We start from the raw sequence: 115,343 nt of genomic DNA on the forward strand, positions 1-115,343 counted from the left end.
TCACGGTGCCGGACACGTACACGTTCATCTCCGAAGACCAGCCCGAGGTGCTGGTGCGGCACATCTTGGAGTTCATGGCAGATTTAGGGCTGTGCGACGCACCCAGGAAGACCGTTCGAACAGCACCAGATCGGCGCTGATGGCGGCTGCGCGCGAGTTGTTCGCCGCCCGTGGCTACCAGGCCGTGCCCGCCGACGAGATCGTGCGGGCCGCGGGGGTGACACGCGGCGCGCTCTACCACCACTACCGGGACAAGCAGGGCCTGTTCCGCGCGGTGGTGGAGTCGCTCGAGATGGAGATCATGACCGAGATCGAGGCTGCCTTTGACGCCGCGCCGGACCCGGTGAGCGGCATGATGAGCGCGCTCGACGTGTTTCTGACCGCGTGCCTGCGGGATGACGTCCGCCAGATCTCGCTGACTGATGGGCCGGCCGTGCTCGGCTGGACCGTGTGGCGGGAGCTCGAAGCGCACTACGGCCTCGGGGTGCTGATGCGCACCCTGGAGCAGGCGATCGCGGACGGGCTGATCGTGGCGCAACCGGTCCGGGCACTCGCGCAGCTCGTGCTTAGCGCGGTGACAGAGGCGGCGCGGATGATCGCCGCGGCCGAGGACCCGGCGGCGACCCGCTCCGACGTCCAACAGGTGCTCGGTCTTTGGTTCGCGGGGCTGCTGGCGGGGAATAGGGCCGAATGAGTGCACGTTCGGGTCATCGTGCGCGTTGATATCTGGTCCGATGTGGTCTGCCCGTGGTGTTACCTGGGCAAGCGGCGCTTCGAGCGTGCGCTCGCGGAGTTCGATCGCCGGGACGAGGTCGAGGTCGTGTACCGGTCGTTCGAACTCGATCCTCGGATGCCCCGCGGTGAGGGCCGGCCGAAAGTGCCACTGCTCGCGGCGAAGCTCGGCAGGAGCGAAGCCGATGTCCGCGAGATGGAAGCGCAGCTCGAGAAGGTCGCTGCTCAGGACGGCCTCGAGTACAACCTCGAAGGAGGTCTGATCGGGAACACCTTTGACGCTCATCGTGTGCTGCACCTCGCGAAGGAGTGCGGCATGCAGGCGGCGGTGACCGAGCGGTTCTTCCAGGCGTACTTCACCGAGCGGCGGTCACTGTTCGACGAGGACTCGCTGACGGAGATCGCGGTCGACGCGGGCTTGGACGGTGAGGACGTGCGTCGTGTCCTGGAAGAGGGCACCTACGTCGACGACGTCCGTGCGGACATCGAGCAGGCACGTGCCTTGGGGGCGAACGGGGTGCCGTTCTTCGTGCTGGACGACCGGTACGGCGTATCGGGTGCCCAGTCGACGGAGACCTTCACGGCCGCGCTGACCAGGGCCTTCGAGAGCTAGGTCCGCCGGGACTCAGCTGGCCGGACCCTTGCCGAAGTAAGTCGTGCAGACGCCGTTCTCGTAGTCGGCGGCGATCTCCAGCACGTTCCGGCCGCCGTCGACCGGCAGCAGCGTCGAGCTGTAGTTCGGGCAGAAGTCGTTGTAGGCGGAGGGGACCTGCACCGGAGCCGGGAGCTCATACCAAAGCCCCGTTCCGAAGTTGTCGTTGGCGAGCAGGACCTGGCCGTTCGACGAGAGCGGCGTGCCCTTGGTGTTCGTGTAGATCTGCCCGACCATCAGCAGGCGGGTTCCGTTGGCGCCGCCCGGGAACAGGGTCACAGTCTGCGCGTGCTGGAAGTAGTTGCCATTGGCCGTCACGACACGCGTTCCCGGCGCGCCGGGGTCGCCGAAGTTCGCGCCATCGGAGGAGATCTTGAAGTAGGGATTGCAGTACAGCTCGCCGTAGTTGCAGATCTCGTACCCGAAGTAATAGCTGCCGTTGGGCAGCTGCCGTACCAGGGGCATCCCCGGTCGCACTCGGTCGGGCGGGATCGCGAGGGTGCTCTGCTTGGTCCCCCAGTTGATCCCGTCGGTGGAACCGACGCGGTTGAGCACCTGGGAATAACGAGGGGCCTCGGTCTCGTCGGCGAAGTGCAACCACAGGGTGCCGCCTGCGTCCACGTCGAACTCCGGCTCCCATACGCCGTCATGGTTGTGGGAGCGGGCGGCCTCGGAGAGGAACGACCAGTGGCGGCCACCGTCGTGGCTCGCCCAGATCTTGATCGCCATCCGCCGTTCCGCGCCGGCGTCCTGCCCGTAGCTCGCGGCCCAGAGCAGCGTGCCTGCGCTGAGGTCACCGACTCTTCTCGGGAGCTCGAACAGAGTGCCACAGCACTCACCCTGCGTGTCCTCGGAGTCGCGGATCTGGCCGATCTCGCGGAAGGTCGCGCCCTCGTCCGTGCTCTCGAAAACGGGCGCGAACGGCCCGTTGTTGTCCCACCCGCTCACCGCAGCGACGATGCGTCCTTTGTAGGCGCTGTGCTCCAGCCGCACGAGCCGGGGATACGACCCGACGGCAAGGCGCTGCCGGCCCGCCGCCCGCGCAGGCGGGGCCATTCCGGCCACCAGCAACGCAGCCAGCAACAGCACGGCACACTTCCGCCCACGGCGCATTCGCGGTTCCTCTCACGCTGAGTGCTGGAATTACACCACGCCGTAATCGTTTGGTCGCCTTATGACGCGGGCGGTTCGAAACTCTCCGCGGCTACGAGTTCACGCGGGATGATGGCGTAGCCCGCTCAGCATCATCTCGATCAGCCGGCCTGCCTGTTCGTGATCACTGACGGTGCTTCAGGTATCGGCGTCGAGACCGCAGATGCGCTCGTGGCTGGGCTGCAGCGCCACCAAGAGGCGAGCACGACGCTGGAGATCCAGCAGATCTTCGACAACTACCCCTTGAAGTCCGTCGAGCAGCGCGTGGCGACCTCGTTCTGCCCGCCGCGTCTCCGGTGTCACCGGACGCCAATTCGAGGACTGCGCCAAGGCGGTCAGGACCACCGATCCTGACCAGGAAGACGGCGTCTGCCCGCATGCCCTGGACCCGGCCGCGGCCGAGCGGTTCCGGGAGCTCTCCCTGGAGCCGATCAAGGCGTGAACCAGCAGGTCAGCGGTAGTTCGTGAACTGCAGCGCGATGTCGAAGTCCTTGCCCTTGAGCAGGGCGATGACGTCCTGCAGGTGGTCCTTCTTCTTACCGGAGACGCGCAGCTGGTCGCCCTGGATCTGGGCCTGGACACCCTTCGGGCCCTCGTCGCGGATGTACTTCGCGATCTGCTTGGCCTTGTCCGAGGCGATGCCCTGGATGATCTTGCCGTTGACCTTGTAGATCTTGCCGGACACCGCGGGCTCGTCGGCCTCGAAGGCCTTCAGCGAGATGCCCCGTTTGATCAGCTTCTCCTTGAAGACCTCGACCGCCGCGAGCGCGCGCTCCTCGGTCTCGGCCTCGATGTTGATCGCCTCCTCGCCCGACCAGGCGACCTTCGCGTTGACACCCCGGAAGTCGAACCGGGTGGACAACTCCTTGGCCGCCTGGTTCAGGGCGTTGTCCACCTCCTGGCGATCGACCTTGCTCACCACGTCGAAAGACGGATCCGCCACGTGTCCCTACCTCGTACGTTCGCGTTGTCGGCTGAACCACACCATAGCGCCGTCGCTCCCCCCGGTTGTCTCCGCCGTCGGCCCGTTCGGTACGCTGTCTCTCGGCTGGTTCACCCCGGCCACGGCGGGTTGCCCGAGCGGCCAAAGGGATCTGACTGTAAATCAGACGGCTATGCCTACGGGGGTTCGAATCCCTCACCCGCCACACCAGCCCAATCACCCCCGTGACCTGCGGAAGCAGGACACGGGGGTGATCTTGTCTTGTCCGGCTTCGTCCGGCAAGGTCCGTGTCATGGTGGGTGCTCGCGGCAAATCCGCGGCAACGGCCTTGGTCAGGATTGAGCTCAAGGCGCTAGGCCATCCGAGTGGTCGCCGTTGAACGTTGTTACGTCTGGACCTCCGACATCGACTACTTAGCGTGTTCTGATCAACACCACAAGGAGGTCGATGTTGTCCTCTGTCCGCGCGCACTATGTTCCGATCTTGGTGACGAAGCGAGGCGAACTCGGTGCTATTAACGATCTACCGCCCGAAACCAAAGATAGGTTCACGCCTCTCTTTGTTGCCCATCCTGTCGATTGGAACTATGAGACGGATGCTCCTGCCAAATCGGTTGTCGAGCATGTTCGCGGCCTCGGCCAAAAGCTGGCCAGGGTCTTCGAGTCTAGGAGGGCCTATTTTGATCCTGCTCTTCTCGTCGAGGATGCCGAATGGGAGGAGGCACAGTCGCATCCGCTCGTTACGGTAATTGACGAAGCGGCGGATAATGGTTTGCAGCTTGTCCCCGTCGTCGCGCCTGGGCGGCACCCGAGCTACAATCAAGCGCTCACGCAGGTACACCAGTCGCGTGGCCTCGGCGTGTGCGTCAGGTTGTCACCGATCCACTGGCCTGCAAACCCGCCGGCCATTTCTGAGCTTGAGAAGCTGCTGGCGGACCTCAGCTTGGAGCCAGGGCAGGTTGATCTCGTCTTGGACGCGGGAGGCGACGTTGAAAACGAAGCTGTCAGGGCTCTGGCTTTCGCCGCCTTGTCCAACCTGCCGTTCGCCCAGGATTGGCGTTCCCTCGTGCTCTCGGGTGGACCTTTCCCCAAGGATTTAAGCGCCTTTTCGCGCAACACTGTTAGTCGTATTCCTCGCCTTGAGTGGGACCTATGGCGAGATATTGAGAACGAGGCTCGCATCGAAGGATGGCGTCTACCCGACTTCGGAGACTACGGTGTGGCGCATCCGGATCCTCGTGTCATGGTTGACCCGCGGTTCCTGAGCATAAGCGCAGCCATTCGCTACACGGCTTCTTCGCATTGGCTCGCCGCCAAAGGTGAGCTTTTCAAGGGTAGGGGCGGCTCGGGAAGTGGCGGAGACGCAATCGTTCCCGTTGCGCAGATGATCTGCGAGGCATCGGAGTACTGCGGACCAAGTTACTCAGTGGGGGACGCCTGGATTTCCGACGTAGCTCACGGATTGACTTCCGGTGGAAATCCTGAAAAATGGCGCCGAATCGCTACAAATCACCATCTCGTATTCGTCACCGAGACTCTCGCCAATTCTGGCGAGACTTCAGTCTTGACCTGACGGAATCTTGAAGTTCGTCGAGGGGAACACTATCAGCCAGCCGTTGCCAGATAAGGCGTCGGGGTTTAGTTCGAACTCCTCGGTCCAGTCCGCGCTGGCTCAGTTCTTCTAGTGCTTCGTCGCGCCAGAGGAGTTGAGCCAGGCGGAATGGGTTAACCGATTCGTTTCGTCGACCTTCCCTTGTCAGTTGGAGCGTGACCCCTTCAACTCCGTTGCTCCGTGCTATGTATACATGCCACCAGTCGGGCAGTAGATTGAAAGCATGCTCGTGGTGTTTTTCGGCAACAACAAGAGCAGCGTAGTCAAAAACTTGCGAGTATACGTCAACCTGTGTTGGTAGGCGGCGAAGATTGTCACGTAAACTCTTGATCTCGTAACCCCATAACGCGCCGTTGATAGCCGCCACGTCTACGCGCACGAGACCAGCGAGATCGAACTCGTTGATGAAGAGCGTGTCGCTCTCGGGGTGCCAAATCTTCAGGTCACGAATGAGTTGCTGGCGGACATCGTAGTCGCGCATTGCATCTCCAATCGCTAACTCCTGCAGCTTGGTCGAACTGAACCTTAGTCGGGAACGCTGTGTGGCGCTCGTCACGCGAGTGGTTCCAAGCCTCAAACGGCGCTCGTTCGCACGCGTCCCTCTGCATGTGATCACGGCTAGCACGTCACCAACCGCTCAGGGCCCGTTCTGCCCGTTCCCGTGCCGCCTTCTCGCCTCCATCGAGACACTTGGCGTAGACCCGGAGCAGCACGGCCAGACTGTGCCCAGCCCACTTGGCCACCCGCGTGGGCTCGACGCCCCCGGTCAGCCAGGTTGAGACGCAGGCGTGCCGGAGGTCGTACGGGCGCTTGGCCAACGGGCTTGCCGCCACCTCTGGCGTAAACACAATCTCCCGGGTCTTCGCCCACACCCGGCCGTAGGTGGTGCTTCCGATCCGGCCTCCATCGCGAGCGCCGCGGAACAGTCGGCCGTCGCGGGCTGTGCCGAACCGCTGCAGGTGCTCGTGTAGGAGCTTGGTGAGTACCGGCGGGCAGGGGACGATCCGTACAGCCTTGTCCGCCCGGTGCTTCAGGGACCGCTCCTCGCTTGCTTCGCCCGTGTCGGTCCACTGCTCGCCGATCTCTGGCCGCGCCCCGCGGAGCATGAGGTCTCCCCAACCGTACTCATACTCGCCCGTCTCGGCGTTGAGTTGCGGTTGCGGTATGGCGATGTCGTTGCGTCGGAGGCTGGCACCTTCCTCGGGGCGTAGCGCGGCGTAGTACATGAGTCCGAAGAACGCGAGGAGTGGTGGCCCAGGCTTGCCGACCGTTGACACGGCGTCGAGGAGGGTGCGTGCCTGAATCGGGTTGACCACCGACCGCGGATCGACCTCGGTCACTTCGTAGGTCCGCTTCTTGGTTTTGACCTCGTGCAGGGGGTTGCTCTCCAACGGCGTCTTCTCGACCGCGAAGTCGAGGAGGCCGCTGAGCGTGACGCGACGAAGTCGACCAGTGTTGGAGGCTGCGCGCGCTCCGTCGAGGTTGCGGTCCAGCTCGTGCAACACGGCACGCAGTTGGTCCGGCTTGGCCAGGTCCGTCACGTCTCGGCTCTTCCGCGCGACGGCCTGAATGGCGTCCGTGATGCTCTCGGGATGCGGTCCGGACCTGTGCTTCGTGTTGAAGGCGATCATGAGCGCCTTCCGCGTCGTCTTCCCCTCGGGAAGAGACGCGTTGTCTCGCAGCATCGCGAGGACGATCCGCGTCAGCGACTCTGCCGTCGAGCTGCGATGGCGCGGGGATGAGTCCGGCCACTTCATGTCCGCGTAGGAGCATGCCAGCTCGAAAACCGTCATCGAGGGCTGCTCGCGTTTCTTGGATACGGGCAGGCCGCTCTCGACGTCGAACGCCTCGCCCTTCCGCGCCGCAGTGAGGAGTTCGGCCCGGAAACTGTCGGCGAGGGCCGAGGTTTGGAACGACTCCCCGAACTCCCGGCCAGCGGCGACCCATCGCACGCGGTAGGTCGTCTTGGTCTTCCCCTTGTGCTTCTTGACGGCCCAGATGCGGACGTTGTGCGTGGTGGTCATCAGGCAGCCACCTCGCGCGACTCGAGCCAGCGTTCGAAGTCGGTGCGGCGAATGCGAATCTCCCCGTTCGGAAGCTTGATGCAACGTGGTGCGCGGCCCTTGGCGCACCAGTCGTAGAAGGTGGACTTGGCTACTTCGAGCTCCTCGCAAAGAGCCCGGATGGTGAGGTACTGGCGGGGCGAGCCCATGCGTGTGTGGTCCTCTCGGAGGCAGAACGAGTCGTGGCTGCGTCTGCGGGCACGGGGTCCTCCTTCGGGTGGGGCGGCTATCTCGTGCAACTGGCGTAACCGGCGTAACGGGCCTGGTCAGCGGGTTACGGCTGGTCCCCCGGTTACGGATGGATCCGTAACCGGGCGTGCTGCCGTAACCGCCTGGCCTGCGGGGTTACGAGAGTTACGGCGGTTACGTGGCAGAGCCGGGGTCGGCGGGTAGATAGCGTTTCCAGGCGTCCGCGAGGCCGGTCTCGCCGGCGGCGAGGTAACCGCGGGTGGGCTTGCCATCGGCCTTGTAGACAGTGGGCTTCACGCCGTAGCGGTCCAGCTCGCGAGCGAGCCGGCGCGCGTCGAGCGGCTTGCCGTAGAGGTTCGCCCAAGGAGCTTCTTCGTTGGCGTGGAGCGCTTCCAGGATTGCCGCCGTCGCGAGTCGGTCGGTGCCGCGCTCGATGTACAGGTCCCGGAGGTCGGCGAGCAGGCGGATGCCGAGGCTGCCTTTGTGCGGGTCGTTGTTGGCTACGAAGTGTGTGCAGGCGGCCCGCGCGGTCTCCGGCCAGTGTGCGCCGGCCGCATCGGCGATGGCGATCAGCGGTTCCCAGATCTCCGCTGACCGGTCGGTGACTCCTTCGGGCATGTCGGGTTCGGCGTCGTCGAGGTTGTCAGCGATGCTGTCCATCCACGCGGCGAGATTGTCCCGCAAGGGTTCGGCCTCGGTCTCGATCCGGCGGGTCTTGAATGGCTCGACCCGCTCATCGGGAGCGCGGCGTCGCATGTGGATGGTGATGGCGCGGGTGGTGATGGTGTCGGGCATGTGTCCGGCGATCCCTGCGAGCGCGACCGGGGCGTAGACGGCGAAGCGCTGCACATTCATCGCCTTTGCGTCGCCGACGCATCGGGCGATGGTCGCCGAGCGCTTGTAGCCGGCGTTGAGCATCGCGCGCAGGTCTTCGTAGTTGCCTCCGTTCTTCGGGTTGAAGATCGCGTCTACCTCGTCGAACAGGACCGTGATGGGAGCGGCGTTGACCATCCGGAACAGCGCAGCCGTGCTCGCCGAGATGGTCATCTCCGGGGCGTGCACGAGGTACTGGGCCACCTCCAGGACGCGGGTCTTACCGGAGCCGGGTTCGGCGCTGGACAGGATCAGCCGCGGGGTCACGTAGAAGTGCTCGGCTGCGTGCGTGTGGGCGTACCAGAGCGCGAGCGTGGGAACGCAGTGCCGGTCGGGGAAGGCGTTGAAGCGGGACACGAATCCTCCGATCTCGTCGAGGACAACGGCGCCGGTCGCGGCCGTGGCGCCAGGCGCGCGGGCGGCGGGCACGACCCGCAGTGGGCGGGCGTGAGAGGTCATCGGCACGTCCTTTCCGTGGCGACGCCGCTCAGGCGGCGTCGCCCTGTTCGCGCCAGCGGGCTCGCGCCCGGGCGACAGTGCGTGGCGTAATCGCGAGCGCGTCGGCGATCTCGCGGATGCTCTTCCCTTCTCGGCTGAGTCGGGCGATCGCGACGTCGTGCTCGCGCGGGCGGCCGATCTTGTTGTGCCCGCGTCGTTCCTGAGGTGTCGTGCCGCCCCAGATGCCGTGTCGCTCATCGTGTGCCAGCGCATAGGTCAGGCAGCCGGAGCGCACCGGGCAGCGGAGGCAGACCCGCTTGGCGGCGGCGATGTCGGCCCGGACGCCGGGGCTGGGTTCGGGATAGAAGCTGTCGGGATCCGTGCCGACGCAGGCGGCGTCTTCGTGCCAGGCGAGGTCGTCCCCGGTGAGCCCGAAGTCGCCCCAGGACGGCGCGCTGCGGCGGCCGGCGCCGAACACAGAAGTCAGAGCGTTGGTGCGGCGTCGCATCAGGCAGCCACCTCTAGGGCGGAAGAGATGTCGCTCTGCGAATCGCCCAGTGCTGCCTGGTAGCGGCTCCACAGTTCCGCGGCGCCGGCGTGGCCGTCGTCGGCCAGCTCACGCAGGGCGGCGGTGTCGGTGGTGTCTATCGCCTGCTCGATCCGGTGGGCGTGGACGAGCAGCGCGCGTCGCCAGGCGGCTTCCAGCACCACCGTCTTGAGGTGGTCCGCGAGGGCCGGGGGTGGTGCGTCGCGGTAGGTGTCGATCAGCCAGCCGGACAGCCACTCTCGCCGCTTCTCTCCTGCTGCCCGACCGGTCGCGACAGCATGGGCGTAAACGGCGACCGGCGCGGGGGCCGTGCCTGCCGCCACCAGCTCGATCACCAGTTGGAGGGCGGGAGCGGCGAGCGCGCCGGCGAGGTCATCGGCGCGCATCCCGGCGAGGACGCGGCGCGCGAGGGTGGCGGGCAGGTGCAGGAGGCAGCCGAGGAAGGCACGTTCGGGGTCGATCAGGGCGTCGGCGGCGGTAGCCATGTCCGAATCTCCTTGGTAGCTGGGTGTGGTGGTTTGAGCCGGAAAGTCGCATCCAGGTAGCGAATTCGCGGTGGTCATCGATCACCTCTTCGGCAGGCGTTCTGTTGAGGGCTGGCGTGAGGGAGTTGGGGATGGCGGATCGGTTTCAGCGGCTGACACCGAGGCAGATTCGGACATCACAGGTCACGGCGGTCGTGGCGGTGGTTGCCGCGTTCGGGATGCTGGTGGTGGCCTTCGTCGTGTCCCCGGCGTGGCGCGGCCTGTCCGGGGCCGTCGCGTTGGCCTACATCGCCTGGTTCCACTCGATGCGGGTGCGACGAGGGCGTCGCCAGGACAAGGAGAATGGACCGAATGATCACTACAGTCGTGACGCCTTGTAGTTGAGTCGGGGCTTTGCGGTCCTGTTCTGGCACCGCACGGGAAGTGTCTCCAGGCCGGGGTTTCAGGAATTCTTGGGACGTTTGCACTGGTGGACGCTAGGAGCTAGACCGCAGCTCAGAGACACTGCGGAGCGCTAGCGGCGATGCTAGATCTAGCATCGCGTGACGCTAGCGAGTCCGGAACCGCTAGCGCCCCGTCCGATCACTCTCTGTTGTGATTGCGGAATCGTGTGGCGGACAGGATCTCGGCACGCTCGACGCCGCGGCGGTTGGCGGCCTTGCCGTCCTCGGTGCGCCCGTAAACCTGCAACGTCTCGACACCGAACGGCTTGAGGCCCGCCGCGAGCTGGTTGGCTTTCGCTCGCCCGTCCAGCTCCGCCCACGAGCCGTAGACCTCCGGGCGTAGCTCGGCGAGGCGATCCACCACCGTCTCGGACCAGATCTTCGCCTCGTCCGCCCGGATCACCGACGCGACATCGGCGACGAGCGAGTACGAGGGGCGAGCAACATCGTCCGCAATGGACTCCCCGGCCGCGTGCCCGGTGACCGTGCCGTGTCCCTCCCGAAGGTCGTAGGCACGCTCCACGATCTTCTCGGCCGCTGGCCCGTCGATGTAGTAGGAGCGGACGATCTGCGGGTCGTCAGTCGCGCCGACGAGGTAGCCGATGCCCTTGTCCTTCGCGCCGAACGTCGTCGCCCGGATGCCGTTCTTGTAGCTCGACGTGCCAAGCACCATGTCGTTTTCCACCTGCCCCATGACCCGCAGGCAGAACCGCAGGCCGGCGTTCGCCGAAACCCCCGGAGGCAGCGACTGGGCGTCCGGGCGCTGCGTGGCCAGGACCAGGATGATGCCCATCGCCGGGCCACGTTTGATGATCCCTTCCGCGAGACGCTTGGCCTCGTCCTTGTAGTCCTCGTGCGAGAACAGCTCCTGACACTCGTCGATCGCGGCGAAGATCGGATGCAGCCCGAGCTTGCGGTTCCGCGAGAGCTGCGGGGTGACCTTGTTCTCCGGGCACAGCGCCCGGTTCTCCTTGGCAATGCGGGTGATGATCTTCGAGCGACGCTCCAGCTCCTTGTACAGCCGACGCAGGCTGTTCATGGCGCCGTCCAACGTTTCGTCGTCGGCGCCGGAGCCGTACTCGTGCGCGACCCGCTCGAACATGCCGAGGTCGCCGGTGCCCTTGAGCTCCCACAGCACGAGTTCGACCCAAGGGTCCAGCGCCGCGGCCAGCACGAGCACACGCAGGGAGAAGGTCTTGCCCATGCGGGGCATGGCGCCGATGACCATGTTCGCGAACATCAGGTCGACGCCCACCGGGCGGCCGCGCTGATCGGTGCCGAACGGCACCGGCTTGAACAGGTCTGCTTCGCCAGCCTTGGCCAGGGGCCAGCTCGCGGGCTTTGCCCTGGACATGTCCTGGTCTCCTACCCAGATCACCAACCGGCCCGCGTGCTCCTCAGTGACCGGCTCCGGCCACACACAGCCCAGCGGGCGGCGCAGCCCGGAGGCCAGCTTGTCCCGTCGCTCCATCACGTCCGTGACCGTGACGCCGTGCGGCAGGTCCACCTCCGCCCGCCAGCCGGGGCCGTCCCGGGTGATCGGCGCCGGGAAGGTGATGCCCGGTCCCTTGGCTACGGCCTGGTTGATCCCGGAAATCCCGAGCGCTGCCAGGGCACGGACCACGACGTCGCTGGTGAGCTTCGGTGCCTTCGAGGTGACCACGGCTCGACCAAGGACGGGCTTATCCGCCGGCGTGCCGATCTTGCCCAGCAACCCGACCGCCACCGCGGCGGCCACGCAGGCCAGAGCCTCGCTGTACGAGACGAGCAGGTAGACGCCGGCGGCCGCGACGAGCAGGGTCAGGAACGCGACCAGGCCACGCTTGCGAATGCGCTCGGAGCGGACCTCGGCCAGCTTGAAGTACTTGTCGTACTCGCTCGCGGTCACCGCGGCCGCCCGCAGCGGCTTGCCCTCCGCGTCGTAGATCCACCGATGCGTCGCCACCAGCACTCGCCACAAGCCGCGGGGCGAGCGGACGAGCAAGATTCCGGCGTACTGCGGGCTGCGCAGGACGTGGTAGGCGCTGGTGTGCCCGGCGTAGAGCGCCAGCCACTTCACCCGGTCGTTGAGTTCCTGCCGTGAGCGCGCCCACTCGGGCAACAGTGGGCGAATCTTGGCCTTGCGGGTGGTCTCCCACCACGACGGCTTGCGCGGAACCCGCGGGTCGACCGGAATCGGGTGGCGCACCTCCTCCGCGTCGTCGAGAGCTTCGTCGCGGCGCGCCTGACCGGGGATCTCCTCGGACGTCGAGGCGCTGTCGGGGTGCAGCGTGAACGGCAACACCTTGCCGTTCACCGGCTCTGGTTCTGGGGTGTTCATGAACTCCTCACGCTTCGGTTCGTCGTCGTGGGGCGGGTGGGTCGAGGCGGGCATCAGGCGGCTCCGGGGCGGCATCGACAGTCGGGTCAGTAGCCCGCGACGTGGCCGGGCTCGTCTCGGCGCGCAACTCGTCGGCCACGTTCTTGCTGGTCCCGCGCGAGATCTCCGGGCAAACCGAGCGCACCCATGCCGGGGTGATCTCGATTCCCGGCGTCCAGCCGGCGCGAGCCTCAGCCAGGTACTCACCGCGCAATTTCCGCGTAGGCTTCGTCTCCGCCTTCGGCTTGCGCGAGGTTCGTCGGACAGGCTTGTCATGAACGGCGGGCACCTGAACGGCTTCGGCATTGCTCGTGAACGCCGGTGCCGCTGAACGATTGACCGCCTCCGTCAACCGGTCGCGGAGCACCGGGGCGGTCTCGGCGGCGAGGAACACCAGTACCGGCGGCACCGAGTGCAGCACCACCCCCGCGACGTCGAAGCGCGTCCACGATCGCCAGGTGTTCATGGTGTACGTGGCCAGGAAGGCGAACCACTTCGTCCGATGCGCCCACGCTCCTATGTGGACCTGGTAGCGAGCGGTGATCTGCTCCGCTCGCAGGACAGCCACCAGCACGAGCGAGACCATCGGGTCCAGCAACCAGGCGGCGAACCACGGCAACGACCAGACGGTCGCGCCCGCGGCCGCGAAGGTCTGGACGTTGACCATCGTGAACGCCAGCCCGAGGAAGATCCCGACCCACACAAGGGCGTCCACGAAGGATCGGACCTTCTCCGCGCGAAGCGCGATCACATCCGGGTTGTTCGACAGTGCCCGCACCTGCGCCGCGGTCGCGGCATTCTGCCTCAGCTTGTCCGCGGTCGACAGGGCAACGGCTTCGGTCATCGGTTCCCCCTTGTCGTGACGATTTCGGTCACCGCGAGCAGGCGTGCAACGGCCGCGCCGGCGAACATCGCCGGGACGATGAGCACGATGAACAGCGCGGTTGTGTTGTTCCAGAACCGAATGACGAGCCACTGCACGCCAACGATCAATGCCGCCGTGACCAAGGTCCGGACGGCGTTCCCGGTCATACGAGTGACTTCACGGACGCCGTTGCGTGCTCTGAGGGCGGACTTGCGCCCGGACCGCCAGGTCGCGAACAGGCCGACGACGGCAAGCCCGGCGAGGACGTACAGAACTGGGTGCGACATCATGCGGCCTCGCCCCCGAGCAGGTGCAGCTCACGGTTCCAGTCGATCTGCGCTGACTCGCTTCCCGAGGGCACGAGCATTTCGGTCTGAGCCAGCGCCGATTCGAGGTCCGGTCGATGGAAGGCGAACAGCGCAACGCCGGTTGGAGACGAGACGGTCAGCCACACCCGCCAGGGCAGGTCGGAGTCTGGGGCGACGTACACATCGCCATCCCCCGAGTCCCGCATCAGGCCGGCGGCCAGCAAATCGCGAGCGATCTCCCAACGGACCCACTGCTCTGCGCCCACGGCGAAGTCCAGCAGCACCGCGAACGGGTCGTCGGAGCGGTATCGGAACTTCACCTGCACCGGGCGCAGTTCGATCACCTCGCCGGAGGTGTCCTCCCACTCCGCCCACATCGTCAGATTCAGGTTCAGGGGCAGCATCAGCGGCCATCCCCGGCATAGCGCGCGCGCTGGGTAGAAGTGCCTACCATGGGGCCTCTCTCCGAACGGTTTGTTGGCTGGTTGGGGAGTCCCGGCGCGGCGGCGTTCTTGGCGGGATGCGCCGCGTCGGGGTCAGTGATCATGGGTCCGGGCATCAAGCGGCGTCCCCCTCGATCAGGTCGGTTACGTCAAGCCGGTTCGGCAGCGACCGCAGCGCGGTCCGGTCGGCCCGCCGACGTGAGCGACCAGCGCGCCGGGAGTCGAGGAACCGCGGCACACGGACAAGCGCGGCCAGTCCTGTCGCCTCCAGCTCCGCGTCAAAGTCGTCGAGCAGCGCGTACGCGTCGGCCAACTCCTCAGCATCGGAGCGCTGCGCCTGAGCAGCGAAAACTTCGTCGTAGTCGATGTCCAAGCCGTCGAAGTGCGCTTCGGCCTGCCGGCGGCTCATGTGTGCGGACCTCATGTGAATCCCTTCATCGATCCGATCTCGCGACCAATGCTGACATTAGTCAGCATTGGTCAGACTGTCGTTGGTCCATCCGTGTGAAAATTGGTCGGGGTTGGTCAGCTGGCTATGCTCGACGCCGTGAGTAGCGAAGCCGCGGGGCTAGCGGCATACGAACGGGTCGCCGCGTCAATCCGGGCAGCCGTCGCGAGCGGCGAGCTGGGGCCGGGGTCGCGCTTGCCTGGAAACCGGGACTTGGCGCAGCAGCATGGGGTCTCCCTGCCGACGCTCCAGAAGGCGGTGGCTCTGCTCCAGGAAGAAGGCTGGCTGGTACCGCGGGCGTCGGTGGGGGTGTACGTCTCGGACGACCCACCGAAGGACCGGCCGGCCGTGACCTTGAGCGACCTGCGGCGCGCGGTGGTCGAACTGCGGACCGCAGTCTCCGTTATCGAGGAGCGGCTGGACCGGCTGGAGGGGGAGTCAAACGGGTGATCCGGCTGGCTCCGGAGTGCGCTGTTCTGTGTCATGCCTCTATGAAAGCGTCCGCTGACCAGCGCAAACAGGGCACACTTGGGGGCACACTCGAACAGTCGGGGCACAGTTGGAGGTGGCGATGGAGGGCAACGAACAGCTCGCTGCCCTGATGCGCGAGGCGGGATTCCTGAAGGACGACGGATCGGTCGGCCTGAAGGTCTTCGCGCGCGCAGTCGGCCGCCAGGCGGGTCGCACGTTCACCCACACTTACATTCGGCGGTGGCTCGGTGGAATGGTGCCGCGCGACGAGCAGGCTCGACGGGCCATCACTGCGGCCCTCGCCGAGCGGCTCGGCAGGCCGGTAGATCAGCGTGAGGTCGGTTTCGGCGGCCCTCGGAGGATTTCGCCGGATCTTGGGCTGGCCTATCCGGACGAGGTGACGGAAGGAATCGCCACTCTGACCGGGCTTTGGCAGGCCGACCTGGACAACGTTTCAGCATTGCTGACGGCGCCCGCCAACATCTCAGCCTGGAGTGAGACGTCGCTGTCCTGGCTGGTCAACAACCGTCAGGACATGATCAACGGTGCAGGGAAACGGCGGGTCGGCCCTGCGGACATCGTCGGCCTTCGCGATACCACGGCGATGTTCGACCGCCTCGATGGTCAGCATGGTGGCGGCCACGCCCGCCGGGCGCTTGTCGAGTTTCTGCGGAGTGATGTCGCCGCGCTGCTCGCGGGCATGTATCCGGAAGAGATCGGCCGCGAGCTGTACACGGAGGCTGCACAGGCGACGCTGCTTGGCGCATGGATGTCGTATGACGCCGGCCTCCACGGGCTCGCCCAGCGGTACTTCACCCAGGCACTACGGCTTGCACAGTCGATAGGGGATCGTCTGCTCGGCGCGTCCATATTGGACGCGATGAGCCACCAAGCGACGTTTCTCGGCAGGTACCGGGAAGCGGCGAATCTCGCTCGCGCGGCGCGGATGGGCACCGAGACCGCCGGATCGGCCAGCGCGCTCGCGCACTTCTACGCCATGGAAGCGCGGGCGCTCGCCCGGCTCGGCGAGGCCACCGAGTGCGATCGAGCGATGGCCGGCGCGGTCCGCGAGTTCGAGCGACGGAACCCCGACAACGATCCGGCGGCCTGGTTCGGGTACTTCAACGAGTCGGAGCTCGCTGCCGAACTGGGGCACTGTAACCGCGACCTCGGACGAGCAGTCGACGCGTCGACCTACGCCACCCAGTCGCTCGGGCCTACGGCCAGCGGATACGTGCGAAGCGATTTCTTTGCGACGATGGTCCTCGCCGACGCCTACTTGGACCAGGGCGAGGCCGAGCAAGCCTGCGAGATCGCGCTGGAGGCGCTGCAGATCGGCGAACGGCTTAAGTCAGCGAGGTGCGGCGCCTACGTGGAGGAGTTCCGCGCACGACTGTCGCGCGTCGGCAGAACCGCCGCTGTTGCGGACTTCGTCGAGCAAGCCTCGACAATCCAGCTCTGGACGCCGGACGACGCTAGAAGGGCGCCCAGTCGCGGCGGCTTCCCCCTGTCCTGATCGCCTCAATCCGCTTGTGCACTTCGGCCGCGGCGCGTTCATCGGAAACGCCTTTCTGGCTCAACCACAGGGTCATCGAGATTTCCCGGTACTCGGCTAGCACCGGGTAGCCGGGCCAGGTCATGATGTCGAAGCCGTAGACCTCGACGAACGCGCGGTACTCGTCCTCGGTGTGCCAGCCGAATCGCTCGAAGAACAGCGCGGTCTGCACCAAGTCCCACTCGCGCGGGCCGAGGCAGAAGCTGTCGAGGTCGATCAAGAGCGGGTCGCCGTCACGATCGAGAATAACGTTGCCTACATTGGCGTCGCCATGGATGACGCCCGGCTTGAGCGCGAAGTCCAGCGCGTCGTACCTGCTCCGCAGCTGGCCAATCCGCTCGCGCATGAACACGGCGTCGGAGAGGTCGACGAGCTCGAGGTCCGGTAGGTACTCGTCCAGCTTGGCGAACGGCTGGCTCTGGGGGAGTGCGAGCGACGCGGGCGCATCAAGGTCGTGGAGTCGGCGAATCAGCTCGGCGACCTGCGTAAGCGGCGCGTACTCCTCCCGCTCCGAGGCGGACTCCCACAAGGTCGTTACATGTCCGCCAAGTTCGATCGGCTGGTCGACGTCGAGCGCCCTTGTTGCCGGGTAGCTCTTGCTGGCAAGCCAGCGCGCGACCGCGACCTGCCGGCGGGCGTTCTCGACGGTCTCGCTGTCGCGGCTGATACGGACAATGACGGGCTTCGCGAGGCGGTAGACGGCGTTCGAGCCAATGCGGATCAGCTCGGCGCCGGCGGGATCGAGGCCCACTTGTTCGCAGACAGCCACCAACGTCCGGTGTGCGGTCTCCTCTGTCAAGGCCGATGCCTTCGTCAACTAGCTTCCCCTTCATCCCCTGGAGATGATGTCCCGTCCCGCGTGCTCAGTCTCCCACGCGCGGCGTCATTGGTTCAGCCCGTCAGCGCGGATGGCTAGTCGGTGGGCAGGAGCGCAGGCGCAAGCTTTAACAGCGCCTGGAGGCCGGTCAAAGCGGCGAACACGGAATCGAGCGATACCAGGACGGCCGCGTAGCGGTGCGTGCCGTGATCGCGTTCGGTCGCCTTGTCGACGATGGCAGCGCGAACCGTCCGCAGCTGCTCCACCTGCGTGTTGACGACCGGGCTGAGTGAGGGGGTCATCCCAGCTGAGCGCCCTACGACGAGCGTTTCAGCGGTCGCGACGGCGGCGGCGAGGTCTGGTCGAGGTAGGCCATTGGCCGCGAGGGCTTTCTCGCCGAGTGACAGCAGATGACAGCCGAGCCACAACAGATCGCCGGTGGCTGTCTCGGCGGCTTCCTGGCGGTTTGCCAACGGGATGGTGATGCTGTCGATCACCGCGTCGAGGTGTTCCAGTTCCAGCGTCACTTCGGCTTGGCCGGTCAGTGGGTTAGCTGGGCGATTCGGAGGGGAGAGCCCGAATGAAACCAAGGATGATGCGTTCGACTGCACGGGCTGATCGAGCGGCGGTTTCGAGGCTGTGAGGTAATTCGCGCACCTCGCGGTCGCCCCGTTCGGCAAGGTGTGCGTCGGTGTCGATCACCTCCCGCAAAGGCGCGGAGGTCTCGTCCAAGGCGTAGATGGCAAACCGGAGCTGGTCCGTCAAGGCGCGTAACCGTGCAGCTTGCGCGCGGAAGGCCAACACCTCGCGCCAAGCCTGAAGTCGGTCCTGGATGTCCTGGTCGGCAGGGGCGGCGTCTAGCTTCTCTGCCTGACTGACTTCGGGCGGCTGTTGATCATCGAGCTTGCCGCTCAGGAGGTCGAGTACGACGGCTGCGTGGTGATCGAGGCAGGTGAGCCACATGTCTTCCCGCAAGTCGAGCACGTAAAGCTGCGCTGGACCTCCACAGTTCACGCATCGGACTGGCCCGTCGACGGGAGGTACCAGACCACTTGGGAACTCGCGCCACGCTGGGGGATCTGTCTCGACGTTCGCCACTGGTCTTCTCCTTCGAGGGCCGCTACTCCCGCCGGCCCGTTGTGGGCTCGGTAGCCGGACAGATCCAAGCGCAGGCCTTGCAGGAGGGGCGTCGACACTTCCGCCCCGCCGCGACCTACCACGTCTGGGAGCGACCGTGCGCAGTGTCGGGCGGGCTCGACTGGGCGTCGCCGGGTGACCAGCGGTCGTCGTTGGGTGGGCTCTCGGCACTGCCGGTTTCGATGTCGTAAGTGACGTACGTTCCCTTGGACTTCACCGTCGTGACCAGACCGCGCGCACGAAGAAGGCTGGTGGCGTGGCGTGCGGTGCCCAGTGCTACGCCGTAGGTCCTGGCGAGCTGCTGCTCACCGGGGAAGCGCTGGTGCAGCCGGAACCGGCTTTTGGTGATCATCTCGCCGAGGTAGTCGGCCAGCCTCTCGTAGAGGTAGGCCGGCCCCTCGATCGTCGGGTCGAACTCGGGAAAGACATCGTCGGTTGCGTCGTCGCCCATCTGGCTCATGCACCTTCCGTGGTCGTTGGATGTACCGCGGTACGCCTACGCCTGACCTGCGACGTTGCGCGGAGCCGCCAACGGAAGATGCTACATAGAGCATGTTATATAGAGCAAGTACTCACAACTATGGTCTTTAGTTCCAGGACTCAGCATGGTTACCGACGTGGTGGTGAAGACGCCAGAGTCCGAGGAGTTCGGCGCCCGCGTGCGCGCGGCTCGCGAGCGCATCGACGGCTTGACTCAGGAGCGGATGGCGCACGCGAGCGGCGTGACGACCAGCTACTACTCGAACCTTGAGCGCGGCCTCGCCAACCCGACGTTCGACGTCATCCTCACCATCGCCGACAGGGTGAACGTCGACCCAGGCGAGCTGATGCGTGGCCTGAAGCCCTCTGGCCAGCGAAAGCGCGGGCGGAACTAAGCGCACCTCAGGCCGGTCGTCACGAGCGGCGGACAGTGAGCCTGCGCGGATCAGATGCTGAGTCCGGCCTGCTGAGGAGAGTCGCTCCATGAGCGATAAAGCAAGTGAGGCGCTTCGCAGAGAGCGAGTTGCTGCAGTGCTTGAGCCTCGGTGTCTTTCGTCCTAGCCCCATACTCAATGCACCAGGCGATGACTTTCTCGAAGGTGATTCGGCCGGTTGGGAGATGGCGACCGAGGTCTGGCGGGATGTGCACGTGGGGCTCTTTGTAAGGGCTGTTGCCCGTGGGGTGCCAATGTATGAGCCATTCATCCTCGCTGCGGCCTTCCCGTCGGAGCCGGTAGCGGTAGCCACGTGTGCTGACACGGATCGGGCCGTCGTGTTTCTTCTGGTCGGCGTCCACGATCTGAAACCGCATTTCCGCGAAGAACCAACCAATACCCGTCAACCTCATGCCACTGGGCCCGTTGAGTACCCAGGAGTAGGTGTCCCCCTTCTTGTAGCCGCTCCGCCGGCTGGTGACGATCTTTGAGTAGTCCGCTAGGACGTTGATCGCCGTTCGTAGGGGCTCGAGGAAGACGTCTACCGCTTCGTTCGGAGTCCTTCCGGGCATCGAGGTCAGCGGACGAACGGAAGGTACATCCAGACTTCCACCAGGCCGGGTACGGAGTCGAAGTCGATCCCTTCGAACTCGCCAGCGTCCCATCGTGCCAGGAACTCGGCAGCGGGGATGCCCATCTGCTCGCGCGTGACCTGGTCAAACATCTCATAGGCGTCGTCGTCGGAGACGGGCACGACCTCGACCTTGCTGTCAGTTCTCGTGCTCACATCTCCTCCTCGGCCACATGCCTATCATCCGGTGGGGGACGACAGTTTCATACAGCTGCTGCCCCTCAATGTTACTCACGACACAAAGATCACCCGATTGTCCGAGCGGGCTTGCCGCCCAACACGGGATCTCATGGATCTCCCTCTCGATGATGCCAGCGTTCGAGGACTCGCGCCTGGGCCCTTCCTGACCTGGGCATGCGACACGCCGAAAGGCTGCTTGACCTGGAGGGGGCGTGATGAAAATCTCTACTGTAGAGCGGTGTGTCGCGTTGAGCCCGGCGACCAATCCGGCTACGCTCCGACCGCTTTGCGCCATTACGTCGACGGAGCGTAGCCGGATTGGTCGCCGGGCGCGCGTGTGATTTTACCATTTTTCCTGGTCAGCGCGCTAGACTCAGTTGCATCTCCGGCCCGTTGGTTACCGATCGCCACGGTGGTCAGCTGCCGATGCTGTCGCGCGGAGTTGGTTATGGCGCGATTGTCACGCGTTATCCTGCGCATCCTTGAGGTAAGCAGTTGGGGAATGCAAGCTGGGGCGAGTGGTGTGGCGCGCCACCACTGGGGTCATGGTGCAGTGGCTTGGCAACGCGTCGTGAGAGCGGTCTCGTCTCCGTCGTAGGTCCAGGAGCTGTAGTTCGGCGCGGACCCCGGTGAGCGCATCATCGTCCACGCTACCGACGAACTGAGCGGGCGTGGCCACTTCTAGTGACTATGCTGGTTTTGTCGATCTTATGACGTCCTGATCACGCCACCGACGGAAGAGGCGCCAACTGCCGACATCGGAGTCGCTGATGTCTCCGTCGCGGCGAAGTTGTGCTAGCAACCGCAGGCCGGCGTCGTCCTCGCCCAACAGGATCAACCGCGCGAGTTTGTATTCCTGGGGGAGTGATTCGGTGTCCCAGGCGGCGACCTCATCGTGGATTGCATCTGTCCCTAGGCGTTGCTGGCGGTCGAGCCACTGTTCTACGCGACTACGCTCGACCTCCAATGAATTGGTCGTTAGCGCACCGAGAAGGCGATGATAGCCTTCGGCGCCGAGCTGGCGACCTTCCGTGACGGCTTCTTCCGCCCACGTCGAGGCCACCACTGAAAATCCGTCGGTCAACTCTGGGTGCAAGCGGGCAAGAAGTTGAAAGACGAGGCCAATCGTGAGGACCTCGCATAAGTCGACCGCTTGTCGCAGGTAATCGGACGTAGGCTCAAGCGGGGTCCCAAGTGGGGGAGCATCAGGTACTCGCCTGAGGTAGCGATGATCCACTAGGCCTTCTCGATGGACAAGGACGTGTCGGCGCTCGAATAACTCGACAACCGCCGGCCATTCCGTGTTACCAGTCTTAATGTCGATGCCCAGGCGATCGTTTATTTGCTTACGCCAGCCTTCCAATCCGCTGCCCATCATTAGCTTCCGAACATCGCTCTCTAACTGCTCGTCATTGATGCCAGGATAACTTCGGTTAGTCAGCAGATTCCGCCGGAGTATCCGTACGATGCAGACCTCTACTTGACCGCAAATTACTGCGAGTAACGCTCGCAGTAGCAGCGGCTTGCGTGGGCGCCTGAAGTTGGCCGCCGCATAGGCCGGTAAGTACATCGCGAGACCTGGCTGATTTTCGAACTCGGCCTGTAAGCGATTTGTGACTTGTGCGACGATCGACTGGGGATAGAGAGTTCGGGCGATCAGCGCGAACGGGTCGGCCGTCCATTCTTCCGCGGCGACATCGCTCTCGCCGAGAACGCTAACAACGAGCGCACTCGCCTGTTGCTCAGCTTCGGCGAAGACTTCATGCACCCGATGCTGTACATCCCGTGTAACGCCCGCTTGCGTTGCCACCTGGGCGGCGACGTCGATCGGGGAGCTGTCGGCCGTTCGCCTGTCGATGTCTTCTGCCACGTTGACTAGCTCGCGGCAGCCTGTGGCAAAGTCCCGAATCGCTCCGAGTTGGAGGAACAACTCCACCTCGTCCGGGGTCTGCGCGTAGTCGGGTGAGTCGTTCACGAAAACTCCTTCTGCCTGGGCGTCGCCGGCCCTAAGGCGGCATCGCGACGACTGCGTCAAGCAGCATCCTGCATGCCTGGCACCGCACACAAGCTGGTTAAGCGTCAGTCGGTGATGTGCGATGGGGCCGTCACACAGCCTGGTGCCGGCACGCGGTCGTCCTAACCTTGGCTCCGCTGCTTCGTGCCCGGCAATAGCCCGGTAACGCATCGCGTTGACGCGACAAATATGCTGCTCGGGGCCGGTTCGCCCGCCGCTCTGTAAATCAGACGGCACTGCCTTCAGAGGTTCGAATCCTCTACCCGCCACACCAGTCTCATCACCCCCGTGGCCTGCGGAAGCAGGACGCGGGGGTGATTTGTTTCGTGAAGCCAAGTTCGCGGTAGACCCGCCCGATGGTGTGCTCGCAGTAAGTACGCGGTTGGCGCGCGGGGAAGGACGCCGTGGCAAGGGAACGGTGCCCCGTCGGGCGGCGGGGAGGGCAACCTGCGGGCCTGTTGCCATCGGGCGGCACGGCATGGTGCCCGAGGACGAGGGGTTCCTGGAGCCCGAACGGCCGGGGCATCCCTCGGATGTGGGTGCCTTCCTGGGCGCTCCGGGTGGAACGCCCAGGAAGGGCCCGCCAGCAGTGTGATCGTTCCGAAAGGGGGCTGGCGAGTTCGAGCATGCGCCACCCCGTGTGGCCGCTTTTCGGGCGGTGGCGGCGTGCCGCGGCCGGGTGGATCCAGGGGCAGCGGGCTGTGCGCAGCAACGCCGAAACTGTCGTATCCCGGCCGTAGTGTCGCCTCAGGCTCGCTGAGCTGGAGGTTCGCATGAATTTTGATCCGGGTTGACCAACCACGCCATCGTCATGCCGGCCCGGCGGGTGGAACTATGCGCGGTTGAGCCCGTCGTGCACTGGCACGGCGCGCCGCGGGCGTGGTCGACGCGCTGATCTTGACGACCTCCGTCGGGTCACACGCCCGCCGGCCGAACAGAAACACCGGATCGGGGTGCTTCCCCTTCTGCCTACTAGTGAGTAGGGTGCTTCAGATCTGACTGGTCGTGGTCTTTAGGAGACGCATTGAAGCGTGTCGCATTGCGGTGTGGCGGGTTGGTACTCGCGGCCATGCTGGCCTTGGTACCGACCACGGCCAGCGCGCAGGAAACCGTCGTGTACTCGGGGCTCGCGTCCCTCGCCAACGGCGCGCTGCGGCCCGACACCGACCCGGCAGGCGCCAACGACTGGAGCTGTCGCCCCTCCGCGGCGCATCCGCGGCCGATCGTCCTCGTGCACGGCACGATCGAGAACAAGACGTACAACTGGTACACCCTTTCGCCCCTACTGCGGAACGCCGGCTACTGCGTCTTCGCCCTCAACTACGGCGAGCTCTCCGGCCTCCACGTCGGCCTGCCCGGCTCGCTGCACACCTACGGCGCGGCTGCGGTCGCCGGTGCCGCCAATGAGCTCGACGCCTTCGTGGACAAGGTGCTCGACGCGACCGGGGCGTCCAAAGTGGACATCGTCGGGCATTCGCAGGGCGGCATGATGCCCCGCTACTACCTCAAGTACCTCGGCGGCGCCGCGAAGGTCGACAAGCTGGTCGCGCTCGCACCGTCCAACCACGGCACCACCGTTGACGGGCTGGCGAAGCTGCCTGGCGTGCCGTACCTGCTGACCACCGGGCTCGGGCCGGCGGTGCAGGACCAGATCGCGGGCTCGGACTTCCTGCGGGACCTCAACGCGGGCGGCGACACCGTGCCCGGCGTGACCTACACCGTCATCGAGAGCCGCTACGACGAGGTCGTCACGCCGTACACCTCGGCGTTCCTCACCGGCCCGAACGTCACGAACATCCTGCTGCAGGACCAGTGCGTGACCGACACGAGCGAGCACCTCGGCATCTCCTTCGACGCGATCGCGCTGCGGGACGTGCTGAACGCCCTCGACCCGGCGAACGCGAAGGCGCCGAACTGCACGCTGACCCTGCCGATCAACGGCGGCGGCTTCGAGGAGCAGATGCTGGCCGCCGGTACCTGGACGCCGTAGCTGCCACGGGCACTCCAGATGCCGGCCGGCGACCGGCCGGCCGGCATCGAGGCCGGACTACAGATACGGCCGCGTGATCATCTCGATCCCGTGGCCAGACGGGTCCTTGAAGTAGACCCCTCGCCCGCCGTGTTCGGTGTTCGTTTCGCCGGAACGCTTCAGGTGCGGGTCCGCCCAATGCTCGATACCCCGGTCACGGATGCGGGCGTACGCGCGGTCGAACAGCTCGTCGTCCACCAGGAAGGCGTAGTGCTGCATCTGGATCTCCACCGGCGGCTCGGCGAACTGCAGCAGGACACCGTCGTCGAGCAGGATGTTCGTGAACACACCCCACGACGGGGCTTCCTCGGCCTCGAACAGCTCCCGGAAGAACCGGGCCGACTCGTGCCTGTCCTTGGCCGCGATGATGGTGTGGTTGAACTTGGCGGAAATGAGTGTCTCCTCGAACTGTCGGAGTCAACCTAACCGGCACCTCCGGCCTGCGGCAAGCTCCGCCAGAGATCGCAGTTGTGCTCGGCGCCCAGCTGCCGGTACGAGATCGGCACCGACGCGCCGCCCGCTCGCAGTGACAGGGTCAGCTTCGCTCCGTTGTAAGCGGGCCACGGCGATGAGCCGGGCGCGAACGGCCGGCCGGAGCGGATGAAGGAACCCCAGTACCGCACCATATCCGCCGACAACCGCCGTTCCGAGGCGTCGAACGTGGGCGCGATCGGGGTGCCGTTGTCGAAGCTCGGCCACAGGTAGGCGAGTTCCGCCGCATGCCCGGCGCCCCACACGTAACCAGGGGTGGGCGCGAGACCGGGGCCCGTGCGATGGTCGAACTGGTAGGCGTAGGTGCGGGTCCAGCCGGCGAAGGTGGTCACCAGATCACTCGTGCTGCATCCGCCGATGCCGCCGACCAGGCCGGAGTCGGTCATGATCGCGCCGATCAGGTAGGCCGCGGTGAACTGGTCGGCGTGCGAAGGCCAGGGATAACGCGACAGCACCCGCTCGTCGAAGGTCGAGGTCACCCAGGATTCGTACTGCTCGCGGGTGGCGCCGACGAACCCCTGGGCGAACGTCCTCCCCTCGTCGCGGTTCGCCCCGACCATCAGGGGCACGCGGCCGAAGTCGCCCGTGCGGACGGCGGTGTCCGGCGGTCGCGGCAACACCGGCACCCTGCTGACCAGCGACGCCGAGGTCGACGCATCGACCAGCCGGGAAGCGGGCAGCGCACGCAGGCAGGCGACGTCGGCGCAACCGAGCGACTGCGCGACCGTCACCCCGGCCTGTTCGGCCTGCGGCAACGGCGTGCTGATGCACGATCCACTTTGGATGATCGCGCGCTGGAAGAGCCCGCGCGAGGAAGGGGACGCCAGATGCGCGCAGGTGGAGAAGCCACCCGCGGACTCGCCGCCGAGGGTCACCTGGGCCGGGTCACCGCCGAAGGCGCTGATGTTCTGCCGGACCCAGCGCAGTGCGGCCTGCTGGTCCATGAACCCGTAGTCGCCCGACTGACCCGCCTCGGCCGTCAGCCCCGGATGCGCGAGGAACCCGAACAGGCCGAGGCGGTAGTTCAGCGTCACCACGACGACGCCGTTCGTCTTCGCGATCAGGCTGCCGTCGTGCTGGTTGGAGCTGCCGTTGACCAGGCCGCCGCCGTGGATCCAGACGAACACCGGCAACTTGTCCGCCGCGATCGGGCGCTGGACGTTGAGGTACAGGCAGTCCTCGTCCTCCGAACGCGGCCCGTTGGTGCTCGCCTGCGCCGGGCAGCGGTTGCCGTAGGCGACGGCGTCGCGGACTCCGGTCCACGAGGCGGGCGCCGCGGGCGGCCGCCAGCGCAGGTCACCGATCGGCGGCGCGGCGTACGGAATGCCCAGGAAGCTGTCGACACCGGACGACGAGCTGCCACGGACGACGCCGGAAGCGGTCCGGGCGACCGGGGCGGCAGCCGCGGTCGCCGTGCCCGTGGCGAGCAGCAAGAACGCGATCAGCAGGGCAACGACCTTCTTCACCGGACCACCACCGAATCCCGCCGGCGCACGTCCCGCGACGACGAACCGACCTCGACCGAACGCTTTCCCGCCACCATCCGCCAGCCGTCCGACCAGTACGACAGCGCCCGGTCCGGGATCTCCAGCCGGACCTTCCGGGACTCACCGGGCCGCAGCTCGACGCGCACGAAGGCCGCGAGCTGCCGGGCCATCGGTACCGGGGCGGCCGCGGGCGGCCCGACGTAGACCTGCGCGACCTCGGCGCCCGTGCGGTCTCCGCTGTTGCGCAGCACGAACTCGACCTGCCGGCAGTTGACGGAAAGGTCGCTGTAGTGGAACCGCGTGTAGGACAAGCCGTGGCCGAACGGGAAGAGTGGCGCGACGTTCATCGCGTCGTAGTAGCGGTAGCCGACGAAGATGCTCTCGCTGTACTGGGCGTGCTCGTCGACGCCGGGGTAGCGCTCGGGCGGTGCGGTCGGCGCGTCCTCCGGCCGTTTCGGGTACGTCTCCGGCAGCTTGCCGCCGGGGTTCGCCTCACCCAGCAGCAGCGCGGCGGTCGCGTCGGCGCCTTCCTGTCCGGGGTACCACATCTGCAGCACAGCGGCGGTCCCCGGCAGCCACGGCATCGTGATCGGGTCGCCGGTGTTGAGCACGACGACCGTCCGCGGGTTCGCCGTCGTGACCGCGGTCAGCAGCACGTCCTGGTTGTCGGGCAGCGCGAGGCCGGTTCTGTCCTGGCCCTCGGTGCCCTCGGTGCCCTCGTTGAAGGCGAAGGCCAGCACGGTCCGCGCGGACTTCGCCAGCCGGACGGCATCGTCGACCGCCTGCTGTCGCCGCGCCGGGGTCACCCAGGCCAGCCGGACCTGCACGGGCGTGTCCGCCGCCCCGGTCGCCGTGACGGCGAACCGCCGCGGCCGCCCGGCGACGAGGTGGACCACGGCACCCGCGTTTCCGAGGCCGTCGGCTGTGCTGAGCAACCTGCTGTTGCCACCGAAGATGGCCCCGACCGAGTCGATCAGCGTGCCGTCGAGCGTCAGTGAGATCCCGCCCTGGAACGACTGGACGGCGCCTGCGCCCTGGATGCGCAGGTCGTAGTCGCCGGTCTCGGGTGCGGTGATCGTGCCGGTCCAGGTGCGCGTCGTCCCGGCAGGCAGGGCGTTCGTGCCCGTGTAGTCGATCGCACCGGTCGACAGGGCCGAGGCCGGGACGGCGGCGCCGTCGAGATCGACGCCCGTGGCGTACGGCAGGTCGCGGCCCGCACGGCGGGCCAGTGCGTCGAGCGGGCTCTCCGCGGAGGCCGGTATGACGTGTGCGCTGCCGCCGCCACCGACCAGCGGGCTCCGCGCGGTCGGACCGGTCACCACCACCGAGCGCAGGTCGGCCAGCGGCAGCGTGTCACCTTCGTTGCGGAGCAGGACCGCACCCGCCAGTGCGATCCGGCGGGCGGCCGCCGCGTGCCGGGCCGAATCGAGTGCCGGACCGAGGATCCGGCGGACCGAAGTGTCCACAACGGACTCGGGCAGGCTGCCTTCCCGCACGGTCGCGACCAGGCTCGCGTAGTTCGCGCCGCTGGGCATTTCGAGGTCGAGCCCGGCTCGGATCGCGGGCTCGGCACCCTGCGTGGCGCCCCAATCGGACATCACGAACCCGGTGAACTTCCAGTCCGCGCGCAGGATCTCGGTCAGCAGGTAGGGGTTCTCCGACGCGTACACGCCGTTGACCCGGTTGTACGACGCCATCACGGCGCCCACGCCGGCCCTGACCGCGGCCTCGAAAGCAGGCAGGTAGATCTCCCGCAGCGTGCGCTCGTCGAGGTCGGCGCTGACCGTCTGACGGCCGTTCTCGAAGTTGTTGGCCGCGTAGTGCTTCACAGTGGCGATGACCCCGGTTTCCTGGATGCCGCGCACCTCCGCGGCGAACAGATCGCCGGCCAGCAACGGGTCTTCGCCGAGGGTCTCGAAGTTCCGGCCCGCCTGCGGGACGCGGACGAGGTTCGTCATCGGCGCGAGCAGCACGTCCTGGCCGAGTGCGCGCCCCTCCTCGCCGACGACCTGCCCGTACTGCCGGGCGGTGTCGGGATCGAACGTGGCGGCCAGTGCGACCGGCGCCGGGAGCGCGGTCGCGTGCCGGGCGACCCGGACTCCCGCCGGGCCGTCGGACAGGCGCACCTCGGGAATGCCGAGCCGCGGCACGCCGGGGAGGTAGCCGGCCTGCCCCGGGGAGGCCGGGTCGGTCGCGCCATGCAGCATCGCGACCTTTTCCTCGAGCGTCATGGCCCGGACGGGCTCGTCGACGTCGCGTCCGCCCGATGCGAAGGCCGGGACGGCGGGGGAGAGGGCAACCGCGGCGGTGGCGAGGAGCAGGGCTCGACGGTTCAGATCCAATATGAGTACCACCGCCTCTCGTCGTTGGTCGGCGGGTGATTTGGTGTGACGCACAACATATTGGGCGAACCGGGTGGAACGGAAGACCTAGTGGTCGGTAGGTAGTAACGGATCGATAAAGAGCCTGGTCAGAGTATCGATTCGTCGAGGAGTTCCTACCGAGCACTCGGTCGGGAACTTCTTAGAGTGAGGTCATGACCCCTCGGAAGCCGACCAGGCGCGGCGAGCGTACCCGCTCCGCGATCCTGGCCGCCGCGATCCCGCTGTTCGCCCGCCACGGCTACCGCGGAGCGCCGCTGGCGTCGGTCGCGGACGCGGCCCGGCTCACCCAGCCCGGCCTGCTGCACCACTTCCCGTCGAAGGAGCACCTGCTGATGGCGGTGCTCGAGGAGCGCGACCGCGAGAACATCCGGTGGATGAGCGAAACGTGGTACGACGGCGGCAGCGCCGCGCTGCGCACCCTGGTCTCCCTGGTCGCGCACAACGCCACCACGCCCGAGCTGGTGCAGCTGTTCACCGTGCTCGTCGGCGAAGGCGTTTCGGAGAGCCATCCGGCGCACGAGTACTTCGCGGACCGCTGTGCGCGGCTGCGCCAGGGCATCAAGCGGGCGGTGCAACAGGGGCAGGACACCGGCGAGTTCCGGTCCGATGTGGACCCGGCGGTGTTCGCCTCGCTGCTGCTGGCGGTGATGGACGGGCTGCAGATCCAATGGCTGCTCGACCGGGACCGGGAGATGCCACCGGTGTTCGAGAAGTTCGTGGACATCCTGCTCGAGCAGCTCGCGCCGGCGCGGGGCTAGGCTCCGGCCATGGCTGAACTCTTTTCCGTGGCGGGCAAGACAATCCTGGTGACCGGTGGTTCGCGCGGCATCGGCGAGATGATCGCCCGCGGCATGCTCGACGCGGGCGCGCGGGTCCTCATCTGCTCCCGCAAGCCCGGCGCCGCGGCAGCCGTGGCCGCCGAGCTGTCGAAGACCGGCGAATGCCACGCGCTGCAGGCCGACCTGACCTCGGGCGAGGACATCGCGAAGCTGGCCGAAGCGGTCGGCGAGCACTTCGGCGGCAAGCTCGACGTGCTGGTCAACAACGCCGGCACCACCTGGGGCGCGCCGCTGGAGGAGTTCCCGGCCAAGGGGTGGGAAAAGGTCCTCTCCACCAACGTGACCGGGGTCTTCGAGCTGACCAAGGCGCTGCTGCCGGCGCTGCGGGCCGCCGGGGACAAGCCCGCCCGGGTGATCAACATCGGCTCGGTCGACGGGCTGCGGGTACCGCCGTTCGAGAACTATTCGTACTCGGCGAGCAAGGCCGCGGTGCACATGCTGACCCGGCACCTCGCCAAGCGGCTCGCAGGCGAGGCGATCACCGTCAACGCGATCGCGCCCGGGTTCTTCCCCAGTGACATGACGGGGTTCCTGCTCGCCGAACCCGGTGGGCAGCAGGCGATCGAGGGAACCGTCCCGCTGGGCCGGCTCGGCGGGCAGGACGACATCGCTGGTACGGCGATCTTCCTCTCCTCGGCCGCGGGCGCGTACCTCACCGGCGCGGTGCTTCCGGTGGACGGCGGGCTGTTCGGCTGCGGCTGATCAGCGACGTGTCCGATTGCCGCCAGCTTCCACCGTTTTCCGTGACGAGACTGGCGGTATGACGCACACCCGAATCGAACCCGGCATCCTGTACTTCGGCACCCCGGTGGTGCTGATCTCGACCCGCAACGAGGACGGCTCGCCGAACCTCGCACCGATGTCGTCGGCGTTCTGGCTCGGCTGGCGGGGCGTGCTCGGGCTGGGCGCGCGCTCGAAGACGTCGCAGAACCTGCTGCGGACCGGCGAATGCGTGCTGAACCTGCCCTCCGACGCGCTCGCGTCCCAGGTCGACCGGCTCGCGCTGACCACCGGCTCGAACCCCGTCCCGGCGCGCAAGGCCGAGCGTGGCTACCGGCACGAGGGCGACAAGTTCGGCCGCGCCAGGCTGACCCCGGTCGCGGCCGAGGCCGTTTCGCCGCCGCGCGTGGCCGAGTGCCCGGTCAACCTCGAGGCCGTCCTCGAAGCGGTGCATCCGATCGGCGAGGGCGGCGCGACGCTGACCTTCGAGGTGCGGATCCTGCGCGTGCACGTCCACGAGGACATCCGCGTGCCGGGTACGGCCGACCGCATCGACCCGGACCGCTGGCGCCCGCTGATCATGAGCTTCCAGCACCTGTACGGGCTCGGCCCGCGCGTGCACTCCTCGACGCTCGCGCAGATCCCCGAGCGCCTCTACCGCGGGCCCGACATCGAGCGTGCCCGCGAGGAGGCCAGGGTCGGCTAGGGGGTGCCGCAAAGGCTGGTCGATGGGCTTCGTGATCCAGGTGGTTCCTGGTGGTGCCGGGGGGTTGTACTCGGGTGAATTCTCGGTGCCGTCCAGGGGCCATCTGGGCGCGGAGAGCGTGATTGAGCCTTTGCGGACGCTCCCTAGATCTCGACGAGCACGAGCTGGTTGCCGTCGGGGTCGCGGAACGTGAACATGGGCGGAACTCCTTGCCAGCGAAGGACTTCCGCGTCCACGTCGACCCCGGCGGCAGTCAGGGCCTCGTGGTCGGCGCCGGCATCGGAACTGGTGAAGCGGATGCCGGTGTCGACCCCGCCCTGCCCGGCGACCAGGGCGACCGACGTCGCCGACCCCGGCGGCGCGACCTCGAGCCAGCGCGTGCCGCCGCCGAACGTGCCGTCGCGGCGCTTCTCGAACCCGAGGGTGCCCACGTAGAACTCGAGCGCCCGCTCCTGGTCGGCGACGGGGATCGCCACGGTCGTGATGCCGTTGATGAGAGTTGTCATACCGGTGCAGACCACGCGCCGGCCGGGAAGTCATCGGCGGATGTCGGACTCCGCCGGTCGGCTCCCGGGTGCGACCGCTCAGGCCGCCGCGGTGGCGGTGATGCCCGCGGTGTCCAGGGCCATCTTCACGTCCGCCGTCAGGGCCCGGCGCACGGCCCACTGCCTGCCCGGTTTGGTCTTCACCGTCAGCCGCAGCGTGATGCCCGTCTGGGTCAGGTCCTGCGCACCGAGCGTCTCGACTTCGCCGAGCACGTCGTCCGACAGCGGCGCCCTGGCCACGGCCTGGCGAGCCGCCTCGCCGGCGATCTCCGCCGCCTGGTCGACGTCCGCCGTGTAGCCGATCGGCATGTCGACCACCGCGACACCGAAGCGCTGCGTCGAGTTGCCCACCGCGCTGATCGTCCCGTTCCGCACGTACCAGACCGTGCCGTTCACGTCCCGGACCGTCGTGATCCGCAACCCCACCATCTCCACGGTGCCGGTCGCGTCCCCCAGGTCCACCACGTCACCCACGCCGTACTGGTCCTCCAGCATCATGAAGATCCCCGAGAGGAAGTCCTTGATCAGGTTCTGCGCGCCGAACCCGACGGCCACCCCGACGACACCGGCCGAGGCGAGGATCGGCGCGATGTTGATGCCCAGTTTGCTCAGCACGAGCACGAAAGCGACACCGTAGATCACGAACGACGCGACGCTGCGCAGCAGCGATCCCACCGTCCGTGCCCGTTGCGCCCGCCGCGCCGACGCCGCCGAACCACCGCGGTGGGACAGCGGGCGCAGCATCGTGGGCATCCGGCCGTCGGCGACCCCGCTGGTCATCCGCGTGATCAGCCGGCGCACCAGCCATCTCAGCAGCAGTGCGCCGAGCACGATGCCGACGATTCCGAGCAACGGGTCCAGCAGGGCTCTGGCGGAGGGCAAGCGTCGACTCCTTCTCGTGTGGTTACGCCTTCCGAAAAGACGTAACCACACGAGGGAGTGCCTACGCTGTAAGGAGATTCACCCTCGACGTTCGTGCGGCGGAAACTCCGCGCTGACCTCTTCGTCCTCGTGGTAGGACCGTTCCTGCGCATACGCGTCGTACGCCCGGTGGTCGGCCTCGGTCTCCGGCGCGTCGGTGATCGCCCGCGGGTGCAGGCGCTCCTTCAGCACCACGTTCAGCTGCGCGCCCAGCAGCGTGATGATGCTCTGCAGGTAGAACCACCACAGCAGGGTGATGACGGTGGCGAACGTGCCGTAGGTGCTCTGCGCCTTGTGCAGGTAGTTGCTGATGATCAGCGACGACAGCGACTGCAGGACCCAGAACAGCACGCCCGAGAGCACCGCACCGGGCAGCACGTCGCGGGTGGTGATCTCCCGGTCGGTCAGGATGCGGAACGCGGCGACGAACAGGCCCACGTCCAGCGCGATCGCGATGACGTAACCCAGTAGGTGCCCGGCCCAGCCCAGGTGCACGGCATTGCTGCCGCTGGAGACGAACCCGCTGATCAGCGTGCTCAGCACCAGCCCGAGCCCGATGCTCGCCAGCACCCCGACGCTCCGCCCGATCTGCTCGGTGATCTTCGGCCGTGCCACGTACGGCAGCTCCCACACCGAGTTGAACGCGAACTGCGTCGTGCGCACCACCGACAGCCCGCTCCACAGCGCGCTCACCAGCCCGATGAGCAGCGCCCACCACGAACCGCTCAGCCCGTGCATGGTCGACGGGTCGAGCAGCGGGAACATGGTCCCCACGTCGCCGAGCACCCGGTCCTTCACGCTGTCGGGCAGGAAGAAGCCCAGCAGCGTGATGAACACCAGGAACAGCGGGAAGATCGAGAAGAACGCCCAGAACGCGATCATCGCCGCGAGGTTCGTCGACTGGTCCTCGGCGAACTTCTTGAACACCGCCACCGGGATCCCCACCGCCTCGTGGCGCTGCTGGAACTGGTCCACCCGATCGAGTTCGGCCTTCACCTTGCCGGTCTTTTCGTTCACGGTCGACTCCCACCCGCTCCGATTCGTCCTGAACGTGAGCTACCCCCTCGTTCACCAGGTCAACCAGCGTTTTTGGCGCGATCGGGGCGGCATGATACGTCACATCTGCGCGGAGGGCAGCGCGAAAGGGTGATCGCAGGAGTTACCGTGAGTGCATGGCAAGTTGGGCGGCCCTGTGGGCCGAGTTCTCGGCCCGCAGGACTCTGGAGCGGCTGCACGAGCAGCTGGGCGCCGGGCTGCTGGCCGCGGCCGCGGCGCCGGGCCTGCTGGCGGCGATCGACCAGCATTCCGCCGCGGTCCGCGACATCGTGACCCTCGGGGTGGAGGGCTCGGCCGCCGTCGCCGGGGCCGTCCTGCTCGCCGGCTACGCCAGTGGCCTGCTCGACCAGGCCAAGGAGCTCGGCTGGCGGTTCGCCTCGCCCGCCGACTGGAACACGGCCGACTGGTTCACCGCACGCCTGCTGGCCGTCTGCGCGCTGGCCAAGCACTTCGACGAGCCCGGCTACCGCCGGCTCGCCCTGGAAAGCTGAAACGGCCGGTCCCCGTGAGGACCGGCCGCTCCAGTTTCTCGGTGGGTGGAGTCACCCCTGGCCCCCGGTCGGGGGCATCGGCCCCGGACCCTGGGAGCTGCGCGTGGCGGCCGACGGCTGCTGCGCGCCCAGCTGCTCGGTGGGCGCCTCGCTCCGCCGCGTCGCGTCCTCGCGGCCGCGCTGGTAGGCGTCCGCGTGCGCCTTCGCCGAGGGCAGCTCGTTCTCGGCGCGGCCGAGCCAGCTCTCCCAGCGCTGCTGCATAGGCCGGACGAGGCCGCCGCCCATCCCGACGATCACGACACCGGCGATGGTGGCGAGCACGGCGATCAGCACCGGCGTGGTCACCGTGGTGGCGACGCCGATCTGGTTCAGCGCGGCGATGATGCCCAGGCCCCAGATGAACACCGAGGCGACCGTGGCGAGCACCTTGCCGTAGGACAGCCCGCCCAGCGCGCCGCTGATCAGGTCCTTGACCGCACGGGCGATCGCGCCGGCGACGACGACGATGATGATCGCGACCGCGGCCTTCGGCAGCCACGCGACGATGCCCGTGAGCATCGAGCTCACCGGGTTCGGGCCCCAGACGCCGAACGCGATCTGCAGCGCGATCAGCAGGATCGCGTAGTAGACCAGTTTGCCGATGATGTCGGTGGCGTCGTACTTGCTGCGGGACAGCATCTGTTTGATCCCGCCACGCTCGACCACGCGGTTGAAGCCGACCTTCTCGAGCACCTTGCCGACGATCTTCGCGAGCGCCTTCGCCACGAACCAGCCGATCACCATGATCACCAGGAAGGCGACCAGCTTCGGCACGAACGTGGCGACGGAGCTCCAGGCGTTGGACACGCCTTGTCCAAAGTCGACAGCTGCCAGATGAGTTGTGGACACTGCTTTCTCCCTTCCCGACCGGGCGTCAACGGCGGGTTCCCCCGCTCTTCTCCTTCCACACTTCGAAAACGGAAAACCAGTAACCGACAATGCTTCGACCTGGGGATCAGCACAAGCCGGGGTCACTCGTTCGAGTGTGGTTCCGAACGGGAACCGATCGCCTAACATCGGTGCCGTGGACCTTCCCGTGATGCCACCGGTCAAACCGATGCTGGCCAAGGCCGTGCACGAGGTGCCGCGCGCGCCCGGGCTGCGGTACGAACCGAAATGGGACGGCTTCCGGTGCGTGGTGTTCCGCGACGGCGACGAGGTCGAACTGGGCTCCCGCAACGACCGGCCGCTGACGCGGTACTTTCCCGAGCTCGTCGACCTGGTCAAGGACGCGCTGCCGGCGCGCTGCGTGGTGGACGGCGAAATCGTCATCGTGACCGAGCACGGTCTCGATTTCGAGAGCCTGCAGTTGCGGCTGCATCCGGCCGCGTCCCGGGTGCGCAAGCTCGCGGCGGAAACACCCGCGAGCTTCGTCGTCTTCGACCTGCTGGCGCTTGCAGATCGCGATTTGACGAACGAGCCTTTCGCGGAACGGCGGCGGTTACTGGAAACAACCGTCGGCCGTGAATTCGCCCGGGTGCATCTGACGCCGATGTCGGAGGACCCGGAAGTCGCGCAGGACTGGTTCAACCGGTTCGAGGGCGCGGGGTTCGACGGTGTGATGGCGAAGCCCGCGGACCAGCCCTACGAACAGGACAGGCGGGTGATGTGGAAGGTCAAGCACGAGCGCACGGCCGACTGCGTCGTCGCGGGCTTCCGCCTGCACAAGGACGGAAAAGGCATCGGCTCGTTGTTGCTGGGGTTGTACGACGACGCGGGCACGCTGCACCACGTCGGTGTCGCGAGCAGTTTCACCGCGGCCCGGCGGAAGGAGCTCGTCGACGAGCTGGCGCCGTTGCGGGAGAACGCGTTGGAGTCGCATCCTTGGCGTCGCTGGGCCGAAGCGCAGACGGAGGCAGGCGGGCGGATGCCGGGGGCGCAGAGCCGGTGGAGCGTCGGCAAGGACCTCTCGTGGGAGCCGATCCGGCCCGAGCTGGTCGCGGAGGTGCGCTACGAGCACGTGCAGTCCGGCCGGTTCCGGCACGGCACGCGGCTGGTGCGGTTCCGGCCGGACCGGCAGCCGGAGTCGTGCACCTACGCCCAGCTGGAGGAGATCGCGCCGGCCGAACTGTCCACTTTGTTCAGTGAGGCGCGGTCGTGAACGTCGGCGGCGTGGAGATCTCGCACCCGGAGAAGGTGTACTTCACCGAGCGCGGCGAGACCAAGCTCGACCTGGTCCGGTACTACGAGTCGGTGGCGGGCCCGCTGCTCGCCCGGCTCGGCGGCAGGCCGTTGTTGCTCGAACGCCATCCCGACGGCGCGAGCGGGAAGTCGTGGTTCCAGAAGCGGGTGCCGAAGTCGACGCCTGACTGGGTCACCACCACGGTCGTCGCCACACCGAACGGCACGACCAGTGACGCGCTCGTCGCGGCGGACCTCGCGCACATCCTGTGGGCGGTGAACCTCGGCTGCATCGGCTTCCACGTGTGGCCCGTCCACGCGGCCACCCCCGAGGTGACCGACGAGCTGCGGGTGGACCTCGACCCGTCGCCGGGTATCGGGTTTCCGCAGGTGCGGGAGGCGGCGGGGCTGACCCGCGCGCTGCTCGAGGAGCTGGGCATCGAGGCGCACCTGAAGACCACCGGCTCCCGCGGTCTGCACGTCTACGCTGCGCTGGAGCCGAACTGGGACGGCTACCAGGTGCGCGCGGCGGCGGTGGCGCTGGCCAGGGAGCTGGAGCGGCGGCATCCGGACCTGATGACCGCCCAGTGGTGGAAGGAGGAGCGGGGCGCCCGGGTGTTCGTGGACTTCAACCAGAACGCCCCGCACAAGACGGTGTTCGGCGCGTGGTGCGTGCGGCCACGGGTGGGCGCCCAGGTGTCGGCGCCCATCGGCTGGGACGAGCTGGCGACGGTGGAACCCGCGGAGCTGACCATCGCCACGGTCCCCGCGCTCGTCGCCGAACGCGGGGACCCGTGGGCGGACATCCGGCCGCAGTCGCTCGAGCCGCTGCTGGAGATGTCCCGCCGTGACCTCGAAAGCGGGTTGATGGACGCGCCGTGGCCGCCGGTCTATCCGAAGATGCCCAACGAACCGCCGCGCGTGGCGCCTAGCCGCGCGAAGAAGGCTCAGCCGTGAGGTAGCCGCCCATCGCGGGAAAGTAGTCGGTCGCCGCGAGCTCCGTGCCGTCGTCCGTGCGGACCCGCTCCACGACGAGGCCGTGGTCGCGGCCGTACCGCGCGTCCGCGCCGGCGACGATCACCACGCCGTCGCCCTCCTTGATGAAGATCCGCCCCGGGGTCCCGCCGTAGCGCGCCCGCGAAACCGACGCCCGCACGATCCGCAGGCGCTCCCCGCGGTGGAAGGTGAAGGCGTTCGGGTACGGGTCGGCCTGCGCGCGCACCAGGCGGTCGATGTCCTCCGCCGGCCAGGTCCAGTCGATGCGACTGTCCTCAATGGACCGCTTGTGGAAGAAGCTGGCCTTCGACCGGTCCTGCGGCGTCCAGTCCGTGCGGCCCGAGGCGATCAGCCCGAGCGCCTCGGTCACCACGGGCGCGATGAGGTCGACCGTCCTGTGGAACAGGTCCGTGCTGGTGTCGCGCGGCCCGACGGGCACCGAGCGCTGCAGCACGATGTCCCCGGCGTCGAGCTCGTCATCCATCAGGTGGGCCGTGACGCCGACCTCCGGCTCGCCGTTGATCAGTGCCCAGATCAGCGGGGAGAACCCGGCGTAGGCGGGCAGCAGCGAGTCGTGCACGTTGAGCGTGCCGTGTGGCGGCAGGGCGAAGATCTCCGGCGGGAGCCAGGTGCGCCAGTTGTTGGCGACGATGATGTCCGGCTCGGCCTCCTTGAGCCGGGTGACCAGGTCGTCCGGCCGGTTGCGCAGCAGCACCGGCACGCCGTGCTCCTCGGCGAGGTCGGCGACCGAGTCGGACCAGATCTTCTCGTACGCGTGGTCGCTCTTGGGATGGGTCACCACCAGGACCACGTCGTGCTCCGAGTCCAGCAGCGCCCGCAGCGTGCGGTGCCCCCAGGTCTGGTACCCGAACATCGCGACCCGCATCGGTCCTCCTCGGCCAGGGATCAACATCACGCCCGAATGTAGTAGTTGAGGCTCACCTAACTTAGGTTAGGGTTGCCTCTGTTGTACATCGACAGAGGGGACGGGCATGCCAGTACCGCCGGAGTTCGACCTGATCGGGGTGGGTTTCGGGCCCTCCAACCTCGCGCTGGCGATCGCCGTCGCCGAGCACAACGCCACGACCGCCGAGCCGGTGACCGCCCACTTCCTGGAACGCCAGCCGCGGTTCGGCTGGCACCGCGGGATGCTGCTCGAGGACGCGACGATGCAGGTGTCGTTCCTGAAGGACCTGGTCACGATGCGGAACCCGGCCAGCGGGTTCAGCTTCCTGTCCTACCTGCACAGCCAGGGCAGGCTGGTCGACTTCATCAACCACAAGAACCTGTTCCCGCTGCGGGTGGAGTTCCACGACTACTTCGAATGGGCCGCCGCCAAGGTCGACGACCGGGTTTCCTACGGCCACGACGTGGTGTCCGTGCGCGGGGGCGACCCGTACTTCGAGGTGCGCACGGCGGACGGGGACGTCTACCGCGCGCGCGACCTCGTGGTGGGCACCGGACTGCGCCCGAACCTTCCCGAAGGGGCCGAGATCAGCGACCGCATCTGGCACAACCACCAGCTGCTGTACCGCATCGACGACGTCGAGGAGCCCGTGCGGTGCGTCGTCGTCGGTGCCGGGCAGAGCGCCGCCGAGGTCACCGCGTTCCTGCACGACCGGTTCCCGGCGGCCGAGGTGTGCTCGGTGTTCGCCCGCTACGGCTACAGCCCGTCGGACGACAGCTCGTTCGCGAACCGGATCTTCGACCCGGACGGGGTCGACGCGTTCTACTCCGCGCCCGAGGACGTCAAGCAGCGCCTGATGAACTACCACGGCAACACGAACTACTCGGCCGTGGACCTCGACCTGATCGACGACCTGTACCGCCGCGTCTACCGCGAGAAGGTCCAGGGCAGGCAGCGGCTGCGCATCTTCAACACCTCGCGACCGGTCGACATCACGGAGGACGAACTGGTGCGGGTCACCGTCGAGTCGCTGACCACCGGCGAGAAAACGGTGCTGGACGCCGATCTCGTCGTCTACGCCACCGGATACCGGCCCGCGGATCCGACGTCGCTGCTCGGCGAGGTCGGGGAGCGGTGCCGCCGGGACGAGCGTGGCAGGCTGCGCGTGGAACGGGACTACCGGCTCGTCGCGCCGGACGTGCGTGGCGGCATCTACCTGCAGGGCGGCACCGAGCACACGCACGGGATCACGTCGTCGCTGCTGTCCAACACCGCCGTCCGCGTCGGCGAAATCCTGGCCTCGATCCTCGAACGCCGGCCCGCGCTGGACTGGTCGGCCGAATACGCCGTGAAGGAGTGGGCGTGAGTCTGGAACTGATGGCGGCGCTGGCTCGCGCCGGGTTCGACGACTACGTGGTGTACGAGAACGACGGCACGTGGACGTTCGCGGGCGGTTCGCTCGCCACGGTCACGCTCGACGCGACGCACGTGCGGGTGCGGAGCGTGGTCGAATCCGACACCGAGTGGTCGGGTTCACCGGGGGCGGCCTTGCGTGCCGCGCTGGATTCGTTGCCGGTACCGGGATGGCGAGCGTACGGCAGTGTCCACTTTGGATTCTCGGGCTTGCTGCCCGGGCTGGGACTGCGTGGCGTGGCGGCGCCGGCCGGTGACCTGGTGCGGTTGCTGGTGCCGCGCACCGAGGTGACGATCGCCGGGGGCGAGGTGACGATCCGCGGCGAGGAGCAGGACCGGGTACGGGAGATCCTGCGCGAGCCGATGACCGGCGCCGCGCCGCGGCCGCGCCCGATCGACGTCCGGGTGGACGGGGCGGGCTACCGCGAGCGGGTCGCGCAGGCGATCAAGGAGATCCGGCAGGGGCAGTACCAGAAGGTCATCCTGTCCCGGTCGGTGCGGATCCCGTTCGCCGCGGACCTGGTCGCGACGTACGAGGTGGGGCGGCGCGGCAACACGCCGGCACGCTCGTTCCTGATGCGGCTCGGGGGCGCGGAGGCCGCGGGGTTCAGCCCCGAGGTGATCGTGACGGTCTCCCCGGACGGTGCCGTCGCGACGCAGCCGCTGGCGGGCACGCGGGCGTTCGGCCGGGGAGCGGACGAGGACGCCGCGGCGCGCACGGACCTGGAGTCGAATCCGAAGGAGATCTTCGAGCACGCGGTGTCGGTGCGAACGGCGCAGGAGGAGCTGCGGCGCGTGTGCCGCCCGGAGTCGGTGCGGGTGGGAGACTTCATGGGGGTCAAGGAGCGGGGGAGCGTGCAGCACCTGGCTTCGCTGGTGTGCGGCGACCTCGCCGAGGGGCGCACGGCGTGGGACGCGCTGGAGGCGGTGTTCCCGGCGGTGACGGCGTCGGGCATCCCGAAGCGGGAGTCGCTGGACGCGATCGCGCGGATGGACGAGGCGCGGAGGTTGTACTCGGGCGCGGTGCTGGCGGCCTCGCACGACGGCTCCCTGGACGCGGCGCTCGTGCTGCGGGCGGTGTACCAGGAGGCGGGCGTGACGTGGCTGCGTGCGGGGGCGGGCATCGTCGCGGACTCCACACCGGAGCGTGAGTTCGAGGAGACGTGCGAGAAGTTGAGCAGCGTGGCGCCGTTCGTGGTGCCTGCGTAGGGGATGGCGGGGTGCGACTGCGCCGGCGCGCGCAGCGCGCCGGACAACTGGGGAACGCCCGTCCCACCCCGATCGTGGAGTGTTCAACGGTCGGCCCACCGCGTCAAGGCGGGAAAGATGCCTTGACCCGGCGTGCCGACCGCTGAAGGGCGCGGGGAGCGGGGTGGGTGCGGGCATTCGGCTGCCGTTGCCGGGTTCGCCTTCGCGGGGTGGCTGCGTTGCCGGGTTCGCTTTCCGTACTGGCCGTTCCGCGCGCCCGCCCTACCGTCGGGTGCGGCGTAGCAGCCAGGCGAGATACGCGCCGCCGAGGGCGGCGGTTGCGACGCCGACCGGGAGGGTGCCGCTGCCGGCCACCCGCTGCGCCACGAAGTCCGCCGCCAGGACGAGCAGTGCGCCCATCCACGCCGCGGGCAGGATCCCCGCGCCGGGCGCTCGCGTCAGCCGCTTCGCCAGTTGGGGCGCGGTGAGCGACACGAAGGCGATCGGCCCGGCGACGGCAGTCGCCGCCGCGCAGGCCGCCGTGCCCACGACGATCAGGTACAACCGGCTCGGCTCGACGCGCACCCCCAGCGCCGCGGCCGAGTCGTCGCCCATCTCCAGGATGTCCAGCCACCGTACGCCCACCAGCACCAACGGCACGACCACCGCGAGCGCGATCAGCGCCGGCCACACGTGCTCCCAGCCCAGGTTGTTCAGGCTCCCGGTGATCCACACCGTCGCCCGCGCGACGTCCGCCAGTTTCGCGTTGACGATCAGGTAGAAGTTGACCGCCTGCAGGATCGCGCTGACGCCGATGCCCACCAATACCAGCCGCGTACCGCGCACTCCTCGTTGCCACGCCAGCAGGTACACCGCGAGCGCCGTCGCGAGGCCACCGGCGATCGCGCCGAGGGACACCGCGAGCAGGCTGCCGCCGAACACCAGGATCATCAGCAACCCGCCGGTCGTGGCGCCGTAGTTGAACCCGATGATGTCCGGGCTGCCGAGCGGGTTCCGCGACAGGCTCTGGAACACCGCCCCGCTCATCCCCAGCGCCGCGCCCACGCACAGCGCGATCAGCACGCGCGGCAGCCGCAGGTCGAGCACCGCGAAGTCGGTCAGCCTGCTGCCGTTGCCCAACAGCGTCCGCACCACGTCCAACGGTGCCACGGAGATCGAGCCGACCCCGAGTGCGAGGACCGCGACCACCAGGATCGCCACGACCAGGCCCGCCGACACCGTCATCGCCCGCCGGGTCATGCCCTCGCCGCCTTGCTCCGTCGCACCAGCCAGATGAACACCGGCGCCCCCAGCAACGCCGTCACCACCCCCACGTCGATCTCCGCTCGGGCGATGACCCGGCCGAGCACGTCCGCGGCCAGCAGCAACGCGGGCGCGAGGACGGCGCAGTAGGGCAGCACCCACCGCTGGTCCGGCCCGGTCAGCGCGCGCACCATGTGCGGCACGGCGAGCCCGACGAACACCAGCGGCCCCACCGCTGCCGTCGCCGCACCGGCCAGCAACGTGACCGCCAGCAGCGACAACAGGCGCGTCCGGCCCAGATGCGCGCCGAGGGAGGTGCCGGCGTCGTCGCCGAGGGCCAGCGCGTTCAACGGTCGTGCCAGCAGCAGGGCCAGGATCAAGCCTGCGCCGAGGAACGGCGCGACCCGTACGAGCGTCGCGTCGTCCGCCCGCTGCAGCGAACCCACCGTCCAGAATCGCATCTGGTCGAGCGTCTGCTGGTTCAGCAGGGTCAGGCACTGGGTGAGCCCGGTGAGCGCGGCCGACACCGCGGTGCCGGCGAGGGCGAGCCGGACCGGCGAAGCGCCTCCCCGCCCGGCGATGAAGTACAGCACCGTCCCGGCGATCGCGGCGCCCGCGAACGCGAACCACACGAACGCCCGCAGATCAGTCAGCCCCAGGACGCTCACCGACAGCGCGGCCGCGGCCGAGGCGCCGGCGTTGACGCCCAGCAGGCCCGGGTCGGCGAGCGGGTTGCGCGTCAGCGCCTGCATCACCGCCCCCGCGACGCCCAGCGAGGCGCCGACCGCGATGCCGATCAGCGTGCGCGGGATCCGCAGGTCCCACACCACGAACGAGGCGTCCGAACCGTCCCGTTCGAACAACAGGTGGACCACTGTGGACAGTGGGATCGAGCGCGCGCCCACCGCGATGGACAGCAGCGACACGACGACCAGCAGGACCAGGGCGAAAACGAGGCCGGTGGTGCGCGACCTCACTCCGCGCCACCGGCGAGGCGCCGGGCGAGCTCGGTCTTGCTGACCTTGCCGACCTTCGTGAGCGGGAACTCCTCGAGCACCTCGATCCGGTCGGGCAGCTTGTACTCGGCGACCCCGCGCTCGCGCAGGAACGCGGCGACCTCCCGCAGCTTCGGCGGCGCGCCGCGGACGACGAGGAACGCGCAGGTGCGCTCGCCCATCACCTCGTCCGCCATGCCGACGACCGCCGCGTCGTGCACCGCGGGATGCGCGAGCAGGTGGTTCTCCAGCTCCTCGGCCGGGATCTTCTCGCCGCCGCGGTTGATCTGGTCCTTGATCCGGCCTTCGACGATCAGGTGCCCGGACGGCAGCTGCCGCACGACGTCCCCGCTGCGGTAGAACCCGTCCTCGGTGAACGATCGCGCGTTGTGCTCCTCCGCCCGGTAGTAGCCGCGCAGCGTGTACGGGCCGCGCGTCAGCAGCTCGCCGTTCTCGAGCACGCGCACCTCGTCGGCCGGGCACAGCGGCCTGCCCTGCGTGGTGACGACCAGCTCCTGCGGGTCGTCGAGGCGGGTGAAGTTCAGCAGGCCCTCGGCCATGCCGAACACCTGCTGGAGCGCGCAGCCCAACGACTCGCGCACCCGGCTCGCGGGTTCCGCGCTCAACTTCGCGCCGCCCACCTGCAACAGCTCCAGGCTGGTGAGATCTTCGTCGGCGAACTCCGCCGCGTCCATCCACAGTAGAGCGACGGGTGGCACCACCGCGGTCCCCGTGACCTTCTCCCGCTCGATCAACGCGAAAGCCGTGTCGGGGCTGGGATCGGTCGCGAGCACCACGGTGCCGCCCGCCGCGAACGCGCCCAGCAGGCCGGGAGACGACAGTGCGAAGTTGTGTGCGGCTGGCAGTGCGACCAGGTACACCGTGTTCTCGCCGAAGCCGGCGACCTTCGCGCTCGCGCGTGCGTTGTACAGATAGTCGTTGTGGGTGCGGGGAATCAGCTTCGGCGTGCCGGTGGTTCCGCCTGACAGCAGGAAAAGTGCCACGTCCGACGGGTCGGGCTCGGGCAGTTCCACGGGTTCCGCGGTCGGCAGCTCTTCGTCCACCACGACGACCTGCCGCACGCCCGGCACCGCCTTGCAGACGATCTGCGCGAGATCGCGGTACTCGTCGGTGATGAAGTACGCGACCGCTTCGCTCAGTTCGCACAGCGGCACGATCTCGGCCTCGCGGTGGGCGGGTAGGGCGAGCACGGGCAGGGCGCCCACGCGCAGCAGCGCGAAGAACAGCGCCACGAACTCCGGGATGTTGGGCACCTGCACCACGACCCGCTCGCGTGGGGAGACCAGCGATGACAGGCCGGACGCGACCCGCGCCACCCACGCGTCGAGCTCGGCGTAGGTCCACCGGGATCCGTCGGCGCCGACGAGCGCGACGCGGTCCGGGTGCCGCTCGACGCCGTCACGCAGCAGCTGGTCCAGCGGTTCCCCGGTCCAGTAACCCTCGGCCCGGTAGCGCTCGGCCAGCTCCTCCGGCCAGGGCACGCACCCCTCCAGCATCCGCAGCTCCTTGGGTCAGGCGACGAAGTTAGGTTAGGCTAGCCGACATACTTCGAGGGAAGGTAGCTCGTGCGGCTCGGGGAACTGGTCATCGACGTCACACCGCTGCGGACCAGTCCGGCCTACCGGCGGGTGTTCGCCGCGCAGACCCTCACGGTGCTGACCACAGCGCTCACCAATGTCGCCATCAACCTGCACGTCTACCAGCTCACCGGTTCCTCGGTCCAGGTCGGCCTGGTCAGCCTGGTGTTCGGGCTCGCACTGCTCGCGGGGCTGCTCGCGGGCGGCGTGCTCGCCGACCGGCTCGACCGCCGCCGCCTCATCCTCGGCACCCGTTCGCTGGTCGCGCTCGTCCTCGCCGGGCTCGCGGTCAACGCGGCGATGCCGCAGCCGCTGCTGGGCATCGTGTACCTCGCGGCCGTGCCGGCGGGCGGGATCAACGGCCTCGGCGGATCCGCGCTGATGGCCGCGATCCCGGCGCTCGTCACGCCCGCCCAGCTGACCGCCGCGGGTGCGTTGTTCACCGTGACCAGCCAGTTCGGCGCGATGGTCGGGCCGACGATCGCCGGGTTCATCGCGGCGGGCCCTGGCGTCGCCACCTGTTTCGCGATCGACGCGGCCGGATATCTCGTCGGTATCGCGCTGATGTGGTTCATTCCACCGCTGCGCGCCGAGCGGGAGCCGCAGCACCCCTTGCGTTCCCTCGCCGAGGGTTTCCGTTTCGTGCGAGGCAACCAGGTCGTCGCGGGGCTGCTGCTGATCGACGTGTGGGCCATGGTGTTCGCGATGCCGTACGCGCTTTTCCCGCAACTGGCGAAGGAAGTGTTCGGCGGCGGGCCGTCGACGGTCGGCCTCCTCTACACCGCGCCCGCGGTCGGGGCGTTCATCGGCGCGCTGGCCAGCGGCTGGACCGGGCGTGCGCGGCACAGTGGTCGCGCGCTGATCGCGTCGGTGCTCGTGTGGGGTCTGGCGATCACCGGGTTCGGCCTGTCCGGGCACCTGTGGCTCGGGCTGCTGTGCCTGGCGATCGCGGGCCTCGGCGACACGACCTCGGAAATCCTGCGCCGCGCCCTGTTGCAGCACTACACCCTGGACCACCTGCAGGGCCGCGTCTCGAGTCTCTGGCTCGCGCAGGCCACCAGCGGGGCGGCGGTCGGCAACGCCGAGGCCGGTCTGGCCGCGCGCCTGCTCGGCGGCTCGGGCGCGGTGGTCGGCGGCGGGCTGGTGTGCGTGCTGGGCGTCTGCCTGGTCGCCGCGACGATGCCCCGGCTGCGCCGGGCGAGCCTGCAAGGAGAGCGATGCCCCTCGCTGCCGTCAACGGCGTGAAGATCTCCTACGCCGACACGGGTTCCGGCGAGCCGGTGGTGCTCGTGATGGGCACCGCCGCGACCGGCCGGGTGTGGCACCTGCACCAGGTGCCCGCGCTCGTCGACGCCGGCTACCGCGTGATCACCTTCGACAACCGCGGGATTTCCGGCGAGGACACGGAATTCACGATCGACGACCTGGTCGCCGACACGGCCGAGCTGATCGAGTACCTGGAGCTGGGGCCGTGCCGGCTGGTCGGCACGTCGATGGGCGCGCAGGTCGTGACCGAGCTGGCGCTCGCGCATCCCGAGTTGGTCACGCAGGCGGTCATGATGGCGACGCGAGGCCGCGCGGACGTCCTGCGCGCCGCGATGGGTGCGGCCGAACGCGAGCTGCGGGAGAGCGCGGTGGAGCTGCCCGCGCGGTACGAAGCCGTGGTGCGGGCGGTGCAGAATCTCTCGCCGCGCACGCTGAACGACGACGCGGCGATGCGGGACTGGCTCGACCTGTTCGCGCTCTCGCCCACGATCTGGACCCCGGGCCTGCGCGCCCAGCTGTGCCTGGACATCACCGGAAACCGGCTGCCCGCGTACCGGGCGATCAAGGTTCCGTGCCTGGTCATCGGGTTCGCCGACGACCTGCGCCTGCCGGCGCACCTGGCACGGGAGGTCGCCGACGCGATCCCGTCCGCCGAGTACCTGGAGCTGGCGGACTGCGGCCACTACGGCTACCTGGAGCGGCCGCACGCGGTCAACGCCGCACTCGTCACCTTTTTCGCGGGTAGACACTCTTAGTCTCCCCTTACTAAGGTAAGCCTCAGCTAACGACGCATGGGAGGCTTACGTGACGAACCCCTTCGACGACGACAGCGGCCGGTTCTACGCCCTGACCAACGACGAGGGCCAGTACTCCCTGTGGCCCACCTTCGCCGAGGTGCCCTCGGGCTGGCGGGTCGTGTTCGGCGAGGACTCGCGGCAGGCCTGCCTCGACCACATCGAGGCGAACTGGACGGACATGCGGCCCCGCAGCCTGGTCCGCACGATGGAATCCGGGTCCTGAGGGTGGCTTCGAGCGTCGAGGACGTCCTCCCGCTCACCCCGCTGCAGCAGGGCATGGTGTTCCACGCCCTGCTCGGGGACCGGGTGGACGTCTACACCGTGCAGACGGTGCTCGCACTCGCCGAAGACGTCGACCCGGACCGGATGCGCGGCGCGGCGGAGGCGCTGGTGTGCAGGTACGCGAACCTGCGGGTGGCGTTCCGCACGCAGTCGTCGGGACAGTTCGTGCAGGTTGTCCGGCGTGCCGTCGACTTGCCCTTCCGGGTGACCGACGAGGTGGACCTCGACGCCGAGCGCGCCGAGCCGTTCGACCTCGCGCGCCCGCCGCTGCTGCGGTTCACCTTGGCAGGCAAGCGAACTCTGGTGCTCACCGCGCACCACCTGCTGTGGGACGGCTGGTCCGCGCCGATCCTGGTCCGCGAGCTGCTGGCGCTGTACCGCGGGGAGGCCCTGCCGCCGGTGCGCCCGTACCGCGAGTACCTGGCCTGGCTGTCCGAACAGGACAAGCCGGCGGCGGAACGGGCGTGGGCGGAAGCACTCTCCGGCCTCGACGAACCCACTCTCGTCGGCAGCCCGGCCGCCGGCTTTCCCCGTCGCGCGGAGTTCAGCCTCGACGTCCACGCGCTGGAACAAGCGGCGCGGAAGCATGGTGTGACGGTGAACGCCGTCGTCCAGGGGGCCTGGGCGCTGACGCTGTCGGCCCTGACCGGTCGCGACGACCTCGTGTTCGGCGCGACGGTGTCGGGCCGTAGCGCCGAGGTGCCGGGTGTCGAGTCGATGGTCGGCATGTTCATCAACACCGTGCCCGTGCGGGTGCGGCTGGCACCCCGCGAGTCGCTCGCCGGGTTGTTCGCACGCGTGCAGGCGGAGCAGGCGCGGTTACTGGAACATCAGCACCTCGGCCTCGCCGACATTCAGCGCGCCAGCGGGCACCCGAGTCTGTTCGACACCCTGGTCGTCTTCGAGAGTTATCCGATGGATGGCGAGATTCCGTTGCTGGCCGAGGTTTCCGTCCGCGACGCGACGCACTATCCGCTCGCGCTGCTGGTCGTGCCCGGGGAGGAACTCGTGCTGCGGATCGACCACGACCCGGCGCAGTTCCCTGACGTGTCCCGGATCGCGGAGTGGTTCCAGGAAGTCCTGGCCCGGTTCGTGACCGCCCCGGAGACGCAGGTGGGGCAGCTCGAACTGGTCGTTCCGGACGCTCCTGCCGAGCCCGTCGAGGTTCCGGTTACGACGTTGGCGGAGTTGTTCGAGGCGCAGGTGGCGTGTACGCCGGGTGCGGCGGCGGTGGTGTTCGAGGGTGAGTCGTTGTCGTATGCGGAGTTGGATGCGCGGGCGTCGGTGCTGGCGTCGCGGCTTGCGGCGGTGGGTGTGGGTCCGGATCGGATTGTGGGGGTTCGGCAGGATCGGTCGTTGGATTTGGTTGTGTCGTTGCTGGCGGTGTTGAAGGCGGGTGGTGCGTATTTGCCGTTGGATCCGTCGTATCCGGTGGAGCGGCTGGATTTGATGATCGAGGATGCTCGGCCGATGGTGGTGTTGCCGTGCGCGCTGGATGGTGAGGGTGAGGTGCGCAGGGCTGGGCCTGACAATGCGGCGTATGTGATCTACACGTCGGGTTCGACGGGTCGTCCGAAGGGTGTGGTCATCACGCATCGGGCGATTGTGAATCGTCTGTTGTGGATGCAGCATGAATATCAACTGACGCAGCAAGACGTGGTGTTGCAGAAGACGCCGTCGAGTTTTGATGTGTCGGTGTGGGAGTTTTTCTGGCCGTTGATCACTGGTGCGAAGTTGGTCCTGGCGAGGCCGGGTGGTCACAAGGATCCGGATTATCTGGCTGGGTTGATGGGCCAGGTGACGACTGTCCATTTCGTTCCGTCGATGCTGCGTGCTTATGGTGATCGTCCGTTGCCGAAGCGGGTGATTACCAGTGGGGAAGCGCTTTCTGCGGATATCGCGAGGCCGGGGATGCACAACCTCTATGGTCCGACTGAAGCCGCGGTGGATGTTACGCATTGGACGGTGACGGATGAGGTGGCGATCGGGCGGCCGGTGTGGAACACCCAAGTTCACGTCCTCGACCGGTTCCTGCGCCCGGCCGTGCAGGGTGAGCTGTACCTCGGGGGTGTCCAGCTCGCCCGCGGATATCTCGACCGCCCGGGGCTCACCGCAGAACGGTTCGTCGCCGGTCCGGACGGCGAGCGCCTGTACCGCACCGGCGATCTCGTGCGTCGGCACAACGGTGTCCTGCACTACCTGGGCCGCACCGACGACCAGGTCAAGATCCGCGGCTTCCGCGTCGAACTCGGCGAGGTCGAAGCGGCGCTCGCCGCGCTGCCCGGGGTGCGGCAGGCGGCGGCCGCCGTGCAGACCGAGCGGCAGCAACTGATCGGCTACGTCGTGGCCGAGCATGCGGTCGACACCTCCGCGCTGCGCCTGCCGGAGCACCTGACCCCGTCCGCGATCGTCACCCTCGACACGCTTCCCCTGACGCCAAGTGGAAAGCTCGACCGCAAAGCCCTGCCCGAACCGCAGGTCGAAACCGGCACCGGTCAGGCACGGGACCCGCGCGAAGAGATCCTCTGCGAGCTGTTCGCCGACGTGCTCGGCCTGGACACCGTCGGCCCCCGCGACGACTTCTTCGCCCTCGGCGGGCACTCGCTGCTCGCGACGAAGCTGGTCAGCCGGGTGCGCCGGACCTTCGGCGTGGACCTGCAACTGCGCGCGGTGTTCGACGCGCCCACCGCCGCACGTCTAGCCCAACTCCTCGACGGCGGCGTGCGCAGGCCCGCCCTCACGAAACGACAGAGGCCGGCTGAGATACCGCTTTCTCCGGCGCAGCGCAGTCTGTGGTTCCTCTACCGCCTCGAAGGCCCGAACCCGACGTACAACATTCCCTTCGCCGCACGCCTGACCGGGCCGCTCGACACCGACGCGCTGGACACCGCGCTGCGGGACGTCGTCGAACGGCACGAGTCGCTGCGCACGATCTTCCCCGGTGCCGAACCACGTCAGGAGATCCTCGAACCGCGGGAAGTGCTACCCGGCAGTGCCGGCCATTGCTTCCGGCTCGACGAGGAACCGCCGATCCGCTACGAGCTTCACCGGGTCGCCGAGAACGAGTACGAGTTCGTCCTCGTCGTGCACCACATCGCGGCCGACGAGTGGTCCGCGCGGCCGCTGCTGCGCGACCTCGGCGTCGCGTATGCCGCGCGCGTGGAAGGGAAAGCGCCCGACTGGGAACCGCTTCCCGTGCAGTACGCGGACTACACGCTCTGGCAGCTCGAGAACGCCGGTGACGACAAGGACTTCTGGCTACAGCAGCTCGACGGCCTGCCCGAGGAACTGCCGCTGCCCACTGACCGCCCCCGTCCCCGTACGCCGAGCCACCGGGGTGGCAGTGTCCGGCTGAAGCTGCCGGACACCCGCTGGCGGGCCCGCAAGCTCGGCGTCACCGACCTCATGGTCGGCCAGGCCGCGGTGGCCGTCCTGCTGCACCGGCTCGGTGCGGGCGAGGACATCCCGCTCGGCACGCCGACCGCGGGTCGCGCCGACGAGGCCCTCGACGACCTGGTGGGCTTCTTCGTCAACACGCTGGTGCTGCGCACCGACCTGTCCGGCAACCCGACGTTCCGGGAACTGCTGTCGAGAGTGCGTGAGACCAACCTCGACGCGTACTCCCACCAGGATCTGCCGTTCGAACGGCTCGTGGAAGCGCTCAACCCGGCGCGCTCGCCCGCACGGCACCCGCTGTTCCAGACGATGGTGTCGCACCAGGACCCGGCCACCGCCGAGCTCACGCTGCCGGGTATCACCACAACGCCGCTCGACCCGGGCGTGACCGGCGCCAAGTTCGACCTGGCCTTCCACTTCGCCCCCGGCGAATGCACCATCTCCTACAGCGCCGACCTGTTCGATGAGTCCACAGTGGACGTCTTCGGACAGCGACTTGCCCGGTTACTAGAGGCCTTCACGGAGGACCCGAACCGGCCCGTCGGGTCGGTCGACCTCCTCGACCCGGCCGAGCACGCGCAGCTGCGGAAGTTCAACGACACCGCCGAGTCCCGCCCGGTGACCACCCTGACGGAGATGGTCGAAGAGCAGGTCACCCGCACTCCGGACGCGATCGCCGTCGAGTTCCACGACCAGCGGCTCACCTACGCGGAACTCGACGCACGCGCCAACCACGTCGCGCGCACGTTGCGCGAGCTGGGCGCCGGGCCGGAGAAGACCGTCGGCATGCACTGGGAACGGTCGGTCGAGATGATCGTCGGCCTGCTCGGCGTCGAAAAGGCCGGAGCCGCCTTCGTGCCGCTGGAGCCGTCGTGGCCGCGGCGCCGCATCGCCGAGGTCTGCGCGAACGCCGGCCTGACGGCGATCCTGACCGGCGAGCAGCACGACGAACCCGTGCGAGCCCTCGGCACACCACTGGTACACCTCGACGGGTCCACTGCGGACCGGCTGAACCTGCGCATCGAACCGGAAAGCCTGGCGTACGTCATCTACACCTCCGGCTCGACCGGGACGCCGAAGGGCGCGATGATCCGGCACCGCGCGATCACGCACCGGCTGCTCTGGCAGCGGGAGATGCTCGGCTTCGGCTCCGGCGACGCGGCGTTGTTCAAGGCGCCGCTCGGGTTCGACATCTCGATCAACGAGATCTTCCTGCCGCTGGTCACCGGCGGCAAGGTGGTCGTCGCCGAGCCCGGCGGCGAGCGCGACATCGACTACCTCCTGGGGCTGATCGAGCGGCACGCGGTCACCTTCACCTACCTGCCGTCCTCGATCCTCGACCTGCTGCTGCAGCTCGACGGCTTTCCGGACCGGGGCGGCTCGCTCAAGCACGTCTGGTGTGGCGGCGAGGTGCTGACACCGGAGCTGTTCCAGCGGTTCCGCCGCAGCAGCGACGCGGTGATGTACCACGGTTACGGGCCCGCGGAGGCGACGATCGGCGTGAGCCATGTCGTGTACCGCGACCCCGAGGCGATCCGCGGCGCGGTGTCGATCGGCATGCCCAACGGCAACACCCGGCTGTACGTGCTGGACCGGAACCTGCTGCCGGTGCCCGTCGGGGTGCCTGGCGAGCTGTACGCGGGCGGGGTCTACCTCGGCCGCGGCTACCTCAACGACCCGAAGCGCACCGCCGATCACTTCGTCGCGGACCCGTTCGGGCCACCAGGTTCCCGCCTCTACCGCACCGGCGACCTCGCGCGGTGGCAGCCGGACGGCAGCCTGGAGTTCCTGGGCCGCGCCGACAACCAGGTCAAGATCCGCGGGATGCGGGTCGAGCTGGAAGAGATCGAGGCCGTGCTCGAACAGCACGAACAGGTCCGTCGAGCGGTCGTGCTGGTGCGCGAGCAGGGCCTCGTCGGCTACTGCCTCGGCTCGGAGCACGACGGCGTCGGCGACTGGTTGCGCCAGCGGCTGCCCGAGCACATGGTGCCCAAGCGGTTCGTCTTCCTCGACGAGTTCCCGTTGCTGCCCTCGGGCAAGGTGAACCGCGGGGCGCTGCCCGAACCACCTGCGGAGACGACCACCCGGGCGCCGGTCACCGAGCCGGAAAAAGTCCTTTGTGGACTGATGGCTGACCTGCTGCGGCTGCCGGAGGTCGGGGCCGAGGACAGCTTCTTCGCCCTCGGCGGGGACAGCATCCTGTCCATCCGGTTCGTGAGCAAGGCCCGCGCAGCCGGGCTGGCGATCTCGCCACGGCAGGTGTTCGAGCACCAGACCGCGGCCGCGCTTGCTCGTGCGGTGGAGGCGGCGTCGGTCACCGTGCACGACGACGGCACGGGCGAGGTGCCGCTCACGCCGATCATGCGCTGGTGGGCCGGGACCGGCGACGACGCGATGCACCAGGCCGCGCTGCTGCGGGTGCCCGAGCCGTTCGCGCCGGACGCGTTCGAGCAGGTGCTGCAGGACGTGCTCGACCAGCACGACCTGCTGCGTGCGCGGTTGGGCGACGAGGTCCTGCACGTCCCGCCGCCGGGCTCGCTGGGTGCCGTGGTGGAGCACGTCGAAGGCCCGTACCGGCCGGAGAAGTACGACGAAGTGGTCGCTGCCCTCGATCCGCGTGAGTCGATGCTGCGAGCGGTGGTCTTCAACGGCCGCCTGCTGCTCGTGCTGCACCACCTGGTCGTCGACGGCGTGTCGTGGCGCATCCTCGCCGAGGACCTGGCCGAAGCCTGGACCGCGCGCGCCGCCGGTCGCCCGCCCGCGCTCGCGCCGGTGCCGACGTCGTTCCGGACCTGGGCCCTCGCGACCGCACGCCCGACGCCGGTGCAGGCGCGGAAGGCGGAGCCGGTCGCGGGCAGGCTGACCGTCGAACTGGGCGTGGCCGAGACCCGGAAGGTGCTGGAGGGCAAGCATTCCCGCGTCAACGAAGTGCTCGTGTTCGCGCTGGGTCAGGCGCTCGGGCCGACCGTCGTCGCGCTCGAAGGGCACGGCCGCGAGGAGCATCTCGTGCCGGGCGCCGATCTGTCGCGGACGGTCGGCTGGTTCACCACGGTGTTCCCGGTCGAGCTGGACCGGCCCACGCTGAACGAGGTCAAGCAGCAGCTGCGGGCGATCCCGGACAACGGGTTCGGCATGGACGTGCCCGACACCGACGTGAGCTTCAACTACCTCGGCCGGTTCGACCTCGGTGCGGGCTACTGGACGCCCGGCCCGGAGAAGCTGCCGGAGCCAGCGACGCAGCACCGTCCGCTGGAGATCAACGCACGCACCGAGGACGGCCCGGTGCTCAAGGCGACCTGGTCGTGGACGGACGAGCACAGCGAGGCCGGGGTACGCGAACTCGCGCAGGCGTGGCTGCAAGCGCTTTCCGGCGACACCGAGGCCGGCCTGACGCCGTCGGACGTCCCGCTCGTGTCGCTGAACCAGGGGCAGCTCGACAAGCTCGCGGCGAAGTGGGGGAAGAAGTGATCGAGGACATCCTGCCGCTCTCGCCGCTGCAGCAGGGCATGCTGTTCCACGCCCTGTTCGACCGGGACGCGACCGACGTCTACACCGTCCAGTTCGTACTCGGCCTCGACGGCGAGATCGACAGCAAACGTTTGCGCACGGCCGCGGAAACGCTGTTGACCAGGCATCCGAACCTCCGCGCGGCCTTCGTGCACGAGGACCTCGAGGACCCGGTGCAGCTGGTACTGGACGAGGTCGAGCTGCCGTGGACCGAGGTCGAGGGCGATCTGGCCGGGGTGCTGGAACGGGACCGCCGCGCGCGGTTCGACCTGGCCGAGCCGCCGCTGCTGCGGATGACGCTGGTCAGGCTCGGCGAGGCCGACCACCGGCTGGTGCTGACGAACCACCACATCCTGCTGGACGGCTGGTCGCTGCCGCTGCTGGTCAGCGAGCTGCTCGCCCTCTACGGCGGCGTCGAGCCGCCCCGCCCGCGGCCGTATCGCGACTACCTCGGCTGGCTGTCCACACGCGACAGTGCGGCGTCGGCCGCCGCATGGCGGGACGCGCTCGACGGCGCGGAACCGACCTTGCTCGCGCCCGCCGCATCCCGGGTGCCGACGCGTCCCGGCAAGATCCGGTTCGACCTGCCCGCCGAACGGCTCTACGGCCGGGCACGCGAGGAAGGGCTCACGGTCAACACGGTCGTGCAGGGGCTGTGGGGACAGGTGCTCGCGCGGCTGACCGGCCGTGACGACGTGGTCTTCGGCGCCACCGTGTCCGGCCGCCCCGCCGACCTGCCCGGGGTGGACTCGATGGTGGGCCTGTTCATCCACACGGTTCCGGTGCGGGTGCGGGCCGACGCGCCGCTGCGGGAGCTGCAGGCCGAGCAGTCACGCCTGATGGAGCACCAGTACCTCGGGCTCACCGAGATCCAGCGCGCCGCCGGTGCCGGTGACCTCTTCGACACGTTGATCGTCTTCGAGAACTACCCCATCGACTCGGACGCGGTGGGGGAGAGCGAAAGCCGCGCGGGGATCAGGATCAGCCAGGTCGAGGTCGACGACGCCACCCACTACCCGCTGACCCTGGCGGTCGCCGCCGAGGATGCGCTTTCCGTCACCTTCGAGTACCGGCCCGACGTCTTCGCCCGCACGCAGGTCGAGGCGATGACCCGCTACTTCACCCGTGCCGTGGAGAGCTTCGCCGACGGTCGGCCGCTGGACCTGCTCTCACCCGGGGAGCACCGGCAGCTGGCCGAGTTCGGCACCGGCAAGCGGCTGGCGACCTGGCCGACCACGATGTCCGAGGTCTTCGAGGAGCAGGCCCGCCGGACGCCGGACGCCATCGCTCTGGTTGGCGGCGCCTTGCGGCTGACCTTCGCGCAGGTGAACAGGCGCGCGAACCACGTCGCCCGGCTGCTCGTCGAGCAGGGCGCCGGACCAGAGCGGATCGTCGCGCTGAAACTGCCGCCGGGGCCGAAGATGATCATCGCGCTGCTCGCGGTGTTCAAGGCCGGTGCGGCCTATTTGCCGCTCGACCCGGAGTGGCCCGCCGAGCGGCTCGACCTGATGCTCGCCGACGCGCGGCCGGTCGTCGTCCTGACCGAGGTACCCGAAGGCGTGGCCGAGGACTTCGAGCAGCGCGCGCTGCCCGAGAACCCGGCGTACGTCATCTACACCTCCGGCTCGACCGGGACGCCGAAGGCGGTCGTGGTCACCCACCGGTCGATCGCGAACCTGCTGGTCAGTCATCGCACGGACCTGTTCGAGCCGGCGGCAGCACGGGTCGGGCGGCCACTGCGCGTGGCGCACGCGTGGCCGATGGCGTTCGACGCCTCCTGGCAGCCGGTGCTGTGGATGTTCGCCGGGCACGAGCTGCACCTTGTCCCGCCGGACGTCCGCCGCGACGCCGCCCTGCTGCGGGGCTTCCTCGCCGAGCACGAGATCGAGTTCGTCGAGCTGTCGCCGTCGTTGCTCGCGCAGGTCGCGAGCGAGCCGTGGCGCGGTTCGCTCAAGGTGCTCGGCGTGGGCGGCGAGGCCGTTCCCGGTCAGCTGTGGCGCATGCTGCGTGAGCAGGACGATCTCGCTGTATACAACCTGTACGGACCCACCGAGTGCACGGTGGACTCGGCCGCCGCGGACTTCGCCGACAGCGAGTCGCCGTCGATCGCATCGCCGGTCGGCAATGCCCGCGCGTACATCCTCGACCGGCGGCTGCGGCCCTGCCCCGTCGGTGTCGAGGGCGAGCTGTACTTCGCCGGCGCCGGGCTGGCCCGTGGCTACCTGGGCCGCCCCGGCACCACGGCCGAGCGTTTCGTGGCGGGTCCTGACGGTGCCCGGGTCTACCGGACCGGGGACATCGCACGCTGGACCGCGGACGGCCGCATCGAGTGCCTGGGCCGGGTCGACGACCAGGTCAAGATCCGTGGCTACCGGATCGAACCGGGGGAGATCGAGGCCGTGCTGGCGCGCGACGGCCGGATCGAGCGGGCGGTCGTCGTGCCGCGCGAGGACATCCCCGGTGTTCGCCGCCTGGTCGCCTACGTCGTCCTGCGCGACGGCGGCGTCGAGGGGCTACGGGAGCTGGCCACGGCGAGCCTGCCGGAGCACATGGTCCCGGCCGCGATCGTCGCGGTCGACAGCTTTCCCCTGACACGTAACGACAAACTGGATGTGAAAGCGCTTCCGAAGCCGGACTGCCGCGGCACCACCCGAGCCGCGCGCACCGATACCGAGGTGCGGCTCGCCGAGCTGTTCGCCGAGGTACTCGGGGTGTCCCAGGTCGGCGCGGACGACAGCTTCTTCGCCCTCGGCGGCGACAGCATCGTCTCGATGCGCCTGGTCGCCAAGGCCCGCGCGGCGGGTTTCGGCTTCAGCCCGCGCGATGTGTTCGAGCGCCGTACCGTCGCCGAACTCGCACTGGTGGCGGGCACGGCGCGGCGATCCGCCGACCCGGACGCGGGGATCGGTGACGTGCCGCTGACGCCGATGCTGAGCTGGCTCACCGAGAACAGGCCGTACGACCGGCTCAGCCAGGCGCGGCTGTTGTGCACGCCGCGCGGCCTCGACCTCCGCCGTCTCGAGGAACTCGTGCAGACCCTGCTCGACCGGCACGATGTCCTGCGGTCCACTTTCGACGGTGCCTTCACCGTCCGGCCTCGCGGCGAGGTGCGCGCGCCGGTCCGTCGCGTCGAGCTCGCGGAGGTCGCCGCGCAGCTGCCGGACGTGCTGGAAGCGGAACTTCGCGAGCTGGACCCGGCCCGCGGCGAGCTGGCGCGGTTCGTGTGGTTCGACGGCGGCCCGGAAAACGACGGCCGGCTGCTGATCCTGCTGCACCACCTCGTGGTCGACGGGGCGTCCTGGGGGATCCTGGTGCCGGAGCTGGCCGAGCTGTGGCAGGGACGCGAGCTGTCGCCGGTCGGCACGTCTTTCCGCGAGTGGGCGAAAGCGCTTCCCGAAGTCGCGCGGGCGAAGGCCTCGGAGCTGGATTTGTGGCGGGACGTCCTGTCCGGCCCCGACCCGGTGCTCGGCACGCGCAGGCTGGACCCGGCGACGGACACCCGGGCCACCATGCGCACGACCCGCACGGTCCTCGACGCCGAGCTCACCGGAAAGCTGCTGACAACAGTGCCCGAGCGGCTCGGCGTGACGATCAACGACGTGCTGCTCACGGCCTTCGCCCGGGCTGTCGCCCGCTGGCGTGGCGAGGACGGGGCCGTGCTCATCGCGCTGGAGGGGCACGGCCGGGAGGAACAGGTCGTGCCCGGCGCGGACCTGTCCGGCACGGTCGGCTGGTTCACCAGCGTCCATCCCGTGCGCGTGGACCCGGCCGACGTGCGCAAGGTCGCCGAGCAGCTGGCGCTGCCGGACCGGGGCATCGGCTACGGCCTGCTGCGGTACTCGAACCCGGACACGGCGGCGGAGCTGGCGCGCCTGCCCGAGCCGCAGGTCGAGTTCAACTACCTCGGCCGCCTCACCGTGGGCGAGACCGGCGGCGAACCCTGGTCCGGCGCGCCCGAGGTCGGCGCCATGGGCGGCGGTGTGGACGACGACATGCCCGCGCCGTATCCCCTCGTGCTCAACGCGCTCGTCCGCGGGCCGGCGCTGGAAGCCGACTGGCAGTGGGCCGGCGGGATCTTCACCGAGGACCGCGTCCACGAGCTGTCGTGTGCGTGGTTCGCCGCGCTGAAGGACATTTCCGATGAGTGACCTCGCCGCCCGCAAGCGCGAGCTGCTGCGCCGCAGGCTGGCGCAGGCCGGGCTCGCGAGCACCGGCCAGATCCCCCGGCGCGACCGCGAGGACGACCTGCCGCTGTCCTACGCGCAGTCACGCATGTGGTTCCTGCAGCAGCTCGAACCGGACAGTGCCGCGTACAACGTGTGCCTCGCGATCACCCTGCGCGGCGACCTGGACGCCGCCGCCCTGCACCGGTCTTTCCAACGGCTCGTCGAACGGCACGAGCTCCTGCGCACCCGCTACGTGCCCGGTGCCGACGGCGAGCCGCGGCAGGTCGTGGACCCGTTCGCGGTGGTGACCATGGCCGAGACGGACCTGCGTGCGCTGTCCGAGGACGACCGGGCGCGCGCCGTGGAAGCGCTTTCCCGCCAGGAGTCCGCACACGCCTTCGACCTCGAACGGGAGTACCCACTTCGCCTGCGGATGCTCCGCCGCGGCGACGACGACCGCGTGCTCGTGATGACCGTGCACCACATCGCGTGGGACGGTTTCACCTTCAACGCGCTGTCGCACGACCTGTCCGCGCTCTACCGCGAGGACACCACCGGCCGCCCGTCGGGGCTGGAGCCGCTGCCGGTGCAGTACGCCGACTTCGCCCTGTGGCAGCGGAAAACCCTGACGGACGAGCGGCTGAGCGGCGACCTCGGCTACTGGCGCGGCGTGCTCGATCCGATGCCGGAGAACCTGCCACTGCCCACGGACTTCCCCCGGCCTCCGCTGCGGTCCAGCCGTGGCGACCGTCGCTTCCGGACATTCGAGGCGACGCTGACCGAACGGACGACGACGTTCGCGCAGTCCCGCGGGGTCACGCCGTTCATGGTCGTCTTCGCCGCGTACGCCGCACTGCTGCACCGCTATACGGGTGCGACCGATGTGCCGATCGGTTCGGCTTCGATGAACCGCGACGCCGGCGAGGTCGAGCGGCTCATCGGGAACTTCGGCAACACCCTCGTGCTGCGCGCCGACCTGACCGGCGACCCGTCGTTCGCCCAGCTCGTCGAGCGCATACAACGGGTGTGCACCGAGGGTTACGCACACCAGGACCTGCCGTTCGACCTGCTCGTCGAGCGGTTGCGGCCGCCGCGGACGGCCGGCCGCTCGGTGCTGTTCGACGTGATGCTGCTGTTCCTGACCCAGGGGCTGCAGGGCCTCGACCTGCCGGGGGTGCGCGCGAGCTGGGAGACGGTGCACAACGAAACGACCCAGTTCGACCTGGCGCTGGAGGCGTTCCTCACCGACCGCCGACTGCGGGTCGAGGCGACATACTCGACGGACCTGTTCCGCGGCGGCACGATCGACCGGTTCCTCACACACCTGGAGTCCCTGCTCGCCGCCGCGCTCGATTCCCCGGAGCAGGGCATCGGGCGGCTGGACTACCACTCGTCGCGCCTGCCGAACGACACTGCCGTCGAGGTTCCGGTTACGACGTTGGCGGAGTTGTTCGAGGCGCAGGTGGCGTGTACGCCGGGTGCGGCGGCGGTGGTGTTCGAGGGTGAGTCGTTGTCGTATGCGGAGTTGGATGCGCGGGCGTCGGTGCTGGCGTCGCGGCTTGCGGCGGTGGGTGTGGGTCCGGATCGGATTGTGGGGGTTCGGCAGGATCGGTCGTTGGATTTGGTTGTGTCGTTGCTGGCGGTGTTGAAGGCGGGTGGTGCGTATTTGCCGTTGGATCCGTCGTATCCGGTGGAGCGGCTGGATTTGATGATCGAGGATGCTCGGCCGATGGTGGTGTTGCCGTGCGCGCTGGATGGTGAGGGTGAGGTGCGCAGGGCTGGGCCTGACAATGCGGCGTATGTGATCTACACGTCGGGTTCGACGGGTCGTCCGAAGGGTGTGGTCATCACGCATCGGGCGATTGTGAATCGTCTGTTGTGGATGCAGCATGAATATCAACTGACGCAGCAAGACGTGGTGTTGCAGAAGACGCCGTCGAGTTTTGATGTGTCGGTGTGGGAGTTTTTCTGGCCGTTGATCACTGGTGCGAAGTTGGTCCTGGCGAGGCCGGGTGGTCACAAGGATCCGGATTATCTGGCTGGGTTGATGGGCCAGGTGACGACTGTCCATTTCGTTCCGTCGATGCTGCGTGCTTATGGTGATCGTCCGTTGCCGAAGCGGGTGATTACCAGTGGGGAAGCGCTTTCTGCGGATATCGCGAGGCCGGGGATGCACAACCTCTATGGTCCGACTGAAGCCGCGGTGGATGTTACGCATTGGACGGTGACGGATGAGGTGGCGATCGGGCGGCCGGTGTGGAACACGCAGACCCATGTCCTCGACCGCTACCTGCGCCCGGTGCCGCCCGGCGTGCCCGGCGAGCTGTACCTCGGCGGCGTCCAGCTCGCACGGGGTTACCTCAACCGCCCCGGCCTCACCGCCGAACGGTTCGTCGCGCACGAGAACGGCCGCCTCTACCGCACCGGCGACCTCGTGCGATGGCGCGAGGACGGCGTGCTCGAATACCTGGGACGCACCGACGACCAGGTCAAGATCCGCGGTTTCCGCGTCGAGCTCGGCGAGATCGAGACCGCCCTGACCACGTTGCCCGGCGTGACGAGCGCGGCTGTCGTCGCGCGGCCGGAACAACAGCAGCTCGTCGGTTACGTCGTCGGCGATGTGCGAGACGCCCGGCGCGCACTCGCGAAGTCGCTGCCGGAGCACATGGTGCCCTCGGTCATCGTCGAGCTGGACGCGCTGCCGCTGACCCAGAGCGGTAAGCTCGACCGCAAGGCGCTGCCCGAGCCGACGGTCACCGTCACCGATGCGGAGCCGAGCACCGAGTGGGAACACGCGCTCGCCCGGCTGTTCGCCGACCTGCTCGAACTCGACCGTGTCGGCGTGCACGACGACTTCTTCGCGCTCGGCGGCCATTCCCTGCTGGCGACGAAGCTCGTCGGGCGCGTCCGCGCGGAACTCGGCATCGAACTCGCCATCGGCACGGTCTTCGACGCGCCCACCGTGGCGCGCCTGGCCGCCGTGCTGGACGACGGCGCCCACAAGCGGCCCGCACTCACGCCGATGCCGCGCCCGCGGCGCATCCCGCTGTCCTTCGCGCAACAGCGGCTGTGGTTCCTCTACCGGCTGGAGGGCGCGACCCCGACGTACAACGTGTCCCTGGCCGTGCGCATCGACGGGCCACTGGACGTCGAGGCGCTGCAGGCGGCACTGTCCGATGTGGTCGGACGCCACGAGGTCCTGCGGACCGTCTACCCCGAGTTCGAGGGGCGGCCGTATCAGCAGGTGCTCGATCGGACACCGGCGCTGCGGTTCGGTGGCACCCCCGAGGAGGCCGCCCGGCGCGCGTTCGAGCTCGACCGTGAGCCGCCGTTCGAGGCGCGGTTGCTCGACGGCCAGGTGCTGTCGCTGCTCACGCACCACATCGCGACCGACGGCTGGTCCGGCGAGCGCCTGCTGGCCGACCTGAGCACGGCGTACGCGGCACGCATGCACGGCCGGCGCCCGGACTGGTCGCCACTGCCCGTGCAGTATGCCGACTACGCGCTCTGGCAACGTGACCTGCTCGGCAACGACGCGGACCCGGAGAGCCTGTCCGCCATCCAGCTCGCGTACTGGCGCGAACAGCTGGCCGAACTGCCCGAGGAACTGCGCCTTCCCGCCGACCGGCCGCGTCCCGCGGTGCCGAGCTTCGAGGGCGATGCCGTCCGTTTTCGCCTGTCGTCCGAGACCCGCGCCGCGCTCGCCACGCTTGCGCGGGACACTGGCTCGACGGTGTTCATGACCGTGCAGGCCGCACTCGCCGCGCTGCTCGACCAGCTCGGCGCGGGCCCGGACATCCCGCTCGGCACCCCGGTCGCCGGCCGCACGGACGACGCGCTCGACGGGCTCGTCGGGTTCTTCGTGAACACGCTGGTGCTGCGCACCGACGTCAGCGGTGACCCCACGTTCCGCCAGCTCGTCGAGCGGGTCCGCCGGACCGACCTCGACGCGTTCGCTCACCAGGACCTGCCGTTCGAGCGGCTGGTGGAGGCGGTGAACCCGGGTCGCGCCATGGGGCGGCACCCGTTGTTCCAGGTGATGCTGGCCTATCAGCAGGCGCCGGCCGCGCCCGCGCCGTTCGGCGCAGCCTCGCTGCGCGAGGAGCACGTCGACTTCTACGCGGCGCGCATGGACCTCTCGTGCCACCTGTTCGAGGGCGTGGACGGGATCGACGGCTGGCTGGTCTACAGCAAGGACCTGTTCGACAGGTCCATGATGGACGATCTGGTGGGCCGGTTCGTCCGGCTCGTCGAGTCGATGGCGGGGGCCCCGGACCGGCCGCTGTCGGTGACGACCGTGCTCACCGACGCCGAGCGTGCGGTGACCTTCCCCGCGCACCCGGTCCCGCCGACGACGCTCACGGAGCTGATCGAGGCGCAGGTCGCGCGCACCCCCGAGGTCACTGCGGTCGTCTTCGAGGGTGAGTCGCTGACGTACGCGGAGCTGGACGCGCGAGCGTCGGCGCTCGCGTCGCAACTCGCGGCGGCGGGCGTGGGCCCGGATCGGATCGTCGGTATCCGGCAGGATCGCTCGCTGGACCTGGTCATCTCGCTGGTCGCGGTGCTCAAGGCGGGCGGTGCCTACCTGCCGCTCGACCCGTCCTATCCGGCGGAACGTCTCGACTTGATGATCGAGGATGCTCGGCCGATGGTGGTGTTGCCGTGCGCGCTGGATGGTGAGGCTGACGTCAGGAAGCCGACTCCGGACAATGCGGCGTATGTGATCTATACGTCGGGTTCGACGGGTCGCCCGAAGGGTGTGGTCATCACGCACCGGGCGATTGTGAATCGTCTGTTGTGGATGCAGCATGAATATCAACTGACGCAGCAAGACGTGGTGTTGCAGAAGACGCCGTCGAGTTTTGATGTGTCGGTGTGGGAGTTTTTCTGGCCGTTGATCACTGGTGCGAAGTTGGTCCTGGCGAGGCCGGGTGGTCACAAGGATCCGGATTATCTGGCTGGGTTGATGGGCCAGGTGACGACTGTCCATTTCGTTCCGTCGATGCTGCGTGCTTATGGTGATCGTCCGTTGCCGAAGCGGGTGATTACCAGTGGGGAAGCGCTTTCTGCGGATATCGCGAGGCCGGGGATGCACAATCTCTATGGTCCGACTGAAGCCGCGGTGGATGTTACGCATTGGACGGTGACGGATGAGGTGGCGATCGGGCGGCCGGTGTGGAACACGCAGACCCATGTCCTCGACCGCTACCTGCGCCCGGTGCCGCCCGGCGTGCCCGGCGAGCTGTACCTCGGCGGCGTCCAGCTCGCACGGGGTTACCTCGACCGCCCGGGGCTCACCGCAGAACGGTTCGTCGCCGGTCCGGACGGCGAGCGCCTGTACCGCACCGGCGATCTCGTGCGTCGGCACAACGGTGTCCTGCACTACCTGGGCCGCACCGACGACCAGGTCAAGATCCGCGGCTTCCGCGTCGAACTCGGCGAGATCGAGGCCGCCATCGCCGGCGTGCCCGGGGTGCGGCAGGCGGCGGTCGTCGTGCGGGACGAGCGGCTGATCGCCTATGTCGTCGGCGAGGCAGGCGACGTCCAGAACGAGGTCGCCGCGACCCTGCCGGAGCACATGGTGCCCGCCGCGGTCGTCCCGCTCGCGGAGCTGCCGTTGACCCCCAGTGGCAAGCTCGACCGGAAAGCGCTTCCGGAGCCGGACTTCGGGGCGCTCGCCGGCGACGACGAACCCCGCGACGAGCGGGAACGCACGCTCTGCGGGCTGTTCGCCGACGTCCTGCGGCTACCGCGAGTCGGCGTGCACGACAGCTTCTTCGAACTCGGCGGCGACAGCATCGTCTCGGTGCAGCTGGTCAGCCGCGCCCGTAAGGCGGGCATCACGCTGACCCCGCGGCAGGTCTTCGAACAACGCACGCCGGCCGGACTGGCCGCGGCAGGGGAGTTCGCCGTGCACGCCGACGTCCCGCACGGACGGGTCGAGCCGACACCGATCATGCGTTACCGCAGCCTGTTCCAGGCGATGCTCCTCGTCACGCCCGTCGATCTGTCCGAAAAGGACTTGACGCGCACGCTGCAGGCGGTCCTCGACCGGCACGACGTGCTGCGTGCCCGCTGGGACGGCGAAACCCTGGTCGTGCCGGAGGGTTCCTTCCCCGTCGAGGAAATACTCACCAATGCGACCGGCTCCCTCGACGACGAGCTGCTCGCCGCCCGCGACCGGATCACCGCCGACCGCCTGCTGCGGGTGGTCCGGTTCCCCGAGCGGGTGCTGATCGTCGCCGACCACCTCGTCGTCGACGGCGTGTCCTGGCGGATCCTGCTCGACGACCTCGCCGAAGCGTGGCGGGGGCACGAGCTTTCCCGCAGGGGCACGTCTTTCCGCCGCTGGAGCGAACTGCTCGCCGAACAGGACCGCAGCGGCGAACGGGACCTGTGGCGCGACATCCTCGACGGCGCCGACCCGGTGCTACCGCTGACGGCGCACGAGCCGGCGGTCACCGAGTTCACGGTCCCGCTGCCCGGCGGCAACGTGCAGCAGGCGCTGATCACGGCACTGGGCGAGGCGCTCGCCGCGCCGCACGCGGTGATCGCGGTGGAGGGGCACGGCCGTGCGGAGCAGATCGCGCCGGGTGTGGACCTGTCCGCCACCGTCGGCTGGTTCACCACGATCTTCCCGCTGCGCCCGGGCATGCGGGTCCAGGACCTGCCCGACAACGGTCTCGGCTACGGCCTGCTGCCACCGTTGGACCTGCCCGAGCCGACGGTGGTGCTCAACTACCTGGGCCGCGTCGACCTCGGCGACGGTTCCCCGTGGTCGGTCGCGCCCGAAGCGCCGATGCTGCGTGTCCCGCGGCGACCGGGCCGCCCGCCGGACTGGGCGCTGGAGGTGAACGCCGCCGCGTTGGGCGAGGACCTGCGGGTGAGCGTGGCGGCGCAGGACCCCGCGGTGGTGCGGCGCCTGCGGCAGGCACTGGCGAGTACCGGCCCGGCGCCGGACCTGGTGCAGATCGAACAGGACGAGATCGACGAGTTCGAAGAGGAGCTGGGCACGTGGTGAGTCAGCAACCGACGGCGGGTGAGCTCCTGCGGGAGGTCACCGACCTGCTGGGGCCCGAGGCGGCCGAGCTGTCGGAGGAGGACAGCCTGATCGAATGGGGCCTGGACTCGATCCAGCTCATGCAGGTCGCCAACAAATGGCGGCGTCGCGGGATCAAGGTCGGCTTCGCGCAACTGGCGAAGCGCCCGACGCTCGCGGGCTGGCGCGAGGTGCTGACCGAGGCGGCCGGGGTCGCGCCCGAACCCGCGGTGACGGTCGAGGTCGACGAGAGCGAACCGTTCCCGCTCGCCCTCATGCAGCACGCGTACTGGATCGGCCGCGACGAGGAGACCACGCTCGGCTCGGTCGCCGCGCACCTCTACGTCGAGTTCGACGGCCACGGCGTCGACGCCGCGAAGCTGGAGCGCGCGGTCGAAGCCCTGGTGCGGCGGCACGGGATGCTGCGCGCGAAGTTCACCGACGACGGCCGCCAGCAGATCCTGCCCGAACGGGCTCAGCCCGCCCTCGTCGTGCACGACGTCGACGACGAGCAGGAACTCGAACGCATCCGGGACCGGTCCTCGCACGCGCGGCTGAACGTCGCCGAGGGCGAGGTGTTCTCGATCCAGCTCAGCCGGCTGCCCGACGGCCGGACCCGGCTGCACGTCGACGTCGACATGCTCGCCGCCGACGCGCTGAGCTACCGCGTCCTGCTGGCCGACCTCGCGCGGTGCTACGAGCACCCGGAGGTCGAGCCGATCGGCTACAGCTACCCGCGCTACCTGGCCGAACGCGAACCCGCCCGGCAGGCCGACCGCGGGCGCGCCCGCGAATGGTGGCAGCAGCGGGTCCCCGAGCTGCCCGCCGCGCCGGAGCTGCCGCTGGTGCCCGAAAGCGAGCGCGGCGACGCCACCCGCGTCACGCGCCGGCACCACTGGCTCGCCCCGGAGGACCGCAAGCGGCTCGCGTCGCGGGCGCACGAACACGGCCTGACCCCGGCGATGGTCGTGGCGACGGCCTTCGCGGAGTCGCTCGCGTCGTGGAGCGGGCAACCGCGGTTCCTGCTCAACCTGCCGATGTTCGACCGGGAGAGCATGCACCCCGAGGCCGACCAGCTCGTCGGCGACTTCACCGGCTCCGTGCTGCTGGACGTCGACCTGTCCACCAAGGCGTCCTTTGCGGACCACGCGCGGACGCTGCAGGACCGGATGCACGCCGACGCCGCGCACGCCGCGTACTCCGGGGTCGAGGTGCTACGCGACCTGTCCCGGCACCAGGGCGAGCAGGTGCTCGCGCCGGTCGTGTTCACCAGCGCGCTGAACCTGGGCGAGCTGTTCGACGCCGACGTCCGCCGGCTGTTCGGCGAGGCGGTGTGGATCATCTCCCAGGGCCCGCAGGTGCTGCTGGACGCGCAGGTCACCGAGGTCAACGAGGGCCTGCTCATCAACTGGGACGTGCGTGAGAACGCTTTCCCGGCCGACCTGATCGACGAGATGTTCGCCGCCTTCCACAGCCTGATCACCCGGCTCGGGCAGCATGACGACGCCTGGGACCAGCCGGTCGGCGGCGCGCTGCCTGCCACGCAGGCCGCGGTCCGGGCGGAGGTCAACGACACCGCCGGCCCGCGCAGCGGCAAGCTCCTGCACGACGGGTTCTTCGAGCGGGCCCGGCAGCAGCCGGACGCGCCGGCGCTGGTGTGGTCCAGCGGCGAGCTGAGCTACGGCGAGCTGGCCGACCGGGCACTCCGGATCGCCGCGTCGCTGGAGGTCTCCCCGGGTGACACCGTCGGCGTGCGCCTGCCGAAGGGGCCGGACCAGATCGCGGCCGTGCTCGGCGTCCTCGCGGTCGGCGCCGCATACGTGCCCATCGGCGTGGACCAGCCCGAGGTCCGGGCGGAGCGCATCCGCCGGATCGCGGGCCTGCGGACCGTGCTGAGCAGCGCCGAGGCGACCGCCGAACCCCTGGCCGAGCCGGTGCGCGTGGCCGAGGAGTCGGTCGCGTACGTGCTGTTCACCTCCGGTTCGACCGGCGAGCCGAAGGGCGTCGAGGTACCGCACCGTGCGGCGATGAACACGATCGAAGACCTCAACGAACGGTTCGGGGTCGGCGGGTCCGACCGCTGCCTCGCCGTGTCCGCACTGGACTTCGACCTGTCCGTGTACGACGTCTTCGGCCTGCTCGGCGCCGGTGGCGCGGTCGTGCTCGTCGAGGAGGGCGACCGCCGCGACGCCCGGGCGTGGGCCGAACTCGTTGCCGCACAGGGGGTCACGCTGGTCAACTGCGTGCCCGCGCTGCTCGACATGCTGCTGGTCTCGGCCCGGCCTGGTGAGCTGACCGGTCTGCGGACGGTGCTGCTCGGCGGCGACTGGGTGGGCACCGACCTGCCCGGCCGGGTCGCCGCGCACGCGCCGCGCTGCCGGTTCGCCGGGCTCGGCGGCACCACCGAAACGGCGATCCACTCCACCGTCTGCGAGGTCCACGGCGTGCCCGCGCAGTGGCGTTCGGTGCCCTACGGGACCCCGCTGCGCAACGTCGCCTGCCGGGTGGTCGACGCCCGTGGCCGCGACTGCCCGGACTGGGTCGGCGGCGAACTGTGGATCGGCGGCGACGGCGTCGCCCACGGCTACCGCGCCGACCCGGCTCGCACGGCCGACCGGTTCGTCGAGTACGAGGGCCGCCGCTGGTACCGCACCGGCGACCTGGCGCGGTACTGGCCGGACGGCACGCTGGAATTCCTCGGCCGCCGCGACCACCAGGTCAAGGTGCGGGGGGTGCGGATCGAGCTCGGCGAGGTGGAGGCGGCGCTGGCGGAGCATCCCGCGGTGCGCCGCGGCGTCGCCGGGGTCGCGGGCAACCAGCTGGTCGCGGCCGTCTCGGGCGAGGTCGAACCGGAGGACGTGCGTGAGTTCGCGCGCACGATGCTGCCGCCGCACATGGTGCCGGCGCGGGTGGTGGTGCTCGGCGAGCTGCCGCTGACCGCCAACGGCAAGGTGGACCGGCGCGCGGTCGCCACGCACTGGGCCGCCGAGGCGGACTCCTACGTCGCGCCGGAAACACCGCTGGAGAAGGTCATCGCGAAGGTGTGGGCGGAGGTGCTCGAAGCCGAACGCGTCGGCGTCGAGGACCCCTTCTTCGCGCTGGGCGGGGACTCCGTGCTGGCGACGATGATCATCGGGCGCCTGCGCGAAGCGCTGGACACCAGCGAGGTCTCGGTCCGGACGTTGTTCGCGACCCTCACCGTGGGCGCGATGGCCGCCCGGCTGCTCGCCGAGGAGACCACGCCCGGCAGGCTCGCCCAGGTCGCCGAGATCTACCTGGAGGTCGACGCGCTGACGGAGTCCGATGTGGACGCCCAACTGTCCTGAAACGACCGTGGCCCCCTTCCCGGGTGGGAAGGGGGCCACGGTGTTGCTCAGAGCTTGGCGAGGCCGGGCCTCAGCTTCTCCAGGACCCACGGGATGTCGTAGACCGTCGGGTAGCGCAGGGCCGAGATGGTCTCCATGTCGAGCACCAGGTAGTCACCCGACTTGACCTTCGCCACGAGCTGGTTGCTCTCGAAGGCCTGCTGCAGGTCCGGCGAGGTGAACGCGATGACCACGAGGTCCGCGGCCAGCTTGTCGTACTGCTCCGGGGACAGCGAGCCGGTGGGGCTGCCCGAGTCGTTCTGGCCGAGGCCGGCGACCGACCGGCTCAGCTTCAGGCCCAGCGACTGGATCGTCCGCACGGCGAAGTCCTGCTGCGACACCAGGGTGAAGACCTTGCCCGCGGTGTTGCCGACCGAAGCGGTGAACGTCTTGCCCGCCGCCTTCGGGTAGTCGGCCTTCACCTTGTCGATGGCGGCCTGCGTGGTGCTGATGACGTTCTGCGCCTCGCCGGTCTTGCCCAGCGCCTTCGCCGTGACCTGCACGTGCTCCTGCCAGGTCTGCGCGCCCCACTCGGTGGCGTAGCCGACGGTCGGCGCGATCTTCGACAGGTTCGCGTACTCCTGGTCGAGGCCGTAGTCGGCGGTGGCCAGGATCAGGTCCGGGGTGAGCGCGCCGACCTCCTCGGCGTTGACGCCGTTGGCCGCGTTCACGATCTTGGTCTTGGCCGGGTCGAGCTTGCCTCGCAGGTACGACGGCACGCCCGCGGAGCCGGACTTGTCGAAGTACGCCACCGGCGTGACGCCCAGCGCGAGCGCCGCGTCGAGGTCGTCGCTGGAGGTGCCGATGACGACGACCCGCGAGGGCGCCTTGTCGATCGTGGTGGTGCCGAACTTGTGGGTGATCGTCACGGGGAAGGCGGCCGGGTCGGCCGACGCCGGCGCCGCCGCGGACGACGAGCTGTCCTGCACGTCGCCGCATGCGACGAGGCCGAACGACACGGCGCCCGCCAGCAGCAGTGCACCGAGAATTCTCCTACGGGACATGGGAAGACGTCCTTCGGGTCAGGTTGCGGGGTTGCCGTCGACGGCCTTGGCGAGCTGGGGGACGAGCTGGTCGAGCAAGTACGGCAGGCTCAGCACGGACACGAAGGACATCGCGCTGCCGAACTCGCTGTCGTCGGGGACGAGGACCTCGCGCTTCTGCTTGGCGACGTCGAGGCCCGAGTAGAGCTTGTCGGCGTCGAGGGTGGCACGCGTGTCGGGGCCCGCGAGCCACACGAGCGCCTTGACGTCGAGCAGATCCGCGCGCTCGGCGGAGATGTTGGCGCCGAACTTGTTGCCGATGACCTGGTCGAGGTCGGGGGGAAGGGCGAAACCGAGCGCGGCCAGCACCCGCGAGCGCGGATCCTCGCTGCCGTAGACGAAGTAGCCCTGGTAGACGGTGGCCACGAGGGCTGTCGCACCCACGAACTGCGGGTTGTCGGTGCGGGCCTTGGTGAACTGTCCCTCCACATCGGACACGAGCTTGTCGGCGTCCGCGGACCTGCCCAGCACCTTGCCGACAGTGCGCACCGAGTCCTGCCACGGGATGCCGTAGTCGGCGTACTCCTTGGGCTGTGCGATCGTCGGGGCGATCTTCGACAGCGTGTCGTACTGCTCCTGCGTGAGCGCGGAGTACAGGCCGAGGATGAGGTCCGGCCGGAGCGCGGCGATCTTCTCGTACTGCGGGCCGTCGGTGTTGGACAGCACTTCCGGCTTCGCGGCGGTGCCGAGCTTGTCCTGCGCCCACGGCCCGATCGCGCCGGGGAAGTTGCCGAGCCATTCGGTGGTGCCGACGGGCACCACGCCGAGGGCGAGCAGCGCGTCCTGGTCGGTCAGGCCGACGGTGACGACGCGTTTCGGGGCGGAGTCGACAGTCGTGCTGCCGTACTTGTGCGCGATCGTGACGGGATAAGCGCCACCGGCGGCGCCCTGCGGTTGCTGAGCGGTGTCGTCGCCGCCGCATCCGGCCACGGCGAGTAACGCCGAGACCAGTGCACCGGCCAGCACCGCCCGCCGACGCGGGAGGAAAGAGGTCATGCTGGTTAGGTTTGCCTACCCAAAGTTTCTAGTCAAGGCGCGATAGCTCACGGAGCCGGACGAACCGGACCCGACCTGGCGCTTCCGGTCACCCCGCCGTGACCAGGTCGTTATGGGCCCGCTGCTCGCGCGAGCGCCCACCCGCGTTCTGCTCACAAAGGTAAGGCTAGTCTAAGTTCGTGGCCGTGAGCACTCCGCAAGCTTCCGGGCAGCGCTCGTCGTCGCGGGCGTTCGGCCTGGTCGTCGGGCTCGCGCTGCTCGCCTTCGCCTGCCTGGCCAGCCTGTGGGTCGGCGCCAAGGGCATCCCGTTCACCGCCACCTGGGACCTGCTCTGGCACAACGACGGCTCCAGTGAAGCGGTGATCATCCACGACCTGCGCGTCCCGCGCACGCTCCTCGGCCTGCTCGTCGGCGCCGGGCTCGGGCTGGGCGGCGCGCTCATGCAGGCGCTGACTCGCAACCCCCTGGCCGACCCCGGGCTGCTCGGCGTGAACATGGGCGCCTCGGCCGCGGTGGTCGTCGCGATCGGGTTCCTCGAGATCACCACCCTCACCGGCTACCTGTGGTTCGCCCTCGCCGGGGCGGCCGTCGCCGCGGTGCTCGCCTACCTCCTCGGCACCGCGGGCCACGGCTCGGCCGCCCCGGAACGGCTCGTGCTCGCCGGCGCCGCCGTGACCGCCGTGCTGTTCGCGTTCGTGCAGGCGGTGCTGCTGCTGAACCCGTTGACCTTCAACCAGTTCCGGTTCTGGGACGTCGGCTCGCTCGCCTCCCGCCGGATGGACGTCGTCGCGCAGGTCGCGCCCTTCATCGTGGCCGGCGTCGTCCTCGCGCTGTCGCAGGCCCGTGCGCTCAACGCGCTCGCCCTCGGCGATCAGGCGGGCAAGGCGCTGGGCGCGCACCTCGGCCGCACCCGCGCGCTCGTCGCGGTCGCGGTGACCCTGCTGTGCGGCGCGGCGACGGCGGCAGCCGGGCCGATCACGTTCGTCGGACTCGCCGTGCCGCACGCGGCACGCCTGCTCGTGGGCCCGGACCAGCGGTGGGTGCTGCCGTATTCGATGGTCCTCGCGCCCATCCTGCTGATCGGCTCGGACATCGTCGGCCGGGTCATCGGCGGGGCCGAGGAGGTCGAGGTCGGCATCGTCACCGCGATCATCGGCGCCCCGGTGTTCGTGCTGCTGTGCCGCCGCCGGAAGCTGGCCCGGCTGTGACCGCGCTGCGTGCCGGGCGGCTGTCCGTCCGCCTGCACCCGCGTGCCGTCGTGGTCGCGATCGCGCTGGCGGTCGCGACCTTCGCGATGAGCGTGGTCGCGCTGACGACCGGCGACTACCCGCTCTCGATCCCGGACGTGGTCAGGACCCTTTTCGGCGACGGCCCGCCCGGCGCCGGCTTCGTCGTGACGACGTTGCGCCTGCCGCGCCTGCTGACCGGGCTGTTCGTCGGCGCCGCACTCGGCGTGAGCGGCGGGATCCTGCAGAGTGTCTCCGGCAACGCGCTCGGCAGCCCGGACGTCATCGGATTCACCCAGGGTTCGGCCGTCGGCGCGTTCTTCGTCATCCTCGTGCTGGACGGCGGCATGCTCGCCGTCTCGGCCGGCGCGCTCGTCGGCGGTGTCGTCACCGCGGTCGTGCTGTACCTGCTGTCCTACCGCGGCGGGGTGCAGGGGCTGCGGTTGATCCTGATGGGCATCGGGGTCAGCGCGATGCTGCTCGCGATCAACTCCTACCTCATCACGCGCGCGTCGCTGCAGGACGCGATCGTCGCCCGGTCCTGGCAGGTCGGCGGTCTCAACGGCCGCGAATGGGGCCACGTCACGGTCGCCGGCCTCACCCTCGCCGTGCTGCTGCCGATCGCGCTGGCGTTCGGGCGCCGGCTGTCGCTGCTGGAGCTGGGGGACGACAAAGCGCAGGCGCTGGGCGTGCGGACCGAGCGGACCCGGCTCGTGCTGCTGGCGGTGAGTGTCGCGCTCGCGGCGTTCACGGTCGCCGTGGCGGGACCGATCGCGTTCCTCGCGCTCGCCGCCCCGCAGGTCGCGCGGCGGCTGTCGGGCACGGCGGGCCCGGCACTGGCGACCTCCGCGCTCATGGGTGCGTTCCTGCTGGTGACGAGTGACTTCGTGGTCCAGCGGCTGTTCGGCTCGCGGCTGCCGGTCGGCGTGGTCACCGGCGCGGTCGGCGGGCTGTACCTCGCGTGGCTGCTGGTGCACCAGTGGCGCCGTCGCGCCTGATTCCGGCCGGCTGCGGGCCTGGAATCCGGCAAGATGGCACTTCGTGGGCGACTCTCCTCGGCAACCGGCGCGTGCGGCGATGCCGCCGCTGACCGGCCGGACGCTGCTCTGGATCGCGGTGTCGATCGTGGTGCTCACCGCCGCGATCGTGACGGCCCTGTGGTGGGCAGGCACCCGTGGCCTGACCGGCGACCAGCTGGTGACCGCGCGGTTCGACGCCCTGAAGATCGGGTTGAGCGTCGGGGTCGGCAGCGGTGGCCTGCTGGCCCTCTACCTGGCCTGGCGGCGGCAGCGCTCCACCGAGGACACTCTCGCTCACCAGCAGGAAGTCGCCCTCGACAACCAGGCCGACGCGCTCGAGCGGCGGATCACCGAGCTCTACACCAAGGCCGCCGAACAGCTCGGCTCCGGCAAGGCCCCCGTTCGCCTCGCGGGCCTGTACGCGCTCGAACGCCTTGCCCAGGGCACCGAGAGCCAGCGGCAGACCATCGTCAACCTGCTCTGCGCGTACCTGCGGATGCCCGACGAGGTCGGCGGCACCCAGGAACGTGAGGTCCGCCTGACCGCGCAGCGCATCCTGGCCCACCACCAACGTCCCGGCTTCGACAGCGAACACCCCGCCGAGACCTTCTGGCCCGACGTCGACCTCGATCTCACCGGCGCCACCCTCGTCGACGCCGACTTCAGCCACTGCCGGCTGCGCGCGCCCCGGCTCGGCGGCGTGACGTTCGCCGGACCCGCCGGTTTCGACGAGACGACCTTTCTCGGCGACGCGCGGTTCGAGGACGTGACCTTCACGGCGGAGGCCCGCTTCGACAACGCCACCTTCACGAGGAACGCCTGGTTCGACGGAGTGGTCTTCACCGGAAAGGCCGGGTTCGAGAAGGCGGCCTTCGCGAGGAACGCGCTGTTCCGCGGGGTGACCTTTCCCGCGGACGCCGTGTTCCGAGGGGGCGGCTTCGCCAAGAACGCCTGGTTCGGCAAAGCGACCTTCACCGGCAACGCGGATTTCCGGGAGGCCACGGTCGCCAAGACCGCCCAGTTCTCCGGGACGACCTTCAGCGGCGACGCCTGGTTCGGCAAGGCGTCCTTCGCCGGGAACTCCGACTTCCGCGGCGCCACCTTCACCCGGAACGCCGTCTTCCGGGAGGCGGCCTTCACGATGACCGCGCTGTTCTGCGGAGCGGCTTTCCGCCAGGAAGCCGGGTTCCGCGGCGCCGCCTTCGCCATGGACGCCGATTTCAGCGGAGCCGTCTTCAGCGGGGACGTGCGGTTCATCGAGGCGATCTTCTCCCGCGACACGGAGTTCCGTGGTGCGGCGTTCGACGGGGAGGCCGGGTTCCGTGGCGTCACCTTCAGCCGGTCCCCGCGCCTGCAGCGGGTGAAGTTCGCCAACGGGATCCCGTCCGAGGTGGCGCAGTGGGTGTCCCCGGCCGAAGCCGTGCCTGACTGACACGCGACGGTGCCCCCTCACCGCCAGGGCGAGAGGGCACTGTCGCTCGAAAACCGTTATGCCGCCTGGGCAACCGGGCTCGACGCCGGGGTCAGCGCCAGGTCCAGCACCTCGCGGACGTTGGCCACCGGGTGCACGTCGAGCTCGGCCAGCACCTCCGCGGGCACGTCGTCGAGGTCGGGCTCGTTGCGCTGCGGGATGATCACCGTCTTCATCCCCGCCCGGTGCGCCGCCAGCAGCTTCTGCTTGACGCCACCGATCGGCAGCACCCGCCCGGTCAGCGACACCTCGCCGGTCATCGCCACGTCCGCCCGCACCACGCGGCCCGACAACAGCGACGCCAGCGCCGTGGTCATCGTGACCCCGGCCGACGGGCCGTCCTTGGGCACCGCGCCCGCGGGCACGTGCACGTGGATGCCGCGCTCCTTCAGGTCGCCGACCGGCAGCTCCAGCTCCGCGCCGTGCGAACGCAGGTAGGACAGCGCGATCTGCGCCGACTCCTTCATCACGTCGCCGAGCTGACCGGTCAGGGTCAGCCCGGTGCCGCTGGACTCCGGGTCCGCCAGCGACGCCTCCACGTAGAGCACGTCACCACCGGCGCCGGTCACCGCCAGGCCTGTGGCCACGCCCGGAGTGGAGGTCCGCTGCGTCGAAACGGGCAGCGATGACTCCGGCAGGTGCCGAGGCCGGCCGAGGTAGCCCTGCAGGTCCTCCGTGTCCACGGTGATCGGCAGCGACACCTCGTCCAGTGCGACCCGGGTCGCGATCTTGCGCAGCACCTTCGCGATGGTCCGGTTGGCGTTGCGGACGCCGGCCTCACGGGTGTACTCCGCTGCGATCCGGCTCAGCGCGGCTTCGGTGAACCGCACGTCGTCCGTGCCGAGACCCGCCCGCTCCAGCTCACGCGGCAGTAGGTGGTCGCGCCCGATGATCACCTTCTCGTGCTCGGTGTAGCCGTCGAGGGTGACCAGCTCCATCCGGTCCAGCAGCGGGCCGGGGATCGTCTCCAGCGCGTTCGCCGTCGCCAGGAACACCACGTCCGACAGGTCGAGCTCGACCTCCAGGTAGTGGTCCCGGAACGTGTGGTTCTGCTCCGGGTCCAGCACCTCGAGCAGGGCCGCGGTCGGGTCGCCGCGGTAGTCGGCGCCCACCTTGTCGACCTCGTCGAGCAGGACGACCGGGTTCATCGAACCGGCTTCCTTGATGGCGCGGACGATCCGGCCCGGCATCGCGCCGACATAGGTGCGCCGGTGCCCGCGGATCTCCGCCTCGTCCCGCACGCCGCCGAGTGCGACGCGGACGAAATTGCGGCCCATCGCCTTGGCGACCGACTCACCGAGCGACGTCTTGCCGACGCCCGGAGGGCCGACCAGCGCGAGCACGGCGCCGGAGCGCCGCCCGCCGACCTGGCCCAGCCCGGCCTCGGTCCGGCGGTTGCGCACCGCCAGGTACTCGATGATGCGTTCCTTCACGTCGTCCAGGCCCGCGTGGTCGGCGTCGAGCACCGCCCGCGCGCCCGCGATGTCGTGCACGTCGTCGGTCCGGGTCTGCCACGGCATCTCCAGCACCGTGTCCAGCCAGGTCCGGATCCAGCCGCCTTCCGGGGACTGGTCGGAGGTCCGCTCCAGCTTGTCCACCTCGGCCAGCGCGGCCTTGCGGACGTGCTCGGGCAGGTCGGCCTTCTCGACGCGGGCGCGGTAGTCGTCCTCGTCGTCGGCCGAACCGTCCAGCTCGCCCAGCTCCTTGCGGATCGCCTCGAGCTGGCGGCGCAGCAGGAACTCCTTCTGCTGCTTCTCCATGCCCTCGGCCACGTCCTTGCGGATCGTGTCGGTGACCTCCAGCTCGGCCAGGTACTCGCGGCTCCATTCGAGCGCGCGCTCCAGCCGGGCCGCGACGTCGAGCGCGCGCAGCAGTTCCAGCTTCTGGTCCAGGTCCAGGTACGGCGCGTTGCCCGCCAGGTCGGCGATCGCCGACGGCTCCTCGAGCTCCTGGACGGCGTCGATCATCTGCCAGCCGCCACGCTGCTGCAGGATCGAGATCACCACGGTCTTGTACTCGGCGGCGAGCGTCTTCGCGCGCTCGTCGCTCAGCTCCGGGGCCTCCTCGGTACGCACCCAGCGGGCCGCGCCCGGCCCGTCGCCGGTCTCGCCGACCACCGCACGGCCGGTGCCGCGCAGCAGGACGGCGGCCTTGCCGCCGGGGATCCGGCCGATCCGCTCGATGGTCGCCACCGTGCCCAGCTCGGCGTACTCGCCGTGCACGCGCGGGACGATCAGGACCTCGGCCTTGGCGGCCGGAAGCGAGCGGATGCCCGGGAACGACGGCGTGCTCGGTGCCTTGGCCTGCGCGGACTCCACCGCGGCGCGGGTCTCGGCGACGTCGAGCTCGAGCGGGACGATCATGCCGGGTAACACGACGTCGTCGTCGAGGGGAAGCAGGGGCAGGAGCCTGATTTCGGTCATCGGGACGCTCCTTCGTAGTTGAGTCTGCTCTGCTCAACTTCGTCGCGTCCCGATTTGTTTCCGCAGGTAGTTCGCTATGAGCGAGCAGCCATCCGGGAATAAGATCAGCGCGGTCGTTCGGCCGCTCCGCACCAGCCGAACGGCCGTGCGCGGCGCTCGGCGCGGTTCAGCGGCCGGTCCGCGCGCCAGTCCGCGGGCGGCACCAGGCCCGGCTCGACCATCGGCCAGCCGCCGAACCAGGACTCGATCTCCGCGCGCCGCCGCACCCACAGCGGGTTGCTGGTGCGCTGGTAGGCCTCGGCGAGCTCGTGCACGGCGGCCGCGTCCTCCGGCGGCAGGTTCTCGTCCGTGAAGTGCGAGACCGCGAGCCAGCTGCCGGGCGCGAGGCGGCCCCGGTAGCGCGCGACGATCTCCTCGGGACGGTCGTCGCCGCCGATGAAGTGCAGCACCCCGATCAGCAGCAGGCACACCGGCTGCCCGAAGTCGAGCAGCTGCCTGGTCGTCCGGTGCTTGAGCACGGCGTCGACGTGCCGCAGGTCGGCCTGCACCAGCCCGGCCCAGTCGGTCGCGCCGTCCTGCTCCAGCAACACGGTCGAGTGCGCGACCGCGACCGGCTCGTAGTCGACGTACACCACGGACGCCCGCTCGCCCGCCGGCAGGTTGTCGCGGACGATCTCGTGCACGTTGCCCACGGTCGGCACGCCCGAGCCCAGGTCGAGGAACTGCCGGATCCCCGCGTCCAGCGCGGCCTGCACCAGTCGGCCGAGGAAGTCCCGGTTCTGCCGGGCCAGCTCACGAGCGTGCGGGAACACTTCGACCGCGCGCTTGCCGAACTCCCGGTCCACCGCCCAGTTCTGGCTGCCCCCGAGATACCAGTCGTAGATCCGGGCCGCGGACGGCTTCTCGGTGTCGACCCCGGCGGGAGCCTTCGGCGCGGATTTTCGACCTTCACTCACACGAGTGATTGAATCACGGCCGTCACGCGGAGCGCGGTGTTTGAGGGCGGTGGGTGACGGGTGGGGGCACAGCGGGTCGTCTGTACCAGTAGGTCCACAACGGCCGGTACCCCTGCGAGTACCAGAACGGGGTGGATCGCGGGTTCGCGAGCGCGTGGTGCAGGAGCACGGCGTCGACGCTGACCTCGTCGAACAGCTGGTGCGCGTGTGCCGCCAGCGCGGTGCCCACGCCGGAGGACCGGGCGGCCTCGGCGACGTGCAGAGAAGAGAGGTAGCCGACGCGGCCGGCCGAGACGTACGGCGAGACCCAGCTCGTTACCGGCGGGAACTGCAGCTGCAGCAGGCCGAGCGGGCGACCGTAGAGCTCGGCGATCCACACCGTCGGCTCGGTCCGGTCGAGCTGGTCCGCCAGGTCCGCGGCGAGCAGTTCGTCGGCGTTGCCGCGCAAGGTGACGAGGCCGAACTGCGCGTCGTACCGCTGCAGCTCGGTGTACAGCTCGACGGCCGTGCCGAGATCGCCCGCCTCGGCCGGCCGGATCCGCACGCCCGGTTCGGTGGCGGGCCCGGGCGTGCTCAACCGGTCGGCAGGACGGACGGCCAGCACCCGTACCGGCGCGAAGCCGTGCCGCAGCAGCTCGGCCGAGCCCGCGGAGTCACGGCTGGGCCGGGGGATGACGGCGGCGGTGTCCCAATCCCCAGGGGGCGCCACGTCAGCGAGGTGTTCATCCCATCGCGTGAGAATCTCGGCCAGGGATTCGCCAGGTGCGGGTCCGGCGAGATGTACCGTGAGCCGGTACTCCACGAGCGCCCGCCACAGAGAGTCACGGGACCGCTCGCCCACCTCGCTTCGCGTCGCGAAACCGTCCGCGGCCGAGTCCCCGTTCTCCGCCCGGAACCGGCCGACGTGCTCGCCGTTCCCGGCGAAGGGGTCTGACGAGGGCAGGAGTGAGTCCGCACTGTTCAACCTGGTGGCGTGCGCCGTTGCGAGCGCCTCCCTATTCATGCGCGTATTGAAGACCCCTTACTCGATCAAGGTGACAGCAGGGCCGGTTACCGCTCGTCATCGAAAAAGAAAGCGGAATGGGCGCCGGTTTCACCCGGTAGTCACCGCAGCTCACCGCAGTTGGCACGTTGTTAACTATGGGGTGATCTGATGGGGCCGGAAAGAGGCTGAAGTACGCCCTCCGGGGTACAGTGGCACCCTCATTCGTGCGGTGATCATTACGAGTGCTGGGTGCAGGCGCAGTGGGGCCTTGGGCGGGGAAGGAGGTTGCATGCCGGGCACTGGCGGCTCGCCGGATGCTTCCGTTCCGGTGGTGGCCGGCACCGATGCCCGCCCGCCGTCGGTCGACGCGCGTGGCGACGAGCGGCGGTTCCGGCTCTACACGCTCACAGTGCTCACCTTCGGCATCCTGGCCGCGATCGTGGTCTCCCTGCTCTGGCTCCCCTTCGAGGGCACGCCGCAGCTGTGGTGGATCGGTCCCGTGCTCGCGTTGTCGTTCCTGCTCGCCGAGCAGCTCGGCATCAACGTCGACGTCCGCAGCGGCATCTCGTGGACGATCTCCTTCACCGAGATACCACTGGTCATCGGCTTCTTCGTGGCTCCGTTCGAGGTCGTGCTGATCGCCCACCTCGTCGCGGGAATCAGCACCCTGCTGGTGCGCCGGGTGTCCGGCCGGGTGCTCTACAACGCCGGCGCGTTCCTGCTCGAGATCACCAGCGGGTTCGCGGTGGCCGGACTCGTCCAGCACGCGATGGGCAGCACCGGGATGACCTGGCCCGCCGCGCTCGCGGGCACCCTGACCGCGCCGCTGGCCAGCACCCTGCTCGCCCTCGCGGCGGTTCGCGTGCTGCGGCGGCGGATGCGCATCGGCACCGCGCTGCGGCTGACCGGGCGGATCCTCGTGGTCGGGTTCGTCAACGCCTCGGTCGGCCTGAGCGGCTACCTCGTGATCGTCGGCACGAGCAACGCCTGGCCGCTCGTGGTCGCCGTCTTCCTCGGACTTTCCGCGCTGTACTGGGCTTATTCGGATCTGCTGCGCGAACAGCGCGACATGGAAGCGCTTTCCGACGTCAGCCTGATGGTCGCCAGGTCGGGTCAGCAGGCGGCCGCCCGCCCGGCCAGCCGGGTCGACGACCTCACCGGCGGGGTCAACGCCAGCGACTGGTCCACGATCGCCGAGCGCATCAAGGACCAGCTCTCCGCCGCGCGGGTCGTGCTGCGGCTGCGGCTCGAACCGACCGCCGCCATGACCACCGTCGTCGCCGGGGAACCGTTGCCGGCGGGCGAGATGGTGGGCGAGGACGCGCTGGTCCGGCTGCCCGGCTCGCACGTGCGTCACTTCCGCATCACCGAGGCGAACGCCGAGGTCTCCTCCGCGCTGCTCGACCGCGACGCGCAGGAGGCGCTCGTCGTGCCGCTGTGCAGCGCCAACCAGCTGCTGGGCGTCGTCGAGGCGCACGACCGGCTGTCGCGGTGGCGCGGGTTCGGCAAGTACGACGTGCAGTTGCTCGGCACGATGGCCAGCCACCTCGCCACGGCGCTGGACAACCGCCGGCTGCTCGCCACCCTGCGCCACGACGCCTACCACGACCCGCTGACCGGGCTGCTCAACCGGCCGGGCTTCCGCCAGGTCGCGCGCCAGCCGTTGCGCGACCGGCTGGACTCGGCGGTGCTGCGGGTGGACCTCGACGTGTTCTCGACCGTCAGCGACGCACTCGGCTACACCTGGGCGGACCGGATGGTGATCGCCGCCGGGCGGCGGATCCGCGACGCGCTCGGGCCGGACGTCCCGCTGGCCCGGCTGGAGGGCGCGTCCTTCGCGGCGCTGCTCGTCGGGTACCACAGCACCCAGATCCACGACGTGGCCGAGCGGCTGCGCGCGCAGCTTTCGGCGCCGTACCCGGTCGACCGGCTCACCGTCGAAGCGAACGCCATGGTCGGCTACGCCACCCCCTCGATCGAGGACAGCGCCGAGAGCACCGACATCGACGCCCTCCTGCAACGGGCCGACGTCGCCGTGCGGGCCACCCGCGGCGGCGAGGAGGTCCGCGGGTACGTGCCGAGCATGGGGCAGATCTTCCTGCGCCGGTTCCAGATGGTCACCCAGTTCCGGCAGGCCCTGGAGGAAGGCCAGCTGAGCGTGCACTACCAGCCGAAGATCTCGTTGCCGAGCAAGCAGCTGCTCGGCGTCGAGGCGCTCGTGCGGTGGGTGCACCCGGAGTTCGGCAAGCTCGACCCGGACGAGTTCGTGCCCGCCGTCGAGGCGGCCGGGCTGATCGGCGTGCTGACCGGGTTCGTGCTGGAGCAGTCGCTGATCCGGGTGCGCAAGTGGATGGACGAGGGGCTGCGGATCTCCGTGGCGGTCAACCTGTCCGTGCGCAACCTCGCCGACGTCGACTTCCCGGCGAAGGTCGTCGAGGCGCTGCGGCGCTTCGACGTGCCGCCGGAGCTGCTGACGTTCGAGCTGACCGAGTCCGGGGTGATGGCCGACCCGCAGAAGGCGCTGCCGATCCTGCAGGAGCTGCACGCGCGGGGCATCGTGCTGGCCGTCGACGACTTCGGCACCGGGTACTCGTCGCTGGCCTACCTGCGGCGGCTGCCGGTGGACGAGGTCAAGATCGACAAGAGCTTCGTCCTCGGCATGGGGACCGACCTCGGGGACCTCGCGGTGGTCCGGTCCATCGTGGAGCTGGGCCACTCGCTGGGGCTCACGGTGGTCGCGGAGGGTGTCGAAGAAGACATCGCGCGGGACCAGCTCGAGGCGATGGGTTGCGACGTGGCGCAGGGGTACCTCATCTCCCGCCCGCTCGCCGAGGACCGGCTGGAGGCCTGGCTCCAGGCGCGAACGGCGAGGTCAGCGGGCCGGCAGCGGGAGACGATCCTGACGCTGCTGACGTAGGCACCCCCGGTGCGCACCGGTGTCCGCCGATTGTGTAATCTCTTCGAGGCTTCAACGTTCAGGCGTTGATCCGCCCCTTTAGCTCAGTCGGCAGAGCGTCTCCATGGTAAGGAGAAGGTCTACGGTTCGATTCCGTAAAGGGGCTCGCGAGTGGGTGTAGTCTGTCCACGGGAAGCGTGGACCTGACTCGCTTCGCAGTGTCCTCTGGGGGCCTGGCCCCCAGACCCCCGCCAGGGGGGCAAGTCCCCTGGACCCCCCGCTGGTGGCGGGGTTCGGAGGGCCGGGCGCGGACAGGGCGGTGTAGCTCAGTTGGCAGAGCAAGCGGCTCATAATCGCTGTGTCGCCGGTTCAAGTCCGGCCACCGCTACCGGGATTCGAGTTTTGTAGAGAAAGGCGTAGCCGTGGCTTCCACCGACGTGCGACCGAAGATCACCCTGGCGTGCGAGGAGTGCAAGCACCGCAACTACATCACCAAGAAGAACCGGCGTAACGACCCGGACCGCTTGGAGATGAAGAAGTTCTGCCCGAACTGCGGTACGCACCGGGTGCACAAGGAAACCCGCTAGCCCTCAGTACCCTTCGAAACCGCCCTGGCCCTCCCGCCGGGGCGGTTTTGCTTTCCGGGGCGCCGCCGCTACTGCGACGCCACCCGGCCGCCGCGGCGGGTGAACACCACGTCCCGCGCCGTCCGCAGGGCCGTGGCGATCGCGCCCGTCAGGGCGGCGTCCTCGCCGAGCTCGCCCGGGACGATCTTCGGACGCAGCGGCGTCGCGTGTGCCAGCGCCCTGGTCAGCGGCTCCGACAGCAGGTCCGTGTTCTTCCCGATCCCGCCTCCGAGCACGACCAGCGCCGGGTCGATCACCGCCGCCACCGAGGCGACCATGAACGCCAGCCGCGTCGCCTCCTCCTCGACCGCGCTCATCGCCCGCGCGTCGCGCTCGCGGGCCAGGCGGAAGACGTCCTTCGCGGTGTGCACGACCAGCCCCCGCGCCGCGGCCATCTCCACCACGGAATGTGCCCCCGCGGCCGACTCGAGCATCCCCTCCCGCGGCGGCTGCGAGGGCGGCGGCCATCCATACGGCAGGTACCCGACCTCGCCCGCCGCCCCGTGCGCACCGCGGAAGAGCGCCCCGTTGACCACGATGCCCATCCCGATGCCGGTCCCGACCGTCGCGCACACGAACACGTCCACGCCCCGCGCCGCCCCGGCCTCGTGCTCGCCCACGGCCGCGAGGTTCGCGTCGTTCTCGACCACCAGCTCCGTGCCCAGCACGGAGGACAGCTCGTTCAGCAACCCCTTGCGTTCCCAGCCCGGCAGGTTCGGCGCGCGCCGCAGGGTCGCCGAGCGGTGATCCGGCACGCCCGGCGTGCCGACCACCGTCGCGACGATGTCGTCGAGCCGTAGCCCCGCCTGCGTGACCGCGGCCTCGACCGAGGAGCGCACCGATCGCATCAGCGCGCCGGCCGACCGCGCCCTGTTCCGCTCGTCGACTCGCGCCACCACGGTGCCGGACAGGTCCGCCACGGCCACCCGCACGAGCCCGCGCCCGATGTCGACGCCCAGCACGTGCCCGGCGCCCGGGTTCACCTCGTAGACGACGGCGGACCGGCCGGGACCGGAGATCGTGCGGCCGGCGGTGCGCACCAGCCCGTCCTGTTCCAGGTCCAGCAGGGCCTGGCCGACGGTCGGCTTGGACAGGCCGGTGTCGGCGGCGAGCCGCGGCCGGGTCGCGGCGCCGTGGCGGCGCAGCCGTTCCAGCACCGCGCGCTGGTTCAGCTCGCGCATGCTCGCCGGAGTACCGACCTCCAAGTTCCACCCCTGCCTTCGTCGACGTCGGACCGCCCGCGTAACCCCGTAAGCGCTCCGCCGTCCGGAGCCCCTCCTGGCCGCCGTAATCACCAGTTTACGGAGAACCCCTTCCACCAGCGTCAGGTCTATGTTAAGAAACCTTCTTAACAAACGGATGGAGGCGCGCCGTGAGCTCACCCACCCGATCGGGGACCGAGGCCGCGGGTCTGCAGCGGCAGATCGGTCCCGTGCAGGCGACCGCGATCAACATGACGCAGATGTGCGGGATCGGCCCCTTCGTGACCATCCCGGCCATGGTCGCGACGATGCAGGGTCCGCAGGCGATGTTCGGCTGGGTCGTCGGCGCGATCATCGCCCTCGCCGACGGCCTGATCTGGGCCGAGCTGGGCGCGGCGATGCCGGGCGCCGGCGGCACCTACATCTACCTGCGCGAGGCGTTCCAGTACCGGACCGGCCGGCTGATGCCGTTCCTGTTCGCGTGGAGCGCCGTCCTGTTCATCCCGCTGATCATGTCCACCGGCGTGATCGGGCTCGTCAGCTACCTGGGCTACCTGGTGCCGGGCGTGGTCGACGCCGACGGCCGGACGACCGTGCTGGGCCACGTCATCGGCATCGCGATCGTGGTGGTCGTCGTCTTCGCGCTGTGGCGGAAGATCGGCGACGTCGGCAAGCTGACCACCGTCCTGTTCGGCGTGATGCTGTTCTCCGTGCTCGCGGTCATCGTCGCCGCCTTCTCGCACTTCCACAGCAGTCTGGCCTTCGGCTTCACGCCCGGCGCCTTCGGCTCGGGAGGCGCGTTCTGGACCGGTCTCGGCGCGGGCCTCGTGATCGCGATCTACGACTACCTCGGCTACAACACCACCGCCTACCTCGGCGCGGAACTGCGCAACCCGGGCCGGACGCTGCCGCGCTCCATCGTCTACTCGGTGCTGGGCATCATGGGCCTGTACTTCCTGCTGCAGGTGGGCGTGCTCGGCGCGGTGCCGTGGCAGGAGGTGGAGAACTCGACGTCGATCGCCTCGCTGGTACTGGAACGGACCTGGGGCGGGGTGACCGCCAAGGTCATCACCGTCGCGATCGTGATCACCGCGTTCGGCTCGGTGTTCGCCGGGCTGCTCGGCGGCTCGCGGGTGCCGTTCGAAGCCGCCAGGGACAAGGTGTTCCTGCCGTGGTTCGCCCGGCTGCACCCGCGGCTGAACTTCCCGACCGTCGGCCTGCTCGCGATGGGCCTGATCACCGCGGTGGGCTCGCTGTTCACGCTGACCGATGTGATCAACATGGCGCTCGCGGTGCTCGTGATCGTGCAGTCGGTGGCGCAGGTCGCCGCGATCGTCGTGCTCCGGCGCCGGCAGCCGAACCTCAAGCGGCCGTACCGGCAGTGGCTCTATCCCGTGCCGACGATCGTGGCACTGGCCGGCTGGGTCTACATCTACGTCTCGGCGACCTGGCTGTCGATCTGGCTCTCCCTGGGGTGGATCGCCGTCGGGGTCGTCGCGTACCTGGTCTGGGCCAAGGTCGAGCGGACCTGGCCCTTCGGTGAGAAGGAGATCCGGGAGGCGTACGCCGCATGAAGCTCGCACTGGGAGCCGTGGTCCTGGCGGCGACCGCCCTGCTCAGCCCGCCTGCGCAGGCACAACCCGCGCCGACCGGCCTGATCACGGTCGGCACGCAGGGCTGGCAGGTGCAGAGCAGCGCGGTCGCGAACGGTTCGGCCGAGGACATCTCCAACCCCGCCTACCGCACGACGAACTGGCTGCCGGTCAAGCCCGACGACGCGGGCGCGCCCGGCACCGAGATCAACGCGCTCGTGCAGAACGGCGCCTGCCCGGACGTCTTCTACTCCGACAACATGCGCAAATGCTTCGGCTACGTGGACAAGCTCGGCCCGGTCACGGTGCCGAGGTTCGCCGTGCCGTGGTGGTTCCGCACCGACTTCACCCTGAACGCCAAGCCGGGGCAGGACGTGAAGATGACCATCCCGGGCGTCGTCGGCGAGGCCGACCTGTGGGTCGACGGCAAGCAGGTCGCCGGCCGGGACGTGGTCAGCGGCGCCTTCGCCGGGCACACCTTCGACATCACGCGGTTCGTCCGCCAGGGCAAGAACTCGCTGGCGGTCAAGATGTACCCGAACGACCCGGCCAAGATGTACACGCTCGACCAGGTCGACTGGAACCAGTTCCCGCCGGACAACAACACCGGCATCCAGTACCCGATCCAGCTGCAGATCTCCGACGCGCTCACCGGGTCGAACGCGCACGTGACCCAGCAGAACGCCGCCGACCTGTCCAGCTCGACGCTGACCGCGAAGCTCGACGTCACCAACAACGCGGGCCGTGAGCAGCGGGGCGACGTCACCGCGACGATCACCCCGCCCGGCGGCGGCAAGCCGATCGTCGTGCGGCAGACGGTGAGCGTGCCGGCAGACAGCACGAAGACGGTCACCTTCGCGCCGGTGACGATCACGCACCCGAAGCTCTGGTGGCCCTACTCGATGGGCGGCCAGCCGCTGTACACGCTGAGCACCGCGGTCGCCCAGAACGGCAAGGTCTCCACCACGTCGAGCGACACCTTCGGCATCCGAACCGTCACCACCCGCCTGGTCGGCGGCTCGCCACAGCTGCCGGACGGGGCACGGATCTTCGCGGTCAACGGCAAGGAGTTCGTGTTCCGCGGCGGCGGGTACGCGCCGGACCTGTTCCTGCGCTACTCGAAGTCCGACGTGGCGCACCAGGTCCAGCTGATCAAGAACATGGGCCTCACCGGCGTCCGGCTCGAGGGCCACGACATGCCGCAGGACTTCTACGAGCAGATGGACCGCGCCGGGCTTCTCGTGCTGGGCGGTTTCCTGTGCTGCGACGCCTGGCAGCCGGACAGCGAGGCGAACCTGACCGACCGCGACTTCGCGATCATGCACGACTCGGCGCGCAGCATCGGCGAGCGCGAGCGCAACCACCCCAGCGTCATCACCTACGGCTGGAGCGACAACGAACCGTTGCCGCGTCAGGAGCAGGAGTCGCTCGCGGGGTTCGCCGAGGCCGACTTCCAGGTGCCGATCATCGCCTCGGCCGAGTACAAGAGCACCCCGACGCTCGGCCAGGCGGGGGAGAAGGAGGGCCCGTACGACTGGGTTCCGCCGTCGTACTGGTACGACACCAGCCACTTCGACCCCGACGACCCGAGCCGGACGAACGTCGGCGGCTCGTGGGGCTTCGCGAGCGAGCAGAGCGCCGGGGACACGGTGCCCACGCTGGACTCGATAAAGCGCTTTCTCTCGCCCGAGGAGCAGGCCGAGCTCTGGCAGGACCCGGCGTACAACCAGTACCACGCGAACTTCGAGTCCGGGCACGGTGGCTACGCCTTCGGCACGCTCTACACGTTCGACACCGCGCTGAAGGCCCGCTACGGCAACTGGTCCTCTTTGGACAACTACGTCCAGCTGGCGCAGGTGCAGAACTACGAGAACACCCGGTCGCAGTTCGAGGCGTTCCTGGACCACTCGACGGACAAGGCGAACCCGGCGACGGGAATCGTGTACTGGCAGCTCAACAAGGGCTGGCCGACGCTGTTGTGGTCGCTCTACAACTACGACGGCGACCAGCCGGGCTCCTACTACGGCGCGCAGAAGGCCAACAAGCCCCTGCACGCGCTGCTCGGCTACGACGACAACAAGGTCACCGTGGACAACCTCGGCGCCGGCACCCAGCGCGACCTGAGCGTCGAGGCCAAGGTCTACGACCTGGGCGGCAAGCTGGTCGACGACCAGCAGGCGGGCGATCTGTCGCTCGCCGGCCAGGAGGTGCGCAACGGTGTGCTGCAGCCGAAGCTGCCCACCACCGGCTCGGTGTACTTCGTCGAGCTGGTGCTGAGCCGGCGCGGCCAGGTCGTCGACCGGAACACCTACTGGCGCTCGACCAAGCCGGACGTCGTCGACTGGGCCGCCACCATGGGGAACCCGCAGGCGACGATGACCCAGTACGCCGACTTCTCGGCCCTGCAGGCGTTGCCGAAGACGTCCGTGCGGGCCCTGGCGAGCACGCCGCGACCGGGCGTCACGACGGTGACCCTGACCAACACCTCGGACAAGGTCGCGTTCTTCCTGCGTGCCGACGTCCGGACGGGTGGCGCGCAGGTGCCGTCGGCGACCTGGGACGACAACGACATCACGTTGTGGCCCGGCGAGTCGCAGACGCTCACCGCGACCTACGACCCGGTGGCGCATCCGCAGGTGAGCGTGGCCGGGTTCAACACGCCGGCGGTCACGGTGGCCGGGTGAGCGAACTCGTTCTGGGCATCGACTTCGGCGGCACGAAGGTCGCGATCGGGGTCGCGGACCGGGCCGGCAGCCTCCTGCGCCAGGTCCGGCTGGACACCGAGGCCGCACTCGGGGCGGAGCAGGTCGTGTCGCGGGCGTTGACCGCCGCGCGCGACCTGCTCGACGGGCGCGAACCCGCGGCGGTCGGGGTGGTGAGCCCCGGGATCGTGCTGCCGGAGGAGATCCTGCTCGCGCCGAACGTGCCGGGGTGGCAGCACCTGCGGCTGCGCGAGCTGGTCGCCGCGGAGTTCGGCGCACCCATCGCGGTGGGCACGGACGTCAAGGCGGCCGGACTCGCCGAGGCGAGGTGGGGGGCGCTGGTGGACGCGGACCCGGCGGTGTTCCTGTCGCTGGGCACCGGTGTCGCGGCGGCGATCCTCGTCGGCGGCCGGGTGCTGACCGGCGCGAACGGCGCGGCGGGGGAGATCGGGTACAACCTGGTCGGCGACGGCGACGAGGGTTTCGCGGCGGGCGCGGCGCCCCTGGAGGAAACCGTCGGCGGGCGGGGGCTGGGACTGCGCGCGAGCGCCGCGCTCGGCCGTCCCGTCACCGCGGCGGAGCTGTTCGCGCTGGCGCGGCGGGATCCGGCGGCGAAGGAGCTGGTGTCGCGGGCGCTCGACGAGCTGTCGCTGCACGTGGCGAACCTGGCCATCGCGCTCGATCCGCGGCGGGTCGCCGTCGGCGGTGGGTTCGCGGGCTCGAACGACGTCATCCTGCCGGCGCTGCGGCAGCGGCTCGCGCAGGCCGTGCCGTTCCCGCCGGATGTGGTGGCCGCCCGCTTCGCGGACGACGGCGCCCTGCGCGGGGCGATCGCCCTCACTGGGTAATCTGCTGGGCGTGGCACTGGACCAGTCGTTCATCGGGCGCAGCTATCCGCCGACCAGCACCTACGAGGTCGGGCGGGAGAAGATCCGCGAGTTCGCCGACGCCATCGGCGACGGCAACCCGCTCTACCGCGACCCCGAGGCGGCCAGGGCGGCCGGGCACCCGGACGTGATCGCGCCGCCGACGTTCCTGACGGTCATCAACCTGGCCGCCATCAACACCATCGTCGACGACCCCGAGCTGGGTCTGGACTACTCGCGGATGGTGCACGGCGACCAGAGCTTCCGGCACACCCGCCCCGTGCGTGCGGGCGACCGGCTCCAGCTGACGACGTTCGTCGAGGACATCATGACCCGCGCCGGGAACGACTTCCTGACCGTGCGCGGGGAGATCACCGACGCCGAGGGCGAGCCGGTGTGCACGACGCGCGCGCAGCTCGTCGTCCGAGGGGAAGGTGCCTGATGAGCTGGGCCGTGGGTGACGAGCTGCCGCCGCTGCAGGTGCAGGTGACGCGGGAACGGCTGGTCCGCTACGCCGGGGCGGCGCTGGACTTCAACCCGATCCACTGGAACGAGCGCTTCGCGAAGCAGGTGGGCCTGCCGGACGTGATCGCGCACGGGATGCTGACGATGGCGCTCGGGGGCAGGCTGGTGACGGACTGGCTGGGCGACCCGTCGCGCCTGCTCGAGTACGGCTGCCGGTTCACCCGCCCGGTCGTGGTTCCCGATGACGACAAGGGTGCGCTGGTCGAGTTCACCGGCAAGGTCGGCGAGGTCCGCGACGACGGCACGGTTCGCGTCGACATCACGGCGAGGTTCGACGGGAAGACGGTGCTGGGCAAGGCGACTGCGGTCGTGCGCTGAGGGCTGTGGTCAACGGGGGCGAAGCTGCGCGGGACCCGCGCTCACTCCACCACCCGCAGCACCGCCTCGGCCATGCCCTGCTCGCCCCGCGCGTTCGGGTGCAGTGCGGCGGCGGGGGAGGACGGCACGAGGTCCTCGACCCACTTCGTCGCCGCCTTCTGGCACAGGTCGTGCCCCTTGCTGGGCGCGGCGGTGTCGACGTACCCCGCCTGGTGCGCCTTCGCCTGCGCCGCCAACATCGCGTTGAACCGGGTCGCGATCTCGCGCACGTACGCGACGTCCGCGGGCACCAGCGGCAGGAACGGCCAGCAACCGTCGCCGTCGGGCAGCACAGTCGGGTAGCCGACCAGCAGGACCTGCGCCTTGGGCGCCTTCTGGTGAACGGCCGCGAGCACCTCGGCGATCTTCGGCGCCGTCGCGTCGATCCGCTCCGCCAGCCGGTCGCGACCGCCCGTGGTGAACCGGTTCCGGCACGGCGCCGCGTTCGGGTCCTGGGTGCCGCACTGCTGCAGCAACCCGATGAACCCCAGGTCGTTGCCGCCGATGCCCACGGTCACCAGTGTCGTGTCCGGGGTGACCGCGTCGAGCTGCGGCGGGTTGACCCCGTTGTCCGTCCGCTGCGCCCGGGTCAGATCCGCCGTGGTCGCGCCGCTGCAGCTCACGTCGGCGAACGACGCGGCGTGCAGCCGGGCGGCGACCAGGTGCGGGTAGTTGTTGTCGGAGCGGGCGCAGCCGGGCGGGCCGCCCGCCGGGTTACCCGTGCCGGGCGCCGAGGTGTAGGAGTCGCCGAGCGCGACGTACCGGCCCGACTCCACCGGGGCGGAAGGCGCCGGTGCAGTCGTCGACGAGCCCTGTTGCGACCGGTAGTAGCCGAACCCGATCCCGCCGGCGACGAGCACCAGCAGGACCAGGCCGACCGCGAGCTTCCTGCCCAGGACTACTTCGCCTCGGCCAGCAGGTTGCCGACCCGCTGCACGCCCTCGACCAGGTCCGACTCGGCCAGCGCGTAGGAGAACCGGAAGTAGCCGGGGGTGCCGAACGCCTCACCCGGCACGACCGCGACCTCGGCCGCGCGCAGGATCAGATCCGCCAGCTCGAGCGTGTCCTTCGGCCGCTCGCCGCGGATCTCCTTGCCCAGCACGCCCTTCACCGACGGGTACGCGTAGAACGCGCCCTTCGGCGTCGGGCACTCGAAGCCGGGGATCTCCGAGAGCATCGACACGATCTTCTTGCGGCGCACGTCGAACGCGGCACGCATCTCGTGCACGATGTCCAGCGGCCCGGCGACGGCGGCCAGCGCGGCGCGCTGTGCCACGTTCGCCACGTTGCCGCACAGGTGCGTCTGGTAGCTCGACGCGGCCTTGATCACGTCCTGCGGCCCGATGATCCAGCCGACGCGCCAGCCGGTCATCGAGTAGGTCTTCGCGACGCCGTTGAGCACCAGGGTCCGGTCGGCCATCTCGGGCACCACGACCGGCAGCGAGTAGTTCTTCGCGTCGTCGTAGACCAGGTGCTCGTAGATCTCGTCGGTGACGACCCAGATGCCGTGCTCGTAGGCCCACTTGCCGATCTCCTCGATCAGCTCGCGCGGGTAGACCGACCCGGTCGGGTTCGACGGCGAGTTGAACAGCAGCACCTTCGTGCGCTCGGTGCGCGCGGCCTCGAGCTGCTCGACCGAGACCAGGTAGTCGGTGGACTCGTCCGCGGTGACCTGCACCGGGATGCCGCCGGCGAGCTTGATCGACTCGGGGTAGGTGGTCCAGTACGGGGCGAGCAGCAGCACCTCGTCGCCCGGGTCGAGCAGCGTGGCGAACGCGGAATAAACGGCCTGCTTGCCACCGTTGGTCACGAGGATCTGGGACGGCTCGGCCGACAAACCGGAGTCGCGCAGCGTCTTCGCCGCCAGCGCCTCGCGGAACTCGGGGAGGCCGGCGGCGGCGGTGTAGCCGTGGTTGGCCCGGTCGCGCACGGCGGCGGCGGCGGCCTCGACGACGTAGTCCGGCGTGGGGAAGTCGGGCTGTCCCGCGCCGAAGCCGATCACCGGGCGGCCCTCGGCCTTGAGCGCCTTGACCTTCGCATCCACCGCGAGGGTCGCCGACGGCGTGATGCCGGCGATGCGGGCCGAGATGCGCGGGCGGGTGGCGGTTGCGGGAGAGGTCATGGCCTCCATGGTGGCACGCGCGGGTTGTGATCAAACACGCAGGGGAGGTCGTCGGAGGGCTCGGTTGCGGGCCTGTTCCAAGCTTGCCGTAGACTGCCGAACTTGGAACGTCCGGCGCCTGGCCCCGTACGGGATGCGGGGTTGGTGAAGGACGTCCAGCGAGCGGTGGTTCAGCTCGAAGGGGTGTAGCTCAAATGGCAGAGCAGCGGTCTCCAAAACCGCAGGTTGCAGGTTCAAGTCCTGTCACCCCTGCGTCGACATAGGTGGTCCAACGCGGAGGAGAAGTCGTGAGCGACAGCGACGCCGGCGGCGAGCAGGAACAGGAGTCCAAGCCGACTCCTCGCCCGGTCACCGCCGCGGCTCGGCGTGAGCGGCGCGCCTCCGCACGCCCGGCGGGCAAGGCCGCGGCCAAGGACGCCGACAAGGCGCGCCCCGCGAAGGCCGCGTCCTCGACCGACGGCGCGACGAAGGCCGAGGTCAAGAAGGGCCGGGCGACCCCGAAACGGGACCGCAAGGAGAAGAAGCCCTCGCTGGTGGCGAGGCTGGTGCGGTTCGCCCGCGAGGTGTGGGCCGAGCTGCGCAAGGTCATCTGGCCGACGCGCAACCAGATGGTCACCTACACCTCCGTGGTGCTGGTCTTCGTGGCTTTCATGGTCGCGTTGGTCTACTTGCTGGACTTCGTGTTCCGCAAGGGCGTGTTCTGGCTGTTCGGCTGAGGCGCGCCAGACGCGACGGGCCGGCACCAGCACGACAAGCGATCAACTGAGAGGACGGAACGTGACCTCCGAGAACGGTGTGACAGCCGGCGACGAGTTTGACGAGCCGGTGGAGCCCGCGAACGAGGCAGGCGAGGACACCGCCGAGGCGCAGGCCGACCTCGAGCCCGCCGCGGAGGACGCCGCCGTCGCCGAGACCGAGCCCGTGGCCGACGCCGTGGCCGAGGCCGACCCCGTCGCCGAGACCGAGCCCGTGGCCGACGCCGTGGCCGAGGCCGACCCCGTCGCCGAGACGGAGCCCGGGGCCGACGACGAGGACCCGGTGGCCAAGCTCCGCGCGGAGCTGCAAGCCCTGCCCGGCGAGTGGTACGTCGTGCACTCGTACGCCGGCTACGAGAACAAGGTCAAGAACAACCTCGAGACCCGGACCCAGACCCTGGACGTCGAGGACTTCATCTTCCAGATCGAGGTGCCCACCGAGGAGGTCACCGAGATCAAGAACGGCCAGCGCAAGCAGGTGCAGCGCAAGGTGCTGCCCGGCTACATCCTGGTCCGGATGGAGCTCAACGACGCCTCGTGGAGCGCGGTGCGCAACACCCCCGGTGTCACCGGGTTCGTCGGCGCCACGTCCAAGCCCTCGCCGCTGACCATCGACGAGGTGCTGAAGTTCCTGGCGCCGAAGGTCGAGAAGCCCGTCGCGGCGAAGGCCAAGGGCGACGCGGCGTCGGCCGAGGCGAGCCTGGGCGGTACCCCGGTCGAGGTGGACTTCGAGGTCGGCGAGTCGGTCACCGTCATGGACGGCCCGTTCGCGACCCTGCCCGCGACGATCAGCGAGGTCAACGCCGACGGGCAGAAGCTGAAGGTCCTGGTGTCGATCTTCGGCCGGGAGACCCCGGTCGAGCTGTCGTTCACCCAGGTCTCCAAGATCTGACGGTCCCCCTACACTGGATCGTCGGCCCTTGCGTGCAGGCAGGCGCGCGAGGGAATCGGTAGGTGAATAGGAAAAGAAATGCCACCCAAGAAGAAGAAGCTTGCAGCGATCATCAAGCTGCAGATTCAGGCGGGTGCCGCGAACCCGGCTCCGCCGGTCGGCCCCGCGCTGGGTCAGCACGGCGTCAACATCATGGAGTTCTGCAAGGCCTACAACGCCGCCACCGAGTCGCAGCGCGGCAACGTGGTGCCGGTCGAGATCTCCGTGTATGAAGACCGGTCGTTCGACTTCAAGCTCAAGACCCCGCCGGCCGCGAGGCTGCTGCTGAAGGCCGCCGGTGTCGAGAAGGGCTCCGGCGAGCCGCACAAGACCAAGGTCGCCAAGGTGACCTGGGACCAGGTGCGCGAGATCGCCGAGACCAAGAAGAGCGACCTGAACGCACACGACATCGACCAGGCAGCCAAGATCATCGCCGGCACCGCCCGGTCGATGGGCATCACGGTCGAATAACGACATCGACCAGGCCGCGCAGTGTCAATCAAGACGATCGCCGGCACCGCCCGGTCGATGGGCATCACGGTCGAATAACGACATCGACCAGGCCGCGCAGTGTCAATCAAGATCATCGCCGGCACCGCCCGGTCGATGGGCATCACGGTCGAATAAGCAACCAGAACACCCGTGGGAGGGCCAAGCGCTGGCCCGTCACCACACTGATCCAAAGGACAGAGCATGGCTAAGCGCAGCAAGGCCTATCGTGAGGCCGCCGAGCTGATCGACCACGAGCGGCTGTACGCACCGCTCGAGGCGGCGAAGCTCGCCAAGGAGACTTCCAAGGTCAAGATGGACGCCACGGTCGAGGTGGCCGTGCGTCTCGGGGTCGACCCCCGCAAGGCCGACCAGATGGTCCGCGGCACCGTGAACCTGCCGCACGGTACGGGCAAGACCGCCCGCGTGATCGTGTTCGCCGTCGGTGACAAGGCCGCCGAGGCCGAGGCCGCCGGTGCGGACGCGGTCGGCAGCGACGACCTGATCGAGCGCATCCAGGGTGGCTGGCTCGACTTCGACGCCGCGATCGCGACGCCGGACCAGATGGCGAAGGTCGGGCGCATCGCCCGCATCCTCGGCCCGCGTGGCCTGATGCCGAACCCGAAGACCGGCACCGTGACCCCCGCGGTCGCGAAGGCCGTCGCCGACATCAAGGGCGGCAAGATCAACTTCCGGGTCGACAAGCAGGCCAACCTGCACCTGGTGATCGGCAAGGCTTCGTTCGACCCCGAGAAGCTCGTCGAGAACTACGCCGCGGCCCTGGACGAGATCCTGCGGGCCAAGCCGTCCGCCGCGAAGGGCCGGTACCTGAAGAAGATCACCTTCTCCACCACCATGGGCCCGGGCATCCCCGTCGACCCGGCGCGCACCCGCAACCTGCTCGCCGAGGACGCGAACGTCTGACCCACGCACGGCACGAAGAAAGCCGGCTCCCGTTCGCGGGGGCCGGCTTTCCTCGTCAGGAGGTAGGGGTGGCCGGGGGAGCGCAGGTGCGCGGCCCGGGCGCGTGCCCGGTGATGAGCCACTGGCCCTTGTCGACCTTCGTCACGGTGAAGACCCCGAGCGCGGGGCCGCCGCTGACGGTGAACCGGCACGAGTCGACGGTGACGCTGTCGCCGTACTGCTCCGACACCGAGCTGGGGATCGACTCGGCGTAGTCGTTGACGTTCGTGACCTTCGTCTTCAGGTCCAGCACGGCCTGCTGACAGTCGGCGTAGCCGAGGTCGGTGGCGAACGTCTGCTGTACCGGGATGTCGAAGTAGCCGCAGGCCAGGTCCGGCCGGCCCTGGGCGATCTGCTGGTACACCTTCCGCACGGCCTCGTACGGCTCTGTGGAGAGGATCTTGTTGGCATGGTAGGTCCCGCCACCGGTCTCCGATGCGGGCTTGTCGTCGTTCTGGGGCGGGAAGAAGTGGTCGTAGAGGAGCTTGCCCGCGACACCCAGCACGGCGAGGAAGATCAGCGCCGACAGGACCGAGGCGAGGATCCGCTTGACGAACCTCGGCATCTTCGGCCTGGGCGGCCGGCGCGGCGGCGGGGCCACCTGCACGGCCCCGCCGGGCGGTGGAGGCGGCACCGGTGGCCCGCCCGGCTGTGTGGGGACCACCTGGCCGTCCTGGCGCTGCGCCTCGGTGAACCGCAGGTAGTCCTGGAACTGCTGGAACTGCTGGAACTGGCGCAGCTGCTCGGGATCCATCGGCGGCGGCCGCTCCGGCTCCGCGGGCCGCGCGCGTTCCAGCTCGCCTCGGTCCTCGGACTCGTCACCAGGTCGCTGCTCGGGCACCCGCCCATGATGCCCGGCCCCTCCCGTCGCTGACCACCGGGAGCGGTTGTGTATCCTGGCTGACGGTTCTACCGAAGACCGCTGGTCTTCCGAGCGCCCCACGGCGTGAGGAACGAAGGCCCCGCAACAGCCGGGCGGCCCGCGCAGGAGGAACGAGGCACTTCCCCGATGCTGTAAGAGCATCGTCTGACGCCCCGCGCCTGCTGCGCCGGGGCGTTTCGTCGTTTCGGACGCCTTCACCGGCTGGCGGTCACCAGCCAAGAGAGGAGGCGAGGAATGGCGAAGCCCGACAAGGTGTCTGCCGTTACCGAGATCGCGGACCGGTTCCGCAACAGCTCGGCTACCGTCGTCACCCAGTACAACGGCCTCTCCGTGTCCCAGCTGAGTCAGCTGCGCCGCGCTCTCGGCACCAGTGCCAAGTACCGGGTCGCGAAGAACACCCTCGTGAAGCGTGCCGCTGAGGACGCCGGTATCGAGGGTCTCGAAGAGCTTTTCATCGGTCCGACCGCCATCGCCTTCGTCGAGGGTGAACCGGTCGACGCCGCCAAGGCGCTTCGTGACTTCGCGAAGGACAACAACGCGCTTGTCATCAAGGGCGGCTACATGGATGGCCGCGCCCTCACCGTCACCGAGATCAACCAGCTGGCCGATCTCGACAGCCGTGAGGTCCTGCTCGCCAAGGCGGCAGGCGCGTTCAAGGCGAAGCTGTCCCAGGCCGCCGCGCTGTTCCAGGCGCCGGCTGCCCAGGTCGCTCGCCTCGCCGCTGCGCTGGAGGACAAGCGCAAGGACGAGTCCGGCGAAGCACCGGCCGAGAGCTGATCGTTCACCAACCCCCAAATTCGCTAGGAAAGGACGCCATCATGGCGAAGCTGAGCACTGACGAACTGCTCGACGCTTTCAAGGAGCTCACCCTGCTCGAGCTCTCGGACTTCGTGAAGAAGTTCGAGGAGACCTTCGACGTCACCGCCGCCGCCCCGGTCGCCGTCGCGGCCGCCGCCCCCGGTGCTGCCGCCGCCCCGGCCGAGGAGGAGAAGGACGAGTTCGACGTCGTCCTCGAGAGTGCCGGCGACAAGAAGATCCAGGTCATCAAGGTCGTCCGCGAGGTCGTCTCGGGCCTGGGCCTGAAGGAGGCCAAGGACCTCGTCGAGAGCGCGCCGAAGGCCCTGCTGGAGAAGGTCGACAAGGACGCCGCCGAGGCCGCCAAGGAGAAGCTCGAGGCTGCCGGCGCCAAGATCAGCATCAAGTAGTTCTCCGTACTCCGGAAAATCGGACGGGCACCCCGCACGGGTGCCCGTCCTTTTTCATGTCGGCGGTTGTGTGAGTGGCGCAGGAGAATCGGGACAGGCGCGCCCGGATCGGCGGCTCATCGAGGGCTGAACCGGAGGAATCGGGCGGACACTCTGTGAAGGGTCCCCGTCTTTTTTCTTCACCTGGTTTGTGGATTGCGAAACTCGTGAGTAACCTCCACGCAGCCCTGCTCGTTGGAGCACGTGACGCGGATGCGCTCACTGTGCGCAACCTGTTTAGGGTGTGTGAGCCGTCACCGTAGGGAGCTCCGGGAGGTGCGATGGGTGCCGAGGTGGTCATCGAAGGGCTGACGAAGTCGTTCGGAAGGCAGACCATCTGGCGGGACGTGACGCTGACCCTGCCTCCTGGTGAGGTTTCGGTGATGCTCGGTCCGTCGGGAACCGGTAAGTCCGTGTTCCTCAAGTCGATGATCGGGCTGCTCAAGCCCGACCGTGGCACCTGCGTGATCAACGGGGTGGACATCGTCCGCTGCAGCGAGCACAAGCTGTACGAGACGCGGAAGTTGTTCGGGGTGCTGTTCCAGGACGGCGCGTTGTTCGGTTCGATGAACCTGTACGACAACGTCGCGTTCCCGCTGCGCGAGCACACGAAGAAGTCCGAGTCGGAGATCCGCCGGATCGTCTTCGAGAAGTTGGAGATGACCGGTCTGGCGGGGGCGGAGAAGAAGCTGCCCGGTGAGATCTCCGGTGGTATGCGCAAGCGGGCCGGCCTGGCGCGGGCGCTGGTGCTGGACCCGGAGATCATCCTGGTCGACGAGCCGGACTCGGGTCTGGACCCGGTGCGCACGACCTACATCTCCCAGTTGTTCCTGGACGTGAACGCGCAGATCGACGCGACGTTCCTGATCGTCACGCACAACATCAACCTGGCCCGCACGGTGCCGGACAACCTGGGCATGCTCTTCCGCAAGGAGCTGGTCATGTTCGGGCCGCGCGAGGTGCTGCTGACCAGCGAGGAGCCGGTGGTCAAGCAGTTCCTCAACGGCCGGATGGACGGGCCGATCGGGATGAGCGAGGAGAAGGACTCGGCGACGATCGCCGCCGAGCGGGCGATGTTCGAGGCGGGGCACCACGCCGGTGGCGTCGAGGAGGTCGTCGGCATCCCGCCGCAGATGCAGCCCGCGCCGGGTCTGCCGATTCGCCAGGGCGCCATCCGCCGCAAGGACCGCGTGATGCAGATCATGCACAAGCTGCCGGCGGCCGCGCAGGAGGGGATCATCGAGTCCCTGTCGCCGGAGGAGCAGCAGCACTACGGTGTCCGCCCGCGAAGCGCGCAGCACCCGGCGGAGCAGACCGTCCAGACGACCCCGGTGCCGCAGCGCCACCGCGGTGAGCTGCCCAGCGACGAGGTGGCGCGGATCCCCGGCGCGTCGAGGGCCGAGGGCTCCCACCGGCTGCACAACCCGGGATCGGGTGGGGCATGACGTCCTCGGCCTCTCCGGCGAAGATCCCGGGCGCCGGGATGCTGCGGGAGACCGGGAAACTGTTCGCTCTCGGGCTGGACATCATCCGCGGGTTCTTCCAGCGGCCGTTCCAGCTGCGGGAGTTCATCCAGCAGTCCTGGTTCATCGCGAGCGTCACGATCCTGCCGACCGCGCTGGTGGCGATCCCCTTCGGTGCGGTCATCTCGCTGCAGTTCGGTTCGCTCGCCCGCCAGCTCGGCGCACAGTCCTACACCGGTGCCGGCAGCGTGCTGGCCACCGTGCAGCAGGCCAGCCCGCTGGTGACCGCGCTGCTGGTCGCGGGGGCGGGCGGCAGCGCCATCTGCGCCGACATCGGTGCCCGCACCATCCGCGAGGAGATCGACGCGATGGAGGTGCTCGGCGTCTCCGCGGTGCAGCGGCTGATCGTGCCGCGCGTGCTCGCGTCGATGCTGGTCGCGCTCCTGCTCAACGGCATGGTCAGCGTGATCGGCGTGCTCGGCGGTTACTTCTTCAACGTGGTCCTGCAGGGCGGGACCCCGGGTGCGTACCTGGCGAGCTTCTCGGCGCTGGCGCAGCTGCCCGACCTGTGGGTCGGTGAGCTGAAAGCGCTGATCTTCGGGTTCATCGCCGCCGTGGTCGCGGCCTACCGCGGGCTGCACCCGTCCGGCGGCCCGAAGGGCGTTGGCGACGCGGTCAACCAGTCCGTGGTCATCACGTTCCTGCTGCTGTTCGTCGTGAACTTCGTGATCACCCTGGTCTACCTGCAGATCGTGCCCGGAAAGTTGAGCTGAGCATGGCGACGTTCGGCCAGAACGCGAAACGCATCGCGAATCGGCCCCTCGAGGTTCTGGACAACTTCGGCGACCAGATGTCGTTCTACGCCAGGGCGCTGGCGTGGACCCCGCGGACGATCCGCCGCTACACCAAGGAAGTCCTGCGGCTGCTGGCCGAGGTGAGCTTCGGCTCCGGCTCGCTGGCGGTGATCGGCGGCACGGTCGGCGTGATGATCGGGCTGACCCTGTTCACCGGCGTGCTGGTGGGCCTGCAGGGCTACTCGGCGCTGAACTCGATCGGCACCTCGGCGTTCACCGGCTTCCTGACCGCGTTCTTCAACACCCGCGAGATCGCGCCGCTGGTCGCGGGGCTGGCGCTCTCGGCGACGGTCGGCGCGGGCTTCACCGCGCAGCTGGGCGCGATGCGGATCTCCGAGGAGATCGACGCGCTCGAGGTGATGGCGGTGCCGAGCCTGCCGTACCTGGTCACCACCCGGATCATCGCCGGTTTCGTCGCGGTCATCCCGCTCTACATCATCGGGCTGCTGTCGTCCTATCTCGCCTCGAGACTCGTGGTCATCTACATCTACGGCCAGTCGGCGGGCACCTACGACCACTACTTCGATCTCTTCCTGCCACCACAGGACGTCTTCTACTCGTTCGTCAAGGTGCTGATCTTCAGCGTCGTGATCATCCTGACCCACTGCTACTTCGGCTACCGGGCCTCCGGCGGTCCGGCCGGCGTGGGCGTGGCGGTGGGCCGCGCGGTCCGGCTGAGCATCGTGACCGTCGCGATCATCAACTTCTTCATCGGCTTCGCCATCTGGGGCACCTCGACGACGGTGAGGATCGCGGGATGAGGACGCTGCGCCGCAGGCTCCTCGGCCTGCTCCTGATCGCCGTGCTGGTCGGCGGGGTCACGCTGAGCATCGCGCTGTACAACAACGCCTTCACCTCGTACGTGAACGTGAAGCTGGAGGCGAGCGACATCGGCAACCAGCTGCTCGAGCAGTCCGACGTGAAGGTGCGCGGGCTGATCGTCGGCTCGGTGAAGTCGATCTCCGCGACCCAGGACGGCGCCGAGCTGAGTCTCGCGCTGGACCCGGCGTCGGCGAAGATGATCCCGGCCAACGTCTCCGCGCGCTTCCTGCCGAAGACGTTGTTCGGCGAGCGGTACGTCTCGCTCGAGATCCCACAGGACGCCTCGACCCGGACCCTGCGCAACGGCGACGTGATCCCCGAGGACCGGACGCAGGGCGCGGTGCAGCTGTCCAAGGCGCTCGACGACCTGCTGCCGGTGTTGCAGGCCGTGCAGCCGCAGAAGCTCTCGGCGACGCTGACCGCGATCTCCACCGCACTGCAGGGCCGCGGCGACGAGCTCGGCCAGACACTGTCGGACCTGGGGAACTACCTCGACGGGCTGAACCCGCACCTGCCGGAGCTGCAGCACAACCTGCAGGCGCTGGCGAAGTTCTCGAACAACCTCAGCAACACCGCGCCGGACCTGGTGCAGACCCTGGACAACCTGTCGACCACGAGCAAGACCATTGTGGACGAACAACAGAACCTGCAGTCCCTCTACGCCGACGTGACGACCGCGTCGCAGACCCTGGAGTCCTTCGTGCGCACGAACTCCAGCAACCTGATCAGCCTGGCGCGGAGCTCCCGGCCGACCGCGGAGCTGCTGGCCAAGTACTCGCCGGAGTACCCGTGCCTGTTCGGCGGGATGGCCGACCTCGTGCCGCTGATCGACCAGGCCATGGGCAAGGGCACGAGCCAGCCCGGCCTGCACGCGACGATCGAGATCGTCGTCAACCGCGGGCCGTACGAGCCCGGCCGGGACGAGCCGCGGTTCGAGGACAAGCGCGGGCCGCGCTGCTACGACATGAAGGACTTCCCGCAGCCGTTCCCGCAGTACCCGCCGGACGGCCCGATCAAGGACGGCAGCCAGCCGACGCCGGGCTCGCGGGTCGCCAGTGACGGCCTCGTCCCTGCCAACACCGCGGCGAACGCGGGTGGCTACAACGGCGGCGGCACCACCGCGGGCAACCCCGCGAACACCCCGGCCGAGCAGGACTTCCTGGACCAGCTCGTCGGCCCGCAGGTCGGGCTGAGCGCGCAGCAGATGCCCGGCTGGAGCGGGCTGCTGATCGGGCCGCTGTACCGGGGAGCGGAGGTGACCATCAAATGAGGGGCCTGCTCTCGCCGCTGATCAAGCTGGTCGTCTTCATCGTGGTCACCGTCGTGTTCACGGCGGTGCTCGGCATCAGCATCGCCAACATCAACACCGGCTCCACCAAGGGGTACAGCGCCCGCTTCACCGATGCGACGCTGGTGCTGCCCGGCGACGACGTGCGCATCGCGGGCGTCAAGATCGGGCAGGTCACCGACGTCAAGGTCGTCGACCGCCGGCAGGCGCAGATCGACTTCGAGGTGGACTCGGACCGGACGCTGCCCGCCGACGTGAACGCGACGATCAGGTACCGGAACCTGGTGGGCCAGCGCTACCTCTCGCTCACCCAGGGCACCGGCGGCGACACCGGGCCGCTCAAGCCCGGCGCGACGATCCCGCTGGACCACACGACCCCGGCGCTGGACCTCGACGAGCTGTTCAACGGCTTCAAGCCGCTGTTCGCGGCGCTGAACCCGGACGACGTCAACAAGCTGTCCTACGAGATCATCCAGGTGCTGCAGGGCGAGGGCGGCACCATCGACAGCCTGCTCGCGCACACCGCAACCCTGACCACCACGATCGCGCAGAAGGACCAGGTCATCGGCCAGGTGATCGACAACCTCAACGGCGTGCTCGACACGGTCAACGCGCACACCCCGCAGCTCAACAGCCTGATCGTCAACCTGCAGCAGCTGGTGTCCGGCCTCGCGCAGGACCGCAAGCCGATCGGCGACGCGATCGACGCGCTGGGCGGGCTGGCGAACACCACCGCCGGCCTGCTCGACAAGGCCCGGGACCCGCTGAAGAACGACATCGCGGCGCTCGGGGTGCTGAGCAACAACCTCAACGACAACCAGGCGCTGGTCGAGCACTTCATCCAGTACCTGCCGCAGAAGGTGACGACGCTGACCAGCACCGCCGACTACGGCTCCTGGTTCAACTTCTTCCTGTGCTCCACCGAGGGTGACGTGTCGGTGCCGGTGGTCGGTGCGATCAACGTTCCGCTCTCCACGTCCGCGAACGGGCGGTGCCACGCGTGAAAAGCTTCCAGCAGCGCAATCCCGTGCCCATCGCCGTCGTCGGCCTGGTGCTGATGGTGCTGGGCCTCATCGTGGCGCTCAACGCCGACGACCTGCCGATCATCGGCGCCGGCACCACCTACACCGCGGACTTCACCGAGGCGGCCGGGCTCAAGGCCGACGACGAGGTCCGCGTCGCCGGGGTGAAGGTCGGCAAGGTCACCGACGTCGCGCTCGACGGCCCGCAGGTGAAGGTGTCGTTCAAGGTCAAGGACGCGTGGCTGGGCGACAAGACCAGCGCCGCGATCAAGATCAAGACCCTGCTCGGCCAGAAGTACCTGGCGCTGGACCCGGTGGGGGACAAGACGCTGGACCCGGGCACGGCGATCCCGAAGGAACGCACGCTCGCGCCCTACGACGTGCTCGACGCGTTCCGCGACCTGTCGTCCACAGTGGACCAGATCAACACCCAGCAGCTCGCGCAGAGCTTCGACACGCTGTCCCAGACGCTGTCCGGCACGCCGACGGAGGTCAAGGGCGCGCTGTCGGGTCTGCAGCAGCTGTCGGACACGATCGCGAAGCGGGACACCCAGCTGTCGCAGCTGCTGGCGAACACCCGTCAGATCAGCCAGACCCTCGCCGACCGCGACACGGAGCTGACCAAGATCCTCAGCGACGGCAACCAGGTGCTCGACGAGATCTCCCAGCGGGAGCAGGCGATCTCGACCCTGCTGAGCGGTTCGCAGGAGCTGTCCAGGCAGCTGCAGGGCCTGGTGAACGACAACGACGCGCAGCTGACCCCGGTGCTGGACTCGCTGGACCAGCTGACCTCGATGCTGCAGCGCAACCAGGACTCCCTGGCGCAGGGCATCGCGCGGTTCGCGCCCTACATCCGGGTGTTCACCAACACCGTCGGCAACGGGCACTGGTTCGACAACTACATCTGCGGCCTGATCCTCCCGTCGACCAGCCTGCTGAACCAGGAGGGGTGTAACCAGAAATGACGGACACCCGCTTCGGACAGTCGCTCGCACGGGGCGTGGCCATCGCCTGCGTGCTGGGGCTCGTCGTCGCCGGGGTGCTGTGGTGGACCCTCAAGGACGCCAACAAGAAGCACCTCACCGCATACTTCCCGAGCGCGATCGGGCTCTACGTCGGCAACAGCGTGCGCGTGCTCGGCGTGGACATGGGCATCGTGACCGGCGTCCAGCCGATGGGCAACCAGGTCCGGGTCGAGATGGAGTACGACCGCTCCATCGCGCTCCCGGCCGACGCGCAGGCCGCCATCGTCGCCCCGTCGCTGGTCAGCGACCGGTACGTGCAGCTCGCCCCGGCCTACACCGGCGGCAAGATCATCGACGACGGCGCGTCGATCCCGCTCGACCGCACCGCGGTGCCGATCGAGGTCGACGACCTGTACGCGAGCCTGGACAAGATCAGCCAGTCGCTCGGGCCCAACGGGGTCAACGCGAACGGCTCGCTGTCGGACCTGCTGACCACACTGGCGAAGAACGTCGACGGCAACGGCCAGTCGCTGCACGACACGATCACCAAGCTCAGCCAGCTGTCGACCACCTTGTCGGGCAACAAGAACGACCTGTTCGCCACCATCCAGAACCTGGCCGACTTCTCGCAGACGCTCGCGAACTCCGACAGCCAGGTGCGCCGGTTCGAGTCGCAGCTGGCGGACGTGAGCGGGTACCTGGCGGGGGAGAAGGACAACCTCGCCGCGACGGTGCAACAGCTCGGCACCACGCTCGGGCTGGTGCAGGACTTCATCGACAAGCACCACGACAAGCTGCGGTCCAACGTCGACAACCTGGCGAGCGTGACGAAGGTGCTGGTGGACCAGCGCAGTGCGCTCGCGGAGATCCTCGACGTGGCGCCGGTCGGCCTCGGCAACGTGGTCAACGCCTACAACGGCTCCTCGGGCACCCTGGACGCACGGTCGAACATCAACGAGCTGACGCAGCCGCCGCTGGTGATGATCTGCGGGCTGCTGAAGGAGACGCCGGACGCGCTGAAACAGGTCGGCCACCTGTGCGATTCGGTCGCCGGGATCCTGGACGGCACCGCGAAGCTGCCTTCGCTGGCGCAGACGGTGTACGCGTTCCAGCACGGCCAGCTCCCGCCGCTGCCGTTGCCGTTTGTCGACCTGTTCGGGACGGGGACTTCGCAGTGAAACGACTCGCCCTCATCGCCGTCGGCGCCGCGACCGCGCTGACACTGACCAGCTGCGGGTTCGGTGGGATCTACAGCGTCCCGCTGCCGGGCGGCGCCGACCTCGGCGACCACCCGTACACCGTGAAGGCGCAGTTCCGCGACGTGCTCGACCTCGTGCCGAAGTCGGGCGTGAAGGTCAACGAGGTCGCGGTCGGCCGCGTCGAGTCCATCGGCCTCACCCCGGACGGCTGGCACGCCGAGGTGACCATGGAGGTCAACGGCGACGTGAAGCTGCCCGCCAACGCGCTGGCCAACATCCGCCAGTCGAGCCTGCTCGGCGAGAAGTACGTCGAGCTGGCCTCGCCGGGCCAGGACCTGGCCCAGGGCACGCTGGCGAACAACGCCGAGATCCCGCTGGAGCGCACCAACCGCAGCGTCGACGTCGAAGAGGTGCTCGGCGCGCTGTCGATGCTGCTCAACGGCGGCGGGGTCGAGCAGCTCAACACGATCACCAAGGAGCTCAACTCCGCGACCTCGGGCCGTGAGCCCGACATCCGGAACCTGCTGGACAACGCGAACCAGCTGGTGAGCACGCTGGACAAGCAGTCGGGTGACATCACCCGCGCCCTCGACGGGCTCAACCGGCTGTCCTCGACGCTGGTCACGCAGAAGGACCAGCTCGCCGGCGCCATCGACAACCTCGGCCCTGGCCTCGCCGTACTGGAACAGCAGCGCACGCAGCTGGTGACGATGCTGCAGGCGTTGCAGAACCTGTCGGGTGTCACCGTCGACACGATCCACAAGAGCCAGGCCGACATCGTGGCCGACCTGCAGGCGCTCCTGCCGACGCTGCAGAAGCTCGGCGAGGCCGGCTCCGATCTGCCGAAGTCGCTGGAGCTGCTGCTGACGTACCCGTTCACGGACGCGGCGCTCAAGGGCGCGAAGGGTGACTACTTCAACCTGTACGCGAAGGTCGACCTGAACCTGCAGGACGTCCTGCAGAACCTCGGGCGCAGCCGCGACAACCCGTTGTCCGGGATCCTGCCCGACAACCTGAACCTGACCGGCGGCCAGCCGTCGAACCCAGGCAACACCACGCCACCGCTGCCGCTGAACACCGGTTCGCCCGGCGGTGCCGTGCCCGGCACGTCCGGTGGCACGAACGGCACACAGCAGTCGCAGTCGGGCCTGCCCGGCCTGTTCGGGCTGCTCTCGGGGGGAGGTTCCTGATGCTGGTACGCAGGACGAGGCTCCAGCTCATCGCCTTCCTGGTGATCTCCGTCGTCGCGATCGTCTACGCCCTGATCCGGTTCGCCGGGCTCGGCCAGGTGTTCGGGCAGAACGGCTACACGGTCAAGCTCGAGCTGAACCAGTCCGGTGGCATCTTCACCGGCGCCGAGGTCACCTACCGCGGCTACAACATCGGCCGGGTCGGGCCGCTGCGGCTGACCGCTACCGGGCTCGAAGCCGACCTGAACATCGACCCGGACACCCCGAACGTGCCCACCGACCTGCAGGCGGTCGTCGCCGACCGGTCGGCCGTCGGGGAGCAGTTCGTCGACCTGCGCCCGGCGAACGAGGCAGGCCCGTTCCTGAAGGCGGGCTCGGTGATCCCGGCCGACAAGACCAAGACGCCGATCCCCACCGAGCAGGTCGTCAGCGACCTCGACGGGCTGGCGCAGTCGGTGCCCACCGACGCGCTGCGCACCGTGGTCGACGAGTCGTACAACGCCTTCAACGGCACCGGGAACGACCTGCAGGTGCTCCTGGACACGCTGCGCGACTTCACCAAATCCGCGCAGGACAACCTGCCGCAGACGGTGCAGCTGCTCAACGCGGGCGGCAAAGTGCTCGACACGCAGAACGCCGAGGCGTCGAACATGGCCGAGTTCAGCAAGAACCTGGACCAGCTGTCGGCGACGTTGAAGAGCTCCGACGGCGACCTGCGCAAGCTGATCGAGACCGCGCCGGGTGCCGCGCAGTCGCTCAACCAGCTGATCAGCGACACGGGCCCGGGGCTCGCCGAGCTGTTCGCGAACCTGCTCACCACGTCGAACCTGCTGCTGACCCGGCAGGACGGCATCGAGCAGGTACTGGTGAGCTACCCGGCCCTCGCCGTCGGCGCCCGCAGCGTCGTGCCCGGCGACGGCACCGCGCACCTGGGCCTGGTGCTCAACCTGTTCGACCCGCCACCGTGTACGAAGGGCTACCAGGACCCGTCGCAGTACCGGACGGGTTCCGACACCACTCCCCGTACGCCGGACTTCAACGCCTACTGTGCCGAGCCGACGGGCAGTCCGATCGACGTCCGCGGCGCGCAGAACGCGCCGTACAACGGCGTGCCGGTGGCGCCGGACCAGCAGCAGCTGGCCCAGAACGCCGACCGGCCGCAGCAGCAGCTGGCCGAGCTGGCCGGCATGCCCGGCGTCGCCGGCTCCCCCGCGGTGAGCATCAACAGCCTCTCGTCGCTGCTCGCGCTGCCCGGCTGACCGGGACGACACAGCGTCTATCTACTCTGGAGAGTTATGAGTTCCGAGTACCAGGAGATTTCCGCCGAGGAGACTCCCGAGCCGGTGGCCGTCCGGACGGACGACGGCTCGACGGGCCGCTACCTCGTGCTCGGCACGGGCGCGCTGGCTGCCGCGGCGCTGATCGTGGCGGCCGTGTTCGGCATCCAGTGGTGGACGGCCTCGGGTAACGACAACCTGACCCTCGCCCAGTCCCGGGACGACATCGTCAAGCAGGGCACGACCGCGGTCAAGGCGTACACGGAGCTGGACTACACCAACCCGGACGCGTTCTTCCAGAACGTCATCAACGTCTCCACCAGCGACATGCAGACGCTGATGAAGCAGTCGGAGGACAACTACCGGCAGTCGCTGGCCCAGGCCAAGACCAAGGTCACCACGACCGTGCAGGACATCGGCGTCGAGGAGCTCGACGACCACGCGGGCAAGGCCAGCTTCCTGGCGGCCATCAGCACGCTCGTGACCCAGAACGGGCAGCAGCCGGTCGCCAAGCCGCTGCGCCTCGAGGTCCAGATGACCAGGGTCGGGCAGGACTGGAAGGTGTCCGGGATCAGTTCGGTGCCGCTCGTGAGCAGCGGTCAGTAAGCGTCGCAGGAACGGAGTTCGTTGTGCCATCGAGCAACCCCGGCCGTCCGCAGCAGCCGATGCGGCGGCCCAAGGTGGCGGGCCTGCGTCGTCCCTCGCCGAGCCCGCGCCCGCAGGACGAGCGGCCGCAGGACGAGCCGCCCCAGGACGTCGAGGCCCCGGAGACCGAGGAGAACCTCTTCGCGGCTCCGTCCAAGCCGAGCCCGCGGCGCAAGAGCCGTGACGCGGGCACGGCGAAGCCGTCGGACTTCGAGGAGGCCGAGGCGGCGCTGAGCGACGCCGACGCCGAGTCCGACCCCGAGCCGAGGGCCGAGCGCCGGCGGCGGAACCCCTACATCGTCGCGGGGGCGTTGTTCGGGCTGGCGATCGTGCTCGCCGGGTTCGCGACCTGGTTCAAGATCGAGGACAACAAGGTCAGCGCGGCGACGGAGAACACCGCGCTGCTCGACGTCGCCGGCACCTCGCAGGTCAACCAGGCGGCGACCAGCGCCGCGGAGACGCTGTTCTCCTACGACTACAACAACATCGCCAAGACCCAGAACGCGGCCAAGGACCTGCTGCTCAACGACGAGGTCAAGGCGACGTACAACAACCTGATGGGCGAGGTCGAGCGCCTGGCGCCGCAGCAGAAGATCGTGGTCACGGTCAAGGCGAGCCGCAGCGCGGTGATCATGCTCAACGGCGACCGCGCCCGGGTCATGGTGTTCGTCGACCAGACCGCGACGCGCACCGACCAGAACCAGACCTCCAGCGGCAGTGCTCAGCTGTGGCTGAACATGCAGAAGGTGGACGGGAAGTGGAAGGTGGCCCAGCTGAACACCTACAACTCCGAGCAGCCCGCCGCCCCGGCCCCGAGCCAGGCCCCGGCCCCGACCACCCAGGCCCCGCCCTCGTCACGCTGACCCGCCGGGTCCGGTGAGTCCCGGCCGCGAGGACGACCGCATCGGCGGCTGCCACCCGGCCGACCTCGGGCTGCTCCGGATCCACGTCGATGGCCTGCACGGGCTCGCCGAGCACGAGCAGCGGCCCGGTGAGCCCGGCCCGCTCGACCGGCGCCGGGACGCGGTGCTGTGGACGCGCCGCCTCGGCGAGCGCACTCCCGCCGCGCCCGGGCTCCCGGCGGCCTGCCGCCTGCCGCCTGCCGCCGGGGGCGTTCTCCACCTCTGCGGCCGGCCGCACCGCCACCTGCCCGGCACGGTCGCGCCGGAGGTGACGGTCGCCATCGAACGGGGCTGCGCGCCTGGTCGCCGGGCGAGCTCGTGGACGCCGTCCCGGACCCCGGCGAGGCCTCCGACGGGCGGGCGTGGATGGCTTCGTGAGCAGATCATCGAGCCGCTCCAGCCCACTCCCGAGTCGGCATGAACCCGCAGGTCGGCGGCGTGATATCACGTCGCGTACACCCTGGGACCACATTGCGCCAACCGGCGGGTTGAAGGCGTGGCATCTTGACTCAGACGGCCCGGGGGGTCACGCTTACTCCCGACGGCAACGCCCTGCGGGAGGGCGTAGCTGGGAGGCATACCTGAAGACGGAGTGATCGAGATCTGGGCCCCATCGGGAGCGCCCTCGACAGAACCCGTCGTTCAGGCTAGACTGCTTCTTTGCGCTGCCCTCTTTCAGGCTGCCCGGGCACGGCAGTTAGGATAGTGGGCACCACGGCACCCTTGACAGTCGTATTAGTTGTTGCTAACGCGGCTGCTCACCGCTCATTGTCCCCGGAAGGACGCATCTTGGCAGTCTCTCCCGCGAACCAGGCCACTGCTGCGACCAACACGGCTGTATCTGACTCGAACATCACGGGAATCCCCGGAGCCCCCAAGCGGGTCTCCTTCGCGAAGATCCGCGAACCGCTCGCCACACCCAATCTGCTGGACGTGCAGATCCGGTCGTTCGAATGGTTCACCGGTGACGAGAAGTGGTTCGAGCGCCGCGTCGAAGAAGGAGAAGAGAACCCGGTCGGCGGGCTCGAAGAGGTCCTCAACGAGATCTCGCCCATCGAGGACTTTCAGGGCTCGATGTCGCTGTCCTTCTCCGACCCCCGCTTCGATGAGGTCAAGGCCTCCGTCGAGGAGTGCAAAGACAAGGACATGACCTACGCGGCTCCGCTGTTCGTCACCGCGGAGTTCGTCAACAACAACACCGGCGAGATCAAGAGCCAGACGGTCTTCATGGGCGACTTCCCCGTGATGACCGACAAGGGCACCTTCATCATCAACGGCACCGAGCGTGTCGTGGTGTCCCAGCTCGTCCGCTCGCCCGGGGTGTACTTCGACCAGGCGATCGACAAGACCACCGACAAGGACGTCTTCAGCGTCAAGATCATCCCGAGCCGCGGCGCGTGGCTCGAGTTCGACGTGGACAAGCGCGACACCGTCGGCGTCCGGATCGACCGCAAGCGCCGCCAGCCGGTCACCGTGCTGCTGAAGGCCCTGGGCTGGACCACCGAGCAGATCCGCGAGCGGTTCCACTTCTCGGAGACGCTGCTGGCCACGCTGGAGAAGGACCACACCGCCGGCACCGACGAGGCGCTGCTGGACATCTACCGCAAGCTGCGCCCGGGCGAGCCGCCGACGAAGGAGAGCGCGCAGACCCTCCTGGAGAACCTGTTCTTCAAGGACAAGCGCTACGACCTGGCCAAGGTCGGCCGCTACAAGGTCAACAAGAAGCTGGGCCTGGAGCTGCCGTACGAGACCGGCACGCTCACCGAAGAGGACATCGTCACCACCATCGAGTACCTGGTCCGGCTGCACGCCGGCGAGGACAAGATGACGATGAACGGCCAGGAGATCCCGGTCGAGGTCGACGACATCGACCACTTCGGCAACCGCCGTCTGCGCACCGTGGGCGAGCTGATCCAGAACCAGATCCGGGTCGGCCTCTCCCGCATGGAGCGCGTGGTCAAGGAGCGGATGACCACCCAGGACGTCGAGGCGATCACGCCGCAGACCCTGATCAACATCCGGCCCGTCGTGGCGGCGATCAAGGAGTTCTTCGGCACTTCGCAGCTGTCGCAGTTCATGGACCAGAACAACCCGCTGTCGGGCCTGACCCACAAGCGCCGCCTCTCGGCGCTGGGCCCCGGTGGTCTGTCCCGTGAGCGCGCCGGCATGGAGGTCCGCGACGTGCACCCGAGCCACTACGGCCGGATGTGCCCGATCGAGACCCCGGAAGGCCCGAACATCGGCCTGATCGGCTCGCTGTGCTCGTACGCGAGGGTCAACCCGTTCGGCTTCATCGAAACCCCGTACCGCAAGGTCGTCGAGGGCCAGGTCACCGACCAGGTCGACTACCTGACCGCGGACGAGGAGGACCGGTTCGTCAAGGCGCAGGCCAACGCCCCGCTGAACGACGACGGCTACTTCGCCGAGGACCGCGTCCTGGTCCGCCGGAAGGGTGGCGAGGTCGAGCTGATCGACCCGATGGACGTGGACTACATGGACGTGTCGCCGCGCCAGATGGTGTCGGTCGCCACGGCGATGATCCCGTTCCTCGAGCACGACGACGCGAACCGCGCGCTGATGGGCGCGAACATGCAGCGCCAGGCCGTGCCGCTGCTGCGCAACCAGGCGCCGCTGGTCGGCACCGGGGTGGAGCTGCGGGCCGCGGTCGACGCCGGTGACGTGCTGGTCGCCGAGCAGGCCGGTGTGGTGGAGGAGCTCTCCGCCGACCTGATCACGATCATGCACGACGACGGCACCCGCAAGAGCTACGGGCTGTACAAGTTCCGCCGCACCAACCACGGCACCTGCTTCAACCACCGGCCGATCGTGAACGAGGGCGACCGGGTGGAGAAGGGCCAGGTCATCGCGGACGGGCCGTCCACGGAGAACGGCGAGATGGCGCTGGGCAAGAACCTGCTCGTCGCCGTCATGCCGTGGGAGGGCCACAACTACGAGGACGCGATCATCCTCTCCGAGCGGCTCGTGCAGGACGACGTGCTCACCTCGATCCACATCGAGGAGCACGAGATCGACGCGCGCGACACCAAGCTCGGCGCCGAGGAGATCACCCGGGACATCCCGAACGTCTCCGAAGAGGTGCTGGCCGACCTGGACGAGCGCGGCATCATCCGGATCGGTGCCGAGGTCCGCGACGGCGACATCCTGGTCGGCAAGGTCACGCCGAAGGGCGAGACCGAGCTGACCCCGGAGGAGCGCCTGCTCCGCGCGATCTTCGGCGAGAAGGCCCGCGAGGTCCGCGACACCTCACTGAAGGTGCCGCACGGCGAGACCGGCAAGGTCATCGGCATCCGGGTGTTCTCCCGCGAGGACGACGACGAGCTGCCCCCGGGCGTGAACGAGCTGGTCCGGGTGTACGTGGCCCAGAAGCGGAAGATCCAGCCGGGCGACAAGCTCGCCGGCCGGCACGGCAACAAGGGCGTCATCGGCAAGATCCTGGCCGCCGAGGACATGCCGTTCATGGAGGACGGCACCCCGGTCGACATCGTGCTGAACACCCACGGTGTGCCGCGACGGATGAACATCGGCCAGATCCTCGAGCTGCACCTGGGCTGGCTGGCCTCACAGGGCTGGAAGGTCGAGGGCAGCCCCGACTGGGCGACGAACCTGCCCGAGGAGCTCTACGACGTCGACGCCGGCACGAACACCGCGACTCCGGTGTTCGACGGCGCGAAGGAGGAGGAGCTCACCGGCCTGCTGTCCTCGACCAAGCCGAACCGTGACGGTGAGCGCCTGGTCCAGCCGGACGGCAAGGCGGTGCTGCTGGACGGCCGTTCCGGCGAGCCGTTCCCGTACCCCGTCGCCGTGGGCTACATGTACATCCTCAAGCTGCACCACCTGGTGGACGACAAGATCCACGCCCGCTCCACCGGTCCGTACTCGATGATCACCCAGCAGCCGCTGGGTGGTAAGGCGCAGTTCGGTGGCCAGCGCTTCGGTGAGATGGAGTGCTGGGCGATGCAGGCCTACGGCGCGGCCTACACGCTGCAGGAGCTCCTGACGATCAAGTCGGACGACGTGGTCGGCCGGGTGAAGGTGTACGAGGCCATCGTCAAGGGCGAGAACATCCCGGACCCGGGGATCCCCGAGTCGTTCAAGGTGCTGTTGAAGGAACTGCAGTCGCTCTGCCTCAACGTGGAGGTCCTCTCCTCCGACGGTGCGGCGATCGAGATGCGCGACACCGACGACGAGGACCTCGAACGCGCCGCGGCGAACCTCGGCATCAACCTGTCCCGCAACGAGTCGCCCTCGGTGGACGACGTCGTGCAATAGCCCAGCCATCCGGGGAGTCCGCTCCTCCCGCGCGGACTCCCCGGATAGCCGACCCCTCTAGCCACATCTACCCCAAGGGGATGCAACGACGTGCTGGACGTCAACTACTTCGATGAGCTCAGGATCGGCCTGGCCACCGCTGACGACATCCGCCAGTGGTCCTTCGGCGAGGTGAAGAAGCCGGAGACCATCAACTACCGCACGCTCAAGCCCGAGAAGGACGGCCTCTTCTGCGAGAAGATCTTCGGCCCCACCCGGGACTGGGAGTGCTACTGCGGCAAGTACAAGCGGGTCCGCTTCAAGGGCATCATCTGCGAGCGCTGTGGTGTCGAGGTGACCCGTGCCAAGGTGCGGCGTGAGCGGATGGGCCACATCGAGCTGGCCGCCCCGGTCACCCACATCTGGTACTTCAAGGGCGTGCCGTCGCGGCTGGGCTACCTGCTGGACCTGGCCCCGAAGGATCTCGAGAAGATCATCTACTTCGCGGCCTACGTGATCACCGCGGTGAACACCGAGCTGCGGCACAACGACCTGCCGACGCTGGAGAACGAGATCGGCGTCGAGCGCAAGAACATCGAGACCAAGCGCGACGCCGACATCGAGGCGCGGGCGCAGAAGCTCGAGGCCGACCTGGCGCAGCTCGAGGCCGAGGGTGCCAAGTCCGACGTGCGCCGCAAGGTCAAGGAGGGCGGCGAGCGCGAGATGCGCCAGCTCCGCGACCGGGCCCAGCGCGAGCTGGACCGGCTCGAGGAGATCTGGACGACGTTCAGCAAGCTCGAGCCGCGGCAGCTGATCGCGGACGAGATGCTCTACCGCGAGCTGTTCGACCGCTACGGCGAGTACTTCACCGGCGGCATGGGCGCGGAGGCCATCCAGAAGCTGGCCACCGAGTTCGACGTCGCCGCGGAGGCCGACAACCTGCGCGACACCATCCGCAACGGCAAGGGGCAGAAGAAGCTCCGCGCTCTCAAGCGGCTGAAGGTCGTCGCGGCGTTCCAGGCCACCGGCAACGACCCGCGTGGCATGGTGCTCGACGCCGTCCCGGTCATCCCGCCGGACCTGCGCCCGATGGTGCAGCTCGACGGTGGCCGGTTCGCGACCTCGGACCTCAACGACCTGTACCGCCGGGTGATCAACCGGAACAACCGCCTCAAGCGACTGATCGACCTCGGCGCGCCCGAGATCATCGTCAACAACGAGAAGCGGATGCTGCAGGAGGCCGTCGACGCGCTGTTCGACAACGGCCGCCGTGGCCGTCCGGTCACCGGCCCTGGCAACCGGCCGCTGAAGTCGCTGTCCGACCTGCTCAAGGGCAAGCAGGGCCGGTTCCGCCAGAACCTGCTCGGCAAGCGCGTCGACTACTCGGGCCGTTCGGTCATCATCGTCGGCCCGCAGCTGAAGCTGCACCAGTGCGGTCTGCCCAAGGACATGGCGCTGGAGCTGTTCAAGCCGTTCGTGATGAAGCGGCTGGTCGACCTGAACCACGCGCAGAACATCAAGTCCGCCAAGCGGATGGTCGAGCGGGCCCGCCCGGCCGTGTGGGACGTGCTGGAAGAGGTCATCACCGGGCACCCGGTGCTGCTCAACCGTGCGCCGACCCTGCACCGCCTCGGCATCCAGGCCTTCGAGCCGCAGCTGGTGGAAGGCAAGGCCATCCAGCTGCACCCGCTGGTCTGCGAGGCGTTCAACGCGGACTTCGACGGTGACCAGATGGCGGTGCACCTGCCGCTGTCGGCCGAGGCGCAGGCCGAGGCCCGGATCCTGATGCTCTCGGCGAACAACATCCTGTCGCCGGCCTCGGGCCGTCCGCTGGCCATGCCCCGGCTGGACATGGTCACGGGTCTGTTCCACCTGACCCGCCTGGACGAGAACGCGACCGGTGCCGGGCAGGCGTACTCCTCGCCCGCCGAGGCGATCATGGCCTACGACCGCAAGGCGCTGAGCCTGCACGCCCCGATCAAGATCCGGATCACCGACCGGCAGCCGAGCAAGGCCGACGAGGCCCGCCTGGCCGAGAAGGGCTGGGAGCCGGGTCAGATGTGGCTCGCCGAGACCAGCCTCGGCCGGGTGCTGTTCAACGAGCTGCTGCCGCCGGACTACCCGTTCGTGAACGAGCCGATGCCGAAGAAGCGGCAGGCCGCGATCGTGAACGACCTGGCGGAGCGGTACTCGATGACGCAGGTCGCGCAGACCCTGGACCGGCTCAAGGACGCCGGCTTCTACTGGGCGACCCGCTCTGGCGTCACCGTCGCCATCTCCGACGTGGTCGTGCCCAAGGAGAAGAAGGAGATCCTCGACCAGTACGAGGCCAAGGCCGACCAGGTCGAGAAGCGCTACCAGCGCGGTCAGCTCTCGCACACCGAGCGCAACAACGAGCTGGTCAAGGTGTGGAGCCAGGCGACCGACGACGTCGCCAAGGTCATGGAGGACGCCTTCCCCGACGACAACCCGATCTCCGTGATCGTGAAGTCGGGGGCGGCGGGCAACATGACCCAGGTCCGTTCGCTGGCCGGTATGCGTGGTCTGGTGTCGAACCCGAAGGGTGAGTACATCCCGCGCCCGATCAAGGCGAACTTCCGTGAGGGCCTGTCGGTGGCCGAGTACTTCATCGCCACCCACGGTGCCCGGAAGGGCCTGGCCGACACCGCGCTGCGGACCGCCGACTCGGGTTACCTGACCCGGCGTCTGGTGGACGTGTCGCAGGACGTCATCGTCCGCGAGACCGACTGTGGCACCACCCGCGGCATCAACATGCCGATCGGCGAGGACCTCGGCGACGGCCGGATCGTGCGTGCGCAGCACGTCGAGACCAGCGCCTACGCCCGGACCCTGGCCACCGACGCCACGGACGCCGAGGGCAACGTGGTGCTCAACGG

93 protein-coding genes, 4 tRNA genes and 2 pseudogenes (2 of these 99 cut by a window edge) are annotated in these 115,343 nt (G+C 69.0%); 59 read left to right on the forward strand and 40 right to left on the reverse strand.

Going from position 1 to position 115,343, the window contains the following annotated elements:
• The 3 genes in view from LWP59_RS02550 to LWP59_RS02560 are tightly spaced (each overlapping or abutting the next) and all read left to right on the forward strand, a layout consistent with a single transcriptional unit that may run on beyond the window.
• Nucleotides 1-140: the 3' end of an alpha/beta fold hydrolase gene (locus LWP59_RS02550; protein ID WP_144642534.1), read on the forward strand. It extends 772 nt beyond the left edge of the window; the window shows 140 of its 912 coding nt (coding positions 773-912); its start codon lies beyond the left edge, outside the window; its stop codon occupies nt 138-140.
• Entirely contained in the window at nt 92-694 is a 603-nt protein-coding gene (locus tag LWP59_RS02555) for a TetR/AcrR family transcriptional regulator (protein ID WP_144642535.1), read from the forward strand. Before LWP59_RS02550 ends, LWP59_RS02555 begins: the two co-directional genes overlap by 49 nt.
• Nucleotides 695-1,345: a DsbA family oxidoreductase gene (locus LWP59_RS02560; protein WP_229857959.1), complete on the forward strand. Its 651-nt coding sequence runs from the start codon at nt 695-697 to the stop codon at nt 1,343-1,345.
• Between the two features lie 12 nt (nt 1,346-1,357).
• On the opposite strand, the gene LWP59_RS02565 is transcribed toward LWP59_RS02560, so the two are convergent.
• Both LWP59_RS02565 and LWP59_RS02570 read right to left on the reverse strand, forming a co-directional pair.
• On the reverse strand, nt 1,358-2,440 hold the full coding sequence (locus LWP59_RS02565; protein WP_229857977.1) for a sialidase family protein: 1,083 nt from the start codon (nt 2,438-2,440) through the stop codon (nt 1,358-1,360).
• Between the two features lie 547 nt (nt 2,441-2,987).
• Nucleotides 2,988-3,479, reverse strand: a complete 492-nt coding sequence (locus tag LWP59_RS02570; RefSeq protein WP_144642538.1) for a YajQ family cyclic di-GMP-binding protein — start codon at nt 3,477-3,479, stop codon at nt 2,988-2,990.
• Nucleotides 3,480-3,602: 123 nt separating this feature from the next.
• Here LWP59_RS02570 and LWP59_RS02575 point away from each other — a divergent pair.
• Nucleotides 3,603-3,684 (forward strand) — tRNA-Tyr (locus LWP59_RS02575).
• A 242-nt stretch (nt 3,685-3,926) separates the two neighbouring features.
• On the forward strand, nt 3,927-5,051 hold the full coding sequence (locus LWP59_RS02580; protein WP_144642539.1) for a beta family protein: 1,125 nt from the start codon (nt 3,927-3,929) through the stop codon (nt 5,049-5,051).
• On the opposite strand, the gene LWP59_RS02585 is transcribed toward LWP59_RS02580, so the two are convergent.
• The 6 genes and pseudogenes from LWP59_RS02585 to LWP59_RS02615 form a co-directional block, all read right to left on the reverse strand.
• Nucleotides 5,005-5,571: a sce7726 family protein gene (locus LWP59_RS02585; RefSeq protein ID WP_144642540.1), complete on the reverse strand. Its 567-nt coding sequence runs from the start codon at nt 5,569-5,571 to the stop codon at nt 5,005-5,007. The genes LWP59_RS02580 and LWP59_RS02585 overlap by 47 nt on opposite strands.
• A gap of 145 nt (nt 5,572-5,716) precedes the next feature.
• Nucleotides 5,717-7,114 (reverse strand): tyrosine-type recombinase/integrase, encoded by a 1,398-nt coding sequence (locus LWP59_RS02590; RefSeq protein WP_144642541.1) that lies wholly within the window; start codon nt 7,112-7,114, stop codon nt 5,717-5,719.
• Nucleotides 7,114-7,302, reverse strand: a complete 189-nt coding sequence (locus LWP59_RS02595; protein ID WP_144642542.1) for a helix-turn-helix transcriptional regulator — start codon at nt 7,300-7,302, stop codon at nt 7,114-7,116. Before LWP59_RS02595 ends, LWP59_RS02590 begins: the two co-directional genes overlap by 1 nt.
• 214 nt (nt 7,303-7,516) lie before the next feature.
• Nucleotides 7,517-8,758, reverse strand: a pseudogene (locus tag LWP59_RS02600) (DUF3631 domain-containing protein); the annotation flags it as partial.
• Nucleotides 8,703-9,161, reverse strand: coding sequence for a WhiB family transcriptional regulator (locus LWP59_RS40860; protein WP_144642544.1), 459 nt, complete (start codon nt 9,159-9,161; stop codon nt 8,703-8,705). The pseudogene LWP59_RS02600 and the gene LWP59_RS40860, both read right to left, overlap by 56 nt.
• On the reverse strand, nt 9,161-9,685 hold the full coding sequence (locus tag LWP59_RS02615) for a hypothetical protein (RefSeq protein ID WP_144642545.1): 525 nt from the start codon (nt 9,683-9,685) through the stop codon (nt 9,161-9,163). The genes LWP59_RS40860 and LWP59_RS02615 overlap by 1 nt, the downstream gene beginning before the upstream one ends.
• A gap of 131 nt (nt 9,686-9,816) precedes the next feature.
• Here LWP59_RS02615 and LWP59_RS02620 point away from each other — a divergent pair, with 131 nt between their 5' ends.
• Nucleotides 9,817-10,065, forward strand: a complete 249-nt coding sequence (locus LWP59_RS02620) for a hypothetical protein (protein WP_144642546.1) — start codon at nt 9,817-9,819, stop codon at nt 10,063-10,065.
• A 202-nt stretch (nt 10,066-10,267) separates the two neighbouring features.
• Here the strand turns inward: LWP59_RS02620 and LWP59_RS02625 are convergent, their stop codons facing one another.
• The 5 genes from LWP59_RS02625 to LWP59_RS02645 form a co-directional block, all read right to left on the reverse strand.
• Entirely contained in the window at nt 10,268-12,448 is a 2,181-nt protein-coding gene (locus tag LWP59_RS02625) for an FtsK/SpoIIIE domain-containing protein (protein WP_229857957.1), read from the reverse strand.
• A gap of 7 nt (nt 12,449-12,455) precedes the next feature.
• Nucleotides 12,456-13,331: a hypothetical protein gene (locus LWP59_RS02630; protein WP_229857954.1), complete on the reverse strand. Its 876-nt coding sequence runs from the start codon at nt 13,329-13,331 to the stop codon at nt 12,456-12,458.
• A complete protein-coding gene (locus LWP59_RS02635; RefSeq protein WP_229857952.1) occupies nt 13,328-13,642 on the reverse strand; it encodes a hypothetical protein in 315 nt (104 codons plus the stop codon). Before LWP59_RS02635 ends, LWP59_RS02630 begins: the two co-directional genes overlap by 4 nt.
• Nucleotides 13,639-14,064 (reverse strand): SsgA family sporulation/cell division regulator, encoded by a 426-nt coding sequence (locus tag LWP59_RS02640; protein WP_144642548.1) that lies wholly within the window; start codon nt 14,062-14,064, stop codon nt 13,639-13,641. Before LWP59_RS02640 ends, LWP59_RS02635 begins: the two co-directional genes overlap by 4 nt.
• A 154-nt stretch (nt 14,065-14,218) precedes the next feature.
• Nucleotides 14,219-14,512, reverse strand: coding sequence for a hypothetical protein (locus LWP59_RS02645; RefSeq protein ID WP_144642549.1), 294 nt, complete (start codon nt 14,510-14,512; stop codon nt 14,219-14,221).
• A gap of 138 nt (nt 14,513-14,650) precedes the next feature.
• Between LWP59_RS02645 and LWP59_RS02650 the strand changes: the two genes are divergently transcribed.
• Nucleotides 14,651-15,001: a GntR family transcriptional regulator gene (locus LWP59_RS02650; protein WP_144642550.1), complete on the forward strand. Its 351-nt coding sequence runs from the start codon at nt 14,651-14,653 to the stop codon at nt 14,999-15,001.
• Between the two features lie 121 nt (nt 15,002-15,122).
• Nucleotides 15,123-16,538 carry a tetratricopeptide repeat protein gene (locus LWP59_RS02655; protein WP_144642551.1) on the forward strand — a complete coding sequence of 472 codons (1,416 nt, stop codon included), beginning with the start codon at nt 15,123-15,125 and terminating at the stop codon, nt 16,536-16,538.
• Here the strand turns inward: LWP59_RS02655 and LWP59_RS02660 are convergent.
• From LWP59_RS02660 to LWP59_RS02675, 4 genes are all read right to left on the reverse strand, one after another.
• Entirely contained in the window at nt 16,498-17,376 is an 879-nt protein-coding gene (locus LWP59_RS02660; protein ID WP_229857949.1) for a phosphotransferase family protein, read from the reverse strand. The two genes, LWP59_RS02655 and LWP59_RS02660, sit on opposite strands and share 41 nt — an antisense overlap.
• A 113-nt stretch (nt 17,377-17,489) precedes the next feature.
• The gene (locus LWP59_RS02665) at nt 17,490-17,921 is read right to left on the reverse strand and encodes a hypothetical protein (RefSeq protein WP_144642553.1); all 432 of its coding nucleotides are present in this window, start codon (nt 17,919-17,921) and stop codon (nt 17,490-17,492) included.
• Nucleotides 17,922-17,943: 22 nt separating this feature from the next.
• Nucleotides 17,944-18,378, reverse strand: coding sequence for a hypothetical protein (locus LWP59_RS02670; RefSeq protein WP_144642554.1), 435 nt, complete (start codon nt 18,376-18,378; stop codon nt 17,944-17,946).
• Between the two features lie 229 nt (nt 18,379-18,607).
• Complete coding sequence (locus LWP59_RS02675; RefSeq protein WP_229857945.1) at nt 18,608-18,991, reverse strand: winged helix-turn-helix domain-containing protein; 384 nt, start codon at nt 18,989-18,991, stop codon at nt 18,608-18,610.
• 145 nt (nt 18,992-19,136) lie between these two features.
• Between LWP59_RS02675 and LWP59_RS02680 the strand changes: the two genes are divergently transcribed.
• Entirely contained in the window at nt 19,137-19,406 is a 270-nt protein-coding gene (locus tag LWP59_RS02680; protein WP_144642555.1) for a helix-turn-helix domain-containing protein, read from the forward strand.
• Nucleotides 19,407-19,456: 50 nt separating this feature from the next.
• On the opposite strand, the gene LWP59_RS02685 is transcribed toward LWP59_RS02680, so the two are convergent.
• From LWP59_RS02685 to LWP59_RS02695, 3 genes are all read right to left on the reverse strand, one after another.
• The gene (locus LWP59_RS02685; protein WP_144642556.1) at nt 19,457-20,017 is read right to left on the reverse strand and encodes a hypothetical protein; all 561 of its coding nucleotides are present in this window, start codon (nt 20,015-20,017) and stop codon (nt 19,457-19,459) included.
• A 5-nt stretch (nt 20,018-20,022) separates the two neighbouring features.
• Complete coding sequence (locus LWP59_RS02690) at nt 20,023-20,232, reverse strand: hypothetical protein (protein ID WP_144642557.1); 210 nt, start codon at nt 20,230-20,232, stop codon at nt 20,023-20,025.
• A 712-nt stretch (nt 20,233-20,944) separates the two neighbouring features.
• On the reverse strand, nt 20,945-22,231 hold the full coding sequence (locus LWP59_RS02695) for a hypothetical protein (RefSeq protein WP_144642558.1): 1,287 nt from the start codon (nt 22,229-22,231) through the stop codon (nt 20,945-20,947).
• A gap of 1,063 nt (nt 22,232-23,294) precedes the next feature.
• On the opposite strand from LWP59_RS02695, the gene LWP59_RS02700 reads away from it, so the two are divergent.
• Entirely contained in the window at nt 23,295-24,260 is a 966-nt protein-coding gene (locus LWP59_RS02700; protein ID WP_229857944.1) for an esterase/lipase family protein, read from the forward strand.
• A gap of 57 nt (nt 24,261-24,317) precedes the next feature.
• On the opposite strand, the gene LWP59_RS02705 is transcribed toward LWP59_RS02700, so the two are convergent.
• The 3 genes from LWP59_RS02705 to LWP59_RS02715 are packed head-to-tail and all read right to left on the reverse strand — an operon-like array spanning nt 24,318 to nt 28,620.
• Nucleotides 24,318-24,692 carry a VOC family protein gene (locus tag LWP59_RS02705; RefSeq protein WP_144642559.1) on the reverse strand — a complete coding sequence of 125 codons (375 nt, stop codon included), beginning with the start codon at nt 24,690-24,692 and terminating at the stop codon, nt 24,318-24,320.
• Nucleotides 24,693-24,721: 29 nt separating this feature from the next.
• Nucleotides 24,722-26,257 carry a carboxylesterase/lipase family protein gene (locus LWP59_RS02710; RefSeq protein ID WP_222425654.1) on the reverse strand — a complete coding sequence of 512 codons (1,536 nt, stop codon included), beginning with the start codon at nt 26,255-26,257 and terminating at the stop codon, nt 24,722-24,724.
• Nucleotides 26,254-28,620, reverse strand: coding sequence for a beta-glucosidase family protein (locus LWP59_RS02715; RefSeq protein WP_144642560.1), 2,367 nt, complete (start codon nt 28,618-28,620; stop codon nt 26,254-26,256). Before LWP59_RS02715 ends, LWP59_RS02710 begins: the two co-directional genes overlap by 4 nt.
• A gap of 194 nt (nt 28,621-28,814) precedes the next feature.
• Here LWP59_RS02715 and LWP59_RS02720 point away from each other — a divergent pair, with 194 nt between their 5' ends.
• The 3 genes from LWP59_RS02720 to LWP59_RS02730 are packed head-to-tail and all read left to right on the forward strand — an operon-like array spanning nt 28,815 to nt 30,927.
• Nucleotides 28,815-29,420, forward strand: coding sequence for a TetR/AcrR family transcriptional regulator (locus LWP59_RS02720; RefSeq protein WP_144642561.1), 606 nt, complete (start codon nt 28,815-28,817; stop codon nt 29,418-29,420).
• Between the two features lie 9 nt (nt 29,421-29,429).
• On the forward strand, nt 29,430-30,203 hold the full coding sequence (locus tag LWP59_RS02725; protein WP_144642562.1) for an SDR family oxidoreductase: 774 nt from the start codon (nt 29,430-29,432) through the stop codon (nt 30,201-30,203).
• A 58-nt stretch (nt 30,204-30,261) separates the two neighbouring features.
• Entirely contained in the window at nt 30,262-30,927 is a 666-nt protein-coding gene (locus LWP59_RS02730; RefSeq protein WP_144642563.1) for a flavin reductase family protein, read from the forward strand.
• A 143-nt stretch (nt 30,928-31,070) separates the two neighbouring features.
• Here LWP59_RS02730 and LWP59_RS02735 read toward each other — a convergent pair whose 3' ends face one another.
• From LWP59_RS02735 to LWP59_RS02745, 3 genes are all read right to left on the reverse strand, one after another.
• Nucleotides 31,071-31,433, reverse strand: coding sequence for a VOC family protein (locus LWP59_RS02735; RefSeq protein WP_144642564.1), 363 nt, complete (start codon nt 31,431-31,433; stop codon nt 31,071-31,073).
• A gap of 78 nt (nt 31,434-31,511) precedes the next feature.
• Nucleotides 31,512-32,354 carry a mechanosensitive ion channel family protein gene (locus tag LWP59_RS02740; protein ID WP_229857940.1) on the reverse strand — a complete coding sequence of 281 codons (843 nt, stop codon included), beginning with the start codon at nt 32,352-32,354 and terminating at the stop codon, nt 31,512-31,514.
• Between the two features lie 78 nt (nt 32,355-32,432).
• Nucleotides 32,433-33,410, reverse strand: coding sequence for a YihY/virulence factor BrkB family protein (locus LWP59_RS02745; RefSeq protein WP_144642565.1), 978 nt, complete (start codon nt 33,408-33,410; stop codon nt 32,433-32,435).
• Nucleotides 33,411-33,565: 155 nt separating this feature from the next.
• On the opposite strand from LWP59_RS02745, the gene LWP59_RS02750 reads away from it, so the two are divergent.
• A complete protein-coding gene (locus LWP59_RS02750) occupies nt 33,566-33,940 on the forward strand; it encodes a DUF6401 family natural product biosynthesis protein (RefSeq protein WP_144642566.1) in 375 nt (124 codons plus the stop codon).
• A gap of 51 nt (nt 33,941-33,991) precedes the next feature.
• Here the strand turns inward: LWP59_RS02750 and LWP59_RS02755 are convergent, their stop codons facing one another.
• A complete protein-coding gene (locus tag LWP59_RS02755) occupies nt 33,992-34,828 on the reverse strand; it encodes a mechanosensitive ion channel family protein (RefSeq protein WP_144642567.1) in 837 nt (278 codons plus the stop codon).
• Nucleotides 34,829-35,003: 175 nt separating this feature from the next.
• Here LWP59_RS02755 and LWP59_RS02760 point away from each other — a divergent pair, with 175 nt between their 5' ends.
• Entirely contained in the window at nt 35,004-36,080 is a 1,077-nt protein-coding gene (locus LWP59_RS02760) for an ATP-dependent DNA ligase (protein ID WP_144642568.1), read from the forward strand.
• Nucleotides 36,077-37,057 (forward strand): non-homologous end-joining DNA ligase, encoded by a 981-nt coding sequence (gene ligD, locus LWP59_RS02765; RefSeq protein ID WP_144642569.1) that lies wholly within the window; start codon nt 36,077-36,079, stop codon nt 37,055-37,057. Before LWP59_RS02760 ends, ligD begins: the two co-directional genes overlap by 4 nt.
• Here the strand turns inward: ligD and LWP59_RS02770 are convergent.
• Nucleotides 37,029-37,982, reverse strand: a complete 954-nt coding sequence (locus LWP59_RS02770; RefSeq protein ID WP_144642570.1) for a methionyl-tRNA formyltransferase — start codon at nt 37,980-37,982, stop codon at nt 37,029-37,031. The genes ligD and LWP59_RS02770 overlap by 29 nt on opposite strands.
• Before the next feature lie 106 nt (nt 37,983-38,088).
• On the opposite strand from LWP59_RS02770, the gene LWP59_RS02775 reads away from it, so the two are divergent.
• Together LWP59_RS02775 and LWP59_RS02780 are read left to right on the forward strand one after the other, a co-directional pair.
• The gene (locus tag LWP59_RS02775; RefSeq protein ID WP_144642571.1) at nt 38,089-39,369 is read left to right on the forward strand and encodes a lysine N(6)-hydroxylase/L-ornithine N(5)-oxygenase family protein; all 1,281 of its coding nucleotides are present in this window, start codon (nt 38,089-38,091) and stop codon (nt 39,367-39,369) included.
• Nucleotides 39,366-40,625 carry a salicylate synthase gene (locus LWP59_RS02780; protein WP_229857938.1) on the forward strand — a complete coding sequence of 420 codons (1,260 nt, stop codon included), beginning with the start codon at nt 39,366-39,368 and terminating at the stop codon, nt 40,623-40,625. Before LWP59_RS02775 ends, LWP59_RS02780 begins: the two co-directional genes overlap by 4 nt.
• Before the next feature lie 261 nt (nt 40,626-40,886).
• Here the strand turns inward: LWP59_RS02780 and LWP59_RS02785 are convergent, their stop codons facing one another.
• The 3 genes from LWP59_RS02785 to LWP59_RS02795 are packed head-to-tail and all read right to left on the reverse strand — an operon-like array spanning nt 40,887 to nt 44,379.
• Nucleotides 40,887-41,864: a FecCD family ABC transporter permease gene (locus LWP59_RS02785; protein WP_144642572.1), complete on the reverse strand. Its 978-nt coding sequence runs from the start codon at nt 41,862-41,864 to the stop codon at nt 40,887-40,889.
• Nucleotides 41,861-42,844: a FecCD family ABC transporter permease gene (locus LWP59_RS02790; RefSeq protein WP_144642573.1), complete on the reverse strand. Its 984-nt coding sequence runs from the start codon at nt 42,842-42,844 to the stop codon at nt 41,861-41,863. The genes LWP59_RS02785 and LWP59_RS02790 overlap by 4 nt, the downstream gene beginning before the upstream one ends.
• The gene (locus tag LWP59_RS02795; protein WP_144642574.1) at nt 42,841-44,379 is read right to left on the reverse strand and encodes a (2,3-dihydroxybenzoyl)adenylate synthase; all 1,539 of its coding nucleotides are present in this window, start codon (nt 44,377-44,379) and stop codon (nt 42,841-42,843) included. Before LWP59_RS02795 ends, LWP59_RS02790 begins: the two co-directional genes overlap by 4 nt.
• A gap of 69 nt (nt 44,380-44,448) precedes the next feature.
• Between LWP59_RS02795 and entS the strand changes: the two genes are divergently transcribed.
• From entS to LWP59_RS02830, 7 genes are read left to right on the forward strand one after another with little or no spacing between them, the layout of a single operon-like run.
• Nucleotides 44,449-45,705 carry an enterobactin transporter EntS gene (entS, locus tag LWP59_RS02800; protein ID WP_144642575.1) on the forward strand — a complete coding sequence of 419 codons (1,257 nt, stop codon included), beginning with the start codon at nt 44,449-44,451 and terminating at the stop codon, nt 45,703-45,705.
• Nucleotides 45,678-46,481, forward strand: a complete 804-nt coding sequence (locus LWP59_RS02805) for an alpha/beta fold hydrolase (protein WP_144642576.1) — start codon at nt 45,678-45,680, stop codon at nt 46,479-46,481. Before entS ends, LWP59_RS02805 begins: the two co-directional genes overlap by 28 nt.
• Nucleotides 46,482-46,530: 49 nt before the next feature.
• On the forward strand, nt 46,531-46,746 hold the full coding sequence (locus tag LWP59_RS02810) for an MbtH family protein (RefSeq protein WP_144642577.1): 216 nt from the start codon (nt 46,531-46,533) through the stop codon (nt 46,744-46,746).
• A 2-nt stretch (nt 46,747-46,748) separates the two neighbouring features.
• A complete protein-coding gene (locus LWP59_RS02815) occupies nt 46,749-53,669 on the forward strand; it encodes a non-ribosomal peptide synthetase (RefSeq protein WP_233921968.1) in 6,921 nt (2,306 codons plus the stop codon).
• Entirely contained in the window at nt 53,666-57,856 is a 4,191-nt protein-coding gene (locus LWP59_RS02820) for a non-ribosomal peptide synthetase (protein ID WP_222425752.1), read from the forward strand. The genes LWP59_RS02815 and LWP59_RS02820 overlap by 4 nt, the downstream gene beginning before the upstream one ends.
• Nucleotides 57,849-64,895 (forward strand): non-ribosomal peptide synthetase, encoded by a 7,047-nt coding sequence (locus LWP59_RS02825; RefSeq protein WP_233921969.1) that lies wholly within the window; start codon nt 57,849-57,851, stop codon nt 64,893-64,895. The genes LWP59_RS02820 and LWP59_RS02825 overlap by 8 nt, the downstream gene beginning before the upstream one ends.
• A complete protein-coding gene (locus tag LWP59_RS02830; protein WP_144643629.1) occupies nt 64,889-68,239 on the forward strand; it encodes a non-ribosomal peptide synthetase in 3,351 nt (1,116 codons plus the stop codon). The genes LWP59_RS02825 and LWP59_RS02830 overlap by 7 nt, the downstream gene beginning before the upstream one ends.
• Nucleotides 68,240-68,286: 47 nt before the next feature.
• On the opposite strand, the gene LWP59_RS02835 is transcribed toward LWP59_RS02830, so the two are convergent.
• Together LWP59_RS02835 and LWP59_RS02840 are read right to left on the reverse strand one after the other, a co-directional pair.
• Nucleotides 68,287-69,282: an ABC transporter substrate-binding protein gene (locus tag LWP59_RS02835; protein ID WP_144643628.1), complete on the reverse strand. Its 996-nt coding sequence runs from the start codon at nt 69,280-69,282 to the stop codon at nt 68,287-68,289.
• Between the two features lie 18 nt (nt 69,283-69,300).
• Complete coding sequence (locus LWP59_RS02840) at nt 69,301-70,317, reverse strand: iron-siderophore ABC transporter substrate-binding protein (RefSeq protein ID WP_144643627.1); 1,017 nt, start codon at nt 70,315-70,317, stop codon at nt 69,301-69,303.
• Between the two features lie 179 nt (nt 70,318-70,496).
• On the opposite strand from LWP59_RS02840, the gene LWP59_RS02845 reads away from it, so the two are divergent.
• Genes LWP59_RS02845 through LWP59_RS02855 form a run of 3 tightly spaced genes read left to right on the forward strand, consistent with a single transcriptional unit; the run spans nt 70,497 to nt 73,994 of the window.
• Nucleotides 70,497-71,525: a FecCD family ABC transporter permease gene (locus LWP59_RS02845; protein ID WP_144643626.1), complete on the forward strand. Its 1,029-nt coding sequence runs from the start codon at nt 70,497-70,499 to the stop codon at nt 71,523-71,525.
• Nucleotides 71,522-72,541, forward strand: a complete 1,020-nt coding sequence (locus tag LWP59_RS02850) for a FecCD family ABC transporter permease (protein WP_229858566.1) — start codon at nt 71,522-71,524, stop codon at nt 72,539-72,541. Before LWP59_RS02845 ends, LWP59_RS02850 begins: the two co-directional genes overlap by 4 nt.
• A 43-nt stretch (nt 72,542-72,584) precedes the next feature.
• Nucleotides 72,585-73,994: a pentapeptide repeat-containing protein gene (locus tag LWP59_RS02855; RefSeq protein WP_144643625.1), complete on the forward strand. Its 1,410-nt coding sequence runs from the start codon at nt 72,585-72,587 to the stop codon at nt 73,992-73,994.
• Nucleotides 73,995-74,050: 56 nt separating this feature from the next.
• Here LWP59_RS02855 and lon read toward each other — a convergent pair whose 3' ends face one another.
• The 3 genes from lon to LWP59_RS02870 form a co-directional block, all read right to left on the reverse strand.
• The gene (gene lon, locus LWP59_RS02860) at nt 74,051-76,456 is read right to left on the reverse strand and encodes an endopeptidase La (protein WP_144643624.1); all 2,406 of its coding nucleotides are present in this window, start codon (nt 76,454-76,456) and stop codon (nt 74,051-74,053) included.
• A gap of 104 nt (nt 76,457-76,560) precedes the next feature.
• On the reverse strand, nt 76,561-77,412 hold the full coding sequence (locus LWP59_RS02865; protein ID WP_144643623.1) for an SAM-dependent methyltransferase: 852 nt from the start codon (nt 77,410-77,412) through the stop codon (nt 76,561-76,563).
• A 22-nt stretch (nt 77,413-77,434) separates the two neighbouring features.
• Nucleotides 77,435-78,415: a GNAT family N-acetyltransferase gene (locus LWP59_RS02870; protein WP_144643622.1), complete on the reverse strand. Its 981-nt coding sequence runs from the start codon at nt 78,413-78,415 to the stop codon at nt 77,435-77,437.
• A gap of 271 nt (nt 78,416-78,686) precedes the next feature.
• On the opposite strand from LWP59_RS02870, the gene LWP59_RS02875 reads away from it, so the two are divergent.
• From LWP59_RS02875 to rpmG, 4 genes are all read left to right on the forward strand, one after another.
• Entirely contained in the window at nt 78,687-81,314 is a 2,628-nt protein-coding gene (locus LWP59_RS02875; RefSeq protein WP_144643621.1) for a putative bifunctional diguanylate cyclase/phosphodiesterase, read from the forward strand.
• A gap of 72 nt (nt 81,315-81,386) precedes the next feature.
• Nucleotides 81,387-81,459, forward strand: a tRNA-Thr gene (locus LWP59_RS02880).
• A gap of 149 nt (nt 81,460-81,608) precedes the next feature.
• Nucleotides 81,609-81,681: transfer RNA gene (locus LWP59_RS02885), tRNA-Met, on the forward strand.
• 34 nt (nt 81,682-81,715) lie between these two features.
• Nucleotides 81,716-81,880, forward strand: a complete 165-nt coding sequence (rpmG, locus tag LWP59_RS02890) for a 50S ribosomal protein L33 (protein ID WP_144643620.1) — start codon at nt 81,716-81,718, stop codon at nt 81,878-81,880.
• A gap of 68 nt (nt 81,881-81,948) precedes the next feature.
• On the opposite strand, the gene LWP59_RS02895 is transcribed toward rpmG, so the two are convergent.
• On the reverse strand, nt 81,949-83,100 hold the full coding sequence (locus LWP59_RS02895; protein WP_144643619.1) for an ROK family transcriptional regulator: 1,152 nt from the start codon (nt 83,098-83,100) through the stop codon (nt 81,949-81,951).
• A gap of 191 nt (nt 83,101-83,291) precedes the next feature.
• Here LWP59_RS02895 and LWP59_RS02900 point away from each other — a divergent pair, with 191 nt between their 5' ends.
• Genes LWP59_RS02900 through LWP59_RS02920 form a run of 5 tightly spaced genes read left to right on the forward strand, consistent with a single transcriptional unit; the run spans nt 83,292 to nt 89,124 of the window.
• Nucleotides 83,292-84,695 carry an APC family permease gene (locus tag LWP59_RS02900; RefSeq protein WP_144643618.1) on the forward strand — a complete coding sequence of 468 codons (1,404 nt, stop codon included), beginning with the start codon at nt 83,292-83,294 and terminating at the stop codon, nt 84,693-84,695.
• Nucleotides 84,692-87,397, forward strand: a complete 2,706-nt coding sequence (locus tag LWP59_RS02905) for a glycoside hydrolase family 2 protein (protein ID WP_144643617.1) — start codon at nt 84,692-84,694, stop codon at nt 87,395-87,397. Before LWP59_RS02900 ends, LWP59_RS02905 begins: the two co-directional genes overlap by 4 nt.
• Entirely contained in the window at nt 87,394-88,263 is an 870-nt protein-coding gene (locus tag LWP59_RS02910; RefSeq protein ID WP_144643616.1) for an ROK family protein, read from the forward strand. The genes LWP59_RS02905 and LWP59_RS02910 overlap by 4 nt, the downstream gene beginning before the upstream one ends.
• Nucleotides 88,264-88,273: 10 nt before the next feature.
• The gene (locus LWP59_RS02915; RefSeq protein ID WP_144643615.1) at nt 88,274-88,723 is read left to right on the forward strand and encodes a MaoC family dehydratase N-terminal domain-containing protein; all 450 of its coding nucleotides are present in this window, start codon (nt 88,274-88,276) and stop codon (nt 88,721-88,723) included.
• Complete coding sequence (locus LWP59_RS02920; protein ID WP_144643614.1) at nt 88,723-89,124, forward strand: MaoC family dehydratase; 402 nt, start codon at nt 88,723-88,725, stop codon at nt 89,122-89,124. Before LWP59_RS02915 ends, LWP59_RS02920 begins: the two co-directional genes overlap by 1 nt.
• A 41-nt stretch (nt 89,125-89,165) precedes the next feature.
• On the opposite strand, the gene LWP59_RS02925 is transcribed toward LWP59_RS02920, so the two are convergent.
• Together LWP59_RS02925 and LWP59_RS02930 are read right to left on the reverse strand one after the other, a co-directional pair.
• Complete coding sequence (locus LWP59_RS02925; RefSeq protein WP_144643613.1) at nt 89,166-90,059, reverse strand: SGNH/GDSL hydrolase family protein; 894 nt, start codon at nt 90,057-90,059, stop codon at nt 89,166-89,168.
• A 2-nt stretch (nt 90,060-90,061) separates the two neighbouring features.
• Nucleotides 90,062-91,285 (reverse strand): pyridoxal phosphate-dependent aminotransferase, encoded by a 1,224-nt coding sequence (locus tag LWP59_RS02930; RefSeq protein ID WP_144643612.1) that lies wholly within the window; start codon nt 91,283-91,285, stop codon nt 90,062-90,064.
• Nucleotides 91,286-91,464: 179 nt separating this feature from the next.
• On the opposite strand from LWP59_RS02930, the gene LWP59_RS02935 reads away from it, so the two are divergent.
• The 6 genes and pseudogenes from LWP59_RS02935 (at nt 91,465) to rplA (ending at nt 94,384) form a co-directional block, all read left to right on the forward strand.
• Nucleotides 91,465-91,537, forward strand: a tRNA-Trp gene (locus tag LWP59_RS02935).
• A gap of 35 nt (nt 91,538-91,572) precedes the next feature.
• On the forward strand, nt 91,573-92,001 hold the full coding sequence (gene secE / locus LWP59_RS02940; protein WP_186383517.1) for a preprotein translocase subunit SecE: 429 nt from the start codon (nt 91,573-91,575) through the stop codon (nt 91,999-92,001).
• Between the two features lie 61 nt (nt 92,002-92,062).
• Nucleotides 92,063-92,932, forward strand: coding sequence for a transcription termination/antitermination protein NusG (gene nusG, locus LWP59_RS02945; protein ID WP_144643610.1), 870 nt, complete (start codon nt 92,063-92,065; stop codon nt 92,930-92,932).
• A gap of 78 nt (nt 92,933-93,010) precedes the next feature.
• Nucleotides 93,011-93,520, forward strand: a pseudogene (gene rplK / locus LWP59_RS02950) (50S ribosomal protein L11).
• Between the two features lie 21 nt (nt 93,521-93,541).
• Nucleotides 93,542-93,598: a hypothetical protein gene (locus tag LWP59_RS40865; protein ID WP_373300075.1), complete on the forward strand. Its 57-nt coding sequence runs from the start codon at nt 93,542-93,544 to the stop codon at nt 93,596-93,598.
• Nucleotides 93,599-93,664: 66 nt separating this feature from the next.
• On the forward strand, nt 93,665-94,384 hold the full coding sequence (gene rplA / locus LWP59_RS02955; RefSeq protein WP_144643608.1) for a 50S ribosomal protein L1: 720 nt from the start codon (nt 93,665-93,667) through the stop codon (nt 94,382-94,384).
• Between the two features lie 55 nt (nt 94,385-94,439).
• On the opposite strand, the gene LWP59_RS02960 is transcribed toward rplA, so the two are convergent.
• On the reverse strand, nt 94,440-95,264 hold the full coding sequence (locus LWP59_RS02960) for a hypothetical protein (protein WP_144643607.1): 825 nt from the start codon (nt 95,262-95,264) through the stop codon (nt 94,440-94,442).
• 276 nt (nt 95,265-95,540) lie between these two features.
• On the opposite strand from LWP59_RS02960, the gene rplJ reads away from it, so the two are divergent.
• The 16 genes from rplJ to LWP59_RS03040 all read left to right on the forward strand — a co-directional run.
• Entirely contained in the window at nt 95,541-96,083 is a 543-nt protein-coding gene (rplJ, locus tag LWP59_RS02965) for a 50S ribosomal protein L10 (RefSeq protein ID WP_144643606.1), read from the forward strand.
• Nucleotides 96,084-96,124: 41 nt separating this feature from the next.
• On the forward strand, nt 96,125-96,511 hold the full coding sequence (rplL, locus tag LWP59_RS02970) for a 50S ribosomal protein L7/L12 (RefSeq protein ID WP_144643605.1): 387 nt from the start codon (nt 96,125-96,127) through the stop codon (nt 96,509-96,511).
• Nucleotides 96,512-96,831: 320 nt separating this feature from the next.
• The gene (locus tag LWP59_RS02975; RefSeq protein WP_233921970.1) at nt 96,832-97,995 is read left to right on the forward strand and encodes an ABC transporter ATP-binding protein; all 1,164 of its coding nucleotides are present in this window, start codon (nt 96,832-96,834) and stop codon (nt 97,993-97,995) included.
• Nucleotides 97,992-98,786, forward strand: coding sequence for an MlaE family ABC transporter permease (locus tag LWP59_RS02980; protein ID WP_186383647.1), 795 nt, complete (start codon nt 97,992-97,994; stop codon nt 98,784-98,786). The genes LWP59_RS02975 and LWP59_RS02980 overlap by 4 nt, the downstream gene beginning before the upstream one ends.
• Before the next feature lie 2 nt (nt 98,787-98,788).
• The gene (locus LWP59_RS02985; protein ID WP_144646009.1) at nt 98,789-99,628 is read left to right on the forward strand and encodes an MlaE family ABC transporter permease; all 840 of its coding nucleotides are present in this window, start codon (nt 98,789-98,791) and stop codon (nt 99,626-99,628) included.
• Nucleotides 99,625-100,959: an MCE family protein gene (locus LWP59_RS02990; RefSeq protein ID WP_144646007.1), complete on the forward strand. Its 1,335-nt coding sequence runs from the start codon at nt 99,625-99,627 to the stop codon at nt 100,957-100,959. Before LWP59_RS02985 ends, LWP59_RS02990 begins: the two co-directional genes overlap by 4 nt.
• Nucleotides 100,956-101,981: an MCE family protein gene (locus tag LWP59_RS02995; protein WP_144646005.1), complete on the forward strand. Its 1,026-nt coding sequence runs from the start codon at nt 100,956-100,958 to the stop codon at nt 101,979-101,981. The genes LWP59_RS02990 and LWP59_RS02995 overlap by 4 nt, the downstream gene beginning before the upstream one ends.
• Entirely contained in the window at nt 101,978-102,964 is a 987-nt protein-coding gene (locus LWP59_RS03000; RefSeq protein ID WP_144646003.1) for an MCE family protein, read from the forward strand. The genes LWP59_RS02995 and LWP59_RS03000 overlap by 4 nt, the downstream gene beginning before the upstream one ends.
• Nucleotides 102,961-104,142, forward strand: coding sequence for an MCE family protein (locus LWP59_RS03005; RefSeq protein WP_144646001.1), 1,182 nt, complete (start codon nt 102,961-102,963; stop codon nt 104,140-104,142). Before LWP59_RS03000 ends, LWP59_RS03005 begins: the two co-directional genes overlap by 4 nt.
• A complete protein-coding gene (locus LWP59_RS03010; RefSeq protein WP_144645999.1) occupies nt 104,139-105,353 on the forward strand; it encodes an MCE family protein in 1,215 nt (404 codons plus the stop codon). Before LWP59_RS03005 ends, LWP59_RS03010 begins: the two co-directional genes overlap by 4 nt.
• A complete protein-coding gene (locus tag LWP59_RS03015; protein WP_144645997.1) occupies nt 105,353-106,612 on the forward strand; it encodes an MlaD family protein in 1,260 nt (419 codons plus the stop codon). The genes LWP59_RS03010 and LWP59_RS03015 overlap by 1 nt, the downstream gene beginning before the upstream one ends.
• 36 nt (nt 106,613-106,648) lie before the next feature.
• On the forward strand, nt 106,649-107,236 hold the full coding sequence (locus LWP59_RS03020; protein WP_229858308.1) for a hypothetical protein: 588 nt from the start codon (nt 106,649-106,651) through the stop codon (nt 107,234-107,236).
• A gap of 23 nt (nt 107,237-107,259) precedes the next feature.
• The gene (locus LWP59_RS03025; protein WP_229858305.1) at nt 107,260-108,138 is read left to right on the forward strand and encodes a hypothetical protein; all 879 of its coding nucleotides are present in this window, start codon (nt 107,260-107,262) and stop codon (nt 108,136-108,138) included.
• 13 nt (nt 108,139-108,151) lie between these two features.
• Nucleotides 108,152-108,598 carry a hypothetical protein gene (locus tag LWP59_RS03030; protein ID WP_144643232.1) on the forward strand — a complete coding sequence of 149 codons (447 nt, stop codon included), beginning with the start codon at nt 108,152-108,154 and terminating at the stop codon, nt 108,596-108,598.
• Nucleotides 108,599-108,966: 368 nt separating this feature from the next.
• Nucleotides 108,967-112,467, forward strand: a complete 3,501-nt coding sequence (gene rpoB / locus LWP59_RS03035; RefSeq protein ID WP_144643233.1) for a DNA-directed RNA polymerase subunit beta — start codon at nt 108,967-108,969, stop codon at nt 112,465-112,467.
• A 90-nt stretch (nt 112,468-112,557) separates the two neighbouring features.
• Nucleotides 112,558-115,343 carry the 5' portion of a DNA-directed RNA polymerase subunit beta' gene (locus tag LWP59_RS03040; protein WP_144643234.1) on the forward strand. 1,126 nt of this gene lie beyond the right edge of the window, so only the first 2,786 of its 3,912 coding nucleotides appear in the window; it begins with the start codon at nt 112,558-112,560; the stop codon falls past the right edge of the window.

Source organism: Amycolatopsis acidiphila (assembly GCF_021391495.1).
Lineage (GTDB): Bacteria > Actinomycetota > Actinomycetes > Mycobacteriales > Pseudonocardiaceae > Amycolatopsis_E > Amycolatopsis_E acidiphila.

What these genes read in the sequence shown, in the direction of transcription:
- LWP59_RS02565 (WP_229857977.1), bottom strand. Translation starts at nt 2,440, where the DNA reads ATGGCCCCGCCTGCGCGGGCGGCGGGCCGGCAGCGCCTTGCCGTCGGG.
- LWP59_RS02580 (WP_144642539.1), top strand. Translation starts at nt 3,927, where the DNA reads ATGTTGTCCTCTGTCCGCGCGCACTATGTTCCGATCTTGGTGACGAAG.
- LWP59_RS02585 (WP_144642540.1), bottom strand. Translation starts at nt 5,571, where the DNA reads ATGCGCGACTACGATGTCCGCCAGCAACTCATTCGTGACCTGAAGATT.
- LWP59_RS02590 (WP_144642541.1), bottom strand. Translation starts at nt 7,114, where the DNA reads ATGACCACCACGCACAACGTCCGCATCTGGGCCGTCAAGAAGCACAAG.
- LWP59_RS02595 (WP_144642542.1), bottom strand. Translation starts at nt 7,302, where the DNA reads ATGGGCTCGCCCCGCCAGTACCTCACCATCCGGGCTCTTTGCGAGGAG.
- LWP59_RS40860 (WP_144642544.1), bottom strand. Translation starts at nt 9,161, where the DNA reads ATGCGACGCCGCACCAACGCTCTGACTTCTGTGTTCGGCGCCGGCCGC.
- LWP59_RS02615 (WP_144642545.1), bottom strand. Translation starts at nt 9,685, where the DNA reads ATGGCTACCGCCGCCGACGCCCTGATCGACCCCGAACGTGCCTTCCTC.
- LWP59_RS02620 (WP_144642546.1), top strand. Translation starts at nt 9,817, where the DNA reads ATGGCGGATCGGTTTCAGCGGCTGACACCGAGGCAGATTCGGACATCA.
- LWP59_RS02625 (WP_229857957.1), bottom strand. Translation starts at nt 12,448, where the DNA reads ATGAACACCCCAGAACCAGAGCCGGTGAACGGCAAGGTGTTGCCGTTC.
- LWP59_RS02630 (WP_229857954.1), bottom strand. Translation starts at nt 13,331, where the DNA reads ATGACCGAAGCCGTTGCCCTGTCGACCGCGGACAAGCTGAGGCAGAAT.
- LWP59_RS02635 (WP_229857952.1), bottom strand. Translation starts at nt 13,642, where the DNA reads ATGATGTCGCACCCAGTTCTGTACGTCCTCGCCGGGCTTGCCGTCGTC.
- LWP59_RS02640 (WP_144642548.1), bottom strand. Translation starts at nt 14,064, where the DNA reads ATGCTGCCCCTGAACCTGAATCTGACGATGTGGGCGGAGTGGGAGGAC.
- LWP59_RS02645 (WP_144642549.1), bottom strand. Translation starts at nt 14,512, where the DNA reads ATGAGCCGCCGGCAGGCCGAAGCGCACTTCGACGGCTTGGACATCGAC.
- LWP59_RS02655 (WP_144642551.1), top strand. Translation starts at nt 15,123, where the DNA reads ATGGAGGGCAACGAACAGCTCGCTGCCCTGATGCGCGAGGCGGGATTC.
- LWP59_RS02675 (WP_229857945.1), bottom strand. Translation starts at nt 18,991, where the DNA reads ATGAGCCAGATGGGCGACGACGCAACCGACGATGTCTTTCCCGAGTTC.
- LWP59_RS02680 (WP_144642555.1), top strand. Translation starts at nt 19,137, where the DNA reads ATGGTTACCGACGTGGTGGTGAAGACGCCAGAGTCCGAGGAGTTCGGC.
- LWP59_RS02685 (WP_144642556.1), bottom strand. Translation starts at nt 20,017, where the DNA reads ATGCCCGGAAGGACTCCGAACGAAGCGGTAGACGTCTTCCTCGAGCCC.
- LWP59_RS02720 (WP_144642561.1), top strand. Translation starts at nt 28,815, where the DNA reads ATGACCCCTCGGAAGCCGACCAGGCGCGGCGAGCGTACCCGCTCCGCG.
- LWP59_RS02725 (WP_144642562.1), top strand. Translation starts at nt 29,430, where the DNA reads ATGGCTGAACTCTTTTCCGTGGCGGGCAAGACAATCCTGGTGACCGGT.
- LWP59_RS02730 (WP_144642563.1), top strand. Translation starts at nt 30,262, where the DNA reads ATGACGCACACCCGAATCGAACCCGGCATCCTGTACTTCGGCACCCCG.
- LWP59_RS02735 (WP_144642564.1), bottom strand. Translation starts at nt 31,433, where the DNA reads ATGACAACTCTCATCAACGGCATCACGACCGTGGCGATCCCCGTCGCC.
- LWP59_RS02750 (WP_144642566.1), top strand. Translation starts at nt 33,566, where the DNA reads ATGGCAAGTTGGGCGGCCCTGTGGGCCGAGTTCTCGGCCCGCAGGACT.
- LWP59_RS02770 (WP_144642570.1), bottom strand. Translation starts at nt 37,982, where the DNA reads ATGCGGGTCGCGATGTTCGGGTACCAGACCTGGGGGCACCGCACGCTG.
- LWP59_RS02775 (WP_144642571.1), top strand. Translation starts at nt 38,089, where the DNA reads ATGCCAGTACCGCCGGAGTTCGACCTGATCGGGGTGGGTTTCGGGCCC.
- LWP59_RS02785 (WP_144642572.1), bottom strand. Translation starts at nt 41,864, where the DNA reads ATGACCCGGCGGGCGATGACGGTGTCGGCGGGCCTGGTCGTGGCGATC.
- LWP59_RS02795 (WP_144642574.1), bottom strand. Translation starts at nt 44,379, where the DNA reads ATGCTGGAGGGGTGCGTGCCCTGGCCGGAGGAGCTGGCCGAGCGCTAC.
- LWP59_RS02805 (WP_144642576.1), top strand. Translation starts at nt 45,678, where the DNA reads ATGCCCCTCGCTGCCGTCAACGGCGTGAAGATCTCCTACGCCGACACG.
- LWP59_RS02825 (WP_233921969.1), top strand. Translation starts at nt 57,849, where the DNA reads ATGAGTGACCTCGCCGCCCGCAAGCGCGAGCTGCTGCGCCGCAGGCTG.
- LWP59_RS02835 (WP_144643628.1), bottom strand. Translation starts at nt 69,282, where the DNA reads ATGTCCCGTAGGAGAATTCTCGGTGCACTGCTGCTGGCGGGCGCCGTG.
- LWP59_RS02840 (WP_144643627.1), bottom strand. Translation starts at nt 70,317, where the DNA reads ATGACCTCTTTCCTCCCGCGTCGGCGGGCGGTGCTGGCCGGTGCACTG.
- lon (WP_144643624.1), bottom strand. Translation starts at nt 76,456, where the DNA reads ATGACCGAAATCAGGCTCCTGCCCCTGCTTCCCCTCGACGACGACGTC.
- LWP59_RS02870 (WP_144643622.1), bottom strand. Translation starts at nt 78,415, where the DNA reads ATGAATAGGGAGGCGCTCGCAACGGCGCACGCCACCAGGTTGAACAGT.
- LWP59_RS02875 (WP_144643621.1), top strand. Translation starts at nt 78,687, where the DNA reads ATGCCGGGCACTGGCGGCTCGCCGGATGCTTCCGTTCCGGTGGTGGCC.
- LWP59_RS02895 (WP_144643619.1), bottom strand. Translation starts at nt 83,100, where the DNA reads ATGCGCGAGCTGAACCAGCGCGCGGTGCTGGAACGGCTGCGCCGCCAC.
- LWP59_RS02905 (WP_144643617.1), top strand. Translation starts at nt 84,692, where the DNA reads ATGAAGCTCGCACTGGGAGCCGTGGTCCTGGCGGCGACCGCCCTGCTC.
- LWP59_RS02920 (WP_144643614.1), top strand. Translation starts at nt 88,723, where the DNA reads ATGAGCTGGGCCGTGGGTGACGAGCTGCCGCCGCTGCAGGTGCAGGTG.
- LWP59_RS02930 (WP_144643612.1), bottom strand. Translation starts at nt 91,285, where the DNA reads ATGACCTCTCCCGCAACCGCCACCCGCCCGCGCATCTCGGCCCGCATC.
- rplA (WP_144643608.1), top strand. Translation starts at nt 93,665, where the DNA reads ATGGCTAAGCGCAGCAAGGCCTATCGTGAGGCCGCCGAGCTGATCGAC.
- rplJ (WP_144643606.1), top strand. Translation starts at nt 95,541, where the DNA reads ATGGCGAAGCCCGACAAGGTGTCTGCCGTTACCGAGATCGCGGACCGG.
- rplL (WP_144643605.1), top strand. Translation starts at nt 96,125, where the DNA reads ATGGCGAAGCTGAGCACTGACGAACTGCTCGACGCTTTCAAGGAGCTC.
- LWP59_RS02975 (WP_233921970.1), top strand. Translation starts at nt 96,832, where the DNA reads ATGGGTGCCGAGGTGGTCATCGAAGGGCTGACGAAGTCGTTCGGAAGG.
- LWP59_RS02980 (WP_186383647.1), top strand. Translation starts at nt 97,992, where the DNA reads ATGACGTCCTCGGCCTCTCCGGCGAAGATCCCGGGCGCCGGGATGCTG.
- LWP59_RS02985 (WP_144646009.1), top strand. Translation starts at nt 98,789, where the DNA reads ATGGCGACGTTCGGCCAGAACGCGAAACGCATCGCGAATCGGCCCCTC.
- LWP59_RS02990 (WP_144646007.1), top strand. Translation starts at nt 99,625, where the DNA reads ATGAGGACGCTGCGCCGCAGGCTCCTCGGCCTGCTCCTGATCGCCGTG.
- LWP59_RS02995 (WP_144646005.1), top strand. Translation starts at nt 100,956, where the DNA reads ATGAGGGGCCTGCTCTCGCCGCTGATCAAGCTGGTCGTCTTCATCGTG.
- LWP59_RS03005 (WP_144646001.1), top strand. Translation starts at nt 102,961, where the DNA reads ATGACGGACACCCGCTTCGGACAGTCGCTCGCACGGGGCGTGGCCATC.
- LWP59_RS03015 (WP_144645997.1), top strand. Translation starts at nt 105,353, where the DNA reads ATGCTGGTACGCAGGACGAGGCTCCAGCTCATCGCCTTCCTGGTGATC.
- LWP59_RS03020 (WP_229858308.1), top strand. Translation starts at nt 106,649, where the DNA reads ATGAGTTCCGAGTACCAGGAGATTTCCGCCGAGGAGACTCCCGAGCCG.